This window comes from Levilactobacillus sp. FUA 3915 (genome assembly GCF_044053135.1).
Lineage (GTDB): Bacteria > Bacillota > Bacilli > Lactobacillales > Lactobacillaceae > Levilactobacillus > Levilactobacillus lanxiensis.
The window spans coordinates 2133845-2249187 of sequence record NZ_CP168704.1; the positions used below are offsets into that span (position 1 = coordinate 2133845).

A 115343-nucleotide genomic window follows, 5' to 3' on the forward strand; every position below is an offset into this window, starting at 1 on the left:
ATTTATGGTGGTTCACGGTGAGCGGGAAGACCTGACGTTGCGGTCGCCCTTTGCTGGTCGCATTCAGGCCATTAACCAGGCGCTTGAAGAACATCCGGAACGTTTAAATGAACACAACGATGCCCTCGACTGGATGATTGAGCTAGTCGATGAGTAGAAAGGGAGGGCCAACATGGAGTTGAGCTGGCAGGTGACGACGCCCGTCACCAGTTTGAAACGTTTTTTAAATAATCAGGGGGTCAGCCACCGGGTCTTCAGCGACCTGAAGCAGGCGGGGACCATCCGCGTCAACGGCCAGGTGGTTACACCAGCCGTTGATTTAAACGTGGGGGACACCGTCACGGTCGGCTTACCCGCCGAAGTTGCGGACGATGCCGTGGCGACGAGTGAGACGCCCATCACGGTGCTATTTGAAAACCGTGACTGGTTGGTCGTGGACAAGCCCGCTGGCCTCAACGTGGTGCCGGGACCCGCTAACCGCACGGATACGCTGGTCAACCGCATCAAGGGTTACTGGCTGGCCGAGGACGCGGAGAACCAGGTACCGCACATTTTGACGCGACTGGACCGTTTTACGAGTGGGGTGGTCTGGGTTGCCCGGCACCGCTTGGCCAATAGCCTCGCGAGTCAGCTGCAGGCGGCCCATCAGGTGGATAAACGCTACCTGGCGGTGGTCAGTGGTCAATTGCCTGACGACCACGGCATCATTGATGCGCCGTTAGCCAGCGACCCGACCGGCTACAACCAGATGGTGTCACCGGACGGCAAGCCCGCGAAGACGGAGTACTGGGTCGAGAAGCGGTTTCCAAACGCCACGTTGGTTCGGGTGAAATTACATACGGGGCGGACGCACCAGATTCGCGCCCATTTTGCCTCGTTAGACCATCCCTTAGTCGGGGATGAGCTGTATGGCGGCCCGCAATTGGCGGGGATGACGCGACAGGCGCTGCACGCCCACACGTTGGCATTTACGGACCCCTTTACCGGGGAAGACCGGGCCTTTACCAGTGCGCCACCCGCTGACTGGCAAGCCCTGATTCAACAATTATCTGAGGAGTGACGAAACAATGACAGAGGCGGACGAATTAACCTGCTTAGTCGATGGGGCCCCCATTTCGCTGGAAACGAGTCTCCAACTGGCGGAACTGGATGTGGGGCTGCGGAACCGCATCAAGCGCGACTATCCCCAAATTAAACCGACCGATTATATTTGCGGGCACCATTTATTAAAATACCGGTTAGACCACGTGGATGCGATGATCAACGCCGATTTAAAACAGACGAAAAAGATTAATCACAAATTGACCAAGGCCCTGCAGAGCGACGACTACGACATCATCGACGTGAACGACAGCCTGAAGGAAAGTCTCACATTTGGCCAGAAGGTGTCCGATGACGTTGCTCGGTTCGGGGGCTCATGGGGCTTTATCCTTGTTTTCATGTTCGTACTGATTGGCTGGATGATCGTTAATGGCTTGCACGTCTTTGGGGCGAACTTTGACAATTACCCCTTCATTCTGTTAAATTTAGTCTTGAGCTGTGTCGCAGCGATTCAGGCACCCATCATCATGATGAGCCAGAACCGCTCCGCAGACCGGGACCGGATGATGGCCGAAAACGACTATCACGTGAACCTTAAGTCCGAGCACGAACTGCGGTTACTTCACGCTAAGGTCGATCACTTGGCGCAGAACCAGGTCCCACACACCATGGAGATCGAACGGTTTCAGTTAGAAATTTTAGGTGAAATTCGTCAAGAACTAGCCGAATTGCGGGAGGCCAAGGCCACCCCTGATGCGGCAGAACGAAGGGAGTCTCACCATGAGCAAGTGGATCACCGCTAGTCTCTTATTTATTGTTGGCTTAATCTTCGGCCAACGAGTCGCCGGGCGCGTTGCCCATTAAGTAAAATCTTTTTGATAGGCCTGACGGTCAGCGTTCGCGCTAACCGCCGGGCCTATTTCTGTGGACTCGAACTTGCACTGCCGGGCTGGGTAAAATCGTGCCTGGTCGCGTCCGTTCCCGGCGGCGCGCTCAAGGTGCCCTGCTGTGGGGTCGGTTCCAGCCGAAGGGCGGGCTTCCACCTCAACTTTGAGCCAAAGGGCGGTCTCAAAGGTTGTCCCATGGGCTAAGCTGAGAAAATCGCTCAGCTAAGACCATCGACACAGCTGGTCACCTTGGCTCGCCTCTGCTCACTCCCACGACTGGCACGATTTTCCCAGCCGGACGGCTAACGTGGGTTCAACCCCACAGAATAGGGTGTTTGTATTTTGGTTGCTGGGAAGGTGAAGTCGTGTCTGGCCGTTCCCGGCGGTGGCTTTAAAACGCCCTGCTATGGGGCCGGTTCTAGCCTAAGGGCGGGCTTCCACCTCAACTTTGAGCCTGGGGAGCGGTCTTAAAGGTTGTCCCGTGGGCTAGGATGAGAAAGAACCTCAGCCAAGGCCACCGACACAGCCGGGCATTTTGAGCCACCTCTGGTCACTGACATTACACCACGTTGCCTCATTTACTTAGTTCATGGTCAAGGCAGGTTTGGTTCCACAAATATAGGTGGGATTATTTGCTAGCTGGTGTGGTCGTGGAGAATTGGGAAAATAGTGTGAATACTCCGATAGGTTTGGGATGAACAGCTGAGGCATTCATGGACAATTAGAGCCGGAGGAAGCCAGGACGGAGCCAGCTGTGTCGAGGGTGTTAGCGGGCGTTCTTGGCCGGCTTACAGCCTGGGGAAATCTTTTAGACTTGCGGGTTTCAAGGCTAAAAGTTGAGGTGGGAGCCCGAACTTTGGCGAAAACCGACCCCACAGCAGGCGTAGTTCGGAAAGCCGCAGGCGGCAATTCACAGCAAACCCAGTCAGCAGTTCAGCCCCATAGCAAATTCGTTGACAAAGGCGCGGGGCTCCGGTAGGCTAGTGAGAGAACTAGAAATGGAGGATTTTTTGTGATAATTCGTGAAGCTCGACCAGTGGATGCGCCTCAAATAGCACCGCTGATGAACTTGATCTACGACGAAATGGCTTTGACCGACCTGGAAGACGTTCCAGGCCCCGATTTACTGAAGGTCATCACGGCGGCGTACCGTACGCGGACTTACTTGTCCGGTGCGGCAACCACGGTGGTGGCCGAGGCCAATGGCCAAGTAGTTGGGGTAGCATTTGGCTATCCGGGCGAAAAAGAAGACGTTGTAGATGACGTGATGACTCGCCTGGCAGCTAACAGTGCCGCTTTCGACGAACCATTTGATTTAGACTCAGAGACCGAAGCGGGTGAATGGTACTTGGATTCACTCGCCGTCTCACCAGACCATCAGGGCAAGGGAATCGGCCGCCAGTTGTTGCGGGCTTTACCCGTTTACGCCCAACGAGACCGGCAATCGGTGATCGGCTTAAACGTCGATTTCGAAAACCCCGGCGCGATGCGGTTGTATGAACGCATGGGCTATGAGGTGACCGGGACGCAGATGATTGGGGACCATGAGTATTACCACATGCAACTAGAGATTGGCGAACGCGTCCGTCTCGCAAACTAATTGATTTTTAGTAAGGCCACCCGGCACCAGTTGGGTGGCCTTTTTAGTCGTGAAATAGAAATACAATGGGGTATTTCGTTCCCGACGGTGGCTTCAAAACGCCCTGCTATGGGGTCGGTTCCAGCCTGAGAGGCGGGCTTCCACCTCAACTTTGAGCCCAAGAGCGGTCTCAAAGGTTGTCCCGCGGGCTAGGTCGGGCAAGAACCCCGACCAAGGCCGCCGACACAGCTGGGCATTTTGAGCCACCTCTGGTCACTGACATTACGCCGCATTGCCTCATCTTTCTGAACTCGCGGAATGAAGATTGGTCATACTTTAGTCGATGTTGCTGCCATCAGAAATGAGGCTGGTCGTATCCGTTCTCGCCGACACAGCTGGGCGCCTTGGCTCACCTCTGGTCACTCCTGCAACGGCCACGGTTTCTCAGACCGGTAGCTGACAGAAGGCGGTTATAGATAGTTTTGAATGAATTGTTTACTTAGCAGTCAGAATTTTTTTGAAAACTTTTTGTTGCAAATACAGCATAATTGTTTTACACTAATTTCATCGCTTCGCTAGTTGTTTCGCGTGTATGTATAACAATACGAAAAACAATGGGCGACGAATCTATGTTAGTGACCAGAGGCGGATCAAGGTTCCCAGCTGTGTCGGTGGTCTTGACTGAGTGAATTTTCTCAGTCTAGAGCACGGGACGACCTGGGAGACTAGTGGTTTTCTAGGCTTCCAGGCGAGGTGGCAGACCGCCTCTCAGGCTGGCACCGTTCCCCACAGCAGGGAACCTTGAATCCGCCGCCGGGAACGAATAGATTGCGGCAATTGATTTGCTAAGGAGGGGAAGAATTGACTGAAATTTTACGACCGCTGGGCAATATTTCGCGGGCCTTGGATTCCATTGCGAATCATGAATTTCAACGGGTGCAGCTCACCAAGGGCCAGTATCTCTACCTGGCCCGGGTGGCCGAGCATCCCGGCATTATTTTAGAACGACTGGCCGAGCTGTTGCGGGTCGACCGCACAACGGCGGCTAGGGCCGTGCAGAAGCTGACGGCCGCGGGGGTCTTGGAAAAACGACCGGACGACACGAACCGCAAGATTAAGCGACTCTTCGTCACGGCGCAGGGTGAGCAGGTGTATCCGTTAGTCAAACGCGAAAATGACTACTCGAACAGCCGCGCCCTCCAGGGATTCACCCCGGCCGAGGCGGCACAGTTAGCGAGCTATCTGGAACGCGTGGATGAGAACGTCGCGCAGGATTGGGTCGCCGTTAAACAAGGACAAACCAGAACTTATTAAAAGGAGCAAAAACAATGACAGGAAAAATTAAATTATGCACCCCAGATGACGTAAAGGCTTTACAGGCGGTTAGTCGGGCAACATTTGCCGACACGTTTGGTGCGGTCAACACACCGGCGGATTTGGCCAAGTATTTGGACGACAGTTACAACGAGCCTCAGCTCCTACAGGAAATGCAACAACCCACGAGCCAATTTTCCTTCATCCTGGTTGACGACCAGGTGGCGGGTTACGTGAAATTAAACTGGGGCCCCACGCAGTCCGAAGAACAGGGAGATGGCAACCTGGAAGTTGAACGGATCTACATCCTGCCTGAATTCAAACGTCAGGGCCTAGGCAAACAGCTGTACCAGTACGCCGTGGAAAAAGCACAATCACTGAAATTAGTGGCCATTTGGTTGGGCGTTTGGGAAAATAATACGTCGGCCCAAAAGTTTTACGAGGCGATGGGCTTCAAGGAAATTGGCGACCATGTCTTCCAGTTGGGCACCTCAAGACAACGTGATTTAATTTTGCAAAAGACGCTGGTATAATGAGGCTTACGCAAATAAAAAATGACGCATTGAGGAGATTGACATGAAAGATAATATTCAAATGGGCGACGCTGATTTCGCCAAGATGATGCTGGTTCTGAAGGAGCCCGTGACGCAAGCCAACCACAAGGAATTCAAGTTCCTCGATGGTACCGAGACCGGTGAGATGCAAGAGATTGCCCCCGGTATCTGGGCGATGCCCGCCTACATGCAGGAAGATGATGACTTCACCATGTTCTTCCTGACGACGCAGATTGAGTCGGGCGAGACCGTCATGGCCTTTGCGACCGGTGAAACGGCTGACGGCGATTTCCGATTGAGCCAACCCCTGGTGACGGGTGCTGGGCTGAACGTCTTGAACGAACAACAACCCAACCGGGCCAAACGCGTCTTAAAATTTTTAAATGATATTTCTAAAGCGGATGAGGGTAACTGGCGGATGGTCGATTAGTCTTGGCGTGACAAGTTGGAGGTGGTCGCATGGAACAGACGACCAAGGCATTTAACCTGCCCCTCCTCCTCGCACCCTTTGTCTCGCGACTAGGTAGCACGCTGTACTTATTCGGCTTAAATTGGTTCGTGGTGCAGGCCACGGGCAACGCGGCTCTACTGGGGATTATTCAAGCCATCGGTGGGGTCGTTTTGTTTTTCGGCGATTTACTCTGTGGAGTGGTCGTTGATAACTTTAATCGTAAACGCATCGTGGTCAGCGCGGAGTTGCTCAGCGTGATTGGCTGCTTGGTCTGTGCCTGGTGGCTGGATCCCCAGCACATCACGGCCGGACCGTTGATTACCTTGACCGTGATCTTGGACGTTGGGCTGGCGTTTAGTTTGCCAGCGGCCAAGGCCATGATTCCCGAACTGATTACCTTGGCGGGGCGGCAACGGTTCAACGCCGTCAGCAACACGCTGATTGATCTGGCCGACATCTGTGCGCCACTGATCGGTGGGGCATTGCTGGCCATGCACTGGCTCGACCTGCGGGGATTCTTGGTGTTAAATGGCTCGTCATTTCTCCTGTCGTTTCTCTTTTACCTCAGCATTCGCTACCGCCAGCCGGTCAAGGATGATTCCCGGTTGGGCGTGAAAGAAAGCCTGTTGACGGGCTGGCGCTACGTGTGGCAGCGGCCCGGCTTGGTGGAAACCATCGTGTTAGGCGGACTGATCAACGTGCTCTATGCGGCGGTACGGTTAGTCTTGCCGTACAACGTCAATCACCTGTACGGAGGCGATTCGGCACGCTACAGTTACCTGTTGATGATTTTGGCGGTCGGCGGCATCCTGGGTGGACTCCGGTTGACTCTGGACCATCGACCACCCAAGCGGCAACAGAACTATGGCGACCTGATATTGGCCGCCGTGGCCCTGCTGGTTGCTGGCGTGTGGGCCAATTACTGGGTCCTGCTGGCGGTCAGCGGCGTCTTTGGTTTTTGCTATTCATGCTTTGAAATTCGGGCCATCACCATCACCCAGGACTTAACGGCACCGGAGTTCTTGGGCCGGATGTTTGGCATTCTTTTCCTGGCCATCGATGCCTTTCAGCCCGTGGGGAGCTTTGTCTTCGGCTTCGTCACGGACTGGCTGGCAAATGGCACGCTAATTGTCATTGGCCTGTTGCTCTTAATGGGTTTGGGGCTTATCAATCGGTGGTATCAACGCTTAATTGGCTAAAAACGATAGTTAAGACAAAGCGTTGACCTGGCTTGACGGACTCCCTATACTAGGTACTAATCTATTCCTTTAACATTGCCCCGTGAGGCAGTGAAGGGTGCACGCTCCGGCAGTTGCTGGGCTAAGTCTGGGCTAAAAGTGTGGGCACATCGTTTCCTTACGGCGGCGATGTGCCTTTTTCTATCTCATAACCTGGAGGTCTTTGTGCATGAAAGAACCAACGCGTTACCGCAACCCGGATGCCTTGATTGATATTTGGGAACGGCCCAGTTGGGGTCAGTGGTTTGGTCTCTCGCTTCAGCATTTATTTTCCATGTTTGGGTCCACAGTGCTGGTCCCAATTCTTGTTGGGTTAAATCCCGGCATTGCGCTGTTTAGTTCCGGTGTCGGGACGCTGATGTACATCCTGATCACGCGGGGCAAGATTCCCGCCTACATGGGGTCCAGTTTTTCCTTCATCGTGCCCATGGTGGCGCTGATGAAGACGACCGGGTATCCCGGGATTGCCCAGGGGACCCTGGCGGTCGGGGCCGTTTATCTGATTGTGGCCCTGGTGGTCGCGATGATTGGGTCGGACTGGATCAACAAGGCCCTGCCGCCAATCGTGGTCGGGCCGATGGTCATGGTGATTGGACTGTCGCTGGCTAGTAGCGCCGCCCAGAAGGCCACGGTCGATAGCGCCGGTGTGTATCACTGGCAGTACTTTGCGGTTGCGATGGCCACACTGCTGTTGACGATTGCCTTCAATCTCTACTTACGCGGTTTCCTGTCGCTGGTGCCGATTCTGCTGGGCATCATCGCGGGTTACCTGATTGCCACGGCGGTCGGTCTGGTCAATTTCAAACCGGTCATGCAGGCGGCCTGGTTCCAGCTACCTAGCTTTGAGGTGCCGCTACTGAGCTATCCACTCCACTTCTACTGGGGAGCCGTGATCAGTTTGGCACCGATTGCCTTTGTGACCATGACCGAGCACATCGGCCACATTACCGTGCTAAATGAGCTAACGCACCGCAACTTCTTCGAAGACCCCGGCCTGCAGCACACGTTAGCGGGGGATGGCCTCGCCTCGATTATCGCCAGCTTTGTTGGGGGCCCACCCGTGACCTCTTACGGGGAAAACGTGGGCGTCCTGGCCATCACGCGGGTCCACAGTGTCTACGTCCTGATTGGGGCCGCAGTCTTTGCCGTCATCTTTAGTTTTGTCGGCAAGCTGAGCGCACTGATCGAAAGTATTCCGAACCCCGTGATTGGTGGGATTAGCTTCCTACTATTCGGGGTGATTGCTTCCAGTGGGATGCGGATTCTGATTGAGAAGCACGTCGATTTCAATCGCAAACGCAACCTGATGATTGCCTCGGCCATTCTGGTCATTGGAATCGGCAACGCCTATTTGAAGATTGGCCAGTATGAGTTTTCGGGGCTGGCAGTGGCGGCGGTGCTGGGTATCGTCTTAAACCTGGTCCTCCCAGACAACGATTAGGTTGGTGCTAACAGTGCCTCCGGGACGGTGAAAATGAGACCGGAACACGGTGGGCGAACGCCCGGAGCCAAAGGGCGGTCTCCAGGCTTATTTTGAGCCCGTGGCCCGGGTCTCAAAAGTATCACGTCCCTAAACGGTCAAGCCCGCCGTTAAGGGACGTCCCACGGCTAGGCTCATTTTCACCATCCCTGCGGCGGCCACGAGTTAGACCATACCTAAGCCTCTGTGGTCATTAGTTGTGTTTACAATATTTCCGCTCCCGACGGCGGGACCAAGGTGCCCTGCTGTGGGGGCCCACCTCCAGCCAAAGGGCGGTCTTCCGGTTCGCCTTGAAACCTCGTTGAGAACCACGAGTTTCCAAGGACGGCCCATGCCCTAGGCTAGGGAAGGACCCTAGCCAATGCCATCGACACAGCTGGGCACCTTGACCCGCCTCTGGTCGCTTAGACATCACGCTTGAGGTACTAATTGTTATGGGGTTTAGTTATAGTTGTTTGGTCTTTGTTCCTAATAGTATAGGCACAGTTGAGCTTGTGCGCCAGAAGTTCTGCCAATGATGATAAAGCGTAAACAAAGAGCGACCACAATTCTCTATATCCAGAGGATTGTGGTCGCTCTTTGTTAGGTTGTCAGGTTAGTTATGCATAGATTACGCTCAATTGAAATGGTGTAACAGATTGTCAGTGACCAGAGGTGGGTCAAGGTTGACAGCTGTGTCGATGGTCTTACCTGAGTGGTTCTCTCAGGTTAGAGCATGGGACGTCCTTGAAGACTGTGGTTTTCAGGCTTCAAGGCGAGGCGGAAGACCGCTCCTCAGGCTGGAGCCGTTCCCTACAGCAGGCAACCTTGAGCCCACCGCTGGGAACGGTCTGTAACAATCTACTACAGCCATTTCACCCAATAGAGAAGTAGCGGAGGACGGCCATGGCCATGATGCCCACGACGACCACCATCAGGAGGCTCTTGGTCAGCACACCGGCTAGCGTGGCGGGGATGGCTGCCAGGCAGTTGGCGACGTTGAGTGTGGCTAAATGACCCGCGTGAGCGACGAATAGACTCTCACAGCACAGCGCCGTCATGATGGTGATGGGCACGAAGGAGAGAAAGCTGATCAGCCACGCTGGCAGGTTCAGTGATTTGACAAAGGCAAACGGGAGCACCCGTGACAGGACGGTGATGGCCCCGCAACCCAGGATGACCCAGAGCTCAGTTAGACTTATCGACATTTTTTCAACTCCATTCCAAATAGACAGCCGGCGACGGTCGCCACTAGCAGGGCAAAATTTTGACTCATGACACCAATTAGGAAGTAATAGGCCAGCACGACGAAGGCCATGACGCTCAATTGCAGGGTCATTCCCAGGTGTTTGTCACTAATCAGTTGTAAGTAGACCAGGCCGATGAACATCGCTGTCAGGGCGAAATCAAAGCCAAAACGGGTGGGGTCCGCAATCAGGCCGCCGAGGATGGCGCCGACGACGGTCGATAGGCCCCAGACCAAGTAGGCGACCACGTTGGCCGCGGACTGCCAGGCAAAGCTGAGTTTGCCGTTGGTCTTATTTTGCTTGTTCATGGCTAGGGCAAAGGTTTCGTCGGTCACCAGCGTTCCAATCAAGAGGTTACGCGTGAGGGACTCGTGTTTGAAATACTGGGCCAAACTGGTGCTCATCAGAATCATCCGCGAGTTTACCAGGAAGGTCGAAATAAAAATAGCAGATAGCGGATCATGAAGCAGGAGCATGCTGGTGATAATGAATTGCGCGGAGCCGGCGTAGACGACAAATGAGAGCCCGGCGACCACTAACAAACTCAGGTGACTGGTGTGGGCGACGATGCCAAAAGCTAGGCCCACCCCGATGTAACCAAAGACGGTGGGGAGGACGTCGCGAACCCCGGTCCGAAAGGTGAGTGAAGGACTCATAAGAGACTTCCTTTCTGTTCTCTAATTAGTTTTTAATTTCAAGTTTAGCGCTAACTTATGGCTGCGTAAACCCGTAATTTATCTGTAAGATTGTCATGTAAATTTTTTGAACTGAAAAGGTTGCATTTCGGTAAAGGTGGTTGTATGATACTCTCATTGATATTGAATGAAAGTGAGGGTATGGGCGATGAAGATGAACTTAACTGAATTGGCAGCATCAGCACACGTTGACGCAAGCCGCATTGAGGATTACGTGAAGAATGGACTTTTAGGGAAGGAACATTCCGTCACGGAATTCGATGATTCAGATTTGTACTGGATCGACATGATTCAATGTTTTCAGGATAACGGAACGTCTTTAGACGACTTATCCGGGTTATTACCACGTTGCCGTAAGGGCCAAACGCAGTTAACTCAGGTGAACTAGCAAGTAATTAAGGTAATGAATCGGTAAAATGCACCACTAAGCAGCTCCGCGGGTCCAGCCCGTGAGCTGCTTTTCTTTTTGCCTTGTGTTTGACTGCGCTCCCGGCGGCAGCTTCAAGGTGCTCTGCTATGGGGTCGCTTCCAGCCTGAGGGGCGGTCTTCCAGCTCGACTTGAAACCTCGTTATGGCCCGCGAGTTTCCAAGGTCGTCCCATGGACTAGGCTGAGAAAGAACCTCAGCCAAGGCCATCGACACAGCTGAGCACCTTGAGCTGCCTCTGGTCGCTCACACTGGCAAAGAAAGCAGTTCGTTCTTTTTCGTCCTAGTGTTGAACTGCGCTCCCAATGGTGGTCCTTTGCTCCCCACGCTGTGGGGGACGACTGCGGCCTGGGAAGCGGTCCTCCGTCTCGCCTGGAAACCTCGAAAAGCACGAGTTTCCCAGGTCGCCCCATGGGCTAGGCTGAGAAAGGACCTCAGCTAAGGCCATCGACACAGCGTAGTCCGAAAAACCACCTCTGGTCGCTCACACAGGCAAAGGAAAGCAGCTCGTTCTTTTCATCCTAATGTTGTTTGAACTGCGCTCCCGGCGACAGCTTCAAGGTGCTCTGCTATGGGGTCGCTTCCAGCCTGAGGGGCGGTCTTCCAGCTCGACTTGAAACCTCGCTATGGCCCGCGAGTTTCCAAGGTCGTCCCATGGACTAGGCTGAGAAAGAACCTCAGCCAAGACCATCGACACAGCTGAGCATCTTGAGCTGCCTCTGGTCGCTCACATTGGCGAGGAAAGCCGCTCGTTTTTTTCGTTTTTCACTGGGTACTGGGAATTCCTTCTCGATTTGAAGTCTTGTGATAGGTTGTGTTTGAACTACTTTAGTTGTAGTTGCTTAAATAAGCTAAATTTAGAAGTGATTACTGCTGCTATCACAACGTAAAGGAGGATGATGGCGTGCTGCAGCCAATCCACCGCAAAAGTTGCCATTCCATACCATAGGAGCCGTGAGGGCGGGCAAAATAAACTCAGCCGTGGGAATTATCTTAGTGGTGGGCTTTACCACTTAGATAATTGGTGTCTTTGAAACTCGGTTCTTAGAGGTTCAAAGCAAGTCTGAAGACCGCACTTTGGCTTCAGGCGTCCGCCCACAGCGTCACGGTTTATTTTGCCCGCCCGGTAAGGCGCTGGCGAGAGACCATGTTGCCAACGATCATCAATCAGCGGATGCAAAAAGCACGTTCGGACCAACCTCACGGGATTGGACTGAACGTGCTTTTAATCATGCTTATTTCTTGATCTGAGCAATCAACTGCTTCATCGCTTGTGCTTGGAAAGCAGCGGCAGCCTGTTGCGTGACCTGCTTCTGTTGCGCAGCGGACATGGTTGGGTTCTTGGCCATGGCGGCCATCACAGCCTTCTTGACGTAAACCGTCGCAGCGGCCTTTTGCTTAGCTTGGAAGCTCTTGGACTTCGCCATCTTTTGCAATTGCTTAGCCTGGGTGGCACTCAACACGGTCCAGTTCTTGTTGATGTAGATCGTGTTGGTTTCCTTCACGTAGGTGTGTCCGTTACCGGACAGGCCAAACCAGAAGCTGGCAGCGTTATTCTTGAATTCCCAGTACGTCTTTTTCGTGACGATTCGGTTGGTGCCAGTCGTGCGCTTGACCACGTTTTTAGTCGTGACCTTAGCGGCCGTGTGACTGGTCTTCTTGGCGTTGGCACTGGTCTTGTAAACGTAGACCTGGTGCTTGTTGGCCGTGCCAATGGGTTGGTACAGCATCATTGGCAATTGCTTCGAGGGGGAAGCGGTGTAGATCTGTTGCGTCGAGGTCTTGGTGACCTGGTGCATCCCGTAGTGGTCATGGTCATTTTTCACCATGAAGAAGATGCTAGTCAGCAGGCCGATAACGGCAACGGCGGTCAGAATATTACTGAGTGGCCGGTTCTGCACGTAAACGTAGAAGACAAAGGACAGGACGGCGCAAATAATCAGTGCAAAGATAATCATTAGGCGGCACCTCCTTCGGTAGCTTCCGCATTTTCTTGTTGGGCATCCTTATCGGCTAAATGGACGGAGTGGTTGCTGCCCTTCATGAAGAAGGCAACGACTAAGGCGACCACACAGAAGCCAACGGCAATCCAGAAGGCGGCGTGGTAACCGGACAGGGTCGCGTTGATAGCGCCATTGGCGTAGCTCAACGGGTTGGTCGTCAAAACGTGCTTGGCTGGCATTTGCCCCTTAGTCACGTTGGTCAAGACACTGATCAGGATGGCGGTCCCAACAGAACTAGCGACTTGCCGTTGCGTGTTGTTGACGGCGGTCCCATGAGAAATCATGTTCAGTGGTAAGGCATTCATCCCGGCAGTGGTCGTAGGCATCATGACCATGGCAATCCCAAACATCCGCAAAGCATACAGCAAGACGATGTACAGCGTTGACGTATCCTTGGTGATCCAGACGAATGGTAAGGTCCCAATCGTTAAGAGGAACATCCCCATCGTGGCTAAGCGTTTGGCACCGAAACGGTCAAATGCGCGCCCAGTAATGGGACTCATAATCCCCATCATGAGGGCCCCAGCTAACAGGGTCAACCCAGAATGGAAGGCCGACATCCCTTTAACCATTTGGAGGTAAAGGGGAATGACCATTTCAACCCCGACCATGGCCATGTTGACCACGGAACTCAGGATTGCGGAGATGGTAAATTCTTTTGATTTGTAAACTCGGAAGTTCAAGAATGGATCCTTCATGGTCAATTGACGCCAGATGAAGAGGCCCACGAAGATGAACCCGATGGCTAACGTGGAGAGGACAATGGCACTGCCCCAACCGTCGTCACCAACGGAGGAGAACCCGTACAGCATACTCCCGAAACCAATCGTGGATAAGATAACAGATAAGATGTCCAATGGTTCCTTATGGGTTTCCAGAACGCTGTGCATGATCCAGAAACTAGCGATAACAACCACGGCAACGATTGGAATAATCATCCCGAAGAGGTCACGCCAAGTCCAGTTATCAATGACCCACCCGGATAAGGTTGGCCCAATGGCGGGTGCCAGGCCGATAACGATTCCGGCAAGTCCCATGGCGGTCCCACGTTTGTTAGCGGGGAAGATGGTCAGCATCAAGGTTTGCAGTAATGGCATGGAAACCCCGACCCCAACGGCTTGGATGAGCCGGCCAATCAGCAACATTGGGAAGCTGACGGCGGACCAGCAGAGAATGGTACCGACTAAGAAGGTCGACATGGCCCCAATGTACAGCCATTTTGAACTGATCGTCGTGAGTAACCACGCACTAATTGGGATCATGATCCCGTTAACCAGTAAGAAACCGGTCGTTAACCATTGTACGGTGGAGGTCGAAACATCAAAGGCCTTCATCAGAGTTGGGTAGGCGGTACTTAAGATAGTTTGATTCAGTACCGTACAGAAAGTTCCAATCAACAGCAGGACGACTAATAGCGTCCGGTTGTAGGATTTCCCGTTGGTATCAATTGCATTTCCCAATTATAATTCCCTCTTTTTCTTAAAATTAATTCTGCAATAACTATACGCAGATTCGCTATCTTTGTCAACTAGCTTGACATCCTTTTTAAAATATCTATACTGATTAGAGAAAAGGATACATGAATCTGAGAAGAACTCCTAAATTTTACAACCGTTTTCATTTAACCTATAATTGAATTTCTCTTAAAGCCATGACGAAGGGTGGACGTTACGTACATGAACGAAGATGTCTCAAATTTATTAAAAAAAATGCCAATTGAAAAACTAATTTTAGGAATTGGCGATGTGGCCGCAGCAACCGGGGTGTCGCAGAGCCAGGTGCGCTACTGGGAGAGTAAGGGCTACATTCACAGCGAGAGCTCCAGCGATGGGAAGAACCGTAAGTTTTCCTATAAGACGGTGCTGAAGGTCCAACAGATTAAAACGTACTTGGACGACGGCTATACTTTAGCCGGTGCCGTGAAGCAAGCGAAGCGGCGGGGTGCTTACTTTGACATGCTGCGGTCCTTTTTTGAGGGACGTTTCGTGACAATGGACATCGACGCGGAACACACTGAAATTAAATTGGGTGGCTTTGATCCGGAGCCCGGCAAAGACCTAGTTGCTGAACGAATTGACGGTAAATGGCAATTTAAGCTGATTGCTAGCACGAAATAGGGCGATTTCATTGTTTATCGCCGGTAAGAATGGTAATCTGAAGACACGGGAGAGCATTTGGTGGTTGGCAGAAAAAACTTTCGATACCAATCGATCTTCTGGCTGGATTGGTGGTCAATCATGTTGTTGACGTGTTGTGAAACCAGGCGAATAACCATTAGTAATAGCGCGTTTATCTTGCGCATGGACTACGTTGGCACTATGTCAGCGTAAGCAATCGTGAAACTAAAACGACGTGTTTTATGAAAAATAACATTTTTTATTTTTCACTCGCCTGCCGTTGCTCCCGCTAGGTTCATCCGAGTTTAGAAAGTTCTCGGATGGGCTTTTTTGTCGGCCTAAAATTGATGTTGGAGTCCGCCTTACCGGGCAGCGTAAATGGGCCGGAACGCTGTGGGCGGGCGACTGAAGCCTGGGAAGCGGTCTTCAGTCTTACTTTGAGCCGCCAAGGGCGCGTCTCAAAGATACCAGTTACCTAACCGGCAGAGCCGATAAGGTAACTCCCACGGCTGAGCCCATTTACGCTGCCCTCACGGCTGACACGGATTTAGGGCGAAACAAGCTCACCGGTCCTACGGTGTGTTGTTGGTGTTGTTCTAATTCAGCAGCGTAAATGGTCCGGAACGCTGTGGGCGGGCGACTGAAGCCTGGGAAGCGGTCTTCAGTCTTACTTTGAGCCGCCAAGGGCGCGTCTCAAAGATACCAGTTGTCTAACCGGCAGAGCCGGTAAGGTAACTCCCACGGCTGAGCCCATTTACGCTGCTCTCACGGCTAACATAGGTTTAGACCGAAACAAGTCCACCGGTCCTGCGGTTTGTTGTTGGTCTAGATTAGGATTACCGGGCGGGGGATATTTTCTATGGATAATGGACGGGGCGCCAACAACAATTATATAAAGACTAAAGTTACCATGTAGGCATAAGCGTTAAGGGACTGAAGTTGTTGTGAAAACATGAAAGAACCTTAAGAAAATGAACGAAAAATGAGAAGCTAAATTAGCCGGAAATCGCGTGGTTGTCAGTTTTCATGACTTCCTAGTGAAAATGTTTAGAAAAAGCGAATTTATTTTGTTGTATTCTTTGGCGAACGTGTTAAGATTACAAAATCGCTTTAAAACAAAACTAGAAGGATGGTGTTAACACATGCTGTTACGACAAGCTACTATGGCTGACTTACCACAAATTGAATCGATTATCCGGGACGGACGAGAATTACTCGCTGCCCAAGCAATTGACCAATGGCAGGGGGCTTACCCCACCACGTCAATCTTAGTTGATGACATTCACCAAGGCTGGACCGTTGTTTTGGAAGAAAACAACGAAATTTTAGGGACCGCTGCATTGATTCCCGGGGAGGATCCAACCTATAAACAGATCGATGGTCAGTGGCTGACCAAGCAGGCCCCATACTTGGCTATTCACCGCGTAGCAGTATCTAGCCACCATCACGGTCGTGGTCTGGCCGGGCAATTATTCCAACGGTTATTTGACCAAATTGACCACGCTGCTTCTATCGAAAGCATCCGGATCGACACGCATCCCCAAAACATGGCGATGCAACACATCATCAAGAAGAGCGGTTTCAGTGAAACTGGGACGATTGATTTAGCCGCAGCGGGGATGCCCGGTACGACCGACTTTGCCTACGAACGGTTAACGGCCAACGCTAAGCCAGCACATCTGGCAACGACCGAAACGGTTAAGTAGTCCAACGACTGACCTGACGGAGTTGGCTACCGCTGACTGACACCAAAATAAACTTAAATCTACTATAGTAAAGGGTTGGTTTCGCTTTCAGCGGAATCGACCCTTTTTTCGTAGGGGCTAGTCCACCACAAGGTGATTGCTGAGATGAATTTATGGTCATATGAAAAGTAGTGATTATCGGAAGAGCAGGTTGGCGAGAGGACTAAGCCAGTCTCAGCCGCAGGGGTCCGAAAAAATGGGCTAAGCCGTGGGAGTTGTCTTACCGGCTTTGCCGGTTAGACAAGGGATACCTTTGAGACGCGCTTCAGGCGGCTCAAAGTAAGGTTGAAGACCGCCCTAGGCTTCAACCGTCCGCCCACAGCGTCACGGCCCATTTTTTCGGACCCCGGAGGCGAAATCAAGACACAAGACCCAAGAACCAACAAAAACGTGAGGTTCGCCGAAAACCGGCTTTTCAATTACCCTAAACTCTGCGATAATGGAGAGTAGCAAGGTAATGGGGGCGGAGCAATTGGAGAAGAGTCTGTCGGGCGGTCGGTTCCTACTGGTCACCGTGTTAAATGTGGTCATTACGATTTTTGAATTGGTGGGGGGCCTATTTTCTGGGAGCCTGTCACTGCTGTCCGATGCGTTTCATAATTTAGGGGATGCGTTCTCCGTGGTACTGAGTTACGCGGCGCACCGCATTGGGGGTCGCCGTCAGACCCGGAGCAACACGTATGGGTACCGCCGCGCTGAGATTTTAACGGCGCTGTTAAATGCCGGCGTGTTGGTTATCATTTCCCTGGTTTTGGCGGGTGAGGCCGTACGGCGCTTGCTACATCCGGAGCCGGTCAAGGGGGACATCATGTTACTGGTGGCCGTCATTAGTTTCCTGGCCAACCTGTTTTCCACGGTGTTGCTCAACCACGGCGCCAAGCACAACCTGAACATTCGGGCCACATACCTGCACCTGCTGAGCGATGCCTTGGCTTCCGTGGGGGTTATCGTGGGGGCCGTGCTGATCACTGTTTGGCAGATCAGCTGGGTCGACCCGTTGATTACGATTTTGGTGGCCGCGTACATCGTGTACGAGTCGTGGCCCATCATCAAGCAGACGTTTGGTATCCTGATGGAAGCCTCACCGAAGCTGGACTACGATGCGATTGCCCACGACCTCTGCCAACTGCCCGAGGTCGAAGGGGTCCATCACATTCACGCCTGGTTAATTGATGAGAATAACATTGTTTTCTCAGTCCACGTGAACATGGACGACCTGCCTTTGAGCAAAATCGAACCAATCTACCGGCAGATTGAAGCACTACTCTGTCACAAGTATGGGGTGAACCACGTGACGATTCAGGCCGAGTGCCGACGGGGCCAGGATGAAGATTTATTCTATGATCAGAACGACTGGCGGCATGATTAGCCTTGCACTTCGGGGAAATTCGCGGTATAAATGAGACACAATCTAGATGAGGTGAACTGTGATGACTCCGATGAAGGAGGATTATTTAAAAATTATTTTCGAGTTGGGTGGCAAACAGAAAAAGGTTTCCAACAAACAAATTGCCATTAGCTTGAATATTGCGGCCGGTTCCGTAACGGAAATGGTCAACAAGATGGCCGCGGAAGGCCTGGCCGAGCATACGCCCTACGCCGGGATTTCGTTGACCAACAAAGGGATTCGACTGGCGGAAGATTTGGTCCGTAAGCACCGAATCTGGGAAGATTTCTTGGTCGAGAAGCTGAATTATGATTTACCTGACGTGCATGATGAGGCTGAGGTTTTGGAACACGTGACGAGTGCCAAAATGGTTAATGCCCTGGACGACATGTTGGGGAACCCCACGCATTGTCCCCATGGTGGCGTGATTCCCGACCGTTATGGCCACTACCATGAAGATAGTCATACCGTGTTAAACGATGCCGCCGACGGAGAAATTGTGTCGGTCGACCGATTCATTGATAACCATGATCTGTTAACCTATCTGGGTGATTTGAAATTGGATATCGGGGATCAGCTGAAGGTCTTGAAACACGATCCGTTCGAGGGTCCCGTAACGGTGCAAAACCTGACGGACAACGCCGAACTCATCGTGAGTTACAAGGCGGCCCACTACATTTTCGTCAAATAAGCCTGAAATTTTGGTTAGTCTGCGACCTCGGTTGCGGACTTTTTATTTTGGCTAGATTTAGAAATTTTTGGTAAATGTTAAATTCTGTATTCCCCCAGCTGGGCGCCATGCCGTATAATAGTCGAAACGTCTAAAAAGAGAAGGGGACCGGGATGAGTAGTCAAAAAAAGCGGGACCAATTAATCTTACACACCGCGCTTACCGCCGGCAGAATCATGATTGAAAATGGCTCGGAAATCGAGCGGGTCGAGGACACGATGACCCGCATCGCTCACAATGCCGGGGCCCAGACCAGTCAGCTATTCGTGATGATCACCGGGATTCTCATGGCCATCAACGGCGAGGTGGGGGCGCAGATTGAACCCGTCAAGCGCCGGACCTTTGATTTGGAAAAAATTGCCGTGGTCAACGACCTGTCGCGTCAGTACGCCGATCACAAGATTGACCTGCGCCAGTTTGCCGACCGGCTGGACCATCTGGACAGCGTCAGTCGGTACTTTCCGTTTTGGCTTCAGCTGGTGGCCGCGGCCATGGTCAGTGGACCGTTGGAAGTAGTCTTCCGGCACAATCTGCCAGACTTCTGGATTACCTGTTTGGTGGGGATGCTGGGCTGGTGGGTCTACTACGTGCTGAATAAATTCATTCAGATTCGGTTCTTGTCCGAATTTACTGCGGCGGCCGCCATTGGCGTGATGGCCGTGGTGTTCGTGCATTTAGGCCTGGGCAATAGTGTCGATGACATTATCATTGGGAGCGTCATGCCCCTGGTGCCCGGGGTGCCCATCACCAACTCGGTGCGCGATATCCTTGCCGGCAACCTGGTCAGCGGGCCCGCCCGTGGCGTCGAGGCTCTGGTGAGTGCGGCCGCGATTGGCTTTGGTATCGCCATGGTCTTACAATTTCTATGAGTGAGGAGGAAGCGGCATGTCGGTCTTAGAATTTATCATCGAAGTGGCGGGAACCTACGTGGCCACGCTTGCCTTTGGCATCCTCATCAACATCCCCCGGCGCGCACTCAACGTGGGTGGCTGGATTGGGGTGCTGGGCTATGTGCTGTACCGCTTCACCGTGTTGTGGGGTGGCGGTTACGTGATTGGCAACCTGCTGGGCGCCGTAGCGATTGGGGTCGCCTCGCTGCAGGCGGCTAAATTAAAAAAGATGCCGATGATTCTCTTTAACATCCCGGCCATTGTGCCGCTGGTGCCCGGGGGTCAGGCGTACCAGATGATCAAAAACTTTGCGCTGGGCAATAACTCCACGGCGCTAGTCTTTTTGCTTCAGGTGGTCATGATTTCCGGGGCGATTGCCTTTGGCTTTCTCCTCTCGGAATTGGTCAACCGGATTCAACGCCGCTTCTGGCGGCACCGGAAGCGTTTATAAAAGTGTTAATACTGGGGAGAAGCCTAGAAATTTAGGTGTGGGGTGGTATACTCATTGCTAGGGGTTTTTCCCAGAATCGGGTATGACGAAAGGAATAAATAATCATGATGCTATTTAATAAGGACCGCGATCGGCCGTGGAAGTTTACGCTTGCCACCGTGCTGTTCTTGGTCGTGGCCGTTTACATAAAGGCGCAAAACGCCTACGTGGATTTCCTGGATTCATCGATCGTCGATGTGATTCAGAAGAACCAACCGGGGTGGAAAACGCTGCTGTATCGGGGAGTAACGAGCCTAGCGGAACCAAAATTGGACATTATTTGGGTGTTGATTCTGGCGTTCCTGCTGTGGGGCTTCAAGTTCAAAATTCCTGCGCTCTGGTGTCTGGCGACACTGGCCGGGGGGGACGTTATTGCCAGCCTGGTTAAGAGCCTGGTTAAACGTGCGCGGCCATCGGGTCACCTGGCCATCGATGACGGCTACAGTTTCCCCAGTGGTCACGTATTCGGCACCTTCCTGCTGATTGCGATGATCTGGGTCATCCTGATGCCGATGATCATGGCAGCCTGGAAAGCTTGGCTGCTCCGGATCGTCCTCATCGTCTGGATGGTGCTGGTCATGATCTCCCGGGTGTACTTAAACGCCCACTTCCCAACGGATACGATTGGGGCAGTTCTGTTGGCTTACCTGTGGTTACAGGTGGCAGAGGGGCTGTACATTCGCTTAGCGCCGATGATGCAACACTGGCCTTTGCTGAAAAAATCTGAAATTTAACGAGAACGTGCCAACCACTTTTTCCAGTGGCTGACACGTTTTTTCTATGGGCTAAATTGTTGTTGGATTGCGCCTCCGGGATGGTGAAAATATACCGTGACGCGTCCGTTCCCGGCGGCGAGCTCAAGGTGCCCTGCTGTGGGGCCGGTTCCAGCCTGAGGGGCGGGCTTCCACCTCAACTTTGAGCCTGGGGAGCGGTCTCAAAGGTTGTCCCATGGAACTAGGCTGGGAAAGAACCCCAGCCAAGTCCATCGACACAGCTGGTCACCTTGGCTCGCCTCTGGTCACTCCTGCAACGGGGGTATTTTCACCATCCCTGCGGCTGACACTTGTTTAGCCCGTAGAAACGGTGTTGTGGTGAGCAGTATAGATCTTCTTTTCCATTGGTAATTATCAGTGGGTCGGTTCCAGCCTGTGAAGTGGGCTTTCACCTCAACTTTGAGCCAAAGAGCGGTTTCAAAGGTTGTCCCATGGGCTAGGCTGAGAAAGGACCTCAGCCAAGTCCATCGACACAGCTAGGCACCTCGCCTCTGGTCACTTCTGCAACGGGGATATTTTCGCCCTCCCTGCGGCTGACACTTGTTTAGCCCGTAGAAACGGTGTTGTGGTGAGTAGTATAGATCTTCTGATGTTTCCGTTAGTGATCAGTGGGCCGGTTCCAGTCGGAGGAGTGGGCTTTTATCGACATAGCTGGTCACTTATACAACAGGTCTTTTTGCACTATCCCTGCGGTTGACACAGGTTTAGCCCGTACAAATGATGTTATTGTGGTAAAGTTGGAGTCCATTGAACGAATACCAGTTGACTGTCTAAAATTCTGACAGTCATTAATAATGGTGTTGAAGAGGGACTAGAGCAAAAAGAAAAACACCTCCACGTAAAAAAATGCGTGAAGGCGTCTGAAAAAATCAACTTGTTAAATTAATGTACCTACCAATGAAACGCTAAATGGACCGAATTAGTCTAACACTGTGTCAGCCTAATTCGGTGAAATGTCTCGCACCACGTGAGTGACCAGAGGCGGATCAAGACGGGCAGCTGTGTCGGTGGTCTTAACTGAGTGATTTTCTCAGTTTAGAGCACGGGACGACCTTGGAGACTCGCGATTTTTAGCGAGGCTTCAAGGCGAGACCCCAGACCGCTCTTCAGGCTGGGGTCGTTCCCCACAGCAGACCGTCTTGAATCCGCCGCCGGGAACGGACTGAGCGGGACACCATTTTCACCGCCCGGCAAGGCGAGTCAAGACGCGGAAGTGTTAGTCCAGTTCGTGGAGCCATTCTTCGGCTAGGTCGACCCAGTGCGCCACGTGTGGCAGCGCCGTCCCCGGCTTCCAAGCCGTGACACGGTTGGCTAGCGCTAAGCCGTGAGGGCCCTGATGGAAGACGTGAAGCTCTGTATCCACGTTGGCCGCGATTGAAGCTTGGGCGTAGTCGAAGGCGTTTTGCACGGGCACCAGGGGATCCTCTGCAGTGACCCAGATGAAGGTGGCGACGTTACGACTGTTGACGAGCTTGTCCGCTGCGATGCTGGCCGGATCATCCGTCCATTTTGCCAGCATGGCTGCATCCGTGGGGTAGCCCGCTGCCGGTGTGATGACCGGGTAGCCGAGAATGACGGCCCGCGGTTTGATTTCGTAGGGCGTCGTGCCGGCTAATTTGTTAAAGGCCTCGTCGTGCCACAGGTCGTTGAATAGCGCGGTGATGTGACCGCCGACGGAGAAGCCGGCCACGAAGATGTGATCCGTGTCAATCTGCCAGTTGTTGGCATTCCGCCGAAGCAGGGCCATTCCCTTGGCTAGTTCCACGACGGGCGTGGGCAACAGCGGCGTCTTTTCGCCGACGAACGTGTAACGCAGGAAGAAGGCCTGGTAGCCGCGCGCTGACCAGGCTAACGCCAAGTCCTCAGCCTGTTGTTCAGGGATGTGGGTGTAGTTGCCGCCGGGAACGATGATGATGGCGGGATAGGTGCCTGTGTCTTCAGCTGGCTCGCGCAGATACCCTTGTAAGTAAGCCTTGGACGTGGGCGCGAGTGGCAAAGTGATTGTTTTCAATTGCGAAACCTCCCAAAATAAGTCATGATAAGATTAAACGTTTCGTGGGCACGGCCGGTCGCAAATTTATGTGTGGCTCCTGTCAACGAAACGGGGTTCGGTCGCCGATGGACTGGCCGAACGAATTCACCTTAAAGTATACCGCATTCACCAACGGGTTAGGTAGTGACCTGACAAGTTGCGTGGTGCGGGGATGATGAGAAATGAGGGGGTCAGGTGATGGAGAAAATGAGTGAGACGGCGCGGGTGCGGTTACGGCCGCTGACTGAGAGTGACTTCCCGGGGTATCAACGCCTGTTGACGCTGCCGGCCGTGGCCGCGGCGAACGGGTCACCCGCCGATGCGGACCCGGAACAGGTTAAACGGTGGTTGGCGGCCGACCGCCAAAGTCCCTTTGCGTTTACCATAGAAGACAAGGCGACGCGCCGCTTCATGGGGACGATTTTATTTTATCAGCACACCGGGGACGCGGGTGAGCCAAGCACAGGTGAGTATGACCTGGGGTATTTCCTGGACCCCATCGACTGGGGGCAGGGCATCATGCCCGAAGCCTTGGACGGCAGTCTGCAACTGGTCCGGCAGGCGAGTCAGCAGCCACAGACCGTCTGGGCAACCTGCTACCTCAGCAATCACCGGTCGGCCCGGGTCTTAGAAAAGTTAGGCTTTCAGCTGGTCTTGGACCATTTTGTCGGGCCCAGCATCACGGGTGAACCCGTGGCCCCACAGGCTTTGTATCGGTTGACGCTGCAACCAGTAGAAAAATAATGCATTCTAATCGAAATTTCATCTTGCAATATTTGGTAGGGATGCGTATACTACAGAGTATCGAATAGAAGAGGTGCGACCAACAAGAGTCGCTTTCCTGAGATGGGTCAACATCGCAGACGGAAAGCAAAAGGGGCGGTCGCCGAAACCTGCACGTGAGGACATAGCGTGTAGGTTGGGTCCTGGTTGAATAAATCAGGGACTGTCGCAGCCGAATAGGGGTTGCGGGGCGCTTTCAACGATATTGACTTGGAATAATGAATTTTCCAATCTCTTTCGCGGGCTTTTATTGCGAAGGAGATTTTTTAGTTCACTGGGTCGTTTCGAGGAAGTCCTTCTAAAATAAGAAGGAGGAAACATTTATGGAACAAAGTATGACAAACGCAACAACCAGCGGGGCCTCTGATCAGGTCAAGCGGGGCCTCAAGACACGTCACGTCTCAATGATCGCGTTAGGTGGCTGTATTGGGACCGGGTTATTCGTCGCCAGTGGGTCGGCTATTTCAACGGCCGGGCCTGGTGGTGCGCTGGTGGCTTACGTTGCCATGGGTCTGATGGTGTACTTCCTGATGACCAGCTTGGGTGAAATGGCCACGAACATGCCAATCTCTGGCTCGTTCGCTGCTTACTCAGCCAAGTACGTTGATCCAGCCTTAGGGTTTGCCATGGGCTGGAACTACTGGTTCAACTGGGCCATTACGGTTGCCGTTGATATTTCAACTGCCGCACTGGTCATGAAGTTTTGGTTACCCGGGGTCCCAAGCTGGATCTGGAGTGCCATTGCGTTAGGCATCGTCTTCCTGATCAACGCCTTGGCCGTCCAAGCCTTTGGTGAAACGGAATTCTGGATGTCCTTGATCAAGGTTGTCACCATCTTCGTCTTCTTAGCCGTTGGGTTAATGACCATCGTGGGAATCATGGGTGGTCACGCCACTGGCTTGGAAAACTTCACGTACAAGAAGGCCCCATTCGTTGGGGGCTTCCCCGCAATCCTGAGTGTCTTCGTGGTTGCTGGGTTCTCGTTCCAAGGAACTGAATTGGTTGGGATTACCGCTGGTGAATCTGAAGATCCAGCACACAGTGTTCCCAAGGCCATCAATTCCGTATTCTGGCGGATTATCTTATTCTACATTTTAGCTATTTTTGTGATTGCCGCCGTATTACCTTACACCAGTAAGGATCTGTTAGGTTCTTCCGCAACCGACATCGCCATCAGTCCTTTCACGTTGGTCTTCCAGCGTGCCGGCTTGGCCGCTGCCGCTAGTGTGATGAACGCTGTTATCTTAACGTCCGTAATTTCCGCTGCCAACTCGGGGATGTACGCTTCCACGCGGATGCTGTACTCCCTGTCTAAGGAAGGCTACGCCCCACAATTGTTCGAAAAGACTGGGAAGAACGGGATTCCTTATCCTGCCTTGTTCGCCACGACCATTGTTGCTGCCTTGACCTTTATCAGTAGTATTGCGGGTCCGCAAATCTACATGTGGCTGGTTGCCGCTAGTGGGTTGACCGGGTTCATCGCTTGGTTCGGGATTGCGCTGTCACATTACCGGTTCCGTCGAGCATTCATCAAGCAAGGACACAAGCTGTCCGAACTGAGCTATCACGCAAAGTGGTTCCCAATTGGACCCATCCTGGCGTTGATTCTCTGTGTGGCTGTGATTGTTGGGCAGGACCCACAATCCTTCTTCTCAGGTAACTGGGAACAAGTCTTAGTCACCTATATCAGTGTGCCATTGGTCTTAGTCCTGTACATTGGCTACAAGATTAAGAAGCACACCAAGTTGATTCCGCTGAGCGAAGTTGACGTTGCCCCCGTTCATAAGGAAGGCACGTTAAAGGAAGTTAAGGCGGATGCTACTTCAAACGATTAAACTAGAAATTAGTGTGGGCACACGAAATTTTTAAATAAATCTGAACGGCGTCTAGTCGGCGAATAGTCGGCCTAGGCGCCGTTTTTAACGGATTGGCTAGAGAGAAAATGGCCACGACATATTGTCTTTTACCCATGAGGTTGGTACAATATGTGGTGTTGAAATTTTGGCCGGACGAAAAAAGCCGGCGTGTCGTTATTTAAAGGAGAGATTGCATGCTTGTATTATCGGGAACTATCGGAGCCGGCAAAACGAGTTTAACCACTTTGTTAGCCGAACACTTAAACAAACCAGCATTTTACGAATCAGTGGATGACAACAAGATCTTGCCACTGTTCTACCAGAACCCCCAGAAGTATGCTTTCTTGCTTCAAATTTACTTCTTAAACAAGCGTTTGGACAACATCAAGGCTGCTAACGCCGATGATGAAAGTGTCTTGGATCGCTCAATCTTTGAGGATTCCTTGCTCTTCCATTTGAACGCCGACTTAGGCCGGGCCACCAGCACGGAAGTCGACATCTACGATTCCCTGTTGGCCAACATGATGCAAGAATTACCTGACGCAACACACAAGAAGAACCCAGACTTACTGATTCACATCAACATCTCCTTTGAAACGATGCTGGAACGGATCAAGAAGCGCGGCCGGTCATATGAACAAATCGACCATGACCCCAGCCTCTACAAATACTACCAAGAACTCGATCAACGTTACGTCGACTGGTACAACGCCTACGACAAGTCACCTAAGATGCAAATCGACGGCGATAAGCTGGACTTCGTGGAAGACCCAGCTGCGCGTGACCAAGTCTTACACTTGATCGACGAAAAAATTGCTTCACTGTAAAACAGCTCTACACCAAAAATAAAGTGGTTCCGCGCCCTCGGGCACGGAGCCACTTTTGCTTAGCTGGGCTTTTGTTCCCGCCGCCAGCTTCAAGGTGCTCTGCTGTGGGGAACGCCTGCGGCCTGAGAAGCGGTCCTCCGGCTCGCCTTGAAGCCTGAAAGAGCACCAGTCTCCAAGGTCGTCCCATGCCCTAGGCCGAGAAAGAACCTCGGCCAATGCCATCGACACAGCTGAGCACCTTGAGCTGTCTCTGGTCACGTCAGCCGGCTAAGCAAAAGTGGCTAGTTTGGTAGTAGGTAGTGTGGTGGAATGGCCTGTCTGTTCAGAGACGTCTTAGAAGCTGTCTGACTCGCCTCGAGAACACCGACACAGGGCAGCCCATTTGGTGACTTCCGGTTCCAGTAGCACTAAGCAAAGGTGGCTGGTCTTTGGCAGTAGGTAGTGTGGTGGAATGGCCTGTCTGTTCAGGGACATCCTAGAAGCCATCTAGTTCGTCCTAGTGTGCGTTTGGTAGGACAATAGCGTAGGGGTTCTCTGACTCCCTTTTTAGACGCTGTCAGCTGCTTTTGCCAGCTAGGGTTACGTTGGTTGAGATGAGAGATGTGTCTAACACGCGTACAGGGCAGGGGATGCTGACCATTACCACTGTCAGCCAAAGTGAGACAGAGTAGCCAGGACCACGCCAATCAAAAATGGGGTGGCCAGTCTAAGTGACCAGAGGCGGATCAAGATGGGCAGCTGTGTCGGTGGTCTTAACTGAGTGATTTTCTCAGTTTAGAGCACGGGACGACCTTGGAAACTCGCGGGTTCTTGCGAGGTTTCAAGGCGAGCCGGAGGACCGCTTCTCAGGCCGCAGGCGTTCCCCACAGCAGACCGTCTTGAATCCGCCGCCGGGAACGAACACTAAGCCAAACCCCATTTTCAATTGGCAATTGTCATTGGAAAAGAAATGCGGTATGATGAGTGTATTCAAAAACACGAGGTGCCTATCCAGTAGACGGCCAGAGAAGCGGGGCAAGCTGCAAACCGCAACGTCGAACATTCCAGCACTAACTAAAGTGGGCGGGTAATGCCGCACGGTGCAGACCGTTATCATGTTCAAGGGTGTAACTGGGTGAACCAGCTGCGAACTTGGGTGGTACCGCGAAGGTCTTCGTCCCATGTGACGGAGGCCTTTTTTGTATCATCCGTGAAAAAGAGAGGAGCACAACTGTATGTTAGATTTGAAATTGATTCGCCAAGAACCAGACTTTATTAAAGAAAAATTAGCCACGCGGGGTGTTGATCCCGCTGATATCGATAGCTTACTGGCTTTGGATGCCCAACGCCGGGAACTGATCGTTAAGAGTGAAACCATGAAGGCCCAACGGAACACGGTCTCCGATGAAATTTCTCAATTGAAGCGCAACAAGGAAGACGCCAACGATAAGATTACCGAGATGCGTCAGGTCAGCGCCGATATCAAGAAGATTGATGCCGACCTCGATGACTTGAAGGCTCAGGTTCACGATGCCGCTGCGCATTTGCCAAACATTCCCAATGACAACGTGCCAGTTGGCTTAACGGAAGACGGTAGCGTTGAAATCCGCCAATGGGGCGAGAAGCCTAACCTGGACTTTACGCCTAAGGCCCACTACGAATTGGGCGAAGACTTAGGTATTCTAGACTTTGAGGCCGGTGCCAAGGTTTCCGGTAGCCGTTACCTCTACTACTTGGGCTTGGGTGCACGTCTGGAACGGGCCGTTTACAACTTCTTCTTGGACGAAAACACCAAGGCAGGGTTCAAAGAAGTCTTGCCACCTTACATCGTCAACGATGACTCGATGTACGGGACTGGTCAGTTCCCTAAGTTTAAGGAAGACGTTTACCAGTTGCGTGACGAAGACATGACGTTGATTCCAACTGCCGAAGTGCCATTGGTCAACTACTACCGTGACGAAGTGATTCCTGAAGAGGACCTGCCAGTTTGGTTCACGGCCTTGACACCAGCATTCCGGTCCGAAGCCGGGAGTGCCGGGCGTGACACCCGGGGACTGATTCGCTTACACCAATTTAACAAGGTTGAAATGGTGAAGTTCTGTAAGCCAGAAAACTCATGGGATGAACTGGAAGCTCTGACGAAGCATGCTGAGAGCCTCTTACAGAAGTTGGGCTTGGCTTACCATGTGATTACGTTGACGACCAGCGACATGAGCTTTACGGCCGCCATGACGCATGATTTGGAAGTCTGGTTCCCAGAACAAAACACGTACCGGGAAATTTCTAGCTGCTCAAACACGACGGACTTCCAAGCTCGTCGGGCCCACATTCAATACCGAGATGACAATGGCAAGCTGCAATACGTTCACGCGTTGAACGGTTCTGGTTTGGCCGTTGGTCGGGCCGTGGCCGCTATTTTGGAAAACTACCAAAACGCCGACGGTTCCGTGACGATTCCTGATGTCCTGGTGCCTTACATGGGTGGCGTTACCAAGATCACCAAGTAGGACTTAAAAATCAAATAAGCCTGAATCACTAGCAGGTGGGTTCCTTATCCGTGATGGGTAGGGGGTCCGCCTGCTTTTTGTGTGCGAAATGCGGGGATGAGGAGTGAGTGAAGAAACAATTTTTTGAATATTTTTGAATATTTTTGTAATTTCTAGTTGACGAGTTATGGGGTTTCGTATAAAATAGTTTTTGTTGGTTAATTAGTCCATCACGCGGAACGCTGATGAGCTAGCCAACCGGGAATTGCGAGAAATAAACTTCTCAAAGTTTTTCGAAAAAAACCTAGCTTTTTCATTCTGAATGAGCTACAATGTTACTTGTCGTCAAGCGATTAGTTATTCAATCAACGAATATTTATTCAAAATATTTTAAAAAAGTTGTTGACATCATCTGCTAGACATGGTAAATTGTAATAGTTGTTTCGAACGAGGACATCAGTTCTTGTTTCGGAAAATATGGAGGATTAGCTCAGTTGGGAGAGCGTCTGCCTTACAAGCAGAGGGTCACAGGTTCGAGCCCTGTATCCTCCATTGGGACTCCGGTCCCTGGCGGTTAGTTCGCCAACGTTGCAGGTGTGGCGGAACTGGCAGACGCGCTAGATTTAGGTTCTAGTGTCTTATGACGTGGGGGTTCGAGTCCCTTCACCTGCATTAACTAAATATTGCAAAATATTTAAAAAATATTTTGCCGACTTAGCTCAGTTGGCAGAGCATCTCACTAGTAATGAGGAGGTCGGAGGTTCGAATCCTCTAGTCGGCATGGCACCATAAATAAAATAGCCAATTTGCGGAAGTAGTTCAGTGGTAGAACATCACCTTGCCATGGTGGGGGTCGCGGGTTCGAATCCCGTCTTCCGCTTTTGCCCTTTTGCCGGGGTGGCGGAATTGGCAGACGCACAGGACTTAAAATCCTGCGGTCAGTGATGACCGTACCGGTTCGATCCCGGTCCTCGGCATTCAACAACTTAATATCATTATGCACCCATAGCGCAACTGGATAGAGTGTCTGACTACGAATCAGAAGGTTGTAGGTTCGACTCCTACTGGGTGCATTTTTGTTGCTTATGAATAACCGCATAAGCAATTTTTCGGGAAGTAGCTCAGCTTGGTAGAGCACCTGGTTTGGGACCAGGGGGTCGCAGGTTCGAATCCTGTCTTCCCGATAAACTGACGCAAGGTCAGCGGGCTATTTCGGGAAGTAGCTCAGCTTGGTAGAGCACCACGTTCGGGACGTGGGGGTCGCAAGTTCAAATCTTGTCTTCCCGATTTTTTTATCCCGAATTACATACGAAAAATGAAACGGTCACTTCCTTACTAATTGTTTGGAAGTCGGCCGTTTTTTTGTTATGCTTATCTTCCAGAACTTCTCGGTGAAATGCGGTCTAATCCTTTGCATTTTCATGGAAAGTTCGTATAATATTAGTCAACATTAGTCAGAAGAACTGCACTGAAGGGGGGACGATAATGGAGAATCAAAATATTTCAGATATTATTGAGTCTTACCTGAAGCAGATTTTGGCTGAGTCTCAGCAGGTGGAAATCCGGCGTGCGGAAATTGCCGACCAGTTTAATGTCGTGCCATCGCAGATCAACTATGTAATCAAGACCCGCTTTACGATTCAGGACGGCTACGTCGTTCAGAGTAAACGCGGTGGCGGTGGTTATATTCGCATTGAAAAGGTCAAGTTGCTCGACAACCTAGATTTCATCGATTCGCTAGTGAGCGCGGTGGGGGACCATATTACCCGCCACGATGGCCTATCGGTGGTCCGAAGCCTATTTGAGGCTGGGTCGATTAATCGGCAAGAGGCTAATATCATCCTGGCAGCAATCGATAAGGATGCCGTCAATACGGGTGACCGGGCTCTGAATGAACGTGTCCGCGCCCAGATTCTGATTTCAATTTTAAATCACCTACGTTACGAGAGTTAAGAAAGTGAGGAGTTGCAATGGATAACCTATTTACACCGAGTGCTAAGAGCGTCCTTGTATTGGCACAGGAACAAGCAAAATATTTCAAGCACCAGGCAGTCGGTACGGAACACTTGCTGTTAGCCCTCACCATTGAAAAAAACGGGATCGCCAACAAAGTCTTACAACAATTTTCCGTTGGCGACGATGATGTCCGCGAAGAGATCGAACGCTTTACGGGGTATGGCACGCTGGCTGACATGGATAAAGACAGCTACCTGCCATACTCACCGAAAGCCAAGGCCATGTTAGCCTTAGCCGGTGACGAAGCGAAGCGGCTGGGCGCCTCGAAGATTGGGACGGAACACTTGTTGTTGGCCCTACTGAGTGACGACACCATTTTGTCATCCCGCATTTTAACGAATTTAAACGTCGAATTGAACGATGCCCGCAAGGTTGTCTTGCGTAAGCTGGGCATCTCTGACACGCCTAAGCGTCGTGGCGATGCCCGTTCACGTCGCGGGGCAGCGGCCCCACAGGGCGGCACACCAACTTTGGACTCCTTAGCCCGCAACTTAACGGATGCGGCTAAGGAAGGCCGGATGGACCCAACGGTTGGCCGGAACAAGGAAGTTAAACGCGTTATCCAAATTTTGAGTCGACGGACCAAGAACAACCCCGTTCTGATTGGCGAACCTGGGGTGGGGAAGACGGCGATTGCTGAAGGCTTAGCCCAACGCATCGTTGCCGGAAATGTTCCCGAAGACATGCAAAACAAGCGCCTGATGATGCTCGACATGGGCTCACTGGTCGCTGGGACCAAGTATCGTGGTGAATTTGAAGATCGGCTGAAGAAGGTCATCGAAGAAATTTACAACGATGGGCAAGTGATTCTCTTTATTGATGAATTACACACGCTGATTGGTGCCGGTGGGGCTGAAGGGGCGATTGATGCCTCGAACATCCTGAAGCCAGCACTGGCCCGGGGCGAACTTCAAACCATTGGGGCCACCACGTTGGACGAATACCAAAAGTACATTGAATCCGACGCTGCCCTTGAACGACGGTTTGCGACGGTTCAGGTCAACGAACCAACGCCAGCTGAAGCCACAGAAATTCTGCAAGGCTTACGGCCACGTTATGAAGACCACCATCACGTGAATATTACGGATGAGGCCATTGACCAAGCCGTTAAGCTATCAACCCGTTACATCAGTGACCGGTTCTTACCTGATAAGGCCATTGATTTAATGGATGAAGCGGCAGCCAAGGTGCGTATTGACCAAATGGACAAGCCAACGGCGGCAACCAAGCAGGCACAAGCCTTAAAGGACTTGGCTGACGAGAAGGAAAAGGCCATTGAACAACAAGACTTCGAACGCGCTGCTAAGTTGCGGGAGAAAGAAATGGCGCTCCGAGAAAAGGTTGAGGCGCGTCAGGCGAAGGCCGCTGCCGCAACCGACGATGACACCCATCAGTACGCACTAGACGTGACTGGTGAGGACGTGGCGGACGTTGTGGCTGAGTGGACCGGCGTACCGGTCACCCAGCTGAAGCAAACGGACGCTGATCGACTGGTCAACCTGGAAAAGATTTTGCATAACCGGGTTATTGGTCAAGAGGAAGCCGTTTCTGCTGTGTCTCGGGCCATCCGGCGGGCACGTTCCGGATTGAAAGATCCGAACCGTCCAATTGGGTCCTTCATGTTCCTTGGCCCAACCGGGGTCGGGAAGACCGAATTGGCGAAGGCCTTGGCTGAAGCCATGTTCGGTTCTGAAGACAACATGATCCGGGTCGACATGAGTGAGTACATGGAAAAATACTCAACCAGTCGTTTGATTGGGTCGGCGCCAGGTTACGTGGGCTACGACGAAGGTGGCCAGCTGACTGAAAAAGTTCGGCAAAAGCCTTACTCAGTCGTCCTCTTTGATGAAGTTGAAAAGGCCCATCCGGATGTCTTCAACATTTTGCTGCAAGTCTTAGACGATGGGTACCTGACCGACTCTAAGGGACGTAAGGTTGATTTCCGAAACACGATTTTGATCATGACGTCTAACCTGGGAGCCACGAAGCTGCGGGATGAAAAGACCGTTGGGTTCGGGGCCGAAGACATGGCCAACAGCTACAAGGCAATGTCCGATACCATCCGGGCAACCCTGAAGCAGTCATTCCGTCCAGAATTCTTGAACCGAATCGATGAAACGGTCATCTTCCACTCACTGCGGAAGCCAGAACTCCACGAAATTGTGAAGCTGATGGCTAAGCACATCGTGGACCGGGTGGCTGAACAAGATATCAAGCTGAAGATTACGCCAGCGGCGATTGATGCCGTGGCTAAGGCGGGCTTCGATCCTGAGTACGGGGCACGGCCAATTCGGCGGGCACTGCAGACGCAGGTCGAAGACAAGCTGAGCGAATCTCTGTTAAACGGTGAAGTCAAGACCGGTGATCAGGTCACGATTGGCGCAACGAAGGGTGAAGTAACGGTCAACGTGAAGTCACCGGAAGCCAAGAAGACGGTTGCCAGTCACTAGACGCCTTAAATAATAGAAGAATCGTTGAAATAAAAAAGTAAAAAGTACGCGACTGTCAGCATGCACTTGCCACCACGGGGTGTGGGGCTGACGGTCGGGTGCTTTTTGTTGTGCCAGGGAGCAGTTAACTGTTAGGGAATTTGTTACGATTTGACTAGAAAATAACTTGGTCTAACAAGCGATAAGTGAGATGTGGTAAACTGAACTCAACTAGAAAAGACCTGGTGCTAAGTAGAAGCGTCCGCAGCCTTCTGCTGGCCCCATAGTTAGCCGCAGACACGGTTAACCGGAAGTGGACACCAGGTATCAAATGAGAGGACGGAAGTCATGAAGAGAGAAGAGCAGTTAAGCCACACGCATGCGGCCATCTTGAAGGCAGCCCGGGAACAGTTCTTGTCCCAAGGATACCAAGCCACATCGACCAGAGATATTGCCAAGGAGGTTGGCATTACCCAGCCAGCCCTTTACCATCATTTCAGTGATAAGGAAGTTATCTTCTTAGAGGTGATCAAGACGGTCGGTGAGGAGGTCCGGCAGGGCATTCTCGCGGTTAATGACGAACTGGCGACAGTTGACCAGCCAGACCCAGTTGCCGCCTTAACGGAGGTGACAGAGGTCCTGACGGGGGTGCATCCACGCGACGTCTTCACGGTGATCCACAGTAGCTTCCGGTTCTTGAAACCAGAGAACAAGCGCCAGCTGGGGATGGTCTTCATGCAAGACTACCTGACGCCCTTACAACAGTTCTTTGAACTGGGCGTGGTCACGTTACAACCGGACGTTGAGCCCAAAGACGCGGCTTCTTTCTATTTGACTAGTCTGAGTCCACTGTTCAACACGTTCCACCACGTCGGCCCAACCGATGCCTCGCAACATGAGCAGACGCTGGCCCTGGTTCGCTTGATTTTATTTGGCGTTGCCGTTAAATAATGAGTGTTCCTTATTGACATTTAGCGATAGATTTAGTACTATATCATTTGTATGCAACTGTGAACTGAAATTGAACGCGCCGATATATTGTCCGGTAGCGTCCATTATAAGAAGCCAAAAGCAAGCAACTTGTTTGTTTTTGGATTTTTTTTGCCAAAAAACCGGGTGTAGATGCATTTGTAATCAAAATGTAACATTCGGTTTGGCCGGTCACAGAATAAATAGGAGAGGTGAACAACTTGGCAGGACACTTAGTGAAATACGGGAAACACCGTACGCGCCGTAGCTATTCGCGAATCAAGGAAGTCCTTGATTTACCTAACTTGATTGAAATTCAAACCAATTCCTACAACTGGTTCCTCGACGAAGGTTTGCGCGATATGTTCGACGACATCATGCCAATCGAAGATTTTCAAGGAAACCTTTCGTTAGAGTTTGTTGATTATCAATTACTTGAACCCAAATATACTGTGGATGAAGCACGGGAGCACGATGCCAACTATTCAGCACCACTGCACGTGACTTTACGTTTAACCAACCACGAAACGGGCGAAATCAAATCACAAGACGTCTTCTTTGGTGACTTCCCATTAATGACAGCCCAAGGGACTTTCATTATTAACGGGGCAGAACGGGTTATTGTTTCTCAATTAGTCCGCTCACCAGGGGTTTACTTCAATGAAGATACTGACAAGAACGGCCGGACCGTCTTCGGTGCCACGGTCATTCCTAACCGGGGTGCCTGGTTAGAATTCGAAACCGACGCGAAGAACGTTTCTTACGTCCGGATCGACCGGACGCGGAAGATTCCAATGACCGAATTAGTTCGGGCCTTAGGATTCGGTTCCGATGATGAAATCTTGGATATTTTAGGGGATAATGAAAGTCTTTCCCAAACCTTGGAAAAGGATATCCACAAGAACACCGACGATTCCCGTGTCGAAGAGTCCTTAAAGGACATCTACGAACGCCTACGCCCAGGTGAACCTAAGACGGCTGACTCTTCACGGAGCTTGCTGACCGCACGGTTCTTTGATCCTAAGCGTTACGACATGGCTCCCGTTGGTCGTTACAAGACGAACAAGAAGCTGAGCTTAAAGACCCGTCTGTTGGGCCTGACTTTAGCCGAAACGTTGGCCGACCCTGATACCGGTGAAATCATCGCGCAAAAGGGAACGGTCGTTGACAAGGACGTTATGAAGACGCTGGCCCCATTCTTGGATCAAGACGATTTCAAGATGGTCACCTTCCAACCTTCAGACGAAGCCGTTGTCACTGAACCCCTTAAATTACAAATCATTAAGGTGCAATCACCTGATGACCCTGAACAAGAAGTCCCTGTTATTGGGAACGGCAACATTGATATCAAGCTGAAGCACATTCGCCCAGCCGACATCATTGCTTCCATGAACTACTTCTTCGACCTGCAAATTGGGATTGGGAACACCGATGATATTGACCACTTGGGTAACCGGCGGATTCGTTCCGTGGGTGAACTCCTGCAAAACCAATTCCGGATCGGTTTATCCCGGATGGAACGGGTTGTGCGTGAACGGATGTCTATTCAAGATGCTGCGACGGTAACGCCACAACAATTGATCAACATTCGCCCAGTTGTGGCTTCTATCAAGGAATTCTTTGGTTCCTCACAACTGTCTCAATTCATGGATCAGACCAACCCACTGGGTGAATTAACCCATAAGCGGCGTCTGTCCGCCCTTGGGCCTGGTGGTTTGACCCGTGACCGTGCCGGTTATGAAGTCCGGGACGTGCACTACACCCACTACGGTCGGATGTGCCCAATTGAAACCCCTGAAGGTCCTAACATTGGTTTGATCAACAGTCTTTCCAGTTATGCCCGGGTTAACAAGTATGGGTTCATCGAAACGCCATACCGTCGTGTTTCATGGGATACGCATAAGGTTACCGACAAGATCGATTACCTGACTGCTGATGAAGAAGATAACTACGTTGTGGCCCAAGCCAACACGCCGTTAAACGATGATGGTTCATTTGACACGGAAACGATTATGGCCCGTGACGAAGATAATAACATCGAAACTTCTGCTGACCGGATTGACTACATGGATGTTTCGCCTAAGCAAGTTGTTGCCGTGGCCACTGCATGTATTCCTTTCTTGGAAAACGATGACTCCAACCGTGCCTTGATGGGTGCCAACATGCAACGGCAAGCTGTGCCATTGCTGGACCCACATGCGCCATTAGTTGGGACTGGTATCGAATACAAGGCTGCCCATGACTCCGGTGTTGCTTTAATTAGTCAACACGAAGGAACTGTTGAATACGTTGATGCTCGTGAAATCCGAGTTCGGCGTGAAGACGGTGCTTTGGACACCTACAAGCTGATGAAGTTCCGCCGGTCAAACGGTGGGAAGAACTACAACCAACGTCCAATCGTTAAGGTTGGCGATCACGTCGACAACGACGAAATCTTGGCTGATGGTCCTTCAATGGAAAATGGGGAATTAGCCTTAGGCCAAAACCCATTAGTTGCCTTCATGACTTGGCAAGGGTACAACTTCGAAGATGCCATCGGGATCAACGAACGGTTGGTTCGCGATGATGTTTACACGTCGATTCATATTGAAGAATACGAATCAGAAGCACGTGACACGAAGCTTGGACCTGAAGAAATGACTCGCGAAATCCCTAACGTTGGTGAAGACGCCTTGAAGAACTTGGACGAAGACGGCATTATCCGGATTGGTGCTGAAGTTCAAGACGGCGACATCTTAGTGGGTAAGGTAACACCTAAGGGTGTCACTGAATTATCCGCTGAAGAACGTTTGCTCCATGCCATCTTTGGTGAAAAGGCCCGTGAAGTACGGGATACTTCTCTTAAGGTGCCACATGGTGGTGGCGGGATCATCCAGGATGTTAAGATCTTCACGCGTGAAAACGGTGACGAACTTTCTCCTGGTGTTAACATGATGGTTCGGGTCTACATCGCGCAAAAGCGGAAGATCCAAGTTGGTGACAAGATGTCTGGTCGTCATGGTAACAAGGGGACTGTTTCAGTCGTTATCCCTGAAGAAGATATGCCATACATGCCAGATGGTACGCCAATCGACATCATGCTGAGTCCCATGGGTGTGCCTTCCCGGATGAACATCGGGCAAGTGCTCGAATTGCATTTGGGGATGGCCGCTCGTAAGTTAGGGATTCACGTCGCAACGCCTGTCTTTGATGGTGCGCGTGATACTGATATCGCTGACGCTATCAAGGAAGCTGGGATGGCTTCTGATGCCAAGACCGTCTTATACGATGGCCGGACTGGTGAACCATTTGATAAGCGGGTTGCCGTTGGTGTCATGAACTACCTGAAGTTGGCCCACATGGTCGACGACAAGATGCACGCCCGTTCCATCGGACCTTACTCACTGGTTACGCAACAACCACTTGGTGGTAAAGCGCAATTTGGTGGCCAACGGTTTGGTGAAATGGAAGTTTGGGCTTTGGAAGCTTATGGTGCCGCTTATACGTTACAAGAAATCTTAACGTACAAGTCTGATGACGTGGTTGGACGGGTTAAGACCTACGAAGCCATTGTTAAGGGCGATCCAATTCCTAAGCCTGGTGTCCCTGAATCATTCCGTGTTCTGGTCAAGGAATTACAATCCTTGGGTCTGGACATGAAGGTCTTAAACGGGAACAACGAAGAAATTGAACTCCGCGATATGGACGACGATGACGATGATGTTGTGAACGTTGATGCTTTGAGCAAATATGCTCAACAGCAAGAAGAACAGCGGAAAGCCGCTGCACAGACCGGTGATAGCAAGGCTGCATCAACATCAACAAAAAATGAAAGTCAACCGAACACGCAAGACTAATTAATAAGGGAGGTCGCTTCTTTGGTCGATGTCAATAAGTTCGAAAGCATGCAGATCGGGCTGGCTTCACCTGATAAGATCCGTAGCTGGTCTTACGGGGAAGTCAAGAAGCCTGAAACCATCAACTACCGGACATTAAAGCCTGAAAAAGATGGGCTGTTCGACGAGCGGATTTTCGGTCCTACCAAGGACTGGGAATGTGCCTGTGGGAAATACAAACGGATCCGTTACAAGGGTGTCGTTTGTGACCGTTGTGGGGTTGAAGTTACCCGTTCTAAGGTTCGTCGTGAACGGATGGGCCATATCGAATTGGCTGCTCCTGTAACCCACATCTGGTACTTCAAGGGTATTCCAAGTCGGATGGGCTTGGTCCTGGACATGAGTCCTCGTGCGCTTGAAGAAATCATCTACTTTGCCTCATACGTTGTCCTGGATCCAGGTAACACGCCACTCGAAAAGAAGCAATTGCTTTCCGAACGTGATTACCGCGACAAGCTCGTTGAATACGGGCGTGACGCTTTCAAGGCCGAAATGGGTGCTGAAGCTATCAAGAAGTTATTGATGGCCGTAGATCTTGATAAAGAAGTCACTGAATTAAAAGAAGAATTGAAGGAAGCTACTGGTCAGAAGCGGACGCGTGCCGTTCGTCGTCTGGACATTCTGGAAGCCTTCGTTACTTCAGGTAACCGTCCGGAGTGGATGGTAATGGATGCTATTCCGGTAATCCCACCTGATCTTCGTCCAATGGTACAACTCGAAGGTGGCCGTTTCGCGACGTCTGACCTGAACGACTTGTACCGGCGGGTTATCAACCGGAACAGCCGGTTGAAGCGTTTGCTGGACTTAAATGCACCTGGAATCATCGTTCAAAACGAAAAGCGGATGCTCCAAGAAGCCGTTGACGCCTTGATCGATAACGGTCGTCGTGGCCGTCCAGTGGCTGGTCCTGGTAACCGTCCATTGAAGTCTCTTTCACACATGTTGAAAGGGAAGCAAGGACGTTTCCGTCAAAACTTGTTAGGGAAGCGGGTTGACTACTCTGGTCGTTCCGTTATTGACGTAGGTCCTTCCCTCAAGTTCAACCAAATGGGTCTGCCAGTGCCAATGGCTTTGGAATTATTCCGGCCATTCATCATGAAGGAATTGGTTGCCCGTGGGTTGGCTTCAAACATTAAGAACGCTAAGCGCCAAATCGACCGTGAAGATGACGATGTCTTTAACGTTTTGGAAGACGTCATCAAGGAACACCCTGTTCTGTTGAACCGGGCCCCTACGCTTCACCGTTTGGGGATTCAAGCGTTCGAACCAGTCTTGGTTAGTGGTAAAGCTATGCGTCTTCACCCATTGGCTTGTGAAGCTTACAACGCCGATTTCGATGGGGACCAAATGGCCATTCACGTGCCGTTATCTGACGAAGCACAAGCTGAAGCACGTTTGCTGATGTTAGCTGCTCACCATATCCTGGCTCCTGCCAGTGGTAAACCAGTTGTTGCGCCTTCTCAAGATATGGTTATCGGGAACTACTACCTGACCATGGAAGAAGATAACCGTGAAGGGGAAGGTATGATCTTTACCGACCTCAACGAAGCTGTTTTGGCTTACCGGAACGGTTTGGTTCACTGGCACAGTCGTGTTGGTGTTCAGGTTTCTTCCATGCCAGACAAGCCATTTACTGACGAACAACGCAGCAAGATTATGGTGACGACCGTTGGAAAGTTGATCTTCAACAACATCCTGCCTAAGTCATTCCCATACTTGAACGAACCAACTAGCACGAACTTGAATGGTGCCGTTCCAGATAAGTACTTCTTGGAACCTGGTGAAGACATTCATGATTACCTGCAAAATGCAGAAATCATTGGACCATTCAAGAAGGGCTTCTTGTCCGACATCATTGCTGCCGTTTACCAACAATACAAGGTTACGGCTACTTCAGAATTGCTTGACCGGATCAAGGACTTGGGTTACAACGAATCAACTAAGTCTGGCCTGACGGTTGGGATGGTCGATGTTACCGACTTGAAAGAAAAGCCAGAAATCATCGATGCTGCCCACAAGCAGGTTGCCACGGTCACGAAGCAATTCCGTCGTGGGTTGATTACGGATCACGAACGTTACGAACGGGTTATTGGTATCTGGAACGATGCCAAGGATGACATTCAAAACGCCTTGATTCACAGTTTCGACCAACAGAACCCTATCTTTATGATGAGTGATTCTGGTGCCCGGGGGAACATTTCTAACTTTACGCAGCTTGCCGGTATGCGTGGTCTGATGGCCGCACCTAGTGGTGACATCATGGAGCTGCCTATCACGTCTAACTTCCGTGAAGGCCTGTCTGTGATGGAAATGTTTATCTCGACCCATGGGGCTCGTAAAGGGATGACCGATACGGCCCTCAAGACTGCCAACTCAGGTTACCTGACTCGGCGGTTGGTCGATGTTGCCCAAGACGTTATCATTCGGGAAAAGGATTGTGGGACTGACCGTGGTTTGAAGATTCGTGCCATCACTGATGGAAACGAAATGATCGAACCATTGTACGACCGGATCTTAGGGCGTTACACCCAAAAGACCGTCTACGATCCAAAGACTGGGGACGTTATCGTTCCTAAGAACCAAATGATCGTTGAAGACACAGCACAAAAGATCGTTGATGCTGGTGTTGAAGAAGTTACCATTCGTTCCGCCTTTACTTGCAACACTGAACATGGTGTCTGCGAACATTGTTACGGCCGGAACATGGCTACTGGTGACGAAGTTGAAGTTGGTGAAGCTGTCGGGACTGTTGCCGCACAATCTATCGGTGAACCTGGTACCCAGCTGACCATGCGTAACTTCCATACCGGTGGTGTTGCCGGGAACGAAGACATTACCCAAGGGCTTCCTCGTGTTCAAGAATTATTCGAATCTCGGAACCCTAAAGGTAAAGCTGAGATTACCGAAGTTACTGGGACGGTTGAATCAATCGAAGAAAACCCAGCTGAACGGACCAAAGAAATCACCATTAAGGGTGAAGCCGATACGCGGAGTTACACGTTACCGATCACTGCCCGCATGCGGGTTACTGAAGGCGACTTTATCCACCGTGGTTCTGCATTGAACTATGGGTCTGTTGATCCTAAGGAAATGCTGCGGGTTCGCGATGTCTTATCAACTGAAACTTACATCTTAGGTGAAGTTCAACGTGTTTACCGGATGCAAGGTGTTGCTATCAGTGATAAGCATGTGGAAATCATGGTTCGTCAGATGTTACGGAAGGTCCGCATCATGGACCCAGGTGACACTGATGTCTTACCTGGTACTTTGATGGATATTCAAGACTTCCGTCGCGCTAACTACCAGACGTTGATCGATGGTGGCATTGCTGCTACCGCACGTCCAGTTATCTTGGGGATTACCAAGGCTGCTCTGGAAACGAACAGTTTCTTGTCAGCCGCATCCTTCCAGGAAACGACGCGTGTCTTGACCGATGCAGCTATTCGGGGCAAGAACGATCCACTGGTTGGTTTGAAGGAAAACGTTATTATTGGGAAGATTATTCCTGCCGGGACTGGGATGCCAGATTACCGTCAGATCAAGCCCAAAGAAGTTGGCGGTACGTCAACCGAAGGCGTCTACTCTATCAGCGACTTAGAAAAACAAATGCAAGAAGACTCACAGGCTTAGTGACAACTAGGCAACGTGGTCGGGGGCTCGTCAGTGATGGCGGGCCCTTTTTGTGTTGAAATGATGTTTGCGTTGTGTTCGCGTTAACGCGCTTCTGACCACAACCACCAACAAACTGCACTGAAGGCTAGGTAGGGGAGAAAGGCGATGCGACGAGACACGTTTCGTTGTAAAAGGGCCAACGTGCTGGCCAATAAAATCCAGCGGGCAGTCGCAGTCATTCCCCAGAGTAGGAGGTAGCTGAGCATCATTTCGCAATCGCCGTCGCCAAGCAAGGGTTGTCGCCAACACGGCCACAGCAGTCGGATGCTTAGTGCGGTGATTAAGGTCAGTAGTATGGTGAGTGGCGTGTGTCCCCAAAGAACGAAGGGCAGGGTCGCGTAACTGATCCAGCCGGGAAAAGTTTGGGTTCGTGCGTCGCAGAGTGCGGCGAAGGCCCAGAGCCCTAACCAAATTAAGTGTGTGCCCGTAGTCGGGTGTAGCGTCGTTAACAGGAGGCCAACGGTGACTTCCATGATGAACGTCGTTGCGGGGATTGCTGTGTGACAGTAATGACATCGTCCGCGAAGTAGCAGGTAACTGAACACGGGCACCAGTTGCCAGTGTGCCAGGGGTGTTTGGCAGGTGTCGCAATGAGAAGCGGGGTAGTAGGGGGACGCATTTGTGGCGTATCGGTCCGCCATGGCCGTTAGCCAGGAGCCGATACAAGTGCCGTAAATGAACAGAATAATTGTCATGAAAGTTTCACCTCTATAGGTTAACTCCGTAAAAAATGCCGAAATGTTTCTGCAAAATTCTGCCATGCCTGGTTGACAGGGGTTTTCTGGCATGGTATTCTATTCAAGGTGCTTTTCGCAGACAGGTCTCGGGTATTCATTACCGGACATGCTGACTGACGGCGGGGAGGACACTTCAATTAAATCTCCACATGGGTCGTCTTTTTTCTTTGCAGGAAAATGAACCACCTGGATGTGTGGACTTAAAACTCTAGAAAGAATACGGAAAGGAGGACTATTTAGATGCCTACTATCAACCAATTGGTGCGTAAAGGTCGTAAATCTAAAAGTTCTAAATCAGATGCCCCAGCTTTAAACTACGGGTATAACAGTTTCAAAAAAGCTCAAGTTAAGAATCCAGCTCCACAAAAGCGTGGGGTTGCTACTCGTGTCGGTACCATGACACCAAAGAAGCCTAACTCTGCTTTACGTAAATATGCACGTGTGCGGTTGTCAAACTTAATTGAAGTGACTGCTTACATTCCTGGTATTGGTCACAACCTTCAAGAACATAGTGTTGTGCTTATCCGGGGCGGCCGGGTTAAGGATTTACCTGGGGTTCGTTACCACATTATCCGTGGTGCCCTCGATACTGCCGGTGTTACTGACCGTCGTCAAGGTCGTTCTAAGTACGGTACCAAGAAGCCTAAGGACTAGACCGAGACTACTAGATATAATAAGGGTTAGGCGCACGGTTGCCGTCGACTAACCTGTAACAGCATTTCAAGGAGGATATTATCAATGCCTAGAAAAGGAAACGTACAAAAGCGTGAAGTCCTTCCTGATCCAATTTACAATTCAAAGTTGGTCACTCGTCTGATCAACCATACGATGATGGATGGGAAACGTGGAACTTCAACTAAAATCATTTATGGTGCCTTCGACATCATTAAGAACGAAACTGGTAACGATCCAGTGGAAGTCTTCGAAGAAGCAATGAAGAACGTTATGCCAGTCTTGGAAGTTAAGGCTCGGCGTGTTGGTGGGTCAAACTACCAAGTTCCTATCGAAGTTCGGCCAGACCGTCGGACGACGTTAGGTCTTCGTTGGATGGTTCAGTACTCTCGTTTACGTGGCGAACACACGATGGTTGAACGTCTTGCTCGTGAAATCATGGACGCTGCTAACAACACCGGTGCTGCCGTTAAGAAGCGTGAAGACACCCACCGGATGGCAGATGCCAACCGTGCCTTCGCTCACTACCGCTGGTAAGAGCAGCTATCGCACTGCTTTGCTTGTAGTGTGATAAAATGTTAAAAGCAATGTGTCCTGAGGACTACTTGCTGCTAACTTAAGGGAGTAATCCTTTAATCCAGAGGTGGCTACTAAAATCAATTGCGATGTTAGTAGTCACTTTTTGGCACAATCTACGATCAATTTTGAGAGGAGTTACACATTAATCATGGCTAATACTCGTGAATTTCCGCTTGAGAAGACTCGTAACATCGGTATCATGGCTCATATTGATGCCGGGAAGACGACGACTACTGAGCGTATCCTGTATTATACTGGTAAAATCCATAAGATTGGTGAAACCCATGATGGGGCTTCACAAATGGACTGGATGGAACAAGAACAAGAACGGGGTATTACGATCACTTCTGCCGCTACTACTGCGGAATGGAAGGGTCACCGGATTAACATCATTGACACCCCAGGACACGTTGACTTCACTGTTGAAGTTGAACGTTCCCTGCGTGTGCTTGATGGTGCCGTAGCCGTCTTAGACGGTCAAGCCGGTGTTGAACCTCAAACCGAAACTGTTTGGCGTCAAGCCTCAGATTTCGATGTTCCCCGTATCGTGTTCGTTAACAAGATGGATAAGCTGGGTGCCGATTTCGACTTCTCAGTTAACTCTATCCACGAACGCTTACAAGCGAACGCCTTAGCCTTACAAATGGCTATTGGTGCTGAAGATGACTTTGCCGGTGTCGTAGACTTGATCGAAATGAAAGCCTACGTTTACGACAAGGATACCTTAGGTGCCGACTGGGATACTGTTGATATTCCAGACGACATGAAGGAAGAAGCCCAAAAGCGTCATGAAGCTATGATCGAAAGCGTCGCTGATGTTGACGATGAAATCATGGAAAAGTACCTTGAAGGTGAAGAAATCACCAAGGCCGAACTGAAGGCCGCTATCCGTCGGGCAACGTTGAAGCTGGAATTATTCCCAGTCTTCGCCGGTTCTGCCTTCAAGGATAAAGGTGTTCAAATGTTGATGGATGCCGTTGTGGACTACTTACCATCCCCATTGGATGTTAAGCCTTACAACGCCACTGTTCCTGATACTGAAGAAGCCGTTGAATTACGTGCCGATGACGATGCGCCATTCGCTGCCTTAGCATTTAAGGTTGCCACTGACCCATTCGTTGGTCGTTTGACTTACATCCGGGTTTACTCCGGTACTCTGGAAGCTGGTTCTTACGTCTTAAACGCGACGAAGGACAAGCGTGAACGTGTTGGTCGTTTGCTGCAAATGCATTCAAATCACCGTCAAGAAATTCCAGAAGTCTTCTCCGGTGATATCGCTGGGGCCATCGGTTTGAAGAACACCACTACTGGTGATTCTTTGACTGACCCAGATCACCCACTTCACTTGGAATCAATGGACTTCCCTGAACCAGTTATTCAGGTTGCCATTGAACCTAAGACGAAGGCTGACCAAGCCAAGATGAACGTTGCTCTTCAAAAGCTTTCTGAAGAAGACCCAACTTTAAAGGCTGAAACGAACCCTGAAACTGGTGAAACTTTACTTGCCGGGATGGGTGAACTTGCTTTGGATATCATCATCGATCGGATGAAGCGTGAATTCAAGGTTGAAGCTAACATTGGTGCCCCACAAGTTGCCTACCGTGAAGCCTTCACGAAGTCAACTAAGGTCCAAGGTAAGTTTGTTCGCCAATCTGGTGGTAAAGGTCAATATGGTGACGTTTGGATCGAATTCAGTCCTAACGAACGTGGTAAGGGTTACGAATTCGAAGACGCTATCGTTGGTGGGGTTGTTCCTCGTGAATTTATCCCTTCAGTTGACCAAGGTCTGAAAGAAGCCATGGCAAACGGTGTCTTAGCCGGTTACCCATTGGTTGACGTTAAGGCCAAGTTATACGATGGTAGTTACCATGAAGTCGATTCTAGTGAAGCAGCCTTCAAGGTTGCCGCATCATTGGCTTTACGGAAGGCTGTCCAAACTGCCGGCCCTGTTATTCTTGAACCAATCATGAAGGTTGATATCTTGGTTCCTGAAGAATACATGGGTGATATCATGGGCCAAGTTACCGCTCGTCGTGGTAAGGTTGATGGTATGGAAGCACGTGGTAACGCACAAATGATTCATTCATTCGTTCCGTTAGCTGAAATGTTTGGTTACGCTACGACGTTACGTTCTGCATCTCAAGGTCGTGGTACCTTTACCATGACGTTTGATCACTACGAACCAACGCCTAAGAGTGTTCAAGCTGACATTATCAAGAAGAATGGCGGCACTCCAGTCGAAGACTAGTCTGTCCTCACTCTTTAATAAAGAAACGTCTGACCTCCGGGTTGGGCGTTTTTTTTATGGAAAAATCCGACCCACATCCGACAACTCATCGTCACAGAACGTGGTGTCTTGCGTTATAATAATCTGTGCGTGCCTTGAGGGCAGTAAGCACCTAATAACTGACCGTCTATGATTGGTGGTAAATCCACGATATGATAACCTCATCAAATAAATTGGTGAGGTTTTTATTATGGAAAAACAAGACATCGTTCAAGTCCGAATGCCACGTGAGGCTGCCGGAACAACGCCAGTTGTTCCCAGCCGGGCAATTCAGTTGAAAATTGGTAAGAACAAATCAGTAATCATCTACAATAAAGCCAATGGTTACATCGTTGATGCTGTTCTTAAGGCGGTGTTCAATGATGCTCATTGACCCGTCTAAAATTAATCAGGTCTATATTGTCTGTGGGAAAACCGACTTACGTCGTGGTATTGATGGCTTGGCAGCTGTTGTACAGGAACAATTTGAGCTAGATCCATACAATCAGGCTCTTTACCTGTTTTGTGGTACCAGAAAGGACCGCTTCAAGGCTCTTTATTGGGACGGTGATGGATTCCTCCTTTTGTATAAACGGCTAGAAAACGGTCGACTTCAGTGGCCGACCAATCAAAATGCCGTTCGTCGCCTTAACTTTAGACAGTTCAAACTCTTACTAAGTGGGTGGTCGCTTGACGCGACTGTCCACAAAGTCAGGACACCTCGGCACGTAAACGTCGCCACGGAAAGATAGCTATTCATTTCCAGAAGGCTATGGTAAACTCAAAAGAAATCGATACAGAATGGGTGGGATTGCCAATGACTGCGGAACAGGAACAAATCGCCATGTTAACCGCAAAGGTAAAAGAACAGGCTGAAATTATCGATTACCTAACGAGAAAAATGTTCGGCCAAAAGTCAGAGCAGGTCGATCCTAATCAGTTATCACTTCTGGAAGAAGATGACCGTGTTTTTACCGAGCCAGAGCAAACTGGCCAAGAAAACCAAACAGATCAAGTACAGTCAACGAAAAAGCGTAAAAAGACGCGGCAAGAAGTCTTAAGCCGTGATTTACCTGTAAAGATTACTTTCGTTGATGTCGAAGACAAGCTGTGTCCGCACGGACACAGCTTAGTTTTAGTGGGCGAAAAATTTGTTCGCGAACAACTATACTTCCAGCCAGCAAAGTTGTACCGTGAAGAAATTCACGCTCATACATATAAATGCGTCGATTGTGAGAGCATTGATGGCCTCGCTCATTTGATACAAGCACAAGTTTCAAATCCAGTGATTCCTCACAGCCTTGGTTCGGCTTCGGTAATTGCGGAAATTATCCATCAAAAGTACGAGCAAGGCGTTCCCCTTTACCGACAGATAAAAGATTGGCAACGCCTGGGAGTCAACCTATCTGAGACAACACTGGCCAATTGGATGATCAAGTCTGGGAAATTGATGAGGCCACTTTATGAGCTGATTAGAAAAACATTGATGGCACAGAGCTGTCTACAAGGCGATGAGACACCCATTCAGGTTCTGCGAGAACCTGGAAAGAAAGCCAGCTCCAAGTCTTACATGTGGGTAGCAAGGTCGGTTCGGAAGTCTCCGATTCAAGCAGTGTTATATGCGTATGGTAGTACTCGTTCAGGGACCTTTGCCCAAGACCTCTACCGAGGTTTTAGGGGTACTTTCCAATGTGATGGGTATTCTGGCTATAACAGTTTAGGAGACTCGGTCACTCGAATTGGCTGTTTCGCCCATGTTCGGCGGAAGTTCTATGACGCAGCAAACGTTAAGGGAAGAATTCAAATGAGTCGTCCCTTAAAGCTACTGGACAAAATGTTTGCGCTTGAACGGGAATGGCAACACTTCTCTCCACGTTCTAGGAAGCGTCGGCGACGCGGCAAATTGCGAGGCCTGCTTAATAAATTCTGGAGATGGATTGATCAGGCAGATGAGCTGCCAAAAAGTCAGCTTGGCAAAGCAATTACCTATGCCCAAAATCAGCGAGCCACATTGAATAAGATTATTGAGCACGGTGAGTTTGATTTCAGTAACAACGCCGCTGAACGTAATATGAAGAGTCTAGTGATTGGCCGAAAAAACTGGCTGTTCAGCACTAGTCCAGCTGGAGCAAAGGCTACAGCTATTTGGATGACTTTGATTGAATCGGCCAAAACAAATGGTGTTAATCCACGAGACTACATCCTTTATCTTTTAGAAAATATTCCCCAACTGCCGGCATTCGCGAAGGAATCTGAGCTAGTAGCTTATTTACCATGGAATTTTACACAGCGACCGGCTGGCCGCTACGAATTAAACACGATAGCCGCTTAAGACATGGAAAGAAGATGGCGTCCTCAAAAACCGAGGACGCCATCTTCTTTTTAGTCTGTATTTCAATACGGTCAGTTATTAGGTGCTTACTGAGGGCAACGCGGACCTAGAGTATTGGAGAGTGAGTTATGGAAGAGTTATTCGAACGCGCTCCGATTCCACGGGCGTATTTTAAGCTGGCCTTACCGGTCGTTCTTGCGATGGTCGCCAGCATGATTTACAATTTGGCCGACACGTTCTTCGTTTCGCAAACCCAGAACACCAATTTAGTGGCAGGTGTCGCGCTGTGTACGCCATTATTTTCCTTACTAATTGCCTTAGGCGACATCTTCGGCTTAGGCGGGAGTTCATTAATTTCACGGTTGCTGGGTGAGAAGGCCTATGCAACCAGCAGTCGCGTTAGCAGTTTCTGTCTGTATGGTGCGGTGGTCATCGGTCTAGTGACAACAGTGGTCTTATTAGTCTTTAGGCGACCCATTTTACAGTTGTTAGGGGCGACCACGGCAACGTACGCGTATGCCAAACAGTTTTACAGCATCATGGCGATTGGTGCGATGCCCATCATTGTCTCCATTGTTCCGGGTAACCTGATTCGCACGGAAGGGTTCGCTACTCAGTCCATGATTGGGACGATGGTCGGAACCGTTATTACGATTATACTGGATCCGCTTCTGATCTTTCCGCTGGGAATGGGGGCAGCTGGGGCAGCGCTAGCGACGGTTATCGGCTACACGATATCCGCCGTCGTTCTGGTTGGACTAACCAAACGTTATTGTCAGGTCATCTCAATCGATGTGAAGCAGAGTCGAATTAACAGTGGACTGATACGTCAGGTCCTGTTTATCGGCATTCCAGGATCAATCACGAACCTCATGCAGGCATTTGGGACCACTATTTTAAATCGGTACCTGGTGGACTACGGGCCAACACGTGTGGCCGCGATGGGGATTGTCCTTAAGGTGTATATGATTGTGATGTTGGTGATGGTCGGCTTTGCTTTTGGGGCGCAGCCATTGATTGGTTATACGTTCGGTGCCAAAAACATGGCGCGGTTCAAAAAAATCTTACACTTTGATCTCATGGTGGAAGTCGTCTATGCGCTAGTGCTGGCAATCATCCTAATGGTCTTTGCACCACAAATTATTGGTCTGTTCCTTCATAATACTGCGGTGGTTACTGCAGGGACGTATATGCTGCGGGCATTCTTGCTAACGACGCCGTTTGTTGGGGCAATCCTAGTGTATACAACGGTGTTCCAGAGCACGGGGAAGGCGAGTGGTGCCTTCATCATGTCGATTGCGCGGCAGGGGGTCGTGTTCTACCTGGCCATTGTCATTGGAGCGCACGTCGCTGGCTACCATGGCGTCATCTGGGCGCAACCGATTGCTGACGTTCTAACCTGTGTCATTGGGTGGGGGTTAGCAAGATACCTATTTAATAGAAGAAACCGGGATTGACTCCAAATTAACTGAACTGACCCCTAACTTTGAAATTGATTTGGATCAAGCTGTCAATGTTTTTTACAAAAAGATTTGAGAAATTCTGTTAAAACCCTTGTCAGTCGGCGTTTTATTTAGTATGATAGTCAAGTGCTGTATTTCCCCGAGCATTTTTATGCCCTGGGGGTTCGGTTCAAAAGCTTAAGCGATGATGTGGGAGATTGCGACACGCCCGGCCGCTTTGCCATGAGGGCGTAGCGGGAATTTCCACGGAGTTAGTCTTATTTTTAAAATAGACGAAGGAGGGAACACAATGGCAAAACAAAAAATTCGGATTCGGTTGAAGGCATACGAACATCGCATCCTTGACCAATCAGCGGACAAGATTGTTGAAACAGCAAAGAGAACTGGTGCCGGCATCTCAGGTCCAATTCCTTTACCAACTGAACGGACGATCTACACCGTATTACGTTCACCACATAAGTTTAAGGACTCACGTGAACAATTCGAAATGCGGACGCACAAGCGTCTGATTGATATCGTTAACCCAACGCCAAAGACGGTCGACTCATTAATGAAGCTTGACCTGCCTAGCGGTGTTGATATCGAAATCAAGTTATAATTTCCAAAGCAAGTAAATTAATACAATATAATCGGAGGTGTACTCATGACCACTAAAGGAATCTTAGGGAAAAAGGTCGGGATGACGCAAGTCTTCACTGATGCTGGCGAATTAATCCCCGTTACTGTTGTCGAAGCAACGCCAAACGTTGTGTTACAAGTTAAGACGATGGAAAACGACGGTTACGAAGCCATTCAACTTGGTTACCAAGACAAGCGTGAAGTACTCAGCAACAAGCCCGAACAAGGTCATGTAGCAAAAGCAAACACGACTCCTAAGCGCTTCATTCGTGAATTCAGAGATGTTGAGCTGGGAGATTACAAGGTAGCAGACGAAGTTAAAGTTGATACCTTCCAAGCAGGAGACATCGTTGATGTCACTGGTATCACTAAAGGTCATGGATACCAAGGTAACATTCACAAAGACGGTCAAAGCCGTGGCCCTATGGCCCATGGTTCTCGTTACCACCGTCGTCCAGGTTCTCTGGGTGCCATCATTAACCGGGTATTCCCTGGTATGAAGCTTCCAGGTCGGATGGGTAACAAACAAGTTACTATCCAAAACCTTGTGATTGTTAAAGCTGACGTTGATAACAACGTTCTGTTGATCAAGGGTAATGTGCCTGGTGCTAACAAGTCACTCGTTACTGTTAAGAGTGCTGTTCGCCCACCACGCCCTAAGCAATCTGAAAAATAAATAGGAAGGGAGGATAATTAAATGACAAGCGTAGCATTATACAAACAAGATGGTAGCCAAAACGGCAACGTTGATTTGAACGCTGATATCTTCGGCATCGAACCTAACGAAAACGTCGTATTCGACACGATTTTGATGCAACGAGCTTCCATGCGCCAAGGAACCCACGCCGTTAAAAACCGGAGTGCCGTTCGTGGTGGTGGTAAGAAGCCATGGCGTCAAAAGGGTACTGGTCGTGCCCGTCAAGGTTCCATCCGTTCCCCACAATGGGTCGGTGGTGGTGTGGTCTTTGGACCAACCCCTCGTTCATACAGTTACCGCCTTCCTAAGAAGGTTGGCCGTTTAGCATTGAAGTCAGTTCTTTCACAAAAGGTTCTTGACGAAAGCTTAGTCGTTCTTGATGGCTTAGCATTCGACGCACCTAAGACGAAAGAATTCGCTGCAGTGTTGGCTGGTTTGAATGTCACTACTAAGACGTTGGTTGTCCTTGAAGACGACAACGTAACTGCTGCTTTAGCAGCCCGTAACTTAGCAAACGTTAAGGTTATTCCAGCCAAGAGCTTGAATGTCCTTGATATCGCTGATGCGGACAAGTTAGTGATTACCCAACCAGCTCTTTCTCAAGTAGAGGAGGTGCTCGCATAATGGAATCACGTGACATTATCTTACGCCCAGTTGTTACCGAAGCTACGATGGCAACTATGGACGACAAGCGTTACACCTTTGACGTTGACGTACGAGCAACCAAGACTCAAGTCAAGCATGCCGTAGAAGACATCTTTGACGTCAAGGTTGTTAAAGTCAACATCATGAATTTGAAAGGTAAGAAGAAGCGTCAAGGACGTTACGAAGGCTACACTAAGAAGCGTCGTAAGGCCATTGTCAGCTTATCTGCCGATTCAAAAGAAATCAAGTTATTCAACGAAGAATAAAATCTCAGATATAGGAGGGAAATAACGTGGCGATTAAGAAATACAAACCAACAAGCAATGGTCGTCGTAATATGACGAGCTTGGTTTACAAAGACGTCATCACTAAGACGACTCCTGAAAAGTCATTGCTTGATTCACAAAGTCACTCTGCCGGCCGTAACAACGCTGGTAAGATGACTGTCCGTCATCGTGGCGGTGGTAACAAGCGTCAATACCGGATCATCGATTTCAAGCGGATTAAGGATGATGTTCCAGCAACGGTTAAGGCTATCGAATACGATCCTAACCGGACTGCTAACATTGCATTATTAGTTTACGCTGATGGTGTTAAGTCATACATCATTGCACCTAAGGGCTTAAAGGTTGGCGCACAAGTTCAATCTGGTCCAGATGCTGATATCAAGATCGGTAATACTTTACCATTGAAGAACATTCCTTTTGGGACTGTCATTCACAACATCGAATTGAAGCCTGGTAAGGGTGGCCAATTGGTCCGTTCTGCTGGTACTTCAGCTCAATTGTTAGGTAAAGCTAACGACGAAAAGTACGTGTTAGTTCGTTTATCTTCCGGTGAAGTTCGGATGATCTTAAACGTTAACCGTGCAACTATCGGTGCCGTAGGTAACGAAGAACACGAATTGGTTAACGTTGGTAAAGCCGGCCGTAACCGTTGGGCTGGTCAACGTCCTCACGTTCGTGGTTCTGTTATGAACCCTAACGATCACCCACATGGTGGTGGTGAAGGTAAAGCACCTGTTGGTTTACCATCTCCTCTTTCTCCATGGGGTAAGAAGACTGTTGGTAAGAAGACACGTTCTAAGAAGAACAAGACTGAGAAGTTCATTGTTCGTCACCGTAAAGGTTCTAAGATGTAATCAACATCCGATACTTCGGATGTACAGAGACCTGGTTGTCATCGGCATTACCGATGCGCCACAAGTAGAGGAGGTTTCATAATGGGTCGTAGTTTGAAAAAAGGACCTTTCGCCGATGCGCACTTACTGAAAAAGGTTGATGCGCAAAAGGATCAAGACAAAAAGGCTGTCATCAAGACCTGGTCCCGTCGGTCTACTATTTTCCCTAGCTTTGTTGGTTTAACTATTGCTGTATATGATGGACGGAAGCACGTACCAGTTTTCGTTCAAGAAGATATGGTAGGCCACAAGCTTGGCGAATTCGTACCAACCCGGACATTCCGTGGTCATGGTGGCGACGACAAGAAAACTCGTTGATAAGGAGGATTTAACAAATGGCTGAACAAGTTACATCAGCGCAAGCAACTGCTAAAACAGTTCGTATTGCAGCTCGCAAAATTCGCCTTGTCATCGATCTTATCCGCGGCAAGAGCGTCGCTGAAGCAATTGCAATTTTAAAGTTCACACCCCGTGGAGCTTCACCGGTTGTGGAAAAAGTTTTAAACTCTGCTATTGCTAACGCAGAAAACAATTTTGATTTAGATCGTCAAGATCTAATCGTTAGCGAAGCCTATGTGAACGAAGGACCAACCCTCAAGCGGTTCCGTCCTCGTGCCAAAGGCTCTGCTTCACCAATCAACAAACGTACGAGTCACATTACGGTTGTTGTATCTGAAAAAGAGGAGGGATAACGCGTGGGTCAAAAAGTAAATCCAACTGGATTACGGGTCGGTATCATTCGCGACTGGGAAGCAAAGTGGTATGCTGAAAAGGATTTCGCTGCTTACCTGAAGGAAGACCTTCAAATCCGTAAATTTATCGAAAAGCGTCTCGTTGACGCATCTGTATCAACTGTTGAGATTGAACGGGCTGCAAACCGCGTCAACATCTCAATCCACACTGCCAAGCCAGGGATGGTTATTGGTAAGGGTGGTTCCGAAGTCGAAAATCTCCGTAAGGAATTGAACGACTTGACTGGCAAGCGTGTCCACATCAACATCGTGGAAATCAAAAAGCCAGACTTGGATGCCAAGTTGGTCGGCGAAAACATTGCTCGTCAATTGGAAGGCCGTGTTGCATTCCGTCGCGCTATGCGTGGAACGATGCAACGGACTATGCGTTCTGGCGCCAAGGGTGTTAAGACGCAAGTTGCTGGTCGTTTAAACGGTGCTGACATGTCCCGTGTCGAAAGCTATGCTGAAGGTACGGTTCCTCTGCACACGTTGCGTGCTGACATTGATTACGCTTGGGTTGAAGCGCACACTACTTATGGTTCTTTAGGTGTTAAAACCTGGATCTACCGTGGTGAAATTCTTCCCGAAAAGAAACAATCTAACGGACAAGGAGGGAAATAAACATGCTGGTACCTAAGCGAGTAAAGTTCCGTCGTGTCCACCGTGGTAAGCTTCGCGGCGAAGCCAAGGGTGGTAAGAGCGTTGCCTTCGGCGATTACGGTTTGCAAGCGTTGGATTCCAAGTGGATCACCAACCGTCAAATCGAAGCTGCCCGTGTGGCAATTACACGTTACATGAAGCGTGGTGGGAAAGTTTGGATTAAAATTTTCCCTCACAAATCCTACACTGCTAAAGGTGTTGGGGTTCGGATGGGTAATGGTAAAGGTACGCCTGATGGCTGGGTAGCCCCAGTTAAGCGCGGTAAGATTATGTTTGAAGTGGGTGGCGTTTCTGAAGAAACTGCCCGCGAAGCATTACGCCTGGCTGCCATGAAACTTCCCGTTCGTACGAAAGTTTTAGCACGAGAGGAAGTAGGTGGCGAATCAAATGAAAATTAAAGAAATCAACGAATTAACCACTGCTGAAATGCTCGATAAAGAAAAGAGCTACAAGGACGAATTATTTAACCTGCGTTTCCAATTAGCTACTGGTCAATTGGAAAACACTGCACGGTTGAAGCAAGTTCGCAAGAACATTGCGCGGATTAAGACCGCTCTTCGCCAACAAGAACTGAACAAGTAGAATACGATAAGAAGGAGGTCACTAATACATGAGTGATGCACGTAATAACCGCAAGGTTTACCGTGGTCGTGTCGTTTCCGACAAAATGGAAAAGACGATCACTGTCGTTGTAGAAACGACGAAGACTGATGCACGATATGGCAAGCGTGTCAAGTACTCCAAGAAGTACAAGGCACATGACGAAAACAACGAAGCCCACACAGGCGACATTGTTGAAATCATGGAAACTCGTCCTCTGTCTGCTACCAAGCGGTTCCGCTTAGTCGACATTGTTGAAAAAGCAGTAATCATTTAGGTGTCGTTTTATCGTATTCTGAATTAGAACTGAAGGGAGGACACTTACAGTGATCCAACAAGAAAGTCGCTTAAAGGTAGCTGATAACTCTGGCGCCCGCGAAATTTTGACCATTAAGGTTCTGGGTGGCTCCAAGCGTCGCTACGCCGGAATTGGTGATGTCATTGTCGCTACTATCAAACAAGCAACACCAGGTGGCGTTGTCAAAAAAGGTGACGTTGTGAAGGCCGTTGTCGTACGTACGAAGTCTCGTGTACGTCGTAACGACGGTTCATACATCAGCTTTGATGAAAATGCTGCAGTGCTGATCAAAGACGATAAGAGCCCACAAGGGACTCGGATCTTCGGACCAGTTGCACGTGAATTACGTGACAACGATTTCATGAAGATTATCTCATTAGCACCCGAAGTACTGTAATTAAGAAACGTTTAACAAGGAGGTGCCCACAGGAATGCTTATTAAAACTGGTGACAAGGTCCGCGTGATCGCTGGCAAAGATAAAGGCAAAGAAGGAACTGTATCTAAGGTCCTGAATGCTAAGAACCGCGTGATCGTTAAAGGTATCAACATGATTAAGAAGCACCAAAAAGCTACTCAATCAAACCCCCAAGGCGGGATCATTGATATCGAAGCGCCAATTCACGCATCCAACGTTATGCTCATCGATCCTTCGAACAACGAACCAACCCGGCTTGGCGTTCGAGTAGAAGATGGTCACAAAGTCCGTTTCGCTAAGAAGTCCGGCGAAACCATCGACAAATAATCTTTGAAAGGAGGAACATAATTTCATGTCAGCTCGTTTAAAAGAAAAATTCGTAAATGAAATTACCCCATCATTGGTGGAAAAGTTCAGTTACAGTTCTGTAATGCAAACGCCGAAGATCGAAAAGATCGTTTTGAACATGGGTGTTGGTGATGCTGTTTCCAACGCTAAGAACCTGGACGAAGCCGTTGAAGAGTTGGGTTTGATTTCTGGTCAAAAGCCATTGGTTACTAAGGCCAAGAAGTCAATCGCCACTTTCCGTCTTCGTGAAGGTATGTCAATCGGTGCTAAGGTTACCCTCCGCGGTGACCGGATGTACGAATTCCTGGACAAGTTAATCAACGTGTCATTGCCACGTGTTCGTGACTTCCGTGGTGTAAGTACCCGGGCCTTTGATGGTCGTGGGAACTACACTCTGGGTGTTAAGGAACAATTGATTTTCCCAGAAATTAACTTTGATAACGTTAACCGTGTTCGTGGTTTGGACATCGTTATCGTTACGACGGCTAACACTGATGAAGAGTCACGTGAATTACTGACTCAATTCGGTATGCCGTTTGCACACTAATAAAAGGAGGTTCACACAAATTGGCTAAGAAATCTCAAATTGCTAAGAACAAGCGTCCTGCGAAGTTCTCTACTCAGAATTATACTCGTTGCGAACGTTGTGGACGTCCACACTCTGTTTATCAAAAGTTCCATCTTTGCCGTATCTGCATGCGGGAATTAGCCCACAAGGGTCAAATTCCTGGCATGAAGAAGGCTAGTTGGTAAAACGGAATTTTAAACAAAGGGAGGGTAAACGTTAATGTCCATGACTGATCCTATTGCAGACTTCTTGACGCGGATTCGTAACGCGAACATGGTTCGCCACGAATCACTCGAAGTACCTGCATCTACAATTAAACGCGACATCGCTGAAATCCTGAAGCGCGAAGGTTTCATCCGCAACGTTGAATACATCGATGATGACAAGCAAGGCATCATCCGCGTATTCCTCAAGTACGGTAAGGATAACCAACGTGTCATCAGTGGTTTAAAGCGTATTTCAAAGCCCGGCTTACGTTCATACGTTAAGGCCGACGCTGTACCAAAGGTATTAAACGGTTTGGGTATCGCTATTATCTCCACCTCTGAAGGTGTAATTACTGATAAAGAAGCGCGCGCCAAGAAAATCGGTGGCGAAGTTCTCGCCTACGTTTGGTAAAACTTTTAAGAAGATAGGAGGTGCCTTACAGTGAGTCGTATTGGTTATAAAACTGTCAACGTCCCAGCCGGCGTTGAAGTTAAACGCGATGGTGATCAAGTAACGGTTAAGGGTCCTAAGGGTTCCTTAACTCGGACTTTCTCTGACTTCATTACGATGAAGATCAGCGACGGTGCAGTTGACTTTGATCGTCCAGATAACAACAACAAGACGCGGGCCCTTCATGGGACTCAGCGGGCTAACTTGAACAACATGGTTGAAGGTGTTGTCAATGGCTTTGCTAAGACCTTGAAGCTGGTCGGTGTTGGTTACCGTGTTCAAGCTAAGGGTAAGACCTTGGTATTGAGCGTTGGTTATTCCAACCCAGTTGAAATGGCTATCCCAGAAACCTTGGAAGTTAAGGTTCCGGATAACACCACTATCAACATTTCCGGTATTAGTAAGCAAGAAGTCGGTGACTTCGCTGCTGAAATCCGTGCCGTTCGTTCACCAGAACCTTACAAGGGTAAAGGTATCCGTTACGAAAACGAATATGTTCGTATCCGCGAAGGTAAAACTGGTAAGTAACATTAACGCAGCTTAATGCTGATAATTCTACAAAGAGGTGACTATTTTGATTACGAAACCAGATAAGAACAAGACACGTCAAAAGCGTCATATGCGTGTCCGGAACAAAATTTCTGGAACTGCAGAACGCCCACGCTTAAACGTTTTCCGCTCTAACAAAAACATCTACGCTCAAGTCATTGATGACGTAGCGGGTGTCACGCTTGTTAGTGCCTCGACGTTAGATAGTGATGTGAATGGTGACAACAAGACTGACCAAGCTAAGGCTGTTGGTGTTTTAGTTGCTAAGCGCGCTGTCGAAAAGAAAATTAGCAATGTTGTGTTTGATCGTGGTGGGTACTTGTACCATGGCCGTGTTCAAGCATTGGCAGAAGCTGCTCGCGAAAACGGGCTGAAATTTTAACAGTAAGGAGGAATAACCACACATGGCAAAATTTATTGATCCTGACAAGTTAGAGCTTGAAGACAACGTTGTTGCTATCAACCGTATCACTAAGGTTGTAAAAGGTGGCCGTCGTCTCCGGTTCTCTGCTCTTGTCATCGTCGGCGATAAGAACGGTCACGTTGGCTTTGGTACTGGTAAAGCTCAAGAAGTTCCAGAAGCTATCCGTAAAGCCGTTGAAGCCGCTCGTAAGAACCTGATCGAAGTACCTATCGTGGGAACGACCATTCCTCACGAAGTTCTCGGTTCATACGGTGGGGGCAAGATTATGCTCAAGCCTGCCGCTGAAGGTTCCGGGGTTACTGCTGGTGGCTCAGTTCGTTCCGTCATGGAATTAGCTGGTGTCGCTGACGTTACTTCCAAGCGTTTAGGTTCTAACACGCCAGTCAACGCTGTCCGGGCCACCTTTGATGGTTTGGCTCAGTTGAAGCGTGCTGAAGAAGTTGCCGCTCTCCGTGGTGTCTCTCTTCAACACTTAGCTGAATAAGGAGGGGTATTAAAATGGCTCAATTAAAAGTTACTTTAATTCATAGTGTTGCTCACCGCCTCCCTAAACAGCGGAAGATTGTGGAAGCTTTAGGTTTACACCGTGTTAACAGCACGGTTTTACAACCAGACAATGAAGCTACCCGCGGTGCGCTTTTCCAAGTTGCACATTTAATTAAGGTTGAAGAAGTTAAATAGTTTTCATATCATTAAATAAGGAGGTGCGCAATAGCATGAAGTTGAATGAATTAAAACCTGCTGAAGGCTCACGGAAGGTTCGTAACCGGGTTGGCCGTGGTGATTCATCTGGTAATGGTAAGACCTCTGGTCGTGGCCAAAAGGGTCAAAAGGCTCGTAGCAAGACTCGTTTGGGTTTTGAAGGTGGCCAAATGCCATTGTACCGTCGGATCCCAAAGCGTGGGTTTACCAACATTAACCGTAAGGAATTTGCTGTCGTAAACTTAGCTGCTTTGAACGTCTTTGATGATGGTGCTGAAGTAACTCCAGCTGCCCTGGTTGAAGCCGGTATCGTTAAAAACGAAAAGTCCGGTGTTAAGATCTTGGGTAACGGTGAGTTAACGAAGAAGTTGACGGTGAAAGCCGCTAAGTTCTCCAAGTCAGCCGCCCAAGCTATCGAGGCTGCTGGTGGTAAAACTGAGGTGATTTAATGCTATCAAGCTTGAAAAACGCCTTTAAGATTAAAGACATTCGTAAAAAAATTCTCTTTACTCTATTGGTTTTGATTGTCTTTCGGTTGGGTACTTATATTACCGTCCCCGGCATTAACGCAAAGGCACTTCAAAGCGTTGCGTCTTCTGGATTGGTTAGTATTTTAGATACCTTCAGTGGTGGTGGGTTAACAAACTATTCCATCTTTGCGATGGGGGTTTCACCATACATCACTGCACAAATCGTTATTCAATTGCTACAAATGGACATCGTTCCACGCTTCGTTGAATGGAGCAAGCAAGGGGATACTGGTCGACGGAAATTGAATCAAGCCACACGATACTTAGCGATTGCTTTAGCATTCGTTCAATCCATCGGTATCACGGCTGGTTTCAGTGCTTTAAGTTCATTGAAACTGGTTCAAAATCCAAGTGTTGCAACGTACTTGTCAATCGGGTTAATCCTGACTGGTGGGACGATGTTAACCACTTGGATGGGTGATATGATTACAGATCGTGGGTTAGGGAACGGGATTTCAATGATTATCTTTGCGGGTATCATTGCTCGGACACCAACTTCTGTTTACAAGCTTTACCAAACTTACTTTGTCGATGCCGATAAGGGAACCTTGTGGAAGAGTGTTATTTTCATCTTAGCTTTAATCGTCTTGGTTTTGGTCATTGTGACCTTTACCACCTGGGTTCAGCAAGCTGAACGACGTGTACCTATGCAATACACGCGTCGGGTATCTGGTTCACCAGATAGTAGCTACCTTCCATTAAAGGTTAACGTTGCCGGGGTTATCCCCGTCATCTTCGCGAGTTCGTTTATTGCTACGCCACAGACTATTCTGATGGCGTTCCAAAACACTCACTCTCAAGATGCTTGGTACCAAACCTTAACGGATGTCTTCAACATGCAAACGTTCGATGGTGCCATTTTGTACACTGTTCTGATCATTGTGTTCACGTTCTTCTATGCGTTCGTACAAGTTAACCCAGAAAAGTTAGCCGAGAACCTGCAAAAGCAGGGGAGCTACATTCCTGGTGTTTGGCCTGGTCACGAAACACAATCTTATGTTTCCAACTTATTGATGCGTCTCAGCACTGTTGGGGCACTCTTCCTTGGATTCATTTCCTTGATTCCGTTATTAGCCCAAAACCTTTGGGACTTAGATGAGTCAATTGGTTTAGGTGGTACCAGCCTCTTAATCGTCGTTGGTGTTGCTATCGAAACCATGCGGCAAGTTGACGGATTAATGATGAAGCGCGAATACGTTGGCTTTATCCAAGATCCAGAACCAGCTTAATGAGTTTCCAGCGGGTGTGTTGATCTATTTAGCACACCTGCTTGTGTTTTTCGGGCAAATTTTCGAATAAGGAGAACGAACATGACAGCAATGAATTTGATCCTCATGGGTTTACCAGGTGCCGGTAAAGGTACCCAAGCCGAAAAGATTATCAAGGAGTTCCACTTACCGCATATTTCTACGGGAGACATCTTCCGTGAAGCGATGAAGAACGAAACTGAAATGGGCTTGGCTGCTAAAAAGTTCATCGATAAAGGTGAACTGGTACCGGACGAAGTGACGAACGGCATTGTTCGTGACCGGTTAGCTCAGGATGATACCAAAGACGGGTTCATGTTGGATGGGTTCCCCCGTTCCATTGTTCAGGCCGAAGCGTTAAATACGTTTGGCCCTGAATTGGATCGGACCATCAACGCCGTGATCAATATTCACGTTGAGCCAGATGTCTTGGTTGAACGCCTTTCTGGTCGTTATATCTGCCGCAACTGTGGGGCAACCTACCATAAGCTGTACAAACAGCCTAAAGTTGAAGGCACTTGTGATGTCTGTGGTAGTCATGACTTCTATCAACGGGAAGACGATAAGCCTGAAACGGTGAAGAACCGGTTGGCAGTGAATTTGAAAGCAAATACACCGCTGATCGAGTACTACACCAAGAAGGACTTATTGTTCACTGTTGATGGTGACCGTGACATCGATGACGTGTACGTCGACATCGAAAAGATCCTGAAGAACCTGTAGGAAGTATCATAGTTCTTGCGTCTTAGTGAGAATTATGGTAAGCTTATTCAGGTTTAGCCTGTAAATGGCGCGCTGTCGCAATTCACAGGTGCTAGGTGGGGGCAAGTTGTTGTCTCTACCGCTTTTACGTGTATTTTACACGCAATTAAAAGGGAGGTACTTTCGTGGCGAAAAGCGATGTCATCGAAGTCGAAGGTAAAGTTACCGAAACATTGCCTAACGCAATGTTCCGGGTCGAATTAGAAAACGGTCATGAGATTCTCGCTCACGTTTCCGGTAAGATTCGGATGCACTACATCCGGATTCTGCCTGGTGACCGAGTAACTGTTGAAATGTCACCGTATGACTTGTCTAAAGGCCGGATTACTTATCGGTTTAAGTAACCGCCTGGACAGATGTAGGAGGGATATTCATGAAAGTAAGACCATCAGTTAAGCCAATGTGCGAACACTGCAAGGTTATCAAGCGTAAGGGTCGAGTAATGGTTATTTGCTCAGCCAACCCTAAGCATAAACAACGCCAGGGTAAGTAATTTCAATTTATAGGAGGTGCACTTAAATGCCACGTATTGCTGGAGTGGATTTACCACGTGATAAGAAAATCGCTTACGGTTTAACTTACATTTTTGGTATTGGTATCAACACCGCGCACAAGATTGTTGCGGATGCTGGAGTATCAGAAGACGTTCGGGTTCGCGATATGACACCTGATCAAGAAGACAAGATTCGTGCCGAAGTTGACAAGTACAAGGTCGAAGGTGACTTACGTCGTGAAGTTAGCCTGAACATCAAGAACTTGCAAGAAATCGGTTCTTATCGTGGAATGCGTCACCGTCGCGGTTTGCCTGTTCGCGGCCAACACACCAAAAACAATGCCCGCACTCGGAAGGGTAAAGCCGTTTCCGTTGCAGGTAAGAAGAAGTAAAGGAGGGTTATCACTTTATGGCTACTAGAAAAACTAGTCGCAAGCGTCGGGTCAAGAAGAATATTGAATCCGGTGTTGCACACATCCATGCTACGTTTAACAACACATTAGTTATGATCACTGACGTTCAAGGGAACGCCATTGCTTGGTCATCAGCTGGTGCCTTAGGGTTCAAGGGTAGTCGGAAGTCAACGCCATTTGCTGCACAAATGGCCGCTGAAGCCGCTGCTAAAGCATCACAAGAACACGGTGTTAAGTCCGTTGAAGTCGCTGTCAAGGGTCCTGGTTCAGGACGTGAAGCTGCTATCCGGGCAATCCAAGCTGCTGGTATCGAAGTTACGGCTATTCGTGACGTTACGCCAGTGCCTCATAATGGTACTCGTCCTCCAAAGCGCCGTCGGGTTTAACGTGAGCGTTTCATTAATGAGGGCAACCTTCATGATGGGATTGACTTATAGGAGCTCAACGCGGTTTGAAAGGGGTAAACGATAAGAATGATTGAATTTGAAAAGCCTAACATTCATAAAATTGACGAAAGTAGCAACTACGGTAAGTTTGTTGTTGAACCGTTGGAACGTGGTTACGGGACAACGCTTGGCAACTCCTTACGTCGGATTCTGCTTTCATCATTACCTGGTGCAGCTGTTACCAGCATTCAAATCGACGGGGTTCTGCATGAGTTTTCGACTGTCGAAGGAGTCGTAGAAGACGTCACGCAAATCATCTTGAACGTTAAGAAGATTGCGTTGAAGTTAAACGGTGCCGACGATCAGGAAGAAACAATGGAGATCAACGTTAAGGGACCTGCTCAAATCACCGCTGGTGATATTGTTGCTGGTGCCGACGTTGACGTTTTGAACCCAGATCTGTACATTGCTACAGTTGCAGATGGGGCAACGTTCCACATGCGAATGACTGCAGACAAGGGCCGGGGATATGTCTCTGCTGACGAGAACAAAACTCGTAACACAGATATGCCAATTGGTGTCTTAGCTGTGGATTCCATTTACACCCCAATCGAACGGGTTAACTACCAAGTAGAGAATGCACGGGTTGGCCAACGGGCTGACTATGATAAATTGACCCTGGATGTTTGGACGAATGGTTCAATTAATCCAAGCGAAGCCATTGCTCTGGCTGCAAAGATCTTGACCGAACATTTGGCTATGTTTGTCGACCTGACTGACGAAGCTAAGAATGCGGAAATCATGGTTGAAAAGGAAGAAACTCACAAGGAAAAGATGCTTGAGATGACCATCGAAGAGCTCGACTTGTCCGTTCGTTCTTACAACTGCTTGAAGCGTGCTGGTATCAACACGGTTCAAGAATTGAACAACAAGACTGAAGCAGACATGATGAAGGTTCGTAACTTGGGTCGCAAGTCCCTTGAAGAAGTTAAGGCTAAGTTAGCTGACTTAGGTTTGTCACTTCGGAAGGAAGACTAATTTTAGACACTCAAAGGAGGGTTTCTGGTTATGAGTTACCGTAAATTACAACGGACTAGTTCTCAACGTCGTGCCTTATTACGCGATTTGACCACTAGTTTAATCTTGAACGGCCGCATCGAAACGACCGAAGCACGCGCTAAGGAAGTTCGCAAGACGGCTGACCAAATGATTACCTTGGGTAAGCAAGGCGACTTACACGCTCGTCGTCAAGCCGCTGCTTTCATCCGTAACGTTGTTGCAGATGTTAAAGAAGATGGCGACGATGTCGTTGTCACTAGTGCTTTACAAAAGGTATTTAGCGAATTGGCACCTAAGTACGCTGATCGTAACGGTGGTTACACGCGTATCTTGAAGACGATGCCTCGTCGCGGTGATGGCGCTGCTATGGCCATCTTGGAATTTGTTGACTAGTTTTAGTTAGACAATTCAAGGAGTGATCACGTCCTTAAACGTGGTGAATCGGTACAAATTAATCACTAGAACCATGTGGTATAGAGCGCTACGATGATGGGGAATTCTTTCCGAGTCTAGCTTGAATGGGGGCATATGCCTCAGCGCCGCTGGTTTGTTAGTGATTTTTTTTGTGCCGATTTTTTGCGTTCTCGGGATTTCTTAGCGCGTGGTGACGGAGGCTTTCACAATCTGGTAACAAAACTGGCGGAACACTTCGGTATTGTCCAAAACTTTGATATAATTAGCGGTGACTTTTTCACTAGGAGAATTAATAACGCGGATGGCAAATATCATTGAAGTGAAGCATCTTTCATATAAATATGGCGAAGAACAACAGCCGGCGTTAAAGGACGTTAGCTTCGACGTACACGCCGGTGAATGGTTAGCCATTGTCGGACACAACGGTAGTGGCAAATCGACCTTAGCGAAGTCCCTAGACGGTTTATTGCCATTCACTGAAGGTACCGTCACCGTGGATGGCGTTCAACTCACACCAGAAACCGTTTGGGACGTGCGCAGCAAGATTGGCATGATTTTTCAAAATCCTGACAATCAGTTCGTTGGTGCAACCGTTGAGGATGATGTTGCCTTCGGCCTGGAAAACCGTCGGACGCCACGTTCTGCAATGCTGCCCCGGGTTAAGGCGGCACTCGCTGAGGTTGGTATGGCTGCCTTTGCACAACGAGAGCCTAGCTCACTGTCTGGTGGGCAGAAGCAACGGGTAGCATTAGCAGGTATCGTGGCCATTGCGCCGGAAATTTTGATTTTGGACGAAGCAACCAGCATGTTGGATCCCCAGGGACGAAGTGACATGTTGGCGTTGGTACGTCAGCTACGGGAACGTCAGCATTTAACGGTTATTTCTATCACGCACGATATTGACGAAGCGGCCGGTGCTGACCGTATTTTAGTGATTGACGATGGGCAACTGATTGAAGAGGCACAGCCGGCGACAATTTTTGCGCGGGGAGAAGGTCTCGTTGAGATGGGGCTTGATCTACCGTTTACGGCTAAATTAAAACAGGCCTTGCAACAGCGCGGTATCACCCCGCCAGCGGGATATCAAACGACGGCGGAAATGGAGGAATGGTTGTGGCAATCTCTTTCGAACACGTAACCTATACGTACCAGGCTGGCACACCCATGGCCCACACCGCCATCGAGGATGTGTCCTTCTCGGTGCCTGATCACGGCTATCTCGCCATCATTGGGCATACCGGGAGTGGCAAATCGACGTTGATTCAGCAGTTGAATGCGTTGTTTAAACCCACTGCCGGAGAGATTCACGTGGATGATTTCACCGTGACACCGAGCACGACTAACGCGGACCTCAAGCCGCTGCGGCAACACGTGGGTATGGTGTTTCAGTTTCCCGAAAGCCAGTTGTTTGAGGAGACCATTCGCAAGGATATTGCCTTCGGTCCCCAAAACTTTGGCATGAGTGAGACGGACGCCAATGCGTTGGCCGATGAAATGTTAACCACGGTGGGGCTCGATGTGAGTTATGCCGAGCGGTCGCCATTTGAACTTTCTGGTGGACAGATGCGCCGGGTCGCCATTGCCGGTGTTTTGGCGATGCGGCCGCAAGTGTTGGTGTTAGATGAGCCAACTGCGGGACTCGATCCTCAGGGACGGCAGGCGATGATGGCGTTGTTTGAGCGACTTCACCGGGAGCAGGGGCTAACGATTGTGTTGGTCACCCATCAGATGGAGGATGTCGCGCAGTACGCCGAGCAGGTCGCTGTCATGCGTGATGGCAAGCTTGTGAAGTATGGCCAACCACGGGCGGTCTTTGCGGATCCCGACTGGCTCCGGGCCAACCAATTGGATGTTCCCCGAGCGGCCCAGTTTGCGCAACGTTTGGCTCAGCGAGGGGTAACTTGGGAACACTTACCGTTGACCGCCGAGCAGTTAGCCGATCAGATTGCGGCACGGTGGCCAGCAAAGGGGGCCGACCATGTCTAAATTTATTTTTGGGCGGTATTTGCCGTTAAATTCGGTCGTTCATCGGCTGGATCCCCGAGCGAAGCTGATGCTGAGTTTCTGCTATATCATTTTAGTTTTCCTCGCGAACAATCCCCTGAGTTATGCCATTCTAATTGCGCTGACGATTGGGTCGATCCTCGCGTCTAAAATTAGTTTAGGTTTCTTCTTGCGGGGGATTCGGCCACTACTGTGGTTGATCGTCTTTACCGTCGTTTTACAGCTATTGTTCAGTCCTGTCGGCGGCCAGACGTACTTCCACTGGGCCTTTATTAATGTGACCCAGTTTGGCCTGGTCAATGCGGGATTTATTTTTATTCGGTTTTTGCTCATTATTATGATGTCGACCTTGCTGACGTTATCGACGCAGCCCCTGGATATTGCGACCGGACTGGCTTCTCTGATGAAACCCTTACGGTGGATTCGGGTGCCCGTCGATACGTTAGCCATGATGCTGTCAATTGCGCTACGGTTCGTGCCGACGCTGATGGACGAGGCTGAGAAGATTATGAATGCGCAGCGCGCCCGGGGCGTGGACTTTGGTGAGGGTGGTCTATTTAAACAGGCCAAGTCCCTGATTCCATTGATGGTCCCCCTGTTTATGAGTGCCTTTAACCGGGCCGAAGATCTCTCAACGGCGATGGAAGCGCGGGGATATCAGGACAGCGAGCACCGCACGCAGTATCGTATTTTAACGTGGCAGAAGCGAGATACAATCACGTGGTTATTATTTTTACTTGGATTTGCGGCGATTCTCGCTTGTCGTCGTTGGTAGGAGGATCTGATGCAACGTTATAAAGTAACTTTTATGTATGATGGGACTGACTTCGCTGGTTTCCAGCGGCAGCCACACAAACGCACGGTGGAGAGCGTGCTGACGAAGGTCATCAATAAAATGGCCAAGAATCCCACACCCGCCATTGTCATCTACGGGTCAGGGCGGACCGACGCTGGGGTCCATGCCTTGGCGCAGGTGGCCCATTTCGACTTTCCCTTTGACATTCCCGCGGAAAACATGCGCAAGGGCTTAAACAGCATGTTACCGATGGATATGGAGGTCACCAAGGTCGAGTTGGCCGCACCAGACTTCCATGCCCGTTACAATGTCTCGGGCAAGCGGTATCTTTACCGGATGGACATGGGGGAGTTCCGCAACCCATTCAAACGCAATTACACCGGCCAATGGAAGTTTCCCGTTGACTTGGAAAAAATTAAGCTTGCCTTGGCAGATCTAACTGGGGAGCATGATTTTACCAGTTTTGTGGCCTCTGGAGCGCAGACCCGAACCTTTGTCCGGACCATTTACGAGGCCACTTGCCACATCGACCAGGCCAACAATGAATTAGTCTTTGAATTTTATGGCAATGGCTTCATGTACAATCAGGTCCGGATCATGGTCGGTGTCCTGGTCGAAATCGGCTCCGGGACGCGGCCTGTGCATGATATTTTACGCTTGTACGAAGTCAAGGACCGCAAGCAGGCTCGGCGAACGGTCCCCGCGGCTGGACTATATTTGAAACACGTGTATTATCAAGGAGAGGACCCGGCGCATCCGACGAAATTACCCCAACATCAGCGGTAAATTTCGTTCGGGGGACAAACAATCATTGACTTTATGGGTAAAACTTTGTATTATGGTTGTTGGTATTGTTTGCCCCACGATAAGCCCCGGAAAGTTTACTTGGTGTCAGACAAACACAGATTTATGGAGGAATTTAACGTGCGTACAACTTATATTGCAAAACCTAGCGACATTGATCGCAAATGGTACATTGTCGACGCAACCGACGTTAGTTTAGGTCGGCTTGCTTCAGTCGTTGCATCTGTATTACGTGGTAAGAACAAGCCAACGTTCACCCCTAACGTGGACACTGGTGATAACGTAATCATCATCAACGCTAGCAAAGTCGCTTTAACTGGCCGTAAGGCTACCGACAAGATTTACTATCACCACACTGGTTTTCCTGGTGGCTTAAAGTCACGGACTGCCGGTAACTTCCGGGCCGAAAACCCAGAAAAGTTGATCGAAACTTCTGTACAAGGCATGCTTCCTAAGAACTCCTTAGGTCACCAAATGGCATTGAAGCTTCACGTGTACGCTGGTGAAGACCACAAGCACGAAGCACAAAAGCCAGAAGTATTAGACATTACTAACCTTATCTAAGGAGGAAAACCAAATTGGCACAAGTTCAATATCGCGGCACTGGCCGTCGTAAAAACTCCTCTGCTCGTGTACGTTTAGTACCCGGCTCAGGCAAAATTGTTATGAACAACAAGGCAATCGAAGATTACATTCCATTCGCAAGTATTCGTGAAGTTGTCTTACAACCATTCAACGTTACGGAAACGCTCGGTAACTATGATGCATTAGTTACTGTTCGTGGTGGTGGGTTCTCCGGTCAAGCCGGCGCAACTCGTCATGGGATCGCTCGGGCATTGCTCGAAGTTGACCCAGATTTCCGTGGTCCATTGAAGCGTGCGGGTCTCTTGACTCGTGACGCTCGTATGAAGGAACGGAAGAAGCCAGGTCTGAAGAAGGCACGTAAGGCTTCACAATTCTCAAAGCGTTAATATTTCGATATTTTCGATTTGGAAATCCTCACCATTCAGTTGGTGGGGATTTTTTTGTGCAATGCAGTCAACCGTTCGGGAGGTCAGTAGCCTGACTGGAAATGGGTATTGTTTTCCCCGCGTGATTGTCTTAAGCTGGAGAGAATAGCGAATAGGAATGAGAAATCATGGAAAAAATTACGCATTCAAGATTATTTGATACATTGTCAAAAAAGATGGTGTGGGGGTTCATCTTCCTGATTACGATTGGCACAGCGCTACTGAGTCTGCCTATCGCCACCAACGGGATGCGCGGCACCGCCTTTATTAATACCTTATTTACGGCGACCTCGGCCACCTGTATTACGGGACTCACGGTCGTCAACACGGCCGAACACTGGTCTTTTTTTGGTCAGGTGGTCATTTTGGGCCTGTCCGAAATTGGGGCCTTGGGGTACATGACCTTTGCCGTGCTCCTCTTTAACATCATTCGGCGCAACCTCGACCTGTCGACACAGCTGATGGTGAAGGAATCCCTGAATTTGGAAAATCTGAGCGATACCAAGAGCGTCATGAGATACGTTGTCGGCCTCTCTGCGCTCTTTCAACTCGGGGGCGCGTGTTTACTCACGTTCGACTTTATTCCGCGTTACGGGTGGAAACGGGGCCTGTATGCGTCGGTCTACCATGCGGTAATGTCGTTTTGTAACGCCGGGTTCGATATTTTCGGGAACAGTCTAATGGGTTTTCGCGATGACTCCTACCTCCTGATTGTGACGATCATTCTGATTATTGGTGGGGGACTGGGCTTCTTAGTTTGGCGGGACCTCTTGCTGTACCATGAGCGCAAACGCCTGAGCCTGAACTCGAAGTTGACGCTGGTCACGACCGGGACGCTGTTCGTCGTCGGGTTTGTTTTATTGCTGATTACAGAGCGGGACCTCTCGTTGCTGCCGAAGAACACGTCCTGGTTCAATCGGACGGTCAACACGCTATTTCTCAGTGTGACGCCGCGGACGGCGGGGTTGATCACCTTGCCAACCAATGACCTGCAGTCCGGGAGTATTTTCTTGATCATGATTCTGATGTTTGTTGGTGGGACGCCCGGATCGACTGCCGGGGGAATCAAGACCACCACGTTTGGGGTCTTGATGCTCCAAAGCATTGCGCAGTTACGAGGCAAGAAGGACGTTGAGTTTAGTCGTCGGCGCTTCAGTCAAACCAACATCAGCCGGGCACTGTTACTGGTCTTCTTGGCCAGTGTTGTGATTGTCGTGGCCACGCTGATTTTGACGCAGACGGAGAAGATTCCGCGCGGCTTTGGGCTCGAATACATCGTGTTTGAAGTGTTGTCGGCGTTTGGGACCGTGGGGCTGAGCTTGGGCTTGACCCCGCATCTCACGGTAATCGGCAAACTGGTGATTATGATACTGATGTTTGTCGGTCGGGTCGGCATTTTCACGTCGCTGTACTCGCTGTCTAAACGGCAGACCAAGGTCAACCAGATTCGTTATCCAGAAGAAAACATTTTAATTGGTTAGGAAGGTGTTACCATGACAAAGAAAAGTTTTGCGGTCCTGGGGCTCGGCCGGTTCGGTCAGAGTGTCGTGCAAACACTGGTGGAGGCCCATCAGGACGTGCTCGCGGTGGACGTTCGTGAGGCCCCGGTCAACGAAATGATGGACATTGCCACGCAGACCCTGATTGCGGATACGCGCGATGAGGACGTTTTGCGCGGGCTGAACATCGACACCTTTGATTACGTCATCGTCGGCATCGGCAATAACATGGAGGCCAGCATCTTGACGACCATGTTGACCAAGGAACTCGGCGCCCAGAAGGTGATTGCCAAGGCCGAAACCAGCGACCATGGCCGTGTGTTAAAGCGTGTGGGGGCAGATCAGGTGATTTTCCCCGAGCGCGACATGGGGCACAGCATCGTCCGCAAACTCCTGTCGAATCACATTTTAAACTTCATTGACCTGAGTGATGAATACACGTTGGCCGAAGTCGTGATCACCGACCCGAACTTTGTGAATCAGGATCTGGTCAAACTGAACCTGCGGCAACGCTTTGATTTGACCGTGATTGCGATTCAACACGGTCACGCCATCAACATTTCCCCGCAGCCCACGGATATCGTGCAGTTACATGACGTGCTGACGGTCGTTGGGCCCATTGCCAACGTTGAGAAATTAGATGAGACGTTAAAAAAATAGCCTTATATATAGAAAAGTCACGTGTCAAATAACCGGTTAGCGGCTATCTGACACGTGACTTTTTAAATTGGCTTAGAGTAAATGAATTCCGTTGGCTTCACATTGGTCGATCATTTCTTGTGGCCAGAGGGCAGCTTGGACTTCACCGACGTGGGCCTTACCCAGCAATAACATGCAGAGACGGGATTGACCGATCCCACCACCAATGGTGTAAGGCACCTCTTCGTTCAGCACCATTTGGTGATAAGGGAGGCTGAGGCGGTCTTCAGCGTGAGCCAGCTTCAATTGGCGCTTCATTGACTCAGCATCGACCCGGATGCCCATGCTGGAGATTTCGATGGCCTGTTGTAACGGTTCGTACCAGAACATGATGTCCCCGTTTAATTGCCAGTCATCGTAGTCGGGGGCGCGGCCGTCGTGACGTTTGCCACTCTTTAAGGCGTCGCCAATCTTCATCAGGAAGACGCAACCGAGTTTCTTGCTAATGGCGTTTTCGCGTTCCCGCGGCGTCATGGTTGGGTACATGTCTTCCAATTCTTGCGTTGTGATGAAGTGAATTTCGTCTGGTAAGTGGTGCACGGCTTCAGGGAACTTGTACCAAACTTCGTGTTCCATGTGCTTGATCACCTTGAAGATGGTCCGCACCGTTTGCTTCAACGTGGCTTCGGTCCGTTCTTCCTTGGTGATGACCTTTTCCCAGTCCCATTGGTCCACGTAAGCGGAGTGGAAGTTGTCGAGGTCTTCGTCCTTACGGATGGCGTTCATGTTGGTGTACAGGCCTTCGTGCAGGTTAAAGCCGTAACGCTTAAGGGCGACTCGCTTCCATTTTGCCAGGGAGTGGACGATTTCAATCGTGTCGTCGGCGCCCATGTCGGCCATGGTGAAGGACACGGGCTTTTCAATGCCGTTCAAGTTGTCGTTTAACCCAGTGGCTTTCTCCACAAACATGGGAGCGGACAGGCGGGACAGGTTCAGTTGCTTACCGAATTCTTCTTGGAAAGTTTCCCGGATGTACCGAATAGCGGTCTGTGTTTCCCGAACGGATAATTTTGGATCGTATGATTTTGGAATAATTAAATGCATAAGCTTTTTCTCCTTCTTGGGGCCTGATTTAAGATAAAACAAAAAGGTTTTCCATCCCTTGTGTAAAATCAAGGGACGAAAAACCTTTTCGCGGTACCACCCAAGTTGTCGATCCAAATGATCGGCCAGCTCAATCAGAGTACAAACATACTCCACCGATGGTAACGTACCGGTTAACGGCTTACCCTAGCGTGACAACGTCATTTCAGGAAGCAACTAAGAAAGTGTTTTTCGGAAAAATCAAGCACTGATTGGGTTTGCACTAGGTCCCAACTCACTGACAGGCTGACTTAACTTACTCCTCTTTCCTGCGTTTTTTATCTTGTGGCATTAATACTAGCACCATTTTGAAAATTGTAAATGCCTAAATTAGAATTTAGCGAGATTTTTTCTGGTTAGGCCCTCATCAAATAAACGGCACTAGTAGAAGAAAATACTTGGCCAAAAAATGTTAATTTTTTTGAGAACGGTGCCGTGATGGGCCTAAATTAGGCGTTTTGATAATTAAAATTATCAGAGTTTAAGATTCCCTGTAGGCGGGTGAAAGGGTCTAGACCCATCGCTAGTTGGCAGGGTATGCTGGGGATAATTTAAGGGAGTAGGGGATGACCAGCATGCACTTTGAGGACTTATTTATCATGACCGGCCAGTTGAACGGCGCGGCCAAGGCGTTGGAATTTGGCAGCACCATGACCGAGCGGATTCACCCACGGGAGGTTCCCCATGAAAATGACCGATGACCAGTTGAAGGCGTTGATCCGCGAGATTATCGCGCAACTGCGGGCCGCCGGTGTTCACGTGCGCGTCACGAGTCACCGGACGCCCAGTCTGTACCTCCACCTGGACCATGACGTGCTGAAAGAGATTCGGATCAGTGACCATCATATGGGGCAAAAGTCTAAGCACCGCGTGGGGTATGACATCCTGATCGACCGGGACCGTCACCGCAAATATGCCGCGGCGACCCGGTGTGTGGAATACGGCGCGAACAATGCGGCAACGGTCGTGACCAAGGTGATTGCTGACCGTGATCACAAGGTGCAGGCGTTAGGCCCGCGGAATTATCAGCGACTGGTGCAACTGGCCCAACGGCATCCCCAACTTCCACACAAGGAAGCGGCCTTTGAAAATAAGTTGAGCGCCTTTCTGGATATGGCGCCGGTCGGTGGGGGACGCCGGGAACGGCCCCGAATTTAGCGACGCTTTCTGAGAGATTAATGGCGTCAACCATTGGATGCGAGCTTTGGAGACAAAATCAGCAGTTAAGCCCACAGTTATCCGCTTTCAAGCGATTTTTCACTTGACATTGCGACCAAATGAAATTAGACTATGATAATTGGTTTAATCGAATTCTCATTAATCATTTGGAAGGAGGGGTCGACTTGGGACGACCAAAGCAACTCTTTATTAAGAAACAGGTGCAGACGGACTTATACAAGAAAACGGGTCTCGAAAAGACACTGACAGCGTTTAGTCTGACCACCATGGGGATTGGGGCCATCGTGGGGTCCGGGATCTTTATTACGCCCGGACTGATTGCCGCCAACTATACGGGCCCAGGGGTCATGTTGTCCTACCTGATTGCCGTTGTCGTTTGTGCAATGGCTGCCCTGTGTTACTCCGAGTTCTCCTCAACCATTCCGCTTGCCGGGAGCGCGTATACCTATGTTTACGCGGTCTTTGGTGAGTTTGCGGCCTGGATTCTCGGGTGGGCGCTGATCTCTGAGTACCTATTTGCGGTGTCCTCGGTGGCCGTGAGTTGGTCTTCTTATTTCCAGAACCTCTTAGCCGGTTTTGGGTTAAAATTGCCCCCGTTCCTTCAGGCTGCGGCCGGGACCGCTGGGGTTAAGGGCGGCGGCATCGACGTCGTGGCCTTAGTCATCACCATGTTGGTGGCCTGGTTGCTCTCGAAGGGCATTCGAGAATCGGCCAAGATCAACAACATCATGGTGATCGTTAAAATCTTGGTTATTTTATTATTTATCGGCATTGCTATTTTTTACGTCAAACCAGCGAACTATAATCCGTTCTTACCATTTGGCACGAGCGGAATTTTCAAGGGGGCGGCCGTGGCCTTCTACGCCTATATCGGGTTTGATGCCGTGTCGACGGCTAGTGAGGAAGTCAAGAATCCCAAGCGCAACATGCCCATTGGGATTATCAGCTCCCTCCTAGTGGCCGCCGTGCTGTACGTGAGCCTGTCGGCCGTGCTGGTTGGCGTGGTGCACTACACCAAGCTGAACGTGGCCGACCCCGTTGCCTTAGCGTTGACGCTGATTCATCAGAACTGGGCGTCCGGGGTGATTTCCTTTGGGGCCATCGTGGGGATGACGACCGTGTTGATCGTGATGTCCTACGGGGGCACGCGGTTATTGTTTGCCATTAGTCGTGACGGTCTGTTACCAGCTTCACTGAAGAAATTGAATCCAAAGACACACGTGCCCGTGGCCAACACCTGGATCTTCGGAGCCATTGCCAGTGTCTTTGCGGCCGTGATTCCCATCGATAAGATTGCGGAACTGGTCAACATCGGGACGTTGTCGGCATTTGCCATGGTTTCTTTGGGCATCGTCTTCCTGCGTCACGACGAACGGTTTAAGAATTTGGATACCTCGTTTAAGGTGCCGCTGTATCCGTACCTGCCAATTGCTTCATTTCTGGCCTGTGTGTACTTGATGACGCAGCTTCAAGCATTTACCTGGGAAGCCTTTGGCGTCTGGGTCGTCATCGGGCTGATTGTGTACGTGTCTTACGGGTATCACCACAGTCGCGTCCGAGAAATATCACAAGCCGGGTAACGCTTTCATTTTTCGTGGTAGAATGGTCATAGACTTATCGAGAGGGATGACTTGATGCGTTACCTAGCAAGCCCGAGTTTAGATATTCGCCAAAATTTAGCGATTGAAACGTACCTGATGGAGCACGCCGATTTGACGGAGCCCATCCTGTACTTCTATGTGAATTCACCGTGCATCATTGTCGGGCGTTATCAAAATGTCCTGGCAGAAATCAACCAACAATACGTGAAGGACCACAATATTATTTTGACCCGGCGGACGTCCGGTGGGGGCGCCGTGTACGACGACCTCGGCAACGTCAGCTTTAGCTTTATCACCAAGGATGACGGGGATGCCGTGGGCAACTTTAAGCGATTCACCGATCCCGTGATTAAGGCCCTTCATCAAATGGGCGCGACCGGTGCCGCCATGACGGGGCGCAATGACTTGACGATTGACGGTAAGAAGTTCTCTGGCAACGCCATGCACGTCGAGAATGGCCGCATGTTTTCTCACGGCACCTTGATGTATGACGTGGACCAGTCACAAATCGCTCATGCCTTACAGGTCCCAGCCGACAAGCTGGCGACCAAGGGCATCAAGTCCGTTCGGAGTCGGGTCACCAACCTGAAACCTTACTGTGCGCCCGAATATCAACACTTAACCATTGAAGAGTTCCGGGATACCCTGGCTAAAGAGATTCTGGGTGTCAGCGATTTAAGCCAGGCCCATCAATATGAGCTGACGGCGACCGATAAGGCTGGGGTGAAGGCCTTAGCCGACCAGTACTTTAACAATTGGGACTGGATTTACGGCAATGATCCAGCTTATTCGTTGACGCGGCGCCAACATTTTCCAGCCGGCACCGTCGAGTTTGATCTCGATGTGGACCAGGGGAAAATCAAGGCCGTCCAGATTCACGGGGACTTCTTTGGGCAATTGCCAATCGAAGATGTGACCCAGCAGTTGACGGGGATTCCGTACACGCCGACTGCGATTCAGGCGGTCTTTGATCAGTTGGATGTCGCCAGTTACTTTGGTAAGATTCCAGCCACTGATCTAGTTGATCTCTTAGCCAAGCAGCCTCAGGCTTAATTGAAGGACACAATCGGAGCGTTACTGTTGCGACGGTAGCGCTTTGTTTTTTTCTTAAGGTTCCGCAGAACTTAGGTCACGTTAAGACTTAACCCCTATAATGGTCAAGTCGATTATAAATAGAATCCGCCAGCTGTGACCATTCCGGCTGGGCTGAAAGGGTGGGTATCAAACCATGGAAATGGAAAAGCGGCAACGGCCGCGTCGTAAGAGACATCCAATTCGGAATATTATCATCATCTTGATTATTGCTTTAATCGGGGGTGGCGTGGCCTACGGGATGAAAAAGTACCAAGGCATCAAGGACAGCGTTGACCAGACCTATAAAGCCTCCGGAGTTAAGAAATTGCGGAACGTGAACCAGGTCTTAAAGGATAAGGAACCCGTATCGATTCTCTTGATGGGGACGGATACCGGGGCCCTCGGTCGGACATTTGCTGGGCGGACAGATAGTATGATGGTGGTCACCATCAATCCGACCACGAATAAGACCACGATTACCAGTCTGGCCCGGGATACGGCGGTCAACATTCCTGGTTATGAGGACTACGGGATTTCCAAGATCAACGCGGCCTACGCCTATGGAAAATCCAAGACGGCAATTACGACCGTGCAGGACATGCTGAACGTCCCAATCGATTTCTATGCCATTATCAACATGGGTGGAATGGAAAAGATTATTGATGAGGTTGGAGGCGTGACGCTGAAACCAACGCTGACCTTTAGCTACGGGGGTTACTCGTTTAAGAAGGGCGTACAGACCCACATGAACGGGAAAAAAGCCCTGGCTTACTCCCGGATGCGTGATGATGATCCACTTGGCGATTACGGGCGACAAACGCGGCAACGTAAGGTCATCATGGCCTTACTCGGCAAGTCGAACTCCATTACGTCGCTGCTAAATCAAAGCTTTATCAGTTCGTTATCGAAACAAACCCAGACGGATTTGACCTTCAACGACCTGACGGCGCTGGCAACGAATTATCGTAAGGCAATTTCTAGCGTTAAGACGACCCACCTGCAAGGAACCAGCGAGACCATCAATGGTCAAAGCATGGAGGTCGCCTCAAAGACCGAGCTTCAGCGCGTGACAAATTATATTCGGAATGCCCTGAGTTTGGCCCACAAGTCCACGGGGACCATTGCTCAGATGGATGCCACATCTGGCACGACTGGGAGCACGACAACGACCAGTTCTGACAACGGCGGTACTAGTGATTCCGGTAACGGTGGACCTGGTAACGGCTACTAAGGATAAATAAATTAGGCACGACAATCCATTAGGGGTTCTCGTGTCTTTTTGCGTGAAGGAGTTTTGATGATGAAAGAGTTATTAGTAACCGGTGGCGCCGGCTTTATCGGGGCTAATTTTGTCCGATACGTGGTGGCGCATCAGCCCAACGTTCACGTGACCGTTTTGGATAAACTGACCTATGCGGGTAATCGCGCGAACTTAGCCGGATTGCCGGCCGACCGGGTGACCCTGGTGGTGGGGGATATCGCGGATGCTGTCGTGGTTGACCGGCTGGTGCGTGACGCGGATGCGGTGGTCAACTATGCCGCCGAGAGCCACAATGACCGTTCACTGCTAGACCCGTCACCGTTCATGCAGACCAACATTATGGGGACCTACACCTTGTTGCAGGCTTGTCGGCAGTACGCCGTTCGATTTCATCAGATTTCCACCGATGAAGTGTACGGGGACTTGCCGCTGCGTCAGGACCTACCCGGGCACGGTGAGGGGGCCGGTGAAAAATTCACGCCCCAGTCGCGCTACAATCCTAGCAGTCCGTATTCGGCCTCCAAGGCCAGTGCCGACATGCTGGTTCGCGCCTGGGTTCGCTCGTTTGGTCTCAAGGCAACAATTTCTAACTGCTCCAACAACTATGGGCCTTATCAGTACGTGGAAAAATTCATTCCGCGCCAAATTACCAATATCCTAAGTCACCGGCGGCCGAAGCTATATGGGGCCGGCGCCAATGTTCGAGACTGGATATACGTGGACGACCATTCGCGAGCCGTTTGGACCATTTTGACGCGTGGCAAGCTGGGCGAAACCTACCTGATTGGTGCCAATGGGGAGCACAGTAACCGTGAAGTGCTGGGGCTCATTTTGAAGCTGATGGGTCAGCCGGCGGATGCCTTTGATTACGTGCGCGACCGGCCGGGACACGATGTCCGGTACGCCATCGATGCCAGTTATCTTCAGCAGTCGTTAGGCTGGCAGCCACGGGTGACCGACTTCACGGCAGGCTTGCAGCAAACGATTGCCTGGTACCAGGCACACGAAGCGTGGTGGCGCGGGGATAAGGATCGGGTGGAAGCGGAGTACCGGGAGAATGGGCAGTAAAATAACCCCGTAAAAAAAACGTCTCTGCCCAACAAATGGGTAGAGACGTATTTTACGTTAGTCTAACAAACGTTAGTAACCACGGTTGACATCGACGCGGTTGACAGTCAGCTGACCGTCAGCTTCCCAGCTCTTCAGGTTATCACTGAGGTAACCAAAGATGGGCCGGATGTTGTCGACATCGAAACCGGTTTGGTGCGGCGTAATCAGGACGTTCGGGTAATCCCACAGCTTGGACTCGCGGGGAAGGGGTTCCGTCTCAAAGACGTCCAAAGCGGCATTCAACACGTTTTGGTAAAGTAGGGCGTGCATGAGGGCTTGTTCGTCGACGGACTTCCCACGGCCAACGTTGACAAAGATCCGCACACCATTTAATTTTTCAAAGTAATCGGTATTAAAGTAATGAACGGTCGCCGGGGTGGCAGGCATCGCATTGATGATGACGTCGGCATCCTTGACTAACGCAGCGTCATCTTCCAGACTCACCGTGCCCTGGAAACCAGTGACACCATGGCCGGAGCGGTTGACCCCAAATGGGTAATTGCCAAAGCCGTTCAGCAGCTCGGCAATGTGTTGGCCGATACTGCCGGTACCGTAGATGACGATTTTTTGGTTGGCCAACGTTGCCAGGTCAGAGCGCGCGGGGACCTGCCAGAAGTGGCCGGCTTGATTCTTGACCGCATCGTTAAAGTCGCGCAGAAAGTAAAGTAAATAACCAATCGTCGACTCCGCAATGGCCGCAGAGTAGGCGCCACTTGCGTTGGTGACTTGAATATTGTGGGCGTTAATCCAATCGAGGGGGAGATAATCGACCCCAGCGCTCACCGTTTGAATCCAGCGCACGTGATTCTGTGGGTTTTGCAGAACGGCTGGACCGTGTTGCCCCCAGCCAAAGATGATGTCAATATCCGTGGCGGTTTCCCAGTCACTAGCGGGAACCACGTCGACACCCAGGGATGTTAGGGCAGTGATTTGCGTTTGATTTAAGGTTGGAAAGGTTAATAATCGTTCTGTCATGTAAAAAACCTCCTTCGACGTTTACCGTCCCCTCCATTTTAGCACGAGTTTGCCAGAAATCCCGCGAAAACAGGGAGAACGCTTACATAAATAACACACATTGGCTAAAGTGTCACGAAGGCTAACAACTTAATTGCACACAAATTTCGAATATAATCCATTAACTTTGGGTAGATTGGCGCCCAACCATTGCTTATTGACTTATCACTCGATATAATAGAGCCAAGACAGCAATTATTTATTTACACTAATAACGTTTGGGGAGGTTAGAAAAATGTTAAATCTTGGTCTGGATATCCTGGGCCTAGCGCGATTCCAATTTGGAATGACCACTGTCTTTCACTTCTTCTTCGTTCCATTTTCAATCGGCTTGGCCTTTGTCGTCGCCGTCATGGAAACCATGTATGCGATTAAGGGTGATGAGGATTACAAGAAGATGGCGCAGTTCTGGGGCAAAATGTTCCTGTACAGCTTCGCCGTTGGGGTGGTTACTGGTATTATTCAGGAATTCCAATTTGGGATGAACTGGTCTGAATACTCTCGGTTTATGGGGGACATCTTCGGTGCGCCATTGGCCATTGAAGCACTGGCAGCCTTCTTCATGGAATCCACGTTCATCGGGATGTGGATGTTTACCTGGGACCGCTTCAATAAGTGGGTCCACACGCTCTTTATTTGGTTAGTTATGTTCGGGTCTTCACTTTCTGCATTATGGATTCTGGCTGCCAACAGTTTCATGCAGAACCCATTGGGCTACATCATCAACCAACAAACGGGCCACGTCCAAATGGTCAGTTTCGGGGCTGTTTTGAGTAACCCGCAACTGTGGAGTGAATTTCCGCACGTTATCTTCGGCGCTTTTGTTACCGCTTCCTTCGTCATTGCCGGCTGTGCCGCATGGCGTCTGCTGAAGAAGGACCACGTGACGTTCTACCGCAAGTCTTTGAACGTCGCCCTGGTCATTGGCTTAATCTTCTCCCTGGGTTCCATTGCCAGTGGGGATATTCAAAGTCGTTACTTAATCAACAACCAACCGATGAAATTTGCCGCTATGGAAGGGCTCTACAAGGACTCGACCAATAAAGGTGAATGGTCAATGGTTGCTGGATTCGACAACAAGCAACACAAGACGACTTGGTCCGTTGATGTGCCGTATGTCTTGAACTTATTGAGTTACCACAAGACAACCGGGACCATCAAAGGGATGAACACCATTAACAAGGAGTTACATGCCAAGTACGATAAGAAGTACGGCAATGACATTAACTACTATGTCCCAACGAAGACCTTGTTCTGGAGCTTCCGGATCATGTCTGGGGCGGGGGCACTGTTTGCCTTGCTCGCGATTGTTGGGCTGTTCTTTAACCGCAAGAAGTCGCAGCTGATTATGAATCAACGCTGGTTCCTCTACATCATGGGTCTGTGTCTATGGCTCCCATTTGTGGTCAACACGGCTGGTTGGTTCATCACTGAATTTGGGCGTTACCCTTGGGTCGTCTATGGCTTACTGACCATTGCCGACGCGGTTTCGCCAAATGTATCCGTTGCCTCGCTGCTGACATCAAACATCGTTTACTTCCTGATGTTTGCCGGCATGGGCCTGGTCATGATCGTTCTGTGTCACCGGACGTTGAAGGCTGGTCCTGATACTGAAAATACCGATGGGTATGCGGCGGGCGATACTGACCTTGATCCGTACTCAAAGGGGGCGTTCAACCATGACTAGCTATCAACTGATCTGGTTTATTTTAATCGGCGTGCTGTTTAGTGGGTTCTTCTTCCTAGAAGGGTTTGACTTTGGTGTGGGGATGCTCGTCAAGAGTTTTGCCAAGACCGAAGCCGAACGTGACGTTGTGATTCGGTCAATCGGACCACACTGGGATGGAAACGAAGTCTGGTTGATCACCGCTGGTGGTGCCATGTTCGCGTCATTCCCAATGTGGTACGCGACCCTGTTCTCCGGCTTCTACCTGGTACTGTTCTTAATTCTGGCCGCCCTGATCTTCCGGGGAGTCTCGTTTGAATTCCGAGCCAATATGCAAACGGCAACCTGGCGAAACTTCTGGGAGTGGGCTTCCACGATTGGGAGCTTCTGCGCAGCCTTCCTGTTTGGGATGCTGTTCACCGCCATGATTGCCGGGATGCCTATTGATAAAAATGGGGACATGACCGCGCACTTCTTCGACTACGTCAACCTGTTCTCCATCGTTGGTGGGGTAGCGGTGACTGTCTTATCCCTGGTTCACGGGTTAAACTTCATTCGTTTGAAGACGTCTGGTGAATTACGGGAACGGGCCTTGGCCTGGAACAAGATTCTGTACCCCGTTTTATTTGCGGGTGAAGTGTTATTTGCCATCCTGCTGTACTTCTCAACCGACTTCTTTGCCAAGAAGCCACTGACGACCACGGCCATCGTGGTTGCCTTGGTCATCTTCACTTGCTTGGCTTACTGGGGTGTGTTGGGGAACCACGAGTGGCTGTCCTTTATCGGCAGTGGCCTGTCACTGGTCAGTGTGGTTGTCTTGATCTTCAATGGGTTATTCCCACGGGTCATGGTTGCCAATAATCCAGCGTACTCACTGCTAATCAAGAACTCTTCTAGTTCACCTTACACGTTGCACCTGATGACCATCTTGGCGTTTAGCATCTTGCCAATCGTCTTGATCTACTTCATCTGGAGCTACTGGGTCTTCTACAAGCGGTTGGCTTCACCTAAGCAAAACGCTTAATTTAAGTTAAATGCACCTGTTTGGTGCTAGGGTCCTCACGACTTTCCCGGCCGTGGGGATTTTTAGTTAAACCAGGTTTTGCCAGCGGTTCCGAGCTGGCGAAAACTGGGCCTGGTCGCTTCCGTTCCCGACGGCGCGCTCAAGGCGTCCTGCTGTGGGGCCGGTTCCAGCCTGAGGGGCGGGCTTCCACCTCAACTTTGAGCCTGGGGTGCGGTCTCAAAGGTTGTCCCATGGACTAAGCCGAGTGAGAAACCTCGGCTAAGTCCATCGACACAGCTGGACACCTTGGCTCGCCTCTGGTCACTCCCACGACCGGCCCAGTTTTCCCAGCTCCGCGGCTGACACCGGTTTAACTTAGTGTGGTGTGTGGGTGTGCTTCTTGGGGAGCGGCACGGATTCGTGTTGTGGTTTGTTCCAGCCGAAGGGCAGGCTTCCACCTCAACTTTGAGCCTGAGGAGCGGTCTCAAAGGTTGTCCCGTGGGCTAGGCTGAGAAAATACCTCAGCCAAGGCCACCGACACAGCCGGTCACTTTGATCCGCCTCTGGTCACTGACACTGACCTTGCTGGCCCAGTTTTCCCAGCTCTACGGCTGACAGTGGTTTAACCGATGGTGGTAGTCGATGTTGACTGAGATTTACTGTGTATTAACGCGTAGTGCTAGTCATGTAATATTTATTGGATAGAATCTTGAATCAAATCAAATAGTATGCAAAAAGCCCGCATTTGCGGTAGCTTCTAAGGTGACTAAACCAGAAAGAAGAACCGTAAATGCAAGGCCTCCTTAAAACTATCCCAAAATTCAATTTAATTCAAGAGACTATCCAGAAATTCATCAAAATTATCACACCTGTTTACCAACTTTTGCCAAAATATATTCGTTTCCGTCAAAATTACAAACAGCTAAAAGTCAGTGATATCACTATTATCGCCTGCATGCTTACGCGAATAGACTTACGGGACCCATCAGAAACGCACTTCCACCAAACTTTGATGGCAGCAGGAATTATCGTCCCAGAACGTAGCCGTTACAACCGCCGGTGCCGAAATCTTCTTCAAATAATGAAGCTGATTCGCTGGCAATTATTGAAGCAATATCGTCACAGCACTACCTATGAAATCATTGATAGTGCACCAATCACTTTAGTCTCAGCAAGGCGTAGTAATCAAGCTAGGGTCTTACGAGGTGTTGCCGATAAAGGTTTTAACGCCACCAAACAGTTATATTATTACGGATTCAAACTACACGCGGTCATGGATAATAATGGATATTTCGTGAACTGGGAACTAACAGCGGCCAACGTTGATGATCGAAAGCCAGTCGAAGAATTATTGCGAGAAGTCCCAGCACGTCAGGTTCTAGCGGACGGCGGCTATCTTAGCCGTCCCCTTCAGCAACGGCTGAAAACGCAAGGAATCAACTTCTGGTTCCCACTACGAAAGAACATGCGTGACTCAGGCCACGTTAACTCTTCGTTTTTAAAGAATCAACGGCGCCACATTGAGACTGGTTTTAATAATCTCAATACGGTAGGCCACTTTGAACATCCAGGAACCGGTACGCTAATCGGCTTAGGCAGCCGATTAGCAGCACTGTTCTTGTGGAATACACTCAAAGTTCATAGTAATCTGGTTCGTGGCCGAAGTGGATTGCGAATAGACTAGCACTACGCGTTGTGTATTAGGGTGTACATATTGAGGCCGACTACGAACGAGCCGGGGAGATAACAGGACACGGCTGGGTGAATGTTGACGTAACCGGTTGGTTTGGCGGTTGTCGTCAAGTGAAGCCGGAGGCAGCTAGATACGCGGACCTGTGTCGGTGTTCTTAGTGCGGCCGGGGTTGCCGGACTTAGAACACGGGCCACTTGGGAGATTCACGTTTTTGGTGAAGCTTCCAAGTGAGGGTGAAGACCGCACTGTGGCTTCAGCCGGGCCTCACAGGCGGGGCGTATCTAGCTGCCGCAGGCGAGAACGCCAACGCACAATTCCAAACCAACCAGTTGTGACCAACTAAATTGTCGAAAAGATGTTGGGGAGCGGCGATTGGTAGCGCTTAGATACCTAAAAAATGCTATCATTACAATATGAGTTATCACTTGTTGTGAGGGGGCTTTATTTTGATTGATTCACGAGTTTTTAAATTTCCGGGTGTGAAACCGGCCGCGGCGATTGAGGCGGTACTGACGGTGATTCAAGCCATTATGATTATTATTCAGGCGCAGTACTTGTCGGCCGCAATTGTTCAGCTCTGGAAACAACAACCCATCGATACGATTGTCGAACCGTTGGCGGTGTTTGCGGTCGCCTTCCTGGCGCGTCATTTGTTGACACTCTTAAAGGATTGGCTGATGTATCCGTTTGTCGAGCGAACGACCAAGAAACTGCGGAAGGATTTTATGGCCAAGCTGTTTGACCTGGGTCCCAGCGTCGTGGCCGAGAAGGGGACCGGGAATGTGGTCACCATGGGCCTGGAGGGTATCGACAAGATTCAAACCTACCTGATGATGATTATCGGGAAGGTGCTGGACCTGTCGATCACGCCCTGGTTGGTGCTCATCTACATTGCCTTTATCCAATGGAAAGAGGCGCTGTTCCTACTGGCCATCTATCCGTTTATTATTATCTTTATGATTATCTTGGGACTCGCGGCGCAAGCCAAGGCCGACCGGCAATACGCCGGGTACCAACGGCTATCCAATCACTTTGTGGATACGTTGCGGGGCCTGCCAACCTTGAAACAGCTGGGCTTGAACGAAAAATATGCGGACAACGTTTATCAAGTCAGCGAAGATTATCGTAAGAAGACCATGGCGACCCTGACGATTGCCATGACCTCAACGTTTGCGTTGGACTTTTTCACGACGTTGTCAATCGCCATTATTGCCGTTTTCTTGGGTTTTGGTTTGATGAACAATTCGATTCAACTCCTGCCAGCACTGGTCATTCTGACCCTGGCACCGGACTATTTCGCCCCAATTCGGAACTTTGCCAACGACTATCACGCGACCCTGAACGGGAAAAATGCGTTGACGGCCGTGCTGGACATTTTACAACGCGAAACGCCGAGTGACCGGGAGCTCTTACCAACCCGCGAGCCCGTGTGGACGGCCGACGATGACGTGCGGTTTGATCACGTGAACGTGGCTTATGGCAAGGATGCTGCGACGTTAAAGGATATCACGTTTGATGTGCATGGTTTTCAGAAGGTCGGTATCATTGGGGCCTCTGGTTCCGGGAAGTCGACGCTGATCAACACATTAGGCGGTTTTCTGAGCCCACAAGACGGGGAGATTCACGTCCGGGGAACGCAGGTGCCGCACCTCGACCAGAAGGCGTGGCAACGGAGCTTCGTTTACATTCCGCAGGCGCCGTACTTGTTCCATGCTAGTTTGCGGGACAACCTGGCTTTCTATGCGCCGGATGCGAGCGAAGCGGCCGTCAATGCCGCTGCCGCCAAGGCCGGATTGACCGACTGGATTGCCTCCTTGCCAGCCGGCTTGGAGACCCAAATCGGTGAGGGGGCCCGGGGCGTCAGCGGGGGCCAGGCCCAACGGATTGCGTTGGCGCGAGCCTTCCTGGATGATTCACGGCGAGTGCTGTTATTTGACGAACCCACGGCGCACTTGGACATCGAAACCGAAGTGGAATTGAAACAAACTATGATGCCGGTCTTTGCGAACCATTTGGTCTTCTTCGCGACCCACCGGCTCCATTGGATGAATGAAATGGATTATATTTTAGTGATGGACCACGGCGAAATCGTGGAGCAGGGAACGCCTGCCGAACTTCAGGAGCGAAACGTCGCCTACGTTCGGTTGCGGTCTGAAATGGAAGGAGCGACGACACGATGAAGGGATTTTTTGCGACGTTTAAACACGATCATTGGGTCATGCCGTACCTGCGGCGCTACCGGAAACTGTTGGCGTTGGTGCTATTTCTGGGCTTCATGACCTTCTTCTGTGGGGGCGCGTTGATGTTTAACTCCGGCTATCTGATTAGCCGGGCCGCCACCCATCCCTACAACATTTTGATGATTTACGTGCCCATCGTGCTCGCGCGGGCCTTTGGGATTGGCCGGCCAGCCTTTCGTTATGCGGAACGGCTGACCAGTCACAACTGGGTATTGCGAATCGTCTCGGACTTTCGAAAGCGACTGTATCAGGCCGTGGAGAAGCAGGCGGTCGCCATTCGCCAGACGCACCAAACGGGGGATGTCCTCAGTATCTTGGCCGAAGACATTGACCATATTGAAAACCTTTATTTGCGGACGGTCTTTCCACTGGTCATTGGTTGGCTACTATATCTATTCGTGGTCATTGGGATTGGCTACTTCAACTGGGCATTTGGCCTGTTGATGCTGCTACTGCTGGGTGTAATCGTCATTTTCATGCCGCTGTTATCCGTGACGGTGAACGGGCGGCGGGAGTTCCAGGCACGCCAGGTGCAACGGAACTTTTATACCAAACTGACCGATTCCGTGCTGGGGTTGGGCGACTGGCTGATTTCTGGTCGGCGGACGGCCTTTCTAGCGCAACAGGACCAACCCATCGATGAGATTGCCACGCTGCGGCGGGCCGACCACCATTTCCAGTGGTGGCGGAACTTTGCCATTCAGGTCGTCTTCGGGGCAGCGGTCGTGCTGATTGTGTGGTGGGCCGGATTGACGTTTACCCACAATCAGGCCGAGGCCAACTGGGTCGCCGCCTTTGGGTTGGCGCTTTTCCCAACCGTCGAACCATTTTCAAGCATGAGTCAAGGGGTCAGCGAGTGGCCGGTCTACAAGGATTCCATCGAACGGGTCAACCGCTTGGATGAAAATGAACCGGAACAGGCCCCACAGACCACGATCAGCGGCGAGCCAACCTTGAAGCTGGACCACGTGGCCTTCACCTATCCGGGGGCCGAGCGCCAAGTCATTGATGATCTGTCCTTAGAGCTCCATTCGGGTGAAAAGTTGGCCTTGTTGGGTCCCAGTGGGACGGGGAAGAGCACGCTGCTCAAACTTATTTTGGGAGACGAAACGCCCGCAAGTGGTCAAGTAACCCTCAACGGCGTACCGATTGCCCAGTTACAACAGCAACGCGCGCAACTCTTTGGCGTGTTGGACCAGCAGCCTTACCTGTTCGACACGACCGTGATGAACAACGTGCGCTTGGGAAATTTAAACGCCACTGATGAGGACGTTCACGCGGCCGTCAAAGCCGTTGAATTGGATGATCTGATTGGTCGGTTGCCCCAAGGCTACGACACCGAGGTCCAAGAGGCCGGGAGCCGGTTCTCTGGTGGGGAACGCCAACGGTTATCCTTGGCGCGGATTCTCTTGCAGGATGCGCCCATCATCATTTTAGATGAACCGACCGTGAGCCTGGACCCGATTACCGAACAACACTTACTGGACACGGTCTTCAGCGTGCTCCACGACAAGACGATTATCTGGGTCACGCACCATTTGGCAGGCATCAATCACGTCGATCAGGTCCGCTTCATTGAAAACGGCCGCTTCGACATGCAGGGAACACCAGCCGAGCTGTACCGCGACAATGCCCGTTTCAGAGCGTTGTACGATTTGGATCGTGGAAAATAAAAGTGTACGCAAAAAGGGTCATCCTCACGTGGGGATGACCCTTTACTTATGCAATCGATTAATGATCACGCCGAAGGAGCATGGTCGTGAGTTTCTCAAGGTCGGCCTGTGCCTCGCCGGCGGGCAGTTGTTGAATCAGCTCCAACGCTTTTTCCGTATGGGCTAGGGCCAATTGCCGAGCAGCTTCGACACCATGGTACTGGGCGACCAATGCCTGAACGGCCTGAATATCCGCGACTGTCATGTCCTTTTTCTTACGCAACAGGTGGTGGAAGTCTCGTTTGGCCTGGGGAATCGCCAGAATCAGGGGCAAAGAGTACACGCCGGAGCGCAAGTCTTCCAGAACGGGCTTCTGCGTTTTGGCCGGGTCGCCCGCATAATCCAGGATGTCGTCGAGCATCTGGTAGGCGCAACCAATGGCAATCCCAATCTCACGGGTAATCGCCACCACGCTGGCTGGTGCACCAGAAAGTTTGGCACCGGTATAGCAACTCAGCGCAAACAGCTCGGCGGTCTTGCCAGCGACTTCGTTGAGGTAGGCGTCAATCGTGATGTCCTCACGGTAATTGAGGTCCATTTGGTGAAGCTCCCCCTGCAGAATGCGGTGCATGGCGTCGATGTGTTCCTGCACCATGTGCCGGTCGTCCGTGGCTTTTAAAACCTGATTGAAGTACACCGTGAACATGAAGTCGCCGGCGTAAATGGCGTTGCGTTGGCCATACTTCATCTGAATCGTGCGCACGCCACGACGAGTCGGGGACTCGTCGATGACGTCGTCGTGAATCAGAGTGCCAACGTGCAGAATTTCTAGTGCCGCCGCGCCGGCCTGTAATTCCGCTGGCGTGCCCTGGTTCCCGAATTTAGAGAATAGGTAAAAATATCCCGGACGCAACAGCTTGCCGCCAGATTTTAATAACGCTAATATTTTGCTGTGGATGGGTTGGTTATCCAGCTGAACTGCCCGGAAAAGGTAGTCCTGTAGCGCATCCAATTGCGGTTCTACTTGTGGAAATTGCCGCCAAAGTTGTCGATCCATTTTGCACCTCGCTATGTATGTTACGTTAAAATTTATCTTACCGGCATGTGGAAACGTTGTCAAATAAAGGTTACTCTGTTGTTCGAATTTGTTAGGGCATTGGGTGGACTAGTCGGACCAAATCGGCGAGAAATGGTGTGATATCAAGGATTATCAGACTGAACGGTGCGTGACTTAATCCTGGTGGAATCGTTGCGGGTAAAAACTAATTTGTGGGGCTGGGGCGAAGGGGCTAATCCATGTCTGTAGCGGTTGAACTCGCCGCAGACATGGGCTATTATCAAATTGTGGCTAAACTAGTTGTTAGCATCGCCTCCGGGCTGGTGAAAACTGGGCCGTGTCGCTGTGGGCGCACGTCCGAAGCCTAGGGGGCGGTCTTCGGACTTACTTTGAGCCGAAGACCACGTCTCAAAGATAGCAGTTGCCTAAGCGGGGGACCCGCTAAGGCAACTCCCACGGCTGAGCCCATTTTCACCAGCCCTGCGGCTAACACGGGTTTAGCCCGTGAGGATTACCGCTAATCTGCGTGTTACCTGGATGGGGGCCGGGTCGCGTGCGTTCCCTGCGGTGCGCTACGGTAACCACCCGGCTGTGGGGCCGGTTCCAGCCGAAGGGCGGGCTTCCACCTCAACTTTGAGCCAAAGTTCGGTCTCAAAGGTTATCCCATGGGCTCGGCTGAGAAAGTCCCTCAGCCAAGACCATCGACACAGCCGGTCACCTTGGCTCACCTCTGGTCACTTCCACGACCGACCTAGTTTTCCTAGCCCTGCGGCTAACACTGGCTTGGCCATATGTAAATTGTCGCTGATCTGCGTGGTATTGCGTATGGTGGACCGTCCGTCCTCGCCATGTCTGGCCACCTGGGGGTCTCTGATTACTCACATGACTAGTCCTGTAGTAGATTGTCGCGTAACAAAATATTCAGCATACATAATTCTCGGCTTATTTGGCAGTTTTATGTCAGCATTAAGTCGGAGATCAAATCAATAGTATTGAACTTATAAAAAATTCAGGAGGAATCCGTATGACCGTCAGTACCTTTCTCGAACTCGTTGAAATCAAAGCCAAAATTGCCTCTGTTTGGCCATTTCTATTGGGTGTTATTTTTGTCCAGGCTAACTATCAGCACGTGAACTGGGGTGTTACCGGGTTATTCTTTGTGGCGATGCTGCTTTTTAATATGGCCGTGGATATCAATGATAATTATCAGGATTATACCAAGGCAGGCAATCAGGCTGCCGAATGGAAGAAGCATACCAACATCATTGGGGTCCATCACCTGGCCGTTAACCGGATTTTTGCCCTGATGGCGAGCATGGCGGTGGTGGCGGGGGCCATTGGATTGACCCTCGTTTGGGTGACCGGCTGGCCGTTATTGGTCATGGGGGTCTTTTGTTTCCTCGTTGGCTACCTATATGCTGGTGGGCCATGGCCCTTATCTGGCACGCCCACGGGAGAGTTCTTTGCCGGGTTTACCATGGGCTATATGATTATGTTAATCACAGTTTATTTAAACCTTTATCAAACGTCCGCCTTCACCGGGCAACTCATGGGGCGCGTTTTACTGGCATCGGGGATCGCCGTGATGGCCATTGCCGCGTTATTGCTGGCTAATAACATCTGTGACGCCGCCGAGGACCTGAGCCTGAACCGGAAGACGATTGTCTACTACCTGGGCAAGCAGGGGGCCTTATGGCTGTTTGCGAGCTTCTACGTCATCGGGTATCTGTCTCTGATTGTCAGTGTCATCCTGGGCGACCTGCCCAAATGGTCGTTGCTGGCACTGATCAGTGTGCCATTGATTGTGCGTAACGTTCGCGGTCTGTTTCGCGTTCAGGTAAAGAAGGAAACCTTTATTCTAGCCGTCCGTAGCTTAGGAATTCTAGCGCTGGTGACGGTCATTTCGGAATTACTCGGCCTCTGGTTGGGTTAAGCATTCCTAAATGTCTGGTCAGGTTGGTGTTTTTTAAGCAGCAATCGGGTAGAATGAAAGAAATACTTTTTGGAGGTCAAAGACGATGAAAATTTTAGAAGATCGCATTCGACAGGACGGGACGGTTTTACCGGGCAACGTGCTGAAGGTTGATAACTTTTTGAACCACCAAATTGATCCCCAACTGATGGACCAGATGGGGGCTGAATTTGCCAGCCAGTTCAAAGATGCCGGCATTACCAAGGTTTTAACGGTCGAATCCTCTGGGATTGCGCCCGCCGTCATGGCCGGGCTACATTTACAGGTTCCCGTTATCTTTGCCCGCAAGCACAAGAGCCTGACACTGCAGGACAATCTGTACACGGCCAAGGTTTACTCATACACCAAGCAGGTCAACAACGATATTTCCATTGACCGTCGCTTCCTGTCACCCGAGGACCGGGTGCTGATTGTGGATGACTTTCTCGCGAACGGACAGGCCGTTCAGGGATTGTTTGATATTGCTGAAACGGCGGGGATTACGGTCGCCGGTGTCGGTGTTGTCATCGAGAAACGCTTCCAGAAGGGCCACAAAATGGTCGTTGATGCCGGCGTGCCATTGGTGGCATTGGCCAGCATTGCGTCCTTTGCGGATGGTCAGGTCATTTTTGCCCAGGATTAGGCGTCGCAAACTTGTTTAATCGCTTGGGAAACTTTAGAATAAAAAGTGAATGGTTTCAATCTTTAACACTGACGAAAAAATTAATTTTAGGTAGAAAGTAGGGAGTAAATTGGCGAACACGGTCTTATATCCTGGAGATACTGTTGGGGTGATTGGTAACAGCGCTAACGCGGCAATGTTGGTAACAACGGCCCGGAAAATGGGGTTGCGTGTCGGGGCGTACGGCGCTGACGAAACGAGTGAGGCACTACAATTAGCAGACTTCAAGGCAGTTGGCACCGCGAAGGATCGCGACAAACTCCAGCATTTTGCTGAGAGCTGTGCGGCCATCGTGTACGATTCGGACCGTGTGGACACGGATGTCATCAAGTTCTTGGCACAGTTCACCCGGGTTCCACAGGGGTCGGACATGCTGGAAATGATGCAGGATCGGTTGCTGGAACGGGCCTTCTTTGATCAGTTAAATGTGAACGTGGCCCCATACGCAACGATCATCAACTTGGACGACGTGTACCAATCCGTCAATTCCATTGGCTATCCTTGTGTCTTGAAGCCCATCCAAAAGGAATGGTCCCATGGCCGTGAGTTAGTCATCAAGACGCAAACGGATATTGCCAAGGCCGCTGGGTTACTCGATTGGGGCACCTACATTTTGGAATCGCAAATCGCTTATGACCGAGAATTTTCAATCATCGTTGCCCGTGATCAAGAGGGGAACCAACAAGCCTTTCCAATCACGGAAGTGCAGTCGGTCAATGACCGGGCTCAGAAGACCTGGGTCCCCGCACAACTTGATGACGACGTGGCTAGTGAAATTCACCGGATTGCGGGGGAAGTCGGCAAAAACGTCAACTATGTTGGGGTCTTTGAAGTCTCCTTCTATCTCACCAGCAGTGGCGCGATTTATGTGAAAAAGATTGTTGCCGCGCCTAGCGAGACGGGGTACGTCTTCGGGGATGCCGCAACGGTCGACGAATTTGCGCAACACATGCGCGCCGTTTGTGGCTTACCTTTGGCCCAACCAACGATCTTAACGCCAGCAGTCACGGCTAACTTTACGGCCAGTCAGCTGACGGCTATCCGGACGCAGTGGCAGCTCAAGGCTAACTGGCACTTCACCTTTTACCATTTGCGCAAACCCGCCGATGATGACGTGTTGGGGCACATTTCGGTGCAGGGGACAGCGGTCAAACCGCTGCTCGACCAGTTAGACGACACCGCCATCTGGTCCACCCCAACCGACCCAGCAGTCGACTAGGGTTAACGTGGAACTGGCGCCTCCGGGAGAGTGAGAATGGGACCGGAACGCTGTGGGCGAACGCCCGGAGCCAAAGAGCGGTCTCCGCGCTTACTTTGAGCCACCCAGGTGTCTCAAAGATATCAATGTTCTAACCGGCAAACAGCGCCGCTAAGAACATTCCCACGGCTAAGCCCATTCTCACTCTCCCTGCGGCTTACATCCAGTTAGCCCGGTGACGGCCAGTAAGTTAGTATTGACTTGTGGGTGTCGCTGGGTTGTGGGGGAGGACAGCGGATATGTCGCGGTTTTAATCCGCTGTCAGCCGTGAGGTCGGCGAAAATAAACTCAGCCGTGGGAATTATCTTAACGGTTGATCCTGACCGTTTAGATAATTGGCGACTTTGAGACTCGATTCTTGAGGCTCAAAGCGAGCCTGAAGACCGCCCTTTGGCTTCAGGTGTCCGCCCACAGCGTTCCGGTTTATTTTCGCCGACCGGTAAGGCGTCAACAACGACAACAATTAAAAACAGTGACATTGCGCATCTGATCACCCGGCTGGCTGATTGGGTGCGTTTATTGGTGTGCCTGACTTTTTAACCGTAAAAATTATGGTAGCGGTACCCGAAAATTCTTTTGAAATATCGGGGAGACTTCCAGCAGAACGTATGTTTTTTTGGTATACTATTCAAGACTAATTACAGAGAGGACTGTGTTCACGGTGGCAGGAGAAGAATTGTTAACTGGCATGAACGATAAGCAAACGGAGGCCGTCCTTCAGACGGAGGGACCGCTGTTGGTATTGGCGGGTGCCGGTAGTGGGAAGACCCGGGTGTTAACGCACCGGGTCGCCTACCTGATTGAGCACAACAACGTGATGCCATGGCGGATTTTGGCGATTACCTTTACGAATAAGGCCGCCAAGGAAATGCGCGAACGGGTCATTAAATTACTGGGGCCAGATGGCAACGATGTCTGGGTCTCCACGTTCCATGCCCTATGTGTGCGGATTTTACGGCGAGATGCCGATAAGCTTGGCTACAACCGGGCCTTTACGATTGCGGATCCCGGGGAACAACGGACGCTGATCAAACGGGTTCTGCGGCAACAAAACTTGGACGTGAAGAAGTTCGACCCCCGTTCCGTACTAGGGGCCATTTCAAACGCCAAGAACGCCTTACAAACACCAGCGATGATGCGTGAAGCCGCTGGGAATCCCTTTGAAACGACGGTGGCAACGGTCTACGAGAGCTACCAACGTGAGCTGCAGGCCAACCAGGCCATGGACTTTGATGACCTGATCATGTTGACCATCAAACTCTTCAATCAAGATAAAGAGGTCTTGGGTTACTACCAAGAAAAATTCAAGTACATTCACGTCGATGAATACCAAGATACCAACGATGCCCAGTACACGCTGGTCAACCTGTTGGCGAAGAAGTACGGCAATCTCTGTGTTGTTGGGGATGGGGACCAAAGTATCTATGGTTGGCGGGGTGCCAACATGGAAAACATTTTAAATTTTGAACATGATTACCCCGCTGCCCACGTGACGTTGCTGGAACAGAATTACCGGTCGACCAAGACTATCTTGAAGGCTGCCAACGATGTCATTCAACGCAACGTTAACCGGAAGAAGAAGGATCTCTGGACGGACAATCCGGAAGGGGAAAAGATTTCGTATTACCGGGGCCAAAATGAAAATGATGAGGCCCATTACGTAGTCGCTAAGATTCAAGAAGAACGCGAGCAACATAACCGCGGTTACGGCGATTTCGCCATCTTGTACCGGACCAACGCCCAATCCCGGGTGATTGAAGAAACTCTGGTCAAGACCAATATTCCGTACACCATGGTCGGTGGCCACAAGTTCTACGACCGTAAGGAAATTCGGGATGTCCTGGCCTACCTGACGCTGATTGCCAATCCAGCCGATTCCATGAGTTTGGAACGGATCATCAATGAACCTAAGCGGGGTATTGGCGCCACGAGTGTCGAAAAGCTTCGGGACTTTGCGGAAATGAACGATTGGACAGAGTTAGAAGCCACGCAAAACATTGCGTTGGCCACGAACCTGGGTGCCCGGATTCGCAATGCCATGGAGAAATTTGGGATGACGTTGAAGGCTGTGCAAGACAAGGCCGCCACCATGAGCGTTTCCGAAATCACCAATGAATTGTTGGATCAGACCGGTTATATGGCGGCCTTGAAAGCCGTTGCTGCTAAGAACCTAGAGGCAGAGACCCGGATCGAAAACATCCAAGAATTCTTATCCGTGACGCAGAAGTTTGATGATGATTGGGATAACGCCGATCATGATGAAACGGAAGAACGACTGGTTGAATTTCTGGCTGATTTGGCCTTGGTTTCCGCGCAGGACGACGTTGAAGAGGAACCCGCTGAGGTGACCCTGATGACATTGCATGCGGCTAAGGGACTGGAATTCCCCGTCATCTTCCTGATGGGTTTGGAAGAGGGGATTTTCCCACTATCCCGGGCCATGCTGGAAGACGACGAGTTGGAAGAAGAACGGCGGTTGGCCTACGTGGGGATTACCCGGGCCCAAACCAAGCTGTATCTGACCAACGCCTATTCGCGGATGTTGTACGGTCGGCGTCAAACCAACCCGCAGTCCCGTTTCGTGACCGAAATTGATCCGGAGTTGCTGCATTTAGACTACAGCGAAACGCAATCCGGCTTGACGCCAAGTCGGCGTGACGTGCCATTTGCCCGGCGAACGGCCAGCGCAGTTGCCAAGCCATACGCCGGTAAGACCGGCCGGGTCAGCGAACCAGCTGGTACCGGTGCCGGTGAAGTTAGCTGGGGCGTCGGCGATAAGGCCAGCCATAAGAAGTGGGGCATCGGGACCGTGGTCAAAGTCAACGGGACCGGTGAAGATGCCGAATTGGACATTGCCTTTCCAGAACAGGGTGTGAAGCGGTTATTAGCCGCCTTCGCCCCAATCAAGCGAGTCGAAAAATAAGTGTGACGTGGGAGGAATTTGATGACTGACAAACCCATTAAAACCTTAACGGCGGAGCAAGCCGCTGCCGAGGCAGCAGAGCTCCGGCCCCAATTACTTAGCTGGGGCAAACAGTATTACAACGCGGATGCACCAACGGTCGAAGACGACGTGTACGATCGCGTTTATGCCCGGTTGGTCGCCTTGGAGACAGCCTTTCCAGAAATCGTGACGCCGGAGTCACCCACGCAAAACGTGGGGGGCACCACCCGTGGCGACCTGCCTAAGGTGACCCATGAGATTCCCATGCTGTCGTTGGGAGACGTGTTCTCCATTGACGAGCTGAAGGAATTTGATGAACGTCTTCGGAGCAATGTTGACGAGGACTTTGACTATAATTGTGAATTAAAGATTGATGGCCTGGCCATTTCACTGCGGTATGAAAACGGTGAATTCGTGCAGGGGTCAACACGGGGTAACGGGCAAATTGGTGAAGACATTACGGCCAATTTGAAGACGATTCCGTCCATTCCGCAAACCCTGAGCCGGCCACTGACGATTGATGTTCGGGGCGAATGCTACATGCCTAAGGCCGCCTTCCTCGCACTGAATGAGCGACGCGAGGCGGCCGGTCAGGCGCCGTTTGCCAATCCCCGGAACGCGGCGGCCGGAAGTCTGCGCCAACAAAATACGCAGGTGACCGCCGATCGTAAGCTGGCGACCTTTATGTATAACATCGCCGACTACGAGCCGTTAAACACGCGAAGTCAGAGTGGCTTGCTGGACGAGCTGGCCGAACTCGGCTTTACCACGAATCCGGCCTACCAGGTTGCCCACAACATGGACGACGTGGCGACTTACATCGACCACTACCAGGGGCAACGGTCTGACCTGCCTTACGGTATCGATGGCATCGTGATCAAGGCCAACTCCTTGCCGCTTCAACGAGAAATTGGGGCGACGGTCAAGGTACCGCGGTGGGCGATTGCCTACAAGTTTCCACCTGAAGAGGTCCAGACGACCGTCTTAGATATTGAGTGGACGGTCGGCCGAACGGGAATCGTGACGCCAACAGCGGTCATGACGCCCGTTGCCTTAGCTGGAAGCACGGTTGCCCGGGCATCCCTGCACAACCCCGATTACCTGACGGCTAAGGACATTCGGTTGGGCGACACGGTCCTGTTGCACAAGGCCGGGGACATCATCCCCGAAATTTCTCAGTTTGTGGCCGCTAAACGCCCAGCGGATGCGGAACCCTATCCCATCCCGACGAACTGTCCATCCTGTGGGGCGAAGTTGGTCCACCTGGATGAGGAAGTGGCGCTGCGGTGTATCAATCCGCGGTGTCCAGCCCAATTGGCCGAGGGGATGAATCACTTTGCCTCCCGGAATGCCATGAATATTGCCGGTTTAGGCCCGCAGATTGTGGCGCAACTGTTTGACCGTCAATTGGTCGACGATGTGGCCAGTCTTTACCGGCTGACGACCGACCAATTATTAACTTTAGATAAATTTGGGGAGAAGTCAGCCCAAAACCTCTTGACAGCGATTGATAATAGTCGCAATAATTCATTAGAACGTTTGCTATTTGGCTTAGGTATTCGCCACGTGGGGGCTAAAGCTGCGCGGTCGATTGCGGCTGAATTCGGTGATATTGGTAGCTTGATGGCGGCTGATAGCGAGAGCATCTCCGCCATCGACACGGTTGGTGGCATCATCGCCGACAGTGTCGTGACCTATTTTGCCAGTGATCAGGTTCGTGAATTGATTGATGAACTCCGGGCAGTCGGCGTCAACCTGACGTATACCAGTGGGGCGGCAACGCCCGTGGATACGGAAGGCCAGTTTGCTGGTCAGCGTATCGTATTGACCGGGAAGCTCCAGGAACTGAGCCGACCGGAAGCGACCGCCTGGCTCGAGCAACACGGGGCCACGGTTACGGGGAGCGTCTCCAAGAAGACGGATCTACTGATTGCGGGTGAAGCCGCCGGTAGCAAGCTCACCAAAGCCCAGTCGCTCAACGTTCCGGTCTGGAACGAAGCGCAACTACAGGCAGCGATGAACGAAACGAAATGATGACTTTAGGAGGAAACAAGTCGTGAAACGGTTACGAACCTTTATTGCGTTGGCCGCGGTGCCGTTATTTTTGGCCGCGTGTGGCAATTTAAGTAGTTCCAGTATGTCCGGAACTTCCGGCAGCAGTAAGTCCGGGGGAACCCAATTAACGGGACAAAGCAGCGATGGTGATTACGAAGGGGTCATTAAGAGTGGCCACTACCAAACGAGTAAATCGCGTGGGGTGACCAACAGTCAAGACTCCGGGAACACGTACAACCTGAAGAGCTTTGAAAACGGGATGCTGAACGTCTCGAAGAAAGTCTTCTCCACCAAGAAGTATGTTTTCCAAGAAGGCCAGCATCTGACGGCGTCCACCGTTCAGAACTGGTTGGACCGGAAATCTAAGTCGAATGCCACGGGGCTAAATCCCACCAGTAACGGCTCAACGTCGTCTACTGGTCGGAACCCCATCTACATTCAGGCCTTAGAAGAACAAGATTACATGACCCAGAAGAACAACAAGCTGAGTCTGGGCGGGGTCACGATTGGAATCGCGGTCAACTCCGTGGATTATTACAAGAAGACTCAGTACGGCGCCACGTTTGAGACCAAGATCAGCAAGCCGGCTGGTGAAGCTTACGCTAAGAAGGCGGCCAACACCGTCCTCAAGCGGTTGCGGAAGAAGTCAGCCCTGAAGAACGTGCCAATCGTCATTGCGATTTACCGGCAAGCCTCGAACGATAGCTTGGTCGGGGGTGACTTCATTGCCTACTCGAACAACAAGGCGGGCGCCACGAGCGTCTCCAGTTGGACGGCGTTAGGTGAAAAGAATTACGTCTTCCCCGTTGAAAGTGGCGAGAGCAGTCCGAACAGCAACGATGAAAGTTCCTTCTCAAACTTCAAGACGGAAGTGCAAAACTTCTTCCCGAACTTGAGTGGGGTCACCGCTCAGGCCCATTACAATGGGAAATCGCTGACGGGGATGCACGTTAACATTCAAACGCAGTTCTACAGTCAAACGGAAATCATTAGCTTCACACAGTATCTCCAGACGGCTGCGCAAAAGTACCTGCCATCCGGGGTACCGATTGACATTACGGTGTCATCGACTGATGGCGTGCAAAGCTTCTTGAACCGGACCACCGGCTCGAAGAAGTTCACGAGTCACGTCTTTAACAGTTACTAAAAAACAGGTGTCGTTGTCCTGCTCACCACATGATTAGGTGAGGGGATAACGGCCCTTTTTTTGGAATTTAACGTGTTTGCGACCGGCCACGTGAAACTGGTGGCGTTTCCATGGAAGTTTTCTTGTCATAATCTTTGGCGTCCCACGGATATATGGTAGAATGTTAATGTATGTTTACCCTGGGAGTAGTCCGGGGTAAACGGTGAATTGCGGATAAATCAGAAAGAGGGATAATTGATGGCTAATCGAATTAATCGAGAACAAGTTCAACACGTTGCCGGCTTGGCAAAGCTTGAATTTACGGATGCCGAGTTGGACGCGTTTACGCCCCAACTAGACGACATTATCGGTATGTTTGAAACGCTGAGCGAAGTTGATACCGATGGTGTTGACGTGACCAGCAACGTTTCCGACCAAATCAACGTTATGCGTGAGGACGTCGCCGATAACTGGGGACAAAGTGAAGACCTGCTGCACAACGCACCAGACGCAGCTCGTGGCTTCATCAAGGTACCTGCCATCATCGATGAAAGCGAGGATAACGCGTAAATGAATTATTTTGACAAGGATCTCGCTAGTCTACATGCCGACCTGGTTGCCAAGAAGCTTAGCGCTAAGGAATTAACGCAAGCCACCTTCGACAACATCAAGGCAACCGACCCAAAGATCGATGCTTTCTTAAACTTAAACGAAGACGCTGCCTTAGACCAAGCAGCAAAAATTGATGCTGAGGGGATCAACGCCGACCAACCCTTGGCCGGGATTCCCATGGGATTGAAGGATAATATCGTGACCAAGGGCTTGACCACGACGGCCGCTTCCAAGATTTTGGCCAACTTCAAACCCGTCTATGACGCTACGGTCGCTGAAAAGCTGGCTGACGCACAGATGATCAATGTCGGGAAGACCAACCTGGATGAATTTGCCATGGGTGGGTCAACCGAAAACTCTGCCTTCAAGACGACCAAGAATGCCTGGGATCAAACCAAGGTTCCTGGTGGATCTTCAGGTGGTTCTGCGGCCGCTGTTGCCTCAGGCCAAGTGCCCGTTACGTTAGGTTCAGATACCGGTGGATCTATTCGTCAACCCGCTGCTTTCAACGGGATTGTGGGGATGAAGCCAACGTACGGCCGTGTTTCTCGTTGGGGCCTGATTGCCTTTGGGTCTAGCCTGGACCAAATTGGCCCAATGACGCGTGGTGTGAAGGATAACGCCACGGTTTTGAGTGCCATCGCGGGTCATGACGACCACGATTTAACCAGCTCAACGCAGGCTGTGCCTAACTTCGCTGCCGACCTGAATGACGCCACGAGCGTCAAGGGCATGCGGATTGGTTTGCCAAAGGAATTCTTGGCCGAAGGGGTCAACGAAGACGTGAAGGCTGCCATCTTAGCTGCTGCTGACACCTACCGTAAGTTGGGGGCCACGGTCGATGAAGTTTCCTTACCACATAACAAATATGGGGTAGCGGCTTACTACATCATCGCTTCCTCCGAAGCCTCTTCTAACCTACAACGGTTCGATGGGATTCGTTACGGTTACCGGGCTGACGACGTGAAGAACTTGGAAGACGTCTACGTGAAGTCTCGTTCCGAAGGATTTGGCGAAGAAGTTAAGCGTCGAATCATGTTAGGGACGTTCTCCTTATCCGCTGGATTCTACGACGCCTACTTTATCAAGGCTGCCAAGGTCCGGACGGTCATTATCAATGACTTTAAAGCGGTCTTGAAAGACCACGACTTTATCATGGGTCCCGTTGCACCAACCACGGCCTTCGGTATCGGTGATGAAATCAAAGATCCAATCACGATGTACATGAACGATGTCTTGACGATCCCCGTTAACTTAGCCGGGCTCCCAGGACTGTCCTTACCTGCTGGCTTCAGCAACAACTTGCCAGTCGGAATGCAACTCATCGGTCGGCCATTTGACGAAAGCACGCTTTACAAAGCGGGTTACGCCTTCGAACAAAACACTGACTTTCATTTACAAGTACCCACGTTAGGAGGCCAAAACTAATGAACTTTGAAACAACGATTGGGCTGGAAGTCCACATTGAGTTAAAGACCCATTCAAAGATCTTTAGCCCGTCACCAGTTGCCTACGGGGCCGACCCTAACGCCAACACCAACGTCATCGACTGGGGTTACCCAGGGGTCCTGCCAACCACCAACAAGGGCGTCGTTGCCGACGGTATCATTGCCGCCTTAGCCTTACACGCCACGGTGGAACAACACACCCACTTTGACCGGAAGAACTACTTCTACCCTGATAACCCGAAAGCTTACCAAATCACGCAATCCGACAAGCCTATCGGCCATGATGGCTGGGTGGAAGTCGACGTTGATGGTGTGAAGAAGAAAATCGGAATCTCTGAAATGCATATTGAAGAAGATGCCGGGAAGAACACCCATGAACGGGACCACTCCTACGTCGATTTAAACCGGCAAGGGACACCGCTGATTGAAATCGTGTCGAAACCAGACATCGCTTCTCCAGCCGAAGCCTACGCTTACCTGGAAGCCTTGCGCCAACGCATCCAATTCACTGGGATTTCCGATGTGAAGATGGAAGAAGGTTCCATGCGGGTCGACGTCAACATCTCCGTACGGCCAGTTGGTCAGGAGAAGTTCGGGACCAAGACGGAATTGAAGAACTTGAACTCGTTCAACTACGTACAACGCGGGTTGGAATACGAAGAAAAGCGGCAACAACAAGTCTTGATGTCCGGCGGTGCGGTGCAACAAGAAACGCGGCGGTTTGACGAAAAGACTGGCGAGACCATTCTGATGCGGGTCAAGGCCGGCTCAGATGATTACCGTTACTTCCCAGAACCAGATTTACCAGCACTGAACATCAGTGATGACTGGATCAAGGAACTCGACGCTGCCATGCCAGAAATGCCAACGAAGCGGCGTGAACGTTACGTCAACGAGTTAGGCTTGACGGACTACGACGCCATGGTTATCACTCAGACCAAGGAAATGTCTGACTTCTTTGATGCCACGGTTGCCTTAAAGGCTGATCCAAAGATGGCCGCTAACTACCTACAAGGGGACGTTAACGCCTACCTGAACGAGAAGCAAGTCGACTTACAAGCCACCAAGCTGACCCCAGCCAACCTGGCCGGTATGATCAACTTGATTTCTGACGGCACCATTTCTAGCAAGATGGCCAAGAAGGTCTTCAAGGCCATCACGGATGGTGAAGAACCTAAGGCTTACGTGGAAGCTCACGGCCTGGTTCAACTGTCAGATCCAGCGAAGTTACAACCGATCATTGACGATGTGTTGTCGGCTAACCCACAATCCATCGAAGACTTTAACAACGGGAAGAAACGGGCCGTTGGTTTCTTAGTTGGTCAAATCATGAAGCAAACTCATGGTCAAGCCAACCCACAAGTCGTTAACAAATTGTTGATGACGGCATTACAGCAATAGAACATTGGAGGCACATCATGCGTAAACGGGCACGGGTCATTTATAATCCGACTTCAGGACGCGAGGCGTTGAAGAAAGACCTAATCGATATTTTAGCGGTGTTTGAACAGGCAGGGTATGAAACCAGTGCCTACGCCACGACACCCGCACCAAATTCAGCACGCGATGAGGCGACCCGGGCAGCTAAAGCCGGGTTCGAACTCGTTGTGGCAGCCGGGGGCGACGGGACCATCAACCAGGTCGTCAACGGTTTGGCTGGCTTACCTCATCGCCCGAAGATGGCCATTATTCCTGCCGGTACCACGAATGATTATGCCCGGGCGTTACACATCCCACGGGAAGATCCGTTGGCGGCGGCGAAGGTCGTGCTGAAGGACCAAACCATTAAGATGGACATTGGTCAGGCCAGTGATACCTACTTCATTAACATTGCGGGTGGGGGGCTCCTGACCGAGCTGACCTACGACGTGCCATCTAACCTGAAGTCCATCTTCGGTTACCTGGCCTACCTGATGAAGGGGGCAGAACTCTTGCCCCGCATCAAGCCAATCGAGATGGATCTGACCTATGATGGCGGTCATTTCCGGGGGAAGGCATCCATGTTTCTCCTCGCGCTGACCAACTCCATTGGCGGGTTCGAGCAGATTGTGCCCGACGCGGCGTTGGATGATGGTAAATTTACCATGATCATCGTGAAGACGGCCAGCATGCCGGAAATCTTGCGGTTGATGGGCTTAGTCTTAAACGGGGGTAAGCATATCAACGATCCCCACATCATTTACGAGAAGACCAGTAAGGTGATTGCCCGGCCCGTTGAAGACCGGATGATGATCAACCTGGACGGCGAGTATGGTGGGGATGCACCAATGAAGTTCCGCAACCTGCGGCAACACATTGAAATGTATGCCAATCTGGATGATATTCCGGATTCGGCGGTCACTAGTGAATCTCCCGAGTTGCTAGAGGCGGAGCAAAACTTCGTCAAGCAGGTCGAGAGTTTGCCGGAAGACCAGGACACTGATGTCTAGAGAGTAACTGGGAGGGATTTTGCGCGACGAATGAGCAGCAAAATCCCTTTCTCATTAAGGAAATTGAGGTTAATATGAAAACAAAAGCACCAGTAAGTAAAAACGAACGACTTGACGTGACTATCGCCGACCTGACTTATCAGGGGATGGGCGTGGCTAAGGTCGACGACTTCCCACTGTTCATCGAAAACGCCTTACCTGGCGAAGAGATCACCATCCAAGTGACCAAGGTTCAGAGCCATTACGGCTTTGCCCGGGCCATCTCTTGGCAAAAGGAATCCGCTGACCGGGTCAAGGACGTGGACAAGACCTACCGTCAAACCGGTATTGCTCCCTTACAACATTTGGCTTACCCAGCCCAACTGACCTTCAAGCAACACCAAATCAAAGAACTCTTCAGTAAGGCCCACCAAGACGTTGAGGTTGCTGAGACACTGGGCATGGCTAACCCCACCCAGTACCGGAACAAGGCGCAAGTCCCTGTTCGCATGATCAAGGGCCAGTTGGAGACCGGTTTCTATCGCCAACACAGTCATGAATTGATTCCGTTGACGGACTTCTACATTCAAGACCCAGCTATCGACGACGCCATTGTGAAGGTTCGCGACCTCCTGCGTCAATTTGAAATTCCTGCTTACAACGAAATCAGTGACAAGGGTGTTATCCGTAACATCATGGTCCGTCGCGGCTACTACAGCCATGAGATGATGATTGTGTTGATTAGTCGTCAACAAAAGCTGCCTAGTCAGGACCAACTGGTTGACCAAATTCACAAGGCCTTGCCTGAAGTTACCAGCATCGTCTTGAACGTGAACGCCAAGAAGACCAACGTGATCATGGGGAATGTGACCCGGACGTTGTATGGCAAGCCAACCATCGAAGACACTTTGATGGGTCTGACCTTCGCCATTTCTGCGCGGTCATTCTACCAAGTGAACCCGCAACAGACTGAAAAGCTGTACCAAATGGCCATCGATAAAGCGGGCTTGACCGGGACCGAGACCGTCATCGATGCTTACTGTGGTATCGGGACGATTTCCTTGGCCTTGGCTAAGCACGCCAAGCAAGTCTACGGGGTCGACATCGTGCCCGAAGCTATTGAAGACGCTAAGGTCAACGCCCAAAAGAATCATTTGACTAACGTGGACTTCTTCGTGGATAAGGCTGAAGACCAAATGATTCAGTGGCAAGCATCCGGCATCAAGCCCGACGTTGTCGTGGTTGATCCCCCACGTAAGGGCCTGGCCGAAACCTTGATTGCCTCCACTGCCAAGATGGGTCCTAAGAAGATCGTCTACGTCAGCTGTAACCCAGCAACGCTGGTCCGTGACGTGGCCCGGTTCCAAGAACTCGGTTATGAAATCGACGGGCCAATTCAACCCGTTGACCAATTCCCACAAACACCACACGTTGAATCTGTGACCGTGCTGGTTAAGAAGTAATTAAAAACCATTCCGGTTCCGGAATGGTTTTTAATTATCAGTAATGCTCTCAACTTATGTGGGGTTATGCTATTCTTTAAAGTGGTTCATTAGTGGAGGATTGCTAAAGTCAGATGAATGTAAAAATGTACGCAAATAAAGTATACTTGTAGGTTCCAGTTGGATTGTCTACACTTTATATTTTGGATGTATAATTAACCTGAATGTGATAAGGTTTGGTTTTATGCTTCTTCTAGTTCAGATGAAATTAAAGGATTTATTGAAGTAAATCGTGTCGTCTGAGGTTGGTATTGAAGAGTGTCATCATCTAATAACGAAAGAGGAATATTAAATGAAGACTGATAATGAAAAATATAATTTCCAAGTAACTTCGGCAACATCATTAATTCAGAAGTTGAAAGAAAATTTACCAGAGTTCTTTTCTAAAGACGGACGATTTGATTTGGAAAAATTGTCTAATCAATTAAAAGAGCAAAACGTTGATGAATTGAGAGACGGATATCAATTAAGCTTTATTGGAAAAGATTACGCGCGCCGCCAAGTTGGTGAGAGACCAACGAGTGTGGTTGTGCCTAATAAGGAATGGAATAGCAATGAGGGGGAATTAAGTGAAAACTTGTTTTTCACAGGTGATAATTTGGAAGTATTACGTCATTTGCAAAACGCATATTCGAATAGTATTGATGTAATTTACATTGACCCTCCTTACAATACAGGAAGTGATGAGTTTGCATACCCAGATACTTTCGAATATACAGATGATAAATTGATTAGCATGTTTGGTTTAGATGATGACTCGCTAACTCGGTTAAAAAGTATTCAAGGAAAAGCGAGTCATTCGGCGTGGTTGACATTCATGTACCCTAGGTTAATGCTTGCGAAAAGACTATTGAGTACTGAGGGTGTTATGTTTGTTTCTATTGATGACAATGAAGCTGCGGATTTAAGATTATTAATGAATGATATTTTTGGTGAAGCAAATTTCGTTATGCAAATTTCTTGGAGAAGAACAGATAATCAGCCCAATATTGGTCGTGTTGCAAAGGTAAAAGAATATATATTAATGTATGCAAAAAATATATCTGCAAGTAATATTGGAACAGTTCCTTTGTCTACTAAGGCGTTAAATGAATATAGATATTCAGATGATAAAGGGAAATTTAGAAGAGGAATATTGTTGGATAAAACTAGAGGAAGGTTTAATTACCCTTTGAAGACTCAAAGTGGAAAGGTAATAAATGGACCTTGGAAGATTTCAAAAGAAGATTTTAAAGCATTGGAAGAAAAGAATCTTGTGTATTGGACTAAGAGTGGACTAGAGTTGCCCTATAAGAAAACTTATCTAAAGGATTCTAACGGTGTTATTCCAAATGATTTTTGGGGCATAGAGGTTGGAACTAACCAAAGGGCGAGTGCTGAATTAATGAGCCTAATGGGAAAGAGGTATTTTGCATTTCCTAAACCAACAAGCTTGATTAAACAGGTTCTCCGGCTGTCAGCAAATAAGGATGCTGTAGTGATGGACTTTTTTGCAGGATCTGGTACGACTGCAGATGCTGTTATGCAGCTAAACTCTGAAGATGGGGGGCATAGAAAGTTCATTATGGTACAACAAGCAGAAAAAACTTTCGAAATTGATAAAGAGAGTGGTAAACAAGTGCCGACTAAAGGGGGCAGAATTGCGTACAAAGATGGGTACCTGACTGTTGATCAAATCAGTCGTGATCGTATTTATTTGGCAGCAAAAAAAATAAATGAAAATACTGAAACTGTCGTTGGAAAGTCAGATAATAGTTTCAAACATTATAGTGTAATACATCCCAGTAAGCATGCTCTGGAAAATATAGATGACTTCGATCCTAAAAGCATTAACTTATTTACTAATATGGTTAATTCGTTTTCCAGTGAAAGTTTATCAGTTTCAGGGGGGGCAAGTGGTGAACAAGTAATTATGGCTACGTGGTTACTTCAGGATGGATATTCTCTAAATGCAAATATTACTAAGATCTTCTTTGAGTCGTATGGGGCATACAATATTGAAAAAAGCCGACTGTATCTTATTGCTGAAAATTGGGGGAAAGATGAAACTAAAATTCTTCTTAATCAACTAGGGACACATAAATTAAACATTCAGAGTGTGGTCGTATTTGGGTATTCGTTTAATATAGCAGAACTACGTGAGTTGGAGAATGGATTAAAACAGCTTGATAGAAGTGTTAGCTTGATTAGGAGGTATTAACGGTGAAAATTAAGCTTGAGAGTCTGCAGCATCAACTAGATGCTTTAAGAGCAATCAATGACAACTTTTATGGGGTTGATGCATCAAATAATTCATCAAGTGCTGGGGACCTATTTTCTAATCCATTGTTGGTGAATAGATACAATGATGATGCAAATATAGACATAAAGATGGAGACGGGAACTGGAAAGACATATGTATACACTAGAATGATGTATGAACTCCATCAAAAGTATGGACTCTTCAAATTTGTCATTGCAGTTCCAAGTCCGAGCATTAAAGAAGGAACTAGAAGTTTTATAGATAACGCGTAGTGCTAGTCTATTCGCAATCCACTTCGGCCACGAACCAGATTACTATGAACTTTGAGTGTATTCCACAAGAACAGTGCTGCTAATCGGCTGCCTAAGCCGATTAGCGTACCGGTTCCTGGATGTTCAAAGTGGCCTACCGTATTGAGATTATTAAAACCAGTCTCAATGTGGCGCCGTTGATTCTTTAAAAACGAAGAGTTAACGTGGCCTGAGTCACGCATGTTCTTTCGTAGTGGGAACCAGAAGTTGATTCCTTGCGTTTTCAGCCGTTGCTGAAGGGGACGGCTAAGATAGCCGCCGTCCGCTAGAACCTGACGTGCTGGGACTTCTCGCAATAATTCTTCGACTGGCTTTCGATCATCAACGTTGGCCGCTGTTAGTTCCCAGTTCACGAAATATCCATTATTATCCATGACCGCGTGTAGTTTGAATCCGTAATAATATAACTGTTTGGTGGCGTTAAAACCTTTATCGGCAACACCTCGTAAGACCCTAGCTTGATTACTACGCCTTGCTGAGACTAAAGTGATTGGTGCACTATCAATGATTTCATAGGTAGTGCTGTGACGATATTGCTTCAATAATTGCCAGCGAATCAGCTTCATTATTTGAAGAAGATTTCGGCACCGGCGGTTGTAACGGCTACGTTCTGGGACGATAATTCCTGCTGCCATCAAAGTTTGGTGGAAGTGCGTTTCTGATGGGTCCCGTAAGTCTATTCGCGTAAGCATGCAGGCGATAATAGTGATATCACTGACTTTTAGCTGTTTGTAATTTTGACGGAAACGAATATATTTTGGCAAAAGTTGGTAAACAGGTGTGATAATTTTGATGAATTTCTGGATAGTCTCTTGAATTAAATTGAATTTTGGGATAGTTTTAAGGAGGCCTTGCATTTACGGTTCTTCTTTCTGGTTTAGTCACCTTAGAAGCTACCGCAAATGCGGGCTTTTTGCATACTATTTGATTTGATTCAAGATTCTATCCAATAAATATTACATGACTAGCACTACGCGTTAGATAGCGATTATGCTCGACAGCATTTTAGCGAATTTTATGAAAATACGAAAATTGAGTTAAACGTGATTAATTCTGGAGACTTCCGTTCTCAATCTGGTCGAAGAAATTTTCCTGTTCAGCTATCAGAGTTTGTTGAATCGACCAGACAAAATATTAACCAGATTGAAGTCTTATTGGTTAATGCAGGAATGCTCCATTCCAAGTCTATGTCTAGGGATGACTATGACCAAACGCTGCTTGGTGGGGAAACATCTCCGATTAAAGCGATTGCAGCAACACGTCCAGTTGTAATTATAGATGAACCCCATCGTTTTCCCAGAGGAAAAAAATTCTATGAGGATATTGAGGCAATGAAGCCACAGCGGATTGTACGATTTGGTGCCACCTTTCCTGAAGTTGTAAGTGGACGTGGTCAGAATAGGCTTATCAAGTCAGATTACTATCGTGGTGAGCCACAGTTTGATTTAAATGCAGTGGAGAGCTTTAATCAGGGCTTGGTTAAGGGAATAGATGTTGACTATCCGGATATGACTGATAAACAAGCCAGTAATTTGTACAAGGTTAAGAGTGTAAGGGCTAAGGAACTAGTACTTACGGAAAAAGGTAATGACCACACAGTTGGTGTTGGTGAAAATTTAGCTGCCGTAGATGAAGATTTTTCTGGAAATATTACCTATGATGGTGGACCGCAGCATGAGCTTTCTAATGGGCTTAGCTTGTCTAAAGATATGAAGCTTATACCAGGAACATTTTCGGAGTCATATCAAGATGAAATCATTTCTGAAGCATTAGATAGACACTTTGATGCTGAACAGAAAAATTTTATGAGAACTGGATCTGAAGAAAATTCTCCTAAGATCAAGACATTAACATTTTTTTTATCGATAGCATAAGTAGCTTTCGAGGAGAGGGAAAAGGTAAAGGGTGGTTAGCCGAACACTTCGAAAAGCTTCTCTCAAGCAAGTTGAACGCACTAATTAAAGTTTTCGAGAACCCAAAAGGTAAGCGTGAGTCGGAGTATAGAGAGTTTTTGAAAGCAACTTTAAGGAGCTTGAAGTCAAGACATCAGGATGTCTATGCAGGCTATTTTAGCGAGGATCGTGGTAGTTCTGATAAAGATGTAGAAGCCGAAGTTGATGACATTCTTAGAAATAAAGAAAAACTATTGAGTTTTAGGGATGAAAATGGAAGCTGGATTACACGGAGATTCTTGTTTTCTAAGTGGACTCTGAGAGAGGGATGGGATAATCCTAATGTCTTCGTTATAGCTAAGCTTAGGACGTCAGGATCTGAAATAAGTAAGATTCAGGAGGTTGGTCGAGGGCTTCGATTGCCAGTTGATGAGACTGGCCATCGAGTGGGACAAAACGAATGGGCCAGTCGTCTTTCATTCTTGGTTGGTTATGATGAGCAGGAGTTTGCTGAAAAACTAGTAGGTGAAATTAATGATGATACGAACGTTAAGATCAGTACGACAATGCTTACTGATTCAATGATAGACGCTCTTATTAAAAACACGATGAGGGGGGGGAAGAAACTTACTTCAGCTGATCTAGTAAATGATTTGGGGAGTCGTGGAGTTATAGATTTTTCTCATAGGTTTACGAATGAAGCTGTGGTAAATGGGGTTAAAATGCCTGGATATGATGCGTTTGTGCATCTTTATCCAGAGGCCACTCAGAATGTACAACTTGCTTCAGGTCACGTACGTGATGTGAAAAAAAACAAGGAAAACATACGAATTAGACTTGTGAAACCAAATTGGAATCAATTAAGAAATTTGTGGCTCCAGTTATCGCATCGCCAAATGGTAGTTTACGACGAAGATGTTAATAAAAAGGCGGAAATCATTGCGAAGAAGTTGTTTAAAAACAAAGACCTTTTTGTTTATAAACGTCCACAAATTATTCATAAAGAGATTAAGATGGCCGAACGAGCTAGTTTAGCTGAAACTAGTTATGATTATATCAGTAAATATGTCACCATGAGTTATGGCACTTTTTTGAAACAACTCACTACTGGGACAGGGCTCCCAGTGAACTTGTTGAATAATTTAATGGTTGAGGCGATGGACAAGTATCTACACGGTGATACTAACTTGATTAATGACGATACATTGCAGAACTTAATCAAAGAATTTAATAGACAATTTAGCAGTGTGATAATTGAACACTATCATTATGAAAAGTTGACTTTTGGAGCATCAACATCAATTTTTGATTTTCAGAAAAATGATTTTGTTGATTCAGTACCAGCCAACATCTTAGGTGTATATTCCTCAGATGCAATTGACGATCCTAAGTATCTTTATGAGCGTCCACCATTGCGGTTCGATAGTACCAATCCTGAATTGCAATTACTTAAGAGAACATATGGGAATGAGGTCAAAGTGTTTGGTAAGTTACCTAAACAGGCTATTAAGATTCCGCGGTACGATTTTGGAACTACAACTCCAGACTTTATTTTCGTAATTAAGCGTAAATCTGGTGATATTGTTTACCTAGTTGTGGAAACGAAGGCCGATAATATGAGATTAGGTGACAAAGAAATTCATTTAATTCAGGAAAAGTACTTTAATACTTTAAAAGAAAAGGGCGTTTATTATCAGATGGCAACGAGTGAAGAGGAAGTCGAACAGAAAATTCGCTGGTTAGGGGAGACGGAAAAGTAAGCATTTGCAGAAACGTAACTTTCAATTGAGAATACTGTGGCCCGGTTCCAAGAACTCGGTTATGAAATCGACGGGCCAATTCAACCCGTTGACCAATTCCCACAAACACCACACGTTGAATCTGTGACCGTGCTGGTTAAGAAGTAAGTTTTTACTGACATCCGCTAACTTAATTGCTGGGGGATGTTTTTTGTGTCCAGTTAACTTTGGCGGAAATATCTGTTTGCTGAATAATTCTGGCCAACAATGACTCAATTTGACCGTTTAAGATGGCTATTAACCGTTTTGGGGGCGGTCGTTTACTTGGTTGGGTATTTAGACCAATTAGGGGAATTGGCCGCTATTTTGGCATTTTTCGCGGGGAAAGGACAAAATAGCGGCAGATGAACAATTGTAAGTATCTATAATTGACTATTGTAAAAACAAGTTAAACGCGTAAAATGAATGCTGATTGAGACACGTGATGACAGGTGTTAGGCATTGAGAAAGTTGGGGAAAAGATGTTTCAAGATATTGGTCCAAAGGTTTTTGACAATCACTATGAGCGCCAGCGAGACCCGCGGGATGGCGATTACGTTGTGATTTATGACAATCGGCAAGTCGTGCTTGCACAGAATCAGCGGTTACCAAACTATCGTGAGGCCGTCAGTCAATGGCAACTTTCGCCGGCGCAGATGACCTATTTGTTTAGCGTCGATGAGACGGGGTTCTACCTGGTTAGTCAGCGGGTTGCCACGACGGCTGCGTACCAGTATCAGCCCGTTGCTAGTTTTCAGAAGTTTGAACCGGCCTGGTTGGGCTTTGCTGGTGCGACGGCCGCGCATCTAGCTTGGTGGTACGAAACCAATCGCTTCTGTGGGCGCTGTGGACATGCCATGCAACCAGACGAGCAGCAACGGGCGCTGACCTGTTCGCACTGTGGCTACCAGATTTTTCCGCGGATTTCGCCAGTGGTGGTTGTGGGGGTGACCAAGGGTGATCAGATTCTACTGACCAAGTATGCGGCTGGGTATAGGCCCTACACCTTGATTTCCGGTTTTGCTGAAATTGGTGAGACGTTGGAGGATGCCGTTCGCCGCGAGGTCCAAGAAGAGGTCGGGCTGCGTGTGCACAATCTCCGTTACTTTGGCAGTCAGCCGTGGGCGTTTTCCGAGTCGTTACTGGTCGGCTTCTTTGCCGAACTTGATGAAGATGTGGCCATTGACCTGGAACGCGACGAGTTGGCCCAGGCCCAGTGGTTCCGTCGTGATGAGATGCCAAGCGATGGGGCCAAGTTCATTTTGGCCTGGGAGATGCGCCAAGCCTTTCGCGATGGTCGCGTGTAATCATTTAGCAGAAACGAAAAACAGCCCTGGCGAGTAAACTGCCGGGGCTGTTTTAACGAAACCGTTACTTAGATAAGTTGTCCAATTGGGCCCTTAATTGTTGCTGGGCGAAAGTTAAGACGGCTTTTTGACGTTCGGGGGACAACTGCGAGAAGATGGCTTCAAAACAGACATCTTTTTCTAACAGGTCATCACCATAACGGGGATCAATTGCGGATTTATGTACGCCTAATGCATCCGCCAGTCGCTGCACATTGCCAGGGCTGGGGGTAGAACGTTGGGCAAAATAGCCCGAAAGCGTCGAGGTCGGAATGTCCGTTTTTTCTGCCAATTCGGCCTGGGTCATGTCCCGACTAGCTGCTTTGAGGTTTTGGGCAATAATCCGCCGAATATTGCGTTCAAATGGAGATAATTCATGGCGGGGCACTACGTTCACTCCTTTGAAATTAATACTGAGGTAAAAATATACTTATTATCGTCATTATAACGAATTGTGACTAGACAAGCAAACAAGAAACTCCTATCAATCAATAATTGACAAAACGAATAAACTCGTTTAATATGTGGAAGTGATTGTAAGGAGGATTCCGTGATGGATAAGCTGCAAATTACACTAGAGGCTGCACGCCACAATGCGGGCTATTCACAAAAAGAGGCGGCGGCCTGTCTAGGTATCCATTACCAAACGTTGGCTGCCTGGGAACGAGATAGCTCAAACTTGGGAATTAAAACCATTGAACGTTTGTCCCAACTTTACCAGATTCCAAAAAACTATCTGTTCTTTGGCAAGAAGGCTGAATTTATTCAAACAATCCGACAACGTGCGGCCAAAGGATAAGTTAAGGGTCATTTATTCAGGGGGGAGTCACCGGGCTGATCCGGTCAATCAAACAGGCTTAATTAATTATCGCGAGGGATAACCCTGGCGATTTTTTTGCGGTAGTAAACTTTTTTGGTGGCTGATGATTGATGACCAAATATTATTGCGTAGGGTTATCCTCCTTTCACAATGGGTGAAGATGATGTGCCTGACAGGGATGAACAATGTGATCACCAACTTAATGCTAGAACAAATGAGTGACTGATTAACTTGGTGTTGAAGTGATAATAGCTGATTTATTCGGGGAAAGCTACTTTAATGCCTAGGCGCCGTAAACTAGTCGTCCCTGAACCATTTATCCCAATGATTATTGACAATCAAAGGTACCGTCGCTAGACTTAAGAAGTTAGGCGGGTTGTCCACTTTCTGGAATGTGGTGGAGAGCACGCAATTTGGCTGTAGATCAGCCAGTAGGGGATGGAATAGTTGAGAAAGAGTGTTTTGGGATTGTTAGTTTTCGGCGGGATAATTGGCGGTGGCCTAGCGCCACAGACGGCCTACGCCGCCAAGAGTTATCAAATGAATTGGATGCATTCGCGAGCGGCTTGCTCATTTCATTTTCGCAAGTCGGGGTACAAGCACTATGCTTATACCTTACATAAAGTTAAACATAACCGTTACCGTTTGAAGCGGGCATATCGTTTAGGAACTAAGAAGAATAAGGTGGTTCATCAGGTTAAAGCCATTTCACTGGGGTACAAGCACCCGACTGAATACGACTATGTGACCTACAAAGGCAAGGGCGTTTGGGTCAATGAAAAATACTTAACCGGTTTTCGAACGAAGAAACGAACCAAGAGCAGGTCCGAGGTCAACAGTCAGGTAACGACGCCATCAACGTCTTCAACCGCAACGACAATGCCAGCAACGACGACCAAATCAACCAAATCAACCACGGCCACCACGACCGCCGGGAGTAAGACTGCGCCGACTGCCACCAACAACGCTAAACTCTACATCAAAGACACCAAGCATCTGTCCTGGCAAGATTGGCTGAGCCTGCCAGATCTAAAGGGCGAGGTCAACGGCTTAACGTTCTATTACGTCGATGATGTGCCTTACGATGAAGACGGTTTCCCTTACGTCACGCAGAGCCTGTTCTCAGTGCCCATGCAGGTCCGCATTATGAAGGACTCCTTCACGCCGGCGGCCTACAAGGCAATCACGGATAAATGGGATACCTACTATGTTAGTGAGAAGCATGCGTTGTTCTGTCCCACCAACACCGAGGTTGGTCAGAAGATTCGGGACAACATGCCAGACTAGTTGGACGTTCCCGGAGAGAAATAGCCGACTAACTGTTAAAAATTTTCCGCAACAAAGTCTAAATTCACCCAGAAATCGACTGGATTTTTAATCCGGCCGATTTTTTTGAAAAAATTTTTTCTAACAAAATGAGGGGCTTTAACGTCCGTCCCATGAACTAATTAATTTCACAAGTAAAAATGAAAACGCTATCAGGACGGGCTTCAATTAAGTAAAACGGTAAACCCGGAAAGTGAAACTTTTCTTGCCTGATTATGCACAAAGGTGCACGCTTTTGAACAGCGGTTCAATTCAGGGGTTTACAAATGTGCAGGAATTGGGTATGCTATTGATGATAAATGAAAGGGGTTTCATATAATGACATTAACGAAAGCACAATTAGCAAAATACATTGACCACACTAACTTAAAGGCAGATGCAACTAAAGACAGCATCAAAGAAACTTGTGACGAAGCCAAGCAATTTAACACGGCTTCCGTCTGCGTAAACTCTTACTGGATTCCGTTCGTTGCTGAGCAATTGAAGGACAGCGACGTTAACCCAATCGCCGTTGTTGGCTTCCCACTCGGTGCCATGGCAACTGATAGCGAAGTCTTCGAAGCTCAAAAGGCTATCGACGACGGTGCCGAAGAAATCGACATGGTCATCAATATTGGTGAATTAAAGTCTGGTAACAATGATGTTGTTGAAGCCGACATCAAGTCATTGGCTGACGCTGTTCACGCCAAGGGTAAGATTTTGAAAGTTATCTTGGAAACCTGCCTGTTATCCAAAGACGAAATTTTGCTTGGCTGCAAGTTAAGCGAAAAGGCCGGCGCAGACTTCGTGAAGACCTCA

At 49.6% G+C, this 115343-nt stretch carries 108 protein-coding genes, 8 tRNA genes, 2 pseudogenes and 1 riboswitch (2 of these 119 running past the window's edge); of the genes and pseudogenes, 107 read left to right on the forward strand and 11 right to left on the reverse strand.

The window, feature by feature from the left end; genetic code table 11:
* The 9 genes from ACEPST_RS09865 to ACEPST_RS09905 form a co-directional block, all read left to right on the forward strand.
* Positions 1 to 157, forward strand: partial view of a glycine cleavage system H protein (lipoate-binding) gene (locus tag ACEPST_RS09865; protein WP_203646196.1) — the 3' portion only. 161 nt of this gene lie to the left of the window's left edge; only the last 157 of its 318 coding nucleotides appear in the window; the start codon falls outside the window, past its left edge; the stop codon is at positions 155 to 157.
* A 15-nt stretch (positions 158 to 172) separates the two neighbouring features.
* Positions 173 to 1060, forward strand: a complete 888-nt coding sequence (locus tag ACEPST_RS09870; RefSeq protein ID WP_395390706.1) for an RluA family pseudouridine synthase — start codon at positions 173 to 175, stop codon at positions 1058 to 1060.
* Positions 1061 to 1067: 7 nt separating this feature from the next.
* Complete coding sequence (locus ACEPST_RS09875; RefSeq protein WP_204121070.1) at positions 1068 to 1844, forward strand: DUF1003 domain-containing protein; 777 nt, start codon at positions 1068 to 1070, stop codon at positions 1842 to 1844.
* Positions 1845 to 2940: 1096 nt separating this feature from the next.
* Positions 2941 to 3528: a GNAT family N-acetyltransferase gene (locus ACEPST_RS09880; RefSeq protein WP_125765187.1), complete on the forward strand. Its 588-nt coding sequence runs from the start codon at positions 2941 to 2943 to the stop codon at positions 3526 to 3528.
* An 840-nt stretch (positions 3529 to 4368) separates the two neighbouring features.
* Complete coding sequence (locus tag ACEPST_RS09885; RefSeq protein WP_204121069.1) at positions 4369 to 4821, forward strand: MarR family winged helix-turn-helix transcriptional regulator; 453 nt, start codon at positions 4369 to 4371, stop codon at positions 4819 to 4821.
* A 14-nt stretch (positions 4822 to 4835) separates the two neighbouring features.
* Entirely contained in the window at positions 4836 to 5354 is a 519-nt protein-coding gene (locus ACEPST_RS09890; RefSeq protein WP_204121068.1) for a GNAT family N-acetyltransferase, read from the forward strand.
* A 43-nt stretch (positions 5355 to 5397) separates the two neighbouring features.
* Positions 5398 to 5805, forward strand: a complete 408-nt coding sequence (locus ACEPST_RS09895) for a hypothetical protein (RefSeq protein WP_125765184.1) — start codon at positions 5398 to 5400, stop codon at positions 5803 to 5805.
* 29 nt (positions 5806 to 5834) lie between these two features.
* Entirely contained in the window at positions 5835 to 7025 is a 1191-nt protein-coding gene (locus ACEPST_RS09900) for an MFS transporter (RefSeq protein WP_395390710.1), read from the forward strand.
* A 208-nt stretch (positions 7026 to 7233) separates the two neighbouring features.
* Positions 7234 to 8505: a uracil-xanthine permease family protein gene (locus tag ACEPST_RS09905; RefSeq protein ID WP_204121066.1), complete on the forward strand. Its 1272-nt coding sequence runs from the start codon at positions 7234 to 7236 to the stop codon at positions 8503 to 8505.
* An 893-nt stretch (positions 8506 to 9398) separates the two neighbouring features.
* Here the strand turns inward: ACEPST_RS09905 and ACEPST_RS09910 are convergent.
* Positions 9399 to 9731 carry an AzlD domain-containing protein gene (locus ACEPST_RS09910; RefSeq protein ID WP_204121065.1) on the reverse strand — a complete coding sequence of 111 codons (333 nt, stop codon included), beginning with the start codon at positions 9729 to 9731 and terminating at the stop codon, positions 9399 to 9401.
* Positions 9722 to 10426 (reverse strand): AzlC family ABC transporter permease, encoded by a 705-nt coding sequence (locus ACEPST_RS09915; RefSeq protein ID WP_204121064.1) that lies wholly within the window; start codon positions 10424 to 10426, stop codon positions 9722 to 9724. The genes ACEPST_RS09910 and ACEPST_RS09915 overlap by 10 nt, the downstream gene beginning before the upstream one ends.
* 187 nt (positions 10427 to 10613) lie before the next feature.
* On the opposite strand from ACEPST_RS09915, the gene ACEPST_RS09920 reads away from it, so the two are divergent.
* On the forward strand, positions 10614 to 10853 hold the full coding sequence (locus ACEPST_RS09920; RefSeq protein WP_125765197.1) for a MerR family transcriptional regulator: 240 nt from the start codon (positions 10614 to 10616) through the stop codon (positions 10851 to 10853).
* Positions 10854 to 12126: 1273 nt separating this feature from the next.
* On the opposite strand, the gene ACEPST_RS09925 is transcribed toward ACEPST_RS09920, so the two are convergent.
* Complete coding sequence (locus ACEPST_RS09925; RefSeq protein WP_204121063.1) at positions 12127 to 12849, reverse strand: DUF4811 domain-containing protein; 723 nt, start codon at positions 12847 to 12849, stop codon at positions 12127 to 12129.
* On the reverse strand, positions 12849 to 14354 hold the full coding sequence (locus ACEPST_RS09930; protein WP_204121062.1) for an MDR family MFS transporter: 1506 nt from the start codon (positions 14352 to 14354) through the stop codon (positions 12849 to 12851). Before ACEPST_RS09930 ends, ACEPST_RS09925 begins: the two co-directional genes overlap by 1 nt.
* Positions 14355 to 14603: 249 nt before the next feature.
* Here ACEPST_RS09930 and ACEPST_RS09935 point away from each other — a divergent pair, with 249 nt between their 5' ends.
* The 7 genes from ACEPST_RS09935 (at position 14604) to ACEPST_RS09965 (ending at position 20987) form a co-directional block, all read left to right on the forward strand.
* Positions 14604 to 15011 (forward strand): MerR family transcriptional regulator, encoded by a 408-nt coding sequence (locus tag ACEPST_RS09935; RefSeq protein ID WP_395390714.1) that lies wholly within the window; start codon positions 14604 to 14606, stop codon positions 15009 to 15011.
* A 1142-nt stretch (positions 15012 to 16153) separates the two neighbouring features.
* Complete coding sequence (locus ACEPST_RS09940; RefSeq protein WP_203646209.1) at positions 16154 to 16717, forward strand: GNAT family N-acetyltransferase; 564 nt, start codon at positions 16154 to 16156, stop codon at positions 16715 to 16717.
* Between the two features lie 511 nt (positions 16718 to 17228).
* Positions 17229 to 18125 carry a cation diffusion facilitator family transporter gene (locus ACEPST_RS09945; protein ID WP_203646210.1) on the forward strand — a complete coding sequence of 299 codons (897 nt, stop codon included), beginning with the start codon at positions 17229 to 17231 and terminating at the stop codon, positions 18123 to 18125.
* A gap of 61 nt (positions 18126 to 18186) precedes the next feature.
* Entirely contained in the window at positions 18187 to 18834 is a 648-nt protein-coding gene (locus tag ACEPST_RS09950) for a metal-dependent transcriptional regulator (protein ID WP_204121060.1), read from the forward strand.
* A 152-nt stretch (positions 18835 to 18986) separates the two neighbouring features.
* Positions 18987 to 19742 (forward strand): threonine/serine exporter family protein, encoded by a 756-nt coding sequence (locus tag ACEPST_RS09955; protein ID WP_204121059.1) that lies wholly within the window; start codon positions 18987 to 18989, stop codon positions 19740 to 19742.
* A gap of 16 nt (positions 19743 to 19758) precedes the next feature.
* Positions 19759 to 20214, forward strand: a complete 456-nt coding sequence (locus tag ACEPST_RS09960) for a threonine/serine exporter family protein (protein WP_203646213.1) — start codon at positions 19759 to 19761, stop codon at positions 20212 to 20214.
* Positions 20215 to 20318: 104 nt separating this feature from the next.
* Complete coding sequence (locus tag ACEPST_RS09965; protein ID WP_204121057.1) at positions 20319 to 20987, forward strand: phosphatase PAP2 family protein; 669 nt, start codon at positions 20319 to 20321, stop codon at positions 20985 to 20987.
* 1255 nt (positions 20988 to 22242) lie between these two features.
* Here ACEPST_RS09965 and ACEPST_RS09970 read toward each other — a convergent pair.
* On the reverse strand, positions 22243 to 23037 hold the full coding sequence (locus ACEPST_RS09970; protein ID WP_204121056.1) for an alpha/beta hydrolase: 795 nt from the start codon (positions 23035 to 23037) through the stop codon (positions 22243 to 22245).
* Positions 23038 to 23256: 219 nt separating this feature from the next.
* Here ACEPST_RS09970 and ACEPST_RS09975 point away from each other — a divergent pair, with 219 nt between their 5' ends.
* From ACEPST_RS09975 to rpoC, 17 genes are all read left to right on the forward strand, one after another.
* Complete coding sequence (locus tag ACEPST_RS09975; protein WP_203646216.1) at positions 23257 to 23802, forward strand: GNAT family N-acetyltransferase; 546 nt, start codon at positions 23257 to 23259, stop codon at positions 23800 to 23802.
* 60 nt (positions 23803 to 23862) lie between these two features.
* A riboswitch (Lysine riboswitch) is annotated at positions 23863 to 24045 on the forward strand.
* 119 nt (positions 24046 to 24164) lie between these two features.
* Positions 24165 to 25676 carry an amino acid permease gene (locus ACEPST_RS09980; protein WP_203646217.1) on the forward strand — a complete coding sequence of 504 codons (1512 nt, stop codon included), beginning with the start codon at positions 24165 to 24167 and terminating at the stop codon, positions 25674 to 25676.
* A gap of 215 nt (positions 25677 to 25891) precedes the next feature.
* Positions 25892 to 26524: a deoxynucleoside kinase gene (locus ACEPST_RS09985; RefSeq protein WP_203637454.1), complete on the forward strand. Its 633-nt coding sequence runs from the start codon at positions 25892 to 25894 to the stop codon at positions 26522 to 26524.
* 1214 nt (positions 26525 to 27738) lie between these two features.
* Positions 27739 to 29010 carry a serine--tRNA ligase gene (gene serS / locus ACEPST_RS09990; protein ID WP_203646218.1) on the forward strand — a complete coding sequence of 424 codons (1272 nt, stop codon included), beginning with the start codon at positions 27739 to 27741 and terminating at the stop codon, positions 29008 to 29010.
* A gap of 458 nt (positions 29011 to 29468) precedes the next feature.
* Positions 29469 to 29541, forward strand: a tRNA-Val gene (locus ACEPST_RS09995).
* A 38-nt stretch (positions 29542 to 29579) separates the two neighbouring features.
* Positions 29580 to 29661: transfer RNA gene (locus ACEPST_RS10000), tRNA-Leu, on the forward strand.
* Between the two features lie 36 nt (positions 29662 to 29697).
* Positions 29698 to 29770, forward strand: a tRNA-Thr gene (locus ACEPST_RS10005).
* Positions 29771 to 29797: 27 nt separating this feature from the next.
* Positions 29798 to 29869 (forward strand) — tRNA-Gly (locus ACEPST_RS10010).
* An 11-nt stretch (positions 29870 to 29880) separates the two neighbouring features.
* Positions 29881 to 29966: transfer RNA gene (locus ACEPST_RS10015), tRNA-Leu, on the forward strand.
* Positions 29967 to 29988: 22 nt separating this feature from the next.
* Positions 29989 to 30062 (forward strand) — tRNA-Arg (locus ACEPST_RS10020).
* 37 nt (positions 30063 to 30099) lie between these two features.
* Positions 30100 to 30173: transfer RNA gene (locus ACEPST_RS10025), tRNA-Pro, on the forward strand.
* A 29-nt stretch (positions 30174 to 30202) separates the two neighbouring features.
* Positions 30203 to 30276, forward strand: a tRNA-Pro gene (locus ACEPST_RS10030).
* A 198-nt stretch (positions 30277 to 30474) separates the two neighbouring features.
* Positions 30475 to 30942, forward strand: coding sequence for a CtsR family transcriptional regulator (locus ACEPST_RS10035; protein ID WP_125765166.1), 468 nt, complete (start codon positions 30475 to 30477; stop codon positions 30940 to 30942).
* 17 nt (positions 30943 to 30959) lie between these two features.
* Positions 30960 to 33455 (forward strand): ATP-dependent Clp protease ATP-binding subunit, encoded by a 2496-nt coding sequence (locus ACEPST_RS10040; RefSeq protein ID WP_204121054.1) that lies wholly within the window; start codon positions 30960 to 30962, stop codon positions 33453 to 33455.
* Positions 33456 to 33782: 327 nt separating this feature from the next.
* Positions 33783 to 34385, forward strand: coding sequence for a TetR/AcrR family transcriptional regulator (locus ACEPST_RS10045; protein WP_204121053.1), 603 nt, complete (start codon positions 33783 to 33785; stop codon positions 34383 to 34385).
* Between the two features lie 239 nt (positions 34386 to 34624).
* Positions 34625 to 38239, forward strand: a complete 3615-nt coding sequence (locus tag ACEPST_RS10050; RefSeq protein ID WP_204121052.1) for a DNA-directed RNA polymerase subunit beta — start codon at positions 34625 to 34627, stop codon at positions 38237 to 38239.
* A gap of 21 nt (positions 38240 to 38260) precedes the next feature.
* Positions 38261 to 41908, forward strand: coding sequence for a DNA-directed RNA polymerase subunit beta' (gene rpoC, locus ACEPST_RS10055; protein WP_203646228.1), 3648 nt, complete (start codon positions 38261 to 38263; stop codon positions 41906 to 41908).
* Between the two features lie 83 nt (positions 41909 to 41991).
* Here rpoC and ACEPST_RS10060 read toward each other — a convergent pair whose 3' ends face one another.
* A complete protein-coding gene (locus ACEPST_RS10060; RefSeq protein ID WP_204121050.1) occupies positions 41992 to 42645 on the reverse strand; it encodes a prepilin peptidase in 654 nt (217 codons plus the stop codon).
* A gap of 282 nt (positions 42646 to 42927) precedes the next feature.
* On the opposite strand from ACEPST_RS10060, the gene rpsL reads away from it, so the two are divergent.
* The 44 genes from rpsL (at position 42928) to ACEPST_RS10280 (ending at position 71172) form a co-directional block, all read left to right on the forward strand.
* Entirely contained in the window at positions 42928 to 43341 is a 414-nt protein-coding gene (gene rpsL / locus ACEPST_RS10065) for a 30S ribosomal protein S12 (protein ID WP_125765160.1), read from the forward strand.
* Between the two features lie 84 nt (positions 43342 to 43425).
* Positions 43426 to 43896: a 30S ribosomal protein S7 gene (gene rpsG, locus ACEPST_RS10070; RefSeq protein ID WP_020090150.1), complete on the forward strand. Its 471-nt coding sequence runs from the start codon at positions 43426 to 43428 to the stop codon at positions 43894 to 43896.
* A 190-nt stretch (positions 43897 to 44086) separates the two neighbouring features.
* Positions 44087 to 46186, forward strand: coding sequence for an elongation factor G (gene fusA / locus ACEPST_RS10075; RefSeq protein WP_204121049.1), 2100 nt, complete (start codon positions 44087 to 44089; stop codon positions 46184 to 46186).
* A gap of 229 nt (positions 46187 to 46415) precedes the next feature.
* Positions 46416 to 46598, forward strand: coding sequence for a hypothetical protein (locus ACEPST_RS10080; protein WP_020089635.1), 183 nt, complete (start codon positions 46416 to 46418; stop codon positions 46596 to 46598).
* Positions 46588 to 46956, forward strand: a complete 369-nt coding sequence (gene tnpB, locus ACEPST_RS10085) for an IS66 family insertion sequence element accessory protein TnpB (protein ID WP_020090538.1) — start codon at positions 46588 to 46590, stop codon at positions 46954 to 46956. The genes ACEPST_RS10080 and tnpB overlap by 11 nt, the downstream gene beginning before the upstream one ends.
* 65 nt (positions 46957 to 47021) lie before the next feature.
* Complete coding sequence (tnpC, locus tag ACEPST_RS10090; protein ID WP_395409182.1) at positions 47022 to 48536, forward strand: IS66 family transposase; 1515 nt, start codon at positions 47022 to 47024, stop codon at positions 48534 to 48536.
* Positions 48537 to 48664: 128 nt separating this feature from the next.
* Entirely contained in the window at positions 48665 to 49993 is a 1329-nt protein-coding gene (locus ACEPST_RS10095; protein WP_204121048.1) for an MATE family efflux transporter, read from the forward strand.
* 295 nt (positions 49994 to 50288) lie between these two features.
* The gene (gene rpsJ / locus ACEPST_RS10100; RefSeq protein WP_011668500.1) at positions 50289 to 50597 is read left to right on the forward strand and encodes a 30S ribosomal protein S10; all 309 of its coding nucleotides are present in this window, start codon (positions 50289 to 50291) and stop codon (positions 50595 to 50597) included.
* A gap of 45 nt (positions 50598 to 50642) precedes the next feature.
* Complete coding sequence (gene rplC / locus ACEPST_RS10105) at positions 50643 to 51293, forward strand: 50S ribosomal protein L3 (RefSeq protein WP_203646236.1); 651 nt, start codon at positions 50643 to 50645, stop codon at positions 51291 to 51293.
* Positions 51294 to 51314: 21 nt separating this feature from the next.
* Positions 51315 to 51938, forward strand: coding sequence for a 50S ribosomal protein L4 (gene rplD, locus ACEPST_RS10110; RefSeq protein WP_203646238.1), 624 nt, complete (start codon positions 51315 to 51317; stop codon positions 51936 to 51938).
* A complete protein-coding gene (rplW, locus tag ACEPST_RS10115) occupies positions 51938 to 52225 on the forward strand; it encodes a 50S ribosomal protein L23 (RefSeq protein WP_125574885.1) in 288 nt (95 codons plus the stop codon). Before rplD ends, rplW begins: the two co-directional genes overlap by 1 nt.
* A 26-nt stretch (positions 52226 to 52251) precedes the next feature.
* Positions 52252 to 53100, forward strand: a complete 849-nt coding sequence (gene rplB, locus ACEPST_RS10120) for a 50S ribosomal protein L2 (protein ID WP_203646245.1) — start codon at positions 52252 to 52254, stop codon at positions 53098 to 53100.
* Positions 53101 to 53181: 81 nt separating this feature from the next.
* On the forward strand, positions 53182 to 53457 hold the full coding sequence (gene rpsS / locus ACEPST_RS10125; RefSeq protein WP_203646247.1) for a 30S ribosomal protein S19: 276 nt from the start codon (positions 53182 to 53184) through the stop codon (positions 53455 to 53457).
* Positions 53458 to 53474: 17 nt separating this feature from the next.
* A complete protein-coding gene (rplV, locus tag ACEPST_RS10130; RefSeq protein WP_125765154.1) occupies positions 53475 to 53831 on the forward strand; it encodes a 50S ribosomal protein L22 in 357 nt (118 codons plus the stop codon).
* 3 nt (positions 53832 to 53834) lie between these two features.
* Positions 53835 to 54494, forward strand: coding sequence for a 30S ribosomal protein S3 (rpsC, locus tag ACEPST_RS10135; RefSeq protein WP_125582378.1), 660 nt, complete (start codon positions 53835 to 53837; stop codon positions 54492 to 54494).
* 2 nt (positions 54495 to 54496) lie between these two features.
* Positions 54497 to 54931, forward strand: a complete 435-nt coding sequence (rplP, locus tag ACEPST_RS10140) for a 50S ribosomal protein L16 (RefSeq protein ID WP_125765153.1) — start codon at positions 54497 to 54499, stop codon at positions 54929 to 54931.
* Positions 54921 to 55115 carry a 50S ribosomal protein L29 gene (gene rpmC / locus ACEPST_RS10145; protein WP_125582382.1) on the forward strand — a complete coding sequence of 65 codons (195 nt, stop codon included), beginning with the start codon at positions 54921 to 54923 and terminating at the stop codon, positions 55113 to 55115. The genes rplP and rpmC overlap by 11 nt, the downstream gene beginning before the upstream one ends.
* 28 nt (positions 55116 to 55143) lie before the next feature.
* Entirely contained in the window at positions 55144 to 55410 is a 267-nt protein-coding gene (gene rpsQ / locus ACEPST_RS10150) for a 30S ribosomal protein S17 (protein ID WP_048735510.1), read from the forward strand.
* Between the two features lie 49 nt (positions 55411 to 55459).
* Positions 55460 to 55828, forward strand: a complete 369-nt coding sequence (gene rplN, locus ACEPST_RS10155; RefSeq protein ID WP_048735513.1) for a 50S ribosomal protein L14 — start codon at positions 55460 to 55462, stop codon at positions 55826 to 55828.
* A gap of 34 nt (positions 55829 to 55862) precedes the next feature.
* On the forward strand, positions 55863 to 56174 hold the full coding sequence (gene rplX, locus ACEPST_RS10160; protein WP_125582384.1) for a 50S ribosomal protein L24: 312 nt from the start codon (positions 55863 to 55865) through the stop codon (positions 56172 to 56174).
* Between the two features lie 25 nt (positions 56175 to 56199).
* Entirely contained in the window at positions 56200 to 56742 is a 543-nt protein-coding gene (rplE, locus tag ACEPST_RS10165; protein WP_125765152.1) for a 50S ribosomal protein L5, read from the forward strand.
* 20 nt (positions 56743 to 56762) lie between these two features.
* Positions 56763 to 56948 carry a type Z 30S ribosomal protein S14 gene (locus ACEPST_RS10170; protein WP_082153261.1) on the forward strand — a complete coding sequence of 62 codons (186 nt, stop codon included), beginning with the start codon at positions 56763 to 56765 and terminating at the stop codon, positions 56946 to 56948.
* 34 nt (positions 56949 to 56982) lie between these two features.
* Positions 56983 to 57381: a 30S ribosomal protein S8 gene (gene rpsH, locus ACEPST_RS10175; protein WP_048735521.1), complete on the forward strand. Its 399-nt coding sequence runs from the start codon at positions 56983 to 56985 to the stop codon at positions 57379 to 57381.
* A gap of 30 nt (positions 57382 to 57411) precedes the next feature.
* A complete protein-coding gene (gene rplF / locus ACEPST_RS10180) occupies positions 57412 to 57948 on the forward strand; it encodes a 50S ribosomal protein L6 (RefSeq protein WP_203637443.1) in 537 nt (178 codons plus the stop codon).
* 37 nt (positions 57949 to 57985) lie between these two features.
* Positions 57986 to 58351: a 50S ribosomal protein L18 gene (gene rplR, locus ACEPST_RS10185; RefSeq protein WP_275404329.1), complete on the forward strand. Its 366-nt coding sequence runs from the start codon at positions 57986 to 57988 to the stop codon at positions 58349 to 58351.
* Positions 58352 to 58373: 22 nt separating this feature from the next.
* Positions 58374 to 58877, forward strand: coding sequence for a 30S ribosomal protein S5 (gene rpsE, locus ACEPST_RS10190; RefSeq protein ID WP_125765150.1), 504 nt, complete (start codon positions 58374 to 58376; stop codon positions 58875 to 58877).
* 14 nt (positions 58878 to 58891) lie between these two features.
* A complete protein-coding gene (rpmD, locus tag ACEPST_RS10195) occupies positions 58892 to 59074 on the forward strand; it encodes a 50S ribosomal protein L30 (protein ID WP_125765149.1) in 183 nt (60 codons plus the stop codon).
* A 35-nt stretch (positions 59075 to 59109) separates the two neighbouring features.
* Positions 59110 to 59544: a 50S ribosomal protein L15 gene (rplO, locus tag ACEPST_RS10200; RefSeq protein ID WP_203637442.1), complete on the forward strand. Its 435-nt coding sequence runs from the start codon at positions 59110 to 59112 to the stop codon at positions 59542 to 59544.
* Positions 59544 to 60854 (forward strand): preprotein translocase subunit SecY, encoded by a 1311-nt coding sequence (gene secY / locus ACEPST_RS10205; RefSeq protein ID WP_203646256.1) that lies wholly within the window; start codon positions 59544 to 59546, stop codon positions 60852 to 60854. Before rplO ends, secY begins: the two co-directional genes overlap by 1 nt.
* A gap of 90 nt (positions 60855 to 60944) precedes the next feature.
* A complete protein-coding gene (locus tag ACEPST_RS10210) occupies positions 60945 to 61595 on the forward strand; it encodes an adenylate kinase (protein ID WP_308439862.1) in 651 nt (216 codons plus the stop codon).
* A gap of 164 nt (positions 61596 to 61759) precedes the next feature.
* Positions 61760 to 61978, forward strand: coding sequence for a translation initiation factor IF-1 (gene infA / locus ACEPST_RS10215; protein WP_011668477.1), 219 nt, complete (start codon positions 61760 to 61762; stop codon positions 61976 to 61978).
* Positions 61979 to 62007: 29 nt separating this feature from the next.
* Positions 62008 to 62127: a 50S ribosomal protein L36 gene (gene rpmJ, locus ACEPST_RS10220; RefSeq protein ID WP_011668476.1), complete on the forward strand. Its 120-nt coding sequence runs from the start codon at positions 62008 to 62010 to the stop codon at positions 62125 to 62127.
* A gap of 26 nt (positions 62128 to 62153) precedes the next feature.
* A complete protein-coding gene (gene rpsM, locus ACEPST_RS10225; protein ID WP_125765145.1) occupies positions 62154 to 62519 on the forward strand; it encodes a 30S ribosomal protein S13 in 366 nt (121 codons plus the stop codon).
* Positions 62520 to 62536: 17 nt separating this feature from the next.
* Positions 62537 to 62926, forward strand: coding sequence for a 30S ribosomal protein S11 (gene rpsK, locus ACEPST_RS10230; protein WP_125574870.1), 390 nt, complete (start codon positions 62537 to 62539; stop codon positions 62924 to 62926).
* 87 nt (positions 62927 to 63013) lie between these two features.
* Complete coding sequence (locus ACEPST_RS10235; protein WP_125765144.1) at positions 63014 to 63964, forward strand: DNA-directed RNA polymerase subunit alpha; 951 nt, start codon at positions 63014 to 63016, stop codon at positions 63962 to 63964.
* Between the two features lie 30 nt (positions 63965 to 63994).
* Positions 63995 to 64378: a 50S ribosomal protein L17 gene (gene rplQ / locus ACEPST_RS10240; protein ID WP_020090123.1), complete on the forward strand. Its 384-nt coding sequence runs from the start codon at positions 63995 to 63997 to the stop codon at positions 64376 to 64378.
* Positions 64379 to 64700: 322 nt separating this feature from the next.
* Positions 64701 to 65537, forward strand: coding sequence for an energy-coupling factor ABC transporter ATP-binding protein (locus tag ACEPST_RS10245; protein ID WP_204121047.1), 837 nt, complete (start codon positions 64701 to 64703; stop codon positions 65535 to 65537).
* Complete coding sequence (locus ACEPST_RS10250; protein ID WP_204121046.1) at positions 65513 to 66385, forward strand: energy-coupling factor ABC transporter ATP-binding protein; 873 nt, start codon at positions 65513 to 65515, stop codon at positions 66383 to 66385. The genes ACEPST_RS10245 and ACEPST_RS10250 overlap by 25 nt, the downstream gene beginning before the upstream one ends.
* Entirely contained in the window at positions 66378 to 67178 is an 801-nt protein-coding gene (locus ACEPST_RS10255; RefSeq protein ID WP_203646264.1) for an energy-coupling factor transporter transmembrane component T family protein, read from the forward strand. The genes ACEPST_RS10250 and ACEPST_RS10255 overlap by 8 nt, the downstream gene beginning before the upstream one ends.
* Positions 67179 to 67187: 9 nt before the next feature.
* Complete coding sequence (truA, locus tag ACEPST_RS10260; RefSeq protein WP_203646266.1) at positions 67188 to 67985, forward strand: tRNA pseudouridine(38-40) synthase TruA; 798 nt, start codon at positions 67188 to 67190, stop codon at positions 67983 to 67985.
* A gap of 138 nt (positions 67986 to 68123) precedes the next feature.
* Positions 68124 to 68567: a 50S ribosomal protein L13 gene (rplM, locus tag ACEPST_RS10265; protein WP_125765139.1), complete on the forward strand. Its 444-nt coding sequence runs from the start codon at positions 68124 to 68126 to the stop codon at positions 68565 to 68567.
* A gap of 14 nt (positions 68568 to 68581) precedes the next feature.
* Positions 68582 to 68974, forward strand: coding sequence for a 30S ribosomal protein S9 (gene rpsI / locus ACEPST_RS10270; RefSeq protein ID WP_011668466.1), 393 nt, complete (start codon positions 68582 to 68584; stop codon positions 68972 to 68974).
* 167 nt (positions 68975 to 69141) lie between these two features.
* Complete coding sequence (locus ACEPST_RS10275; protein ID WP_204121045.1) at positions 69142 to 70494, forward strand: TrkH family potassium uptake protein; 1353 nt, start codon at positions 69142 to 69144, stop codon at positions 70492 to 70494.
* 12 nt (positions 70495 to 70506) lie between these two features.
* A complete protein-coding gene (locus ACEPST_RS10280) occupies positions 70507 to 71172 on the forward strand; it encodes a potassium channel family protein (RefSeq protein WP_125765137.1) in 666 nt (221 codons plus the stop codon).
* Between the two features lie 72 nt (positions 71173 to 71244).
* Here ACEPST_RS10280 and asnA read toward each other — a convergent pair whose 3' ends face one another.
* Positions 71245 to 72255, reverse strand: a complete 1011-nt coding sequence (asnA, locus tag ACEPST_RS10285; RefSeq protein WP_203646272.1) for an aspartate--ammonia ligase — start codon at positions 72253 to 72255, stop codon at positions 71245 to 71247.
* A gap of 614 nt (positions 72256 to 72869) precedes the next feature.
* Between asnA and ACEPST_RS10290 the strand changes: the two genes are divergently transcribed.
* The 6 genes from ACEPST_RS10290 (at position 72870) to rfbB (ending at position 78477) form a co-directional block, all read left to right on the forward strand.
* Entirely contained in the window at positions 72870 to 72995 is a 126-nt protein-coding gene (locus ACEPST_RS10290; RefSeq protein WP_395390748.1) for a hypothetical protein, read from the forward strand.
* Complete coding sequence (locus tag ACEPST_RS10295; protein ID WP_204121044.1) at positions 72979 to 73452, forward strand: hypothetical protein; 474 nt, start codon at positions 72979 to 72981, stop codon at positions 73450 to 73452. Before ACEPST_RS10290 ends, ACEPST_RS10295 begins: the two co-directional genes overlap by 17 nt.
* Positions 73453 to 73637: 185 nt before the next feature.
* Positions 73638 to 75053, forward strand: coding sequence for an APC family permease (locus ACEPST_RS10300; RefSeq protein ID WP_203637435.1), 1416 nt, complete (start codon positions 73638 to 73640; stop codon positions 75051 to 75053).
* A gap of 54 nt (positions 75054 to 75107) precedes the next feature.
* Positions 75108 to 76127, forward strand: coding sequence for a lipoate--protein ligase (locus ACEPST_RS10305; protein ID WP_203646276.1), 1020 nt, complete (start codon positions 75108 to 75110; stop codon positions 76125 to 76127).
* A 175-nt stretch (positions 76128 to 76302) separates the two neighbouring features.
* On the forward strand, positions 76303 to 77379 hold the full coding sequence (locus ACEPST_RS10310; RefSeq protein ID WP_239064497.1) for an LCP family protein: 1077 nt from the start codon (positions 76303 to 76305) through the stop codon (positions 77377 to 77379).
* Between the two features lie 69 nt (positions 77380 to 77448).
* Positions 77449 to 78477: a dTDP-glucose 4,6-dehydratase gene (gene rfbB, locus ACEPST_RS10315; protein WP_204121043.1), complete on the forward strand. Its 1029-nt coding sequence runs from the start codon at positions 77449 to 77451 to the stop codon at positions 78475 to 78477.
* 72 nt (positions 78478 to 78549) lie between these two features.
* Here rfbB and ACEPST_RS10320 read toward each other — a convergent pair whose 3' ends face one another.
* A complete protein-coding gene (locus ACEPST_RS10320; protein WP_204121042.1) occupies positions 78550 to 79494 on the reverse strand; it encodes an NAD(P)-dependent oxidoreductase in 945 nt (314 codons plus the stop codon).
* Positions 79495 to 79768: 274 nt separating this feature from the next.
* Between ACEPST_RS10320 and ACEPST_RS10325 the strand changes: the two genes are divergently transcribed.
* The 5 genes from ACEPST_RS10325 (at position 79769) to cydC (ending at position 87808) form a co-directional block, all read left to right on the forward strand.
* On the forward strand, positions 79769 to 81220 hold the full coding sequence (locus ACEPST_RS10325) for a cytochrome ubiquinol oxidase subunit I (RefSeq protein ID WP_125765128.1): 1452 nt from the start codon (positions 79769 to 79771) through the stop codon (positions 81218 to 81220).
* Positions 81213 to 82223, forward strand: coding sequence for a cytochrome d ubiquinol oxidase subunit II (gene cydB, locus ACEPST_RS10330; protein WP_204121041.1), 1011 nt, complete (start codon positions 81213 to 81215; stop codon positions 82221 to 82223). Before ACEPST_RS10325 ends, cydB begins: the two co-directional genes overlap by 8 nt.
* Before the next feature lie 769 nt (positions 82224 to 82992).
* Positions 82993 to 83886 (forward strand): IS982 family transposase, encoded by an 894-nt coding sequence (locus tag ACEPST_RS10335; RefSeq protein ID WP_204122300.1) that lies wholly within the window; start codon positions 82993 to 82995, stop codon positions 83884 to 83886.
* A gap of 455 nt (positions 83887 to 84341) precedes the next feature.
* Positions 84342 to 86075, forward strand: a complete 1734-nt coding sequence (cydD, locus tag ACEPST_RS10340; protein ID WP_395390757.1) for a thiol reductant ABC exporter subunit CydD — start codon at positions 84342 to 84344, stop codon at positions 86073 to 86075.
* Positions 86072 to 87808 (forward strand): thiol reductant ABC exporter subunit CydC, encoded by a 1737-nt coding sequence (cydC, locus tag ACEPST_RS10345; protein ID WP_204121039.1) that lies wholly within the window; start codon positions 86072 to 86074, stop codon positions 87806 to 87808. The genes cydD and cydC overlap by 4 nt, the downstream gene beginning before the upstream one ends.
* 58 nt (positions 87809 to 87866) lie before the next feature.
* Here the strand turns inward: cydC and ACEPST_RS10350 are convergent, their stop codons facing one another.
* Positions 87867 to 88844, reverse strand: coding sequence for a polyprenyl synthetase family protein (locus ACEPST_RS10350; RefSeq protein WP_204121038.1), 978 nt, complete (start codon positions 88842 to 88844; stop codon positions 87867 to 87869).
* Between the two features lie 1024 nt (positions 88845 to 89868).
* Here ACEPST_RS10350 and ACEPST_RS10355 point away from each other — a divergent pair.
* The 13 genes and pseudogenes from ACEPST_RS10355 to ACEPST_RS10415 all read left to right on the forward strand — a co-directional run.
* Positions 89869 to 90777: a 1,4-dihydroxy-2-naphthoate polyprenyltransferase gene (locus ACEPST_RS10355; protein WP_204121037.1), complete on the forward strand. Its 909-nt coding sequence runs from the start codon at positions 89869 to 89871 to the stop codon at positions 90775 to 90777.
* An 85-nt stretch (positions 90778 to 90862) separates the two neighbouring features.
* Positions 90863 to 91438: a xanthine phosphoribosyltransferase gene (locus ACEPST_RS10360; RefSeq protein ID WP_204121036.1), complete on the forward strand. Its 576-nt coding sequence runs from the start codon at positions 90863 to 90865 to the stop codon at positions 91436 to 91438.
* Positions 91439 to 91547: 109 nt separating this feature from the next.
* A complete protein-coding gene (locus ACEPST_RS10365) occupies positions 91548 to 92696 on the forward strand; it encodes an ATP-grasp domain-containing protein (protein WP_204121035.1) in 1149 nt (382 codons plus the stop codon).
* Between the two features lie 700 nt (positions 92697 to 93396).
* Positions 93397 to 95658 carry a DNA helicase PcrA gene (pcrA, locus tag ACEPST_RS10370; protein ID WP_204121034.1) on the forward strand — a complete coding sequence of 754 codons (2262 nt, stop codon included), beginning with the start codon at positions 93397 to 93399 and terminating at the stop codon, positions 95656 to 95658.
* Between the two features lie 21 nt (positions 95659 to 95679).
* On the forward strand, positions 95680 to 97713 hold the full coding sequence (gene ligA / locus ACEPST_RS10375) for an NAD-dependent DNA ligase LigA (RefSeq protein WP_204121033.1): 2034 nt from the start codon (positions 95680 to 95682) through the stop codon (positions 97711 to 97713).
* A 22-nt stretch (positions 97714 to 97735) separates the two neighbouring features.
* Positions 97736 to 98881, forward strand: a complete 1146-nt coding sequence (locus tag ACEPST_RS10380) for a CamS family sex pheromone protein (protein ID WP_204121032.1) — start codon at positions 97736 to 97738, stop codon at positions 98879 to 98881.
* 237 nt (positions 98882 to 99118) lie between these two features.
* Entirely contained in the window at positions 99119 to 99430 is a 312-nt protein-coding gene (gatC, locus tag ACEPST_RS10385) for an Asp-tRNA(Asn)/Glu-tRNA(Gln) amidotransferase subunit GatC (protein WP_125765118.1), read from the forward strand.
* On the forward strand, positions 99431 to 100900 hold the full coding sequence (gatA, locus tag ACEPST_RS10390) for an Asp-tRNA(Asn)/Glu-tRNA(Gln) amidotransferase subunit GatA (RefSeq protein WP_203646301.1): 1470 nt from the start codon (positions 99431 to 99433) through the stop codon (positions 100898 to 100900).
* Positions 100900 to 102321, forward strand: a complete 1422-nt coding sequence (gatB, locus tag ACEPST_RS10395) for an Asp-tRNA(Asn)/Glu-tRNA(Gln) amidotransferase subunit GatB (RefSeq protein WP_125765116.1) — start codon at positions 100900 to 100902, stop codon at positions 102319 to 102321. The genes gatA and gatB overlap by 1 nt, the downstream gene beginning before the upstream one ends.
* Before the next feature lie 17 nt (positions 102322 to 102338).
* Positions 102339 to 103349: a diacylglycerol kinase gene (locus ACEPST_RS10400; RefSeq protein ID WP_203646303.1), complete on the forward strand. Its 1011-nt coding sequence runs from the start codon at positions 102339 to 102341 to the stop codon at positions 103347 to 103349.
* A gap of 74 nt (positions 103350 to 103423) precedes the next feature.
* Positions 103424 to 104791: a 23S rRNA (uracil(1939)-C(5))-methyltransferase RlmD gene (rlmD, locus tag ACEPST_RS10405; protein WP_204121031.1), complete on the forward strand. Its 1368-nt coding sequence runs from the start codon at positions 103424 to 103426 to the stop codon at positions 104789 to 104791.
* 331 nt (positions 104792 to 105122) lie between these two features.
* Complete coding sequence (locus tag ACEPST_RS10410; protein WP_395390769.1) at positions 105123 to 107030, forward strand: site-specific DNA-methyltransferase; 1908 nt, start codon at positions 105123 to 105125, stop codon at positions 107028 to 107030.
* A 2-nt stretch (positions 107031 to 107032) separates the two neighbouring features.
* Positions 107033 to 107332: pseudogene (locus ACEPST_RS10415) on the forward strand (DEAD/DEAH box helicase family protein); the annotation flags it as partial.
* Between the two features lie 14 nt (positions 107333 to 107346).
* On the opposite strand, the gene ACEPST_RS10420 reads toward ACEPST_RS10415, so the two are convergent.
* On the reverse strand, positions 107347 to 108240 hold the full coding sequence (locus tag ACEPST_RS10420) for an IS982 family transposase (RefSeq protein WP_204122300.1): 894 nt from the start codon (positions 108238 to 108240) through the stop codon (positions 107347 to 107349).
* A 120-nt stretch (positions 108241 to 108360) separates the two neighbouring features.
* On the opposite strand from ACEPST_RS10420, the pseudogene ACEPST_RS10425 reads away from it, so the two are divergent.
* Both ACEPST_RS10425 and nudC read left to right on the forward strand, forming a co-directional pair.
* Positions 108361 to 111035: pseudogene (locus ACEPST_RS10425) on the forward strand (type III restriction-modification system endonuclease); the annotation flags it as partial.
* A 500-nt stretch (positions 111036 to 111535) separates the two neighbouring features.
* On the forward strand, positions 111536 to 112360 hold the full coding sequence (gene nudC / locus ACEPST_RS10430; protein ID WP_204121029.1) for an NAD(+) diphosphatase: 825 nt from the start codon (positions 111536 to 111538) through the stop codon (positions 112358 to 112360).
* Positions 112361 to 112424: 64 nt separating this feature from the next.
* On the opposite strand, the gene ACEPST_RS10435 is transcribed toward nudC, so the two are convergent.
* Complete coding sequence (locus tag ACEPST_RS10435) at positions 112425 to 112787, reverse strand: helix-turn-helix domain-containing protein (protein WP_203646309.1); 363 nt, start codon at positions 112785 to 112787, stop codon at positions 112425 to 112427.
* Between the two features lie 165 nt (positions 112788 to 112952).
* Between ACEPST_RS10435 and ACEPST_RS10440 the strand changes: the two genes are divergently transcribed.
* The 3 genes from ACEPST_RS10440 to deoC all read left to right on the forward strand — a co-directional run.
* The gene (locus ACEPST_RS10440; protein WP_125765111.1) at positions 112953 to 113198 is read left to right on the forward strand and encodes a helix-turn-helix transcriptional regulator; all 246 of its coding nucleotides are present in this window, start codon (positions 112953 to 112955) and stop codon (positions 113196 to 113198) included.
* Between the two features lie 468 nt (positions 113199 to 113666).
* Complete coding sequence (locus ACEPST_RS10445) at positions 113667 to 114506, forward strand: hypothetical protein (RefSeq protein WP_204121028.1); 840 nt, start codon at positions 113667 to 113669, stop codon at positions 114504 to 114506.
* Between the two features lie 357 nt (positions 114507 to 114863).
* Positions 114864 to 115343: the 5' portion of a deoxyribose-phosphate aldolase gene (gene deoC, locus ACEPST_RS10450; protein ID WP_204121027.1), read on the forward strand. 207 nt of this gene lie beyond the right edge of the window; only the first 480 of its 687 coding nucleotides appear in the window; its start codon is at positions 114864 to 114866; its stop codon lies off the right edge, out of view.

What these genes read in the sequence shown, in the direction of transcription:
- ACEPST_RS09960 (WP_203646213.1), top strand. Translation starts at nt 19,759, where the DNA reads ATGTCGGTCTTAGAATTTATCATCGAAGTGGCGGGAACCTACGTGGCC.
- ACEPST_RS10245 (WP_204121047.1), top strand. Translation starts at nt 64,701, where the DNA reads ATGGCAAATATCATTGAAGTGAAGCATCTTTCATATAAATATGGCGAA.
- rpmC (WP_125582382.1), top strand. Translation starts at nt 54,921, where the DNA reads ATGAAAATTAAAGAAATCAACGAATTAACCACTGCTGAAATGCTCGAT.
- rplQ (WP_020090123.1), top strand. Translation starts at nt 63,995, where the DNA reads ATGAGTTACCGTAAATTACAACGGACTAGTTCTCAACGTCGTGCCTTA.
- ACEPST_RS09910 (WP_204121065.1), bottom strand. Translation starts at nt 9,731, where the DNA reads ATGTCGATAAGTCTAACTGAGCTCTGGGTCATCCTGGGTTGCGGGGCC.
- ACEPST_RS09890 (WP_204121068.1), top strand. Translation starts at nt 4,836, where the DNA reads ATGACAGGAAAAATTAAATTATGCACCCCAGATGACGTAAAGGCTTTA.
- ACEPST_RS09950 (WP_204121060.1), top strand. Translation starts at nt 18,187, where the DNA reads ATGACTCCGATGAAGGAGGATTATTTAAAAATTATTTTCGAGTTGGGT.
- rpsK (WP_125574870.1), top strand. Translation starts at nt 62,537, where the DNA reads ATGGCTACTAGAAAAACTAGTCGCAAGCGTCGGGTCAAGAAGAATATT.
- ACEPST_RS09925 (WP_204121063.1), bottom strand. Translation starts at nt 12,849, where the DNA reads ATGATTATCTTTGCACTGATTATTTGCGCCGTCCTGTCCTTTGTCTTC.
- ACEPST_RS09870 (WP_395390706.1), top strand. Translation starts at nt 173, where the DNA reads ATGGAGTTGAGCTGGCAGGTGACGACGCCCGTCACCAGTTTGAAACGT.
- ACEPST_RS10045 (WP_204121053.1), top strand. Translation starts at nt 33,783, where the DNA reads ATGAAGAGAGAAGAGCAGTTAAGCCACACGCATGCGGCCATCTTGAAG.
- rplX (WP_125582384.1), top strand. Translation starts at nt 55,863, where the DNA reads ATGCTTATTAAAACTGGTGACAAGGTCCGCGTGATCGCTGGCAAAGAT.
- gatC (WP_125765118.1), top strand. Translation starts at nt 99,119, where the DNA reads ATGGCTAATCGAATTAATCGAGAACAAGTTCAACACGTTGCCGGCTTG.
- ACEPST_RS09900 (WP_395390710.1), top strand. Translation starts at nt 5,835, where the DNA reads ATGGAACAGACGACCAAGGCATTTAACCTGCCCCTCCTCCTCGCACCC.
- ACEPST_RS10410 (WP_395390769.1), top strand. Translation starts at nt 105,123, where the DNA reads ATGAAGACTGATAATGAAAAATATAATTTCCAAGTAACTTCGGCAACA.
- ACEPST_RS10255 (WP_203646264.1), top strand. Translation starts at nt 66,378, where the DNA reads ATGTCTAAATTTATTTTTGGGCGGTATTTGCCGTTAAATTCGGTCGTT.
- rlmD (WP_204121031.1), top strand. Translation starts at nt 103,424, where the DNA reads ATGAAAACAAAAGCACCAGTAAGTAAAAACGAACGACTTGACGTGACT.
- ACEPST_RS10440 (WP_125765111.1), top strand. Translation starts at nt 112,953, where the DNA reads ATGGATAAGCTGCAAATTACACTAGAGGCTGCACGCCACAATGCGGGC.
- nudC (WP_204121029.1), top strand. Translation starts at nt 111,536, where the DNA reads ATGTTTCAAGATATTGGTCCAAAGGTTTTTGACAATCACTATGAGCGC.
- rpsE (WP_125765150.1), top strand. Translation starts at nt 58,374, where the DNA reads ATGGCAAAATTTATTGATCCTGACAAGTTAGAGCTTGAAGACAACGTT.
- ACEPST_RS10355 (WP_204121037.1), top strand. Translation starts at nt 89,869, where the DNA reads ATGACCGTCAGTACCTTTCTCGAACTCGTTGAAATCAAAGCCAAAATT.
- ACEPST_RS09905 (WP_204121066.1), top strand. Translation starts at nt 7,234, where the DNA reads ATGAAAGAACCAACGCGTTACCGCAACCCGGATGCCTTGATTGATATT.
- ACEPST_RS09895 (WP_125765184.1), top strand. Translation starts at nt 5,398, where the DNA reads ATGAAAGATAATATTCAAATGGGCGACGCTGATTTCGCCAAGATGATG.
- tnpB (WP_020090538.1), top strand. Translation starts at nt 46,588, where the DNA reads ATGCTCATTGACCCGTCTAAAATTAATCAGGTCTATATTGTCTGTGGG.
- rpsJ (WP_011668500.1), top strand. Translation starts at nt 50,289, where the DNA reads ATGGCAAAACAAAAAATTCGGATTCGGTTGAAGGCATACGAACATCGC.
- ACEPST_RS09940 (WP_203646209.1), top strand. Translation starts at nt 16,154, where the DNA reads ATGCTGTTACGACAAGCTACTATGGCTGACTTACCACAAATTGAATCG.
- ACEPST_RS10280 (WP_125765137.1), top strand. Translation starts at nt 70,507, where the DNA reads ATGACAAAGAAAAGTTTTGCGGTCCTGGGGCTCGGCCGGTTCGGTCAG.
- ACEPST_RS10420 (WP_204122300.1), bottom strand. Translation starts at nt 108,240, where the DNA reads ATGCAAGGCCTCCTTAAAACTATCCCAAAATTCAATTTAATTCAAGAG.
- fusA (WP_204121049.1), top strand. Translation starts at nt 44,087, where the DNA reads ATGGCTAATACTCGTGAATTTCCGCTTGAGAAGACTCGTAACATCGGT.
- serS (WP_203646218.1), top strand. Translation starts at nt 27,739, where the DNA reads ATGTTAGATTTGAAATTGATTCGCCAAGAACCAGACTTTATTAAAGAA.
- gatB (WP_125765116.1), top strand. Translation starts at nt 100,900, where the DNA reads ATGAACTTTGAAACAACGATTGGGCTGGAAGTCCACATTGAGTTAAAG.
- ACEPST_RS10305 (WP_203646276.1), top strand. Translation starts at nt 75,108, where the DNA reads ATGCGTTACCTAGCAAGCCCGAGTTTAGATATTCGCCAAAATTTAGCG.
- ACEPST_RS09875 (WP_204121070.1), top strand. Translation starts at nt 1,068, where the DNA reads ATGACAGAGGCGGACGAATTAACCTGCTTAGTCGATGGGGCCCCCATT.
- ACEPST_RS09915 (WP_204121064.1), bottom strand. Translation starts at nt 10,426, where the DNA reads ATGAGTCCTTCACTCACCTTTCGGACCGGGGTTCGCGACGTCCTCCCC.
- rpsS (WP_203646247.1), top strand. Translation starts at nt 53,182, where the DNA reads ATGGGTCGTAGTTTGAAAAAAGGACCTTTCGCCGATGCGCACTTACTG.
- rplC (WP_203646236.1), top strand. Translation starts at nt 50,643, where the DNA reads ATGACCACTAAAGGAATCTTAGGGAAAAAGGTCGGGATGACGCAAGTC.
- ACEPST_RS09935 (WP_395390714.1), top strand. Translation starts at nt 14,604, where the DNA reads ATGCCAATTGAAAAACTAATTTTAGGAATTGGCGATGTGGCCGCAGCA.
- rfbB (WP_204121043.1), top strand. Translation starts at nt 77,449, where the DNA reads ATGAAAGAGTTATTAGTAACCGGTGGCGCCGGCTTTATCGGGGCTAAT.
- ACEPST_RS10095 (WP_204121048.1), top strand. Translation starts at nt 48,665, where the DNA reads ATGGAAGAGTTATTCGAACGCGCTCCGATTCCACGGGCGTATTTTAAG.
- ACEPST_RS09980 (WP_203646217.1), top strand. Translation starts at nt 24,165, where the DNA reads ATGGAACAAAGTATGACAAACGCAACAACCAGCGGGGCCTCTGATCAG.
- rpsM (WP_125765145.1), top strand. Translation starts at nt 62,154, where the DNA reads ATGCCACGTATTGCTGGAGTGGATTTACCACGTGATAAGAAAATCGCT.
- ACEPST_RS09920 (WP_125765197.1), top strand. Translation starts at nt 10,614, where the DNA reads ATGAAGATGAACTTAACTGAATTGGCAGCATCAGCACACGTTGACGCA.
- rpmJ (WP_011668476.1), top strand. Translation starts at nt 62,008, where the DNA reads ATGAAAGTAAGACCATCAGTTAAGCCAATGTGCGAACACTGCAAGGTT.
- rpsQ (WP_048735510.1), top strand. Translation starts at nt 55,144, where the DNA reads ATGAGTGATGCACGTAATAACCGCAAGGTTTACCGTGGTCGTGTCGTT.
- ACEPST_RS09955 (WP_204121059.1), top strand. Translation starts at nt 18,987, where the DNA reads ATGAGTAGTCAAAAAAAGCGGGACCAATTAATCTTACACACCGCGCTT.
- ACEPST_RS10290 (WP_395390748.1), top strand. Translation starts at nt 72,870, where the DNA reads ATGCACTTTGAGGACTTATTTATCATGACCGGCCAGTTGAACGGCGCG.
- ACEPST_RS10325 (WP_125765128.1), top strand. Translation starts at nt 79,769, where the DNA reads ATGTTAAATCTTGGTCTGGATATCCTGGGCCTAGCGCGATTCCAATTT.
- cydC (WP_204121039.1), top strand. Translation starts at nt 86,072, where the DNA reads ATGAAGGGATTTTTTGCGACGTTTAAACACGATCATTGGGTCATGCCG.
- secY (WP_203646256.1), top strand. Translation starts at nt 59,544, where the DNA reads ATGCTATCAAGCTTGAAAAACGCCTTTAAGATTAAAGACATTCGTAAA.
- ACEPST_RS10350 (WP_204121038.1), bottom strand. Translation starts at nt 88,844, where the DNA reads ATGGATCGACAACTTTGGCGGCAATTTCCACAAGTAGAACCGCAATTG.
- rpsH (WP_048735521.1), top strand. Translation starts at nt 56,983, where the DNA reads ATGTCCATGACTGATCCTATTGCAGACTTCTTGACGCGGATTCGTAAC.
- cydB (WP_204121041.1), top strand. Translation starts at nt 81,213, where the DNA reads ATGACTAGCTATCAACTGATCTGGTTTATTTTAATCGGCGTGCTGTTT.
- rplV (WP_125765154.1), top strand. Translation starts at nt 53,475, where the DNA reads ATGGCTGAACAAGTTACATCAGCGCAAGCAACTGCTAAAACAGTTCGT.
- rpmD (WP_125765149.1), top strand. Translation starts at nt 58,892, where the DNA reads ATGGCTCAATTAAAAGTTACTTTAATTCATAGTGTTGCTCACCGCCTC.
- ACEPST_RS10040 (WP_204121054.1), top strand. Translation starts at nt 30,960, where the DNA reads ATGGATAACCTATTTACACCGAGTGCTAAGAGCGTCCTTGTATTGGCA.
- gatA (WP_203646301.1), top strand. Translation starts at nt 99,431, where the DNA reads ATGAATTATTTTGACAAGGATCTCGCTAGTCTACATGCCGACCTGGTT.
- ACEPST_RS10295 (WP_204121044.1), top strand. Translation starts at nt 72,979, where the DNA reads ATGAAAATGACCGATGACCAGTTGAAGGCGTTGATCCGCGAGATTATC.
- rplP (WP_125765153.1), top strand. Translation starts at nt 54,497, where the DNA reads ATGCTGGTACCTAAGCGAGTAAAGTTCCGTCGTGTCCACCGTGGTAAG.
- ACEPST_RS10310 (WP_239064497.1), top strand. Translation starts at nt 76,303, where the DNA reads ATGGAAATGGAAAAGCGGCAACGGCCGCGTCGTAAGAGACATCCAATT.
- tnpC (WP_395409182.1), top strand. Translation starts at nt 47,022, where the DNA reads ATGACTGCGGAACAGGAACAAATCGCCATGTTAACCGCAAAGGTAAAA.
- ACEPST_RS09965 (WP_204121057.1), top strand. Translation starts at nt 20,319, where the DNA reads ATGATGCTATTTAATAAGGACCGCGATCGGCCGTGGAAGTTTACGCTT.
- ACEPST_RS10320 (WP_204121042.1), bottom strand. Translation starts at nt 79,494, where the DNA reads ATGACAGAACGATTATTAACCTTTCCAACCTTAAATCAAACGCAAATC.
- ACEPST_RS10035 (WP_125765166.1), top strand. Translation starts at nt 30,475, where the DNA reads ATGGAGAATCAAAATATTTCAGATATTATTGAGTCTTACCTGAAGCAG.
- ACEPST_RS10210 (WP_308439862.1), top strand. Translation starts at nt 60,945, where the DNA reads ATGAATTTGATCCTCATGGGTTTACCAGGTGCCGGTAAAGGTACCCAA.
- ACEPST_RS10360 (WP_204121036.1), top strand. Translation starts at nt 90,863, where the DNA reads ATGAAAATTTTAGAAGATCGCATTCGACAGGACGGGACGGTTTTACCG.
- rplW (WP_125574885.1), top strand. Translation starts at nt 51,938, where the DNA reads ATGGAATCACGTGACATTATCTTACGCCCAGTTGTTACCGAAGCTACG.
- asnA (WP_203646272.1), bottom strand. Translation starts at nt 72,255, where the DNA reads ATGCATTTAATTATTCCAAAATCATACGATCCAAAATTATCCGTTCGG.
- ACEPST_RS10400 (WP_203646303.1), top strand. Translation starts at nt 102,339, where the DNA reads ATGCGTAAACGGGCACGGGTCATTTATAATCCGACTTCAGGACGCGAG.
- rpsL (WP_125765160.1), top strand. Translation starts at nt 42,928, where the DNA reads ATGCCTACTATCAACCAATTGGTGCGTAAAGGTCGTAAATCTAAAAGT.
- ACEPST_RS10275 (WP_204121045.1), top strand. Translation starts at nt 69,142, where the DNA reads ATGGAAAAAATTACGCATTCAAGATTATTTGATACATTGTCAAAAAAG.
- rpsG (WP_020090150.1), top strand. Translation starts at nt 43,426, where the DNA reads ATGCCTAGAAAAGGAAACGTACAAAAGCGTGAAGTCCTTCCTGATCCA.
- ACEPST_RS10335 (WP_204122300.1), top strand. Translation starts at nt 82,993, where the DNA reads ATGCAAGGCCTCCTTAAAACTATCCCAAAATTCAATTTAATTCAAGAG.
- rplE (WP_125765152.1), top strand. Translation starts at nt 56,200, where the DNA reads ATGTCAGCTCGTTTAAAAGAAAAATTCGTAAATGAAATTACCCCATCA.
- ACEPST_RS10080 (WP_020089635.1), top strand. Translation starts at nt 46,416, where the DNA reads ATGGAAAAACAAGACATCGTTCAAGTCCGAATGCCACGTGAGGCTGCC.
- ACEPST_RS09975 (WP_203646216.1), top strand. Translation starts at nt 23,257, where the DNA reads ATGGAGAAAATGAGTGAGACGGCGCGGGTGCGGTTACGGCCGCTGACT.
- ACEPST_RS10235 (WP_125765144.1), top strand. Translation starts at nt 63,014, where the DNA reads ATGATTGAATTTGAAAAGCCTAACATTCATAAAATTGACGAAAGTAGC.
- rplO (WP_203637442.1), top strand. Translation starts at nt 59,110, where the DNA reads ATGAAGTTGAATGAATTAAAACCTGCTGAAGGCTCACGGAAGGTTCGT.
- ACEPST_RS10060 (WP_204121050.1), bottom strand. Translation starts at nt 42,645, where the DNA reads ATGACAATTATTCTGTTCATTTACGGCACTTGTATCGGCTCCTGGCTA.
- truA (WP_203646266.1), top strand. Translation starts at nt 67,188, where the DNA reads ATGCAACGTTATAAAGTAACTTTTATGTATGATGGGACTGACTTCGCT.
- ligA (WP_204121033.1), top strand. Translation starts at nt 95,680, where the DNA reads ATGACTGACAAACCCATTAAAACCTTAACGGCGGAGCAAGCCGCTGCC.
- rplD (WP_203646238.1), top strand. Translation starts at nt 51,315, where the DNA reads ATGACAAGCGTAGCATTATACAAACAAGATGGTAGCCAAAACGGCAAC.
- ACEPST_RS09985 (WP_203637454.1), top strand. Translation starts at nt 25,892, where the DNA reads ATGCTTGTATTATCGGGAACTATCGGAGCCGGCAAAACGAGTTTAACC.